Below are 115,343 nucleotides of genomic sequence, written 5' to 3'. Positions count from 1 at the left end.
ACGGACTCGTCCAACTTCACGACGGTTCAGGCAAACTAGCCGACGGTACTGACGAGCTCGCCACAAAGGTGAACTCTGCGGCCGACGAGCTCAACGGCAAGGCTGGAAAGCTCAATCAGCTGGAAGATGGCGTCAATAAACTCGGCGACGGAGCAAGCCAGGTCAACGACGGAGTGCAGCAGCTCAACACCAAACTGGGCGGTGTGACCAAAGCCCAGGGCGACCACGCGGCCAACCTGCGTGGGCTCTCCCGCGACCTGCGCGGCACCGGCGTGCCCGCCGCCATCACCGCAGCTGACGAGCTGGACAAGGTCGCCTTCGCCCTGGAAACGCAGGGCCTCGGCCCGAAGTCGCAGAACGCATCGGACCTGAAGCGCCTGGCTGACGGCAGCGCACAGCTGTCCTACCAGCTCAACGACCCGAACGCGCCGCTGCGCAACGGCGTGACCGAGCTAAAGGGCCTGCCGGGCCAGTTCAAGCAGCTACAGGACGGCGTGAACAAGCTCAACGACGGCGCGCAGACGCTGGACAAAAAGATGGGCGAAGCCTCCGACGGCGCAGGTAAGCTGAAGGACGGCGTGATCAAGCTGGACGACGGCAACGCCAAGCTCAAGGACGGTGCGGACAAGCTCGCCGAGGGCACCGGCAAGGCCAAGGACGGCACCGCCAAGCTGGACGACGGCGCTTCCGAGCTGCACACCAAGCTCTCCGATGGCTCCAAGCAGGTTCCGAATTGGAACGAGGGCCAGCGCCTGGCCACCGCCTCCACCATCGGCGGGCCGGTGGATCTGAAGAGCGACAACGATTCCGGCACCCACACCTTCGGCGCCGGCATGGCACCGTTCTTCTTCAGCATGGCACTGTTCATCGGCGGCATCATGGTCTACGTGATGATCAAGCCGCTGCAGGCTCGCACCGTCAACTCTGGTGTGCACTCCTGGCGTGCGGCACTTTCCGGCTTCCTGCCGACCGGCCTGCTCGCGATCGGCCAGGCAGCCGTCGTGGTCGGCGTGACCGTCTGGGGCGTGGGCATGGATGTCGATAACCTGCCGGGGCTATTCTTCTTCGCCGCCCTCGTGGCAATGGTGTGGATGCTGATGAACCAAATGTTCATCGCGTTCCTCGGACCTGGACCAGGCCGCGTGACAGCCCTAGCGGTGCTCATGTTGATGATCGTCGCCTCGGGAGGCCTCTACCCCGTCGAGACCCAAAACAAGTTCTTCCAATTCCTGCATCCGTTCGACCCAATGACGTACACAGTCAACGGCTTCAGACAGCTGATCTACGGCTTCTACGACGAACGCCTACCGATCGCAGTGGGAGTACTCTTCCTCGTCGGCCTCGGCTGCTTCCTGGTCACCACGCTATCGGCCCGCAGCCAGCAAACCTGGACCATGAAGCGACTGCACCCAGTGCTGAACGCTTAAGGTTCGGTGGGACGAAGGGGCGTCACAAAACCTTCTCGGCACCCTCGACACCCAGCAACAAATCCGGGTCGATCTTCTCCCCCGCGCGCAGGGTAGAGATCGACCCGTTGGATTCCAGAATCATGCACGCGACCTCGCTAAAGTCGCGCACCCCCGCCTTGCGCGCGGCCGTAGCGATCGCGGTCTCGGTGATGTGGTTGCGCTGCAGAATCTCCTCCAGCACCTCGCCATGGGCGATCAGCACCGTCGGGGGCGAGTTGATGGTGCGGCGCAAGGCCACGACGTCCTGCACGGCACCGAAGAGAGCCTCCATGCCCATGAGGGTGAGCAGGCCGATCACGCCCGCGGCCAATGACGGCGGGTGGCCCAGAACAGTACGGCCCGCGACGGCACCAAACATGAAAATAACGACGGCATCGAAGCCGCCCAGCGGGCTGAGAATGCGCTGCCCGAACAGCCGCACCGCCACCAGGAACGTCAGGTAGATACCGACGGCGGCGACCATGACCACCGGGATGCGCCACAGATCAATACCGAGCTGTTCCTTCAGCACCGGCCCCCACCCCTGCGGTGGCGTGAAATCCGCCGCGCTTATCGCAACCGTCGTGAGTGATTCATGCATCCCGCCAAACATGGATACTCATTGTACGCCCAGGTAGAGGGCACGGCGGGGTGGGCACGGCGCACCGGGCGCGTGGTGCGCGGTGCGCTACTTTTCGAGCTCCTCGTCCGGGATCTCGCTCTTCACCTCGTCGGTGATGGTCTGGTGCAGCTCCTTGTCCTCGATGTTGGACTCGCCGACCAGCTTGCGCATCTCCTGGCGATCCTCGTCGGTGTACTGTTCGTCGTCGTGCTCGCGTGCGTGGGCAAGCTCGTGGATGCGGTCGCGGCGGTTGGACTCCGCAAAAATGTCCGTGCGGGAGCGAACCCACCAGGCGATCATCACGACGATCATCACCAGGCCGATGTAGCCGATGACCGGGTAGACGTAGGTCATGAGGGTATCGAAGCCCACGAAGCTGATGCCGTAACCAATGAGCGTCACCACGATAAACACCGGGCGGAAGGACTTGTCGGTGCTGGCGGTCAGACGCTTACCCAGCGCGTAGAACATGCCGATCGCGGTGTTGAAGATCATGAAGAAGATGATGATCGCCATAATCACGCCCAGCACCGGGCTGATGTTGTCCATCATCGCCAGCATCGGCACATCGCTGCCCTGGACGATCTCGATGTTCAAGTACAGGGTGATCGCCGCAATGATCAGCATTGCGGTGTACAGCACGCCACCCATCAGACCGCCGAGACCGGCCTCCTTCGGGGAGGCGTAATTACCGCCAATCACCAGGGACATGGAAACACCCAGCAGCAGCGCCAGGCCATTGTAGTTCAGGGCGGAGACGAACCACGGGGAAACCGGCGACTCCTCCGCCATCGCAATCTCGTTCAGATGCGAGGTGTCGGAGGGCATGTTGATCATCGTGTACACGAAGGCGAAGACCACCGCGATGATGATCAGCGGGGTCAGCGCGCCAATGACCTGGCTGACTTTCTCCACGTCCAGCATTCCGGCGGCCAGCACCACGCCCGTCATTAACAGCGCGCCCGCCCAGGCGGGGAGGCCGAACTGTTGCTCCAGGTTGGAACCCGCGCCGGCGAGCATCACGAAACCGACGGCGAACAGGGTGATCGTCACGGAGACATCCAAGAACCGCGAGACGATGGGGTGCGCGACGTTGCGGAACACCATGCGGTGCTCATCGGCCAGGAAGTAGCTGCCGACCTGCAGGATCACGCTACCGGCAAGGGTCATGACGATGCCGGCCAGCACCGCGCCCCAGATGCCGTTGAGCCCGAAGGAAATGAAGTATTGGATGACTTCTTGGCCGGTTGCAAAGCCCGCGCCGACGGTCAGCCCGACGAAGGCCATGGCGATAGAGAATGTTCTCTTCACGCTGAAGAAACTCCTTCACGAAAAATTAGAAAAACAAATGATTCTGTTCGTGTCCGAACTATGACTGTACTCCGTCGGCTTCCCTACAGCACTTCCGCTTGGGGCGCGTCACAGCGCGCGCACCGCGCCCCGCCCGCGCGTCACAACTCGCGCACCACGCGCCCCGCGCCCGCGACGGCCTCCCCGACATAACCGCCGCCGAACACCGCCGCGTGCAGCCACAGCAGGTGCTGTTGGTGCAGATCCACGCTCTGCGCACCCGTCCCCCATCCATCCACGTACGGGCTGGCCTCGAAATACGCGCCCTCGATACTGCTCAGGTGCGGCGCGCCGAAGAGTCGCAGCGCCGCCAGGTCCGCGCGCGGATGGCCGCCATGCGCGCTCGGGTCGATGAGGATTGCTCCTTCTTTATTTCTTGACGCCACCTTCCCCCACAGCACATTCCCCGCCCACAGATCGCCGTGGATTCGGGCCGGGAGTGTGCCATCGTCCAGCTGCCCGGCGCGCAGGGCCTCCAGCAACCGGGAGACCTCGACGGGAACGTCCGCGGTGGCGCTCCCGGCACCAGCCCCCGGAGCAGACTGCGAGGCGCTAGCTGCCAACGTTTCAGCTGCCGAGGTGCCGACTGCCGAAGTTCCGGCTGCCGAAGTTCCACCGAAGACCCGCGCAACCAACGGAGACAAGCACACGTCCGCGTAGAACACTCCCCAGCTTTCGAAAGGTTTCAGGGGAAGCTCCAAGAGGTTGTCGTTGGGGCCCTGGAATCCAGACTCCCCCGTCGGCGAGAACCCGAAATGGGGCGCCCCCGCAGCATGCGTGGCCGCCAGCTTTCGGCCGAAATCCTCGGCCATGGCGCGTGCGGGCGTCATAGGCTCTACCCGATCGATCCCCAACCCACGAGCATCGTGCTCGTGAACAGAAACAACCGGCGCGCCGCCCGGAGCCTCGGCGAGCCAGCGCAGGCCCGCGACCTCCCAAGCGCCGGGGCGGCCGGGATTAGCTTTCCAATAAATGTCTGAATTAGCCATGCCCCCAGTGTTACAGCGTTACGGCTTCGGCGTTACAGCATTGCGGTGGCAGAAGGCTGGCGAGCGTCTGAAAGCCCAGGAAAATCGGCCTACACTGGGAAGTGAAGGATGTCGAACTGAAAGGAACATCATGAAGATCGTAGACAACGGACCAGAGGCCAATGTCTTTGACATTGAAACTGCCACCCGAGAGAACACGAACTACCGAACCACCGCCTGGACGGGCAAGTACCTGCAGGTGACCCTCATGTCCATCGCCCCAGGCGATTCCATCGGCCTGGAGGTGCACCACGATACCGACCAGTTCCTGCGCCTGGACGCAGGTGTCGGCAAGTGCATCATGGGTCCGGACAAGGACAACATGACCATCCAGCAGGAAGTCTCCGACGGCTGGGCCGTGCAGGTTCCGGCTGGCGTGTGGCACGACATCATCAACACCGGTGACGAGCCGATGCAGGTGTACGCGATCTACGCGCCGAGCCACCACGCTAAGGGCATCGTGCAGGAGACCGCCGAGCAGGCAGAGCAGGACGAGGAGTCCGGCAAGGACGTTCCGCCGGAGTGGACCGTTCAGCCTCCGAAGCAGCAGGCCGACGAGCACGCCTAGAGCTGGGTTGAGCCGGCTTGAGCTTGCTTGAGCCGGCTGCGCCGAACCAGCTGGGTTAAGCCGGCAACAGTGGCACCCCTACGCGGGGCGCCACTTTTCTTTTGCCCTGGACCACGCAGCCTCCGCCGAGTGACATCCACCGCATAACCTCCACAGCGCCGGAACCGCCCACGCCGCTCACGCCACATGCACCCCTGATGCCCCACAGGATCCACAGTCACGAGCGGGCTACAACGCCAATGTCCCAAATCTTCCACTTTCAGCGAAAAGCACATTTGCAGCCCAATTCTCAAAATGGTCTGACCTGCACAAATAGATTAGTTATGAAAACAGAATGGAAGATTTGGGACATTACCCCCACCCGCTCCACGCACCTATACCCCCGAACCACACGCCTAACCCCCGCTCCACGCACCTATACCCCCGCTCCACGCGCCTAACCCCCGGTACATCACACGTCGAAGTCGCAGTACGTTAGCATGTGAAACTAAACAGCGTTCAAGACTGACGTTCAAGACTGACGTTCATGACTGATACGCCCCCATAACTCGCATGAGAAGGCTCACGAGAAATTTCACAACAGCTTCGAGGAGACTGACGATGACTACTGCTGAGACGAAGCAGCCCACCGCAACCCCAGAAATCCTGAACCTCGCCCGCACGAAGGTGCTGGAAAACGGCGAGCCCCTGAACTACAAGGAAACTCTCCAGGTTCTGCAGCTCGGCGACGAGCACCTGGACGAGCTGCTGGAGCTGGCCCACCAGGTTCGCCTGAAGTGGTGCGGTGATGCCGTGGAGATGGAGGGCATCATCTCTCTGCAGACCGGCGGCTGCCCCGAGGACTGCCACTTCTGCGCCCAGTCGGGCCTTTTCGAATCCCCGGTCCGCTCCATCCAGCTGGACATCGCCCAGCTGATCGAGGCCGCAAAGCAGACCGCGAAGACCGGCGCCACGGAGTTCTGCATCGTCGCCGCCGTGAAGGGCCCTGACGAGGATCTGATGAACCAGATGGCCAAGGCCATCGCCGCTATTCAGGCGGAGGTCGACATCAACATCGCAGCCTCCATCGGCATCCTCACCCAGGAGCAGGTCGATCGCCTGAAGGAGCTCGGCGTGCACCGCTACAACCACAACCTGGAGACCTGCAAGAGCTACTTCCCGGAGGTTGTCACCACCCACACCTGGGAAGAGCGCACGTCCACCCTAGAGATGGTTCGCGACGCGGGCATGGAGGTCTGCTGCGGCGGCATTGTCGGCATGGGCGAGACCGTCGAGCAGCGCGCGGAGTTCGCCATCGACCTGCAGAACCTCGACCCCACGGAGGTTCCGTTGAACTTCTTCGACCCCCGCCCGGGTACTCCTTTCGCGGACATTGAGCCCATGCCGGTCAACGATGCTCTACGCACCATCGGCGCGTTCCGCCTGGCTCTCCCCCGCCAGCTGCTGCGTTTCGCAGGCGGCCGCGAGCTGACCTTGGGCGACCTGGGCGCGGAGAAGGGTCTGTTGGGAGGCATCAATGCCGTCATTGTGGGCAACTACCTGACCACGCTAGGGCGCCCCGCCGAGCGCGACGTGGATATGCTCGGCAAGCTGCAGCTGCCGATCAAGGCTCTGAACGCGACCCTGTAGGCACACCGTGACGTCCTCGATGCCTCTAAGCGAACTCACCGACCTGTTTGTCTTGGGCGGTACCCCTTTATATGACGCCCATACGGGCCAGCCACTCGACACTTCAGACGAAACCTTGCGCGTCGGCCGCGGGGCACTTGAGCAGGCGAGCCGCGGGGCGCTGGCGGGTTTGGAGCCGCCGCGTTTCTGCCCGCTGTGCGGGCGCCGGATGAAGGTGCAGGTGAATCCGATGGGTTGGACGGCGGAGTGCTCCCGGCATGGCGATGTGGATTCTTCAATTGTGGTGGATGCGTAGCTTGCAGCACGTAGTGTGGAACCACCGCTAGTTGCGGTGACAAAACTTCCCCTGACAAGACGAGCCACTGACGAAAGGCACCACAACCATGGCAGCTCCGGAGATTTCCGCCAGCATCACTGTCAACGCACCTTCGAGCAAGGTCTGGCAGCGGGTTACCGACCTGTCAGCGATGGGTGACCGCAGCCCGCAGTGCAAGAAGATGATCCTACTGCCGCGTCGAAAGAGCAGCGCAGCTGGCGCGGGCGCGGGCGCAGCCAGCGCGGGCAACGCTGGCAACAGCGCCAGCACCGGCACTGGCAGCAACGCTGCAGCCCCGGCCCCAGGCACCCTCACGATAAACTTCAACCGCCAGGGCATCCTCTGGTGGCCCACTTGGGCGGTCGTCACAGAGGTCGTGCCGGAGAAGGTCTTCGAATTCAAGATCCCCCTGAACGGCACGCGCTGGCGCTTCGAGCTCGCCCCCGCCGCCGACGGCTCCCAGACCGTCCTCACCGAGAAGCGCCTGGCTCCCGGCGGCAAGACCTCCTTAATTTCCCGCGCGCTGGTCGCGGTCGTCCTCGGCGGGGAGGAAAAGTTCGAGGCCAGCCTGCAGGAAGGAATCCAGCAGACCGTCCGTGCGCTTGCTAGGGAAGCCGAAAATTTTTAGGTACAGTTCACTTTCGTGAGTGATCAGACCAACCTATCCACCCCCTGGCCCCGTTCCAGAATCATTGCAGCCTGGGCACTGACGAATGCGGTTATCGTTGGAGTTCTGATCTTCTGGCCCTTCGCCAAGGGCGACCCCATGTATTACTTCCGTAATTCCCTGGAGGAGCCTCCACCCCCCAGCCACGGCGCTGTGCCCCTAACCGAGTATCCGGATGCTGGGCTGTGGCCCGTGCGTGCGATCATCCAGCTGAGTGGGGATCACGCCTATGTTTTCCTCACCCTGTTCTCTGGATTCCTTATTGCCCTCAACACGGCATTCTTCTTCTACCTGTTGAATCGCAGCCACCGCGCCGCACTATTCTGGACCGCCTTTACCGCCGCCGCGGGACCGATCGTGTACTCCCGCCTGGATCTGATCCCCGGTCTGCTGGTCGCCGCCACCGCGGCTGCATTGTTCACCCACCCGAAGCTCGCCTCCGCCCTGCTGGGGTTCGCGGCCATGTCGAAGCTGTGGCCCGCCGCGCTGGCCGCTGGGCTGGTGGATAAGTGGAATCGTTCCGCCACCTGGGTTCGTTTGGCCGCGTTCGGCGGCACCCTCGTAGTCGTCGGCGCGATCACGGTGTTGACCTCCGGCTGGGATCGCCTTGTCTCCCCGCTGACGTACCAGGATGTCCGCGGCCTGCAGATCGAGTCCATTTTCGCTACTCCCCTGATCGTCGCCGCCACGATCTTCCCCGGCCAATGGCACATCGCCAAGGCCCCGTCGAAGAGCTTCGAAATCTTCGGCCCGGGCGTGGATCAGCTGCTCACGGCTAGCAGCGTGTTGATGGTGTGCACGATGTTGTTCGGCCTGGGCTGGGCTCTGTGGCGTTTTCTTGGTGACGCCTGGTCTCCCCGCAGTACCGCCCTGTTCTTCCTGACTATGGTGCTGCTGCTGATCGTCTCCAACAAGGTGTTCTCCCCGCAGTACGTCGCGTGGTTCGGCCCGTTGCTGGCCGTGTTACTGGCAAAGCAGCCGGACAAGGCACGCAGCGCCTCTGGGCGGGATGCAGCGCAGAGCGAGCCCGACGCGCTTCGCAAGCTCACGCAACTGAGTGTGCTCGCCGCAGCCCTGACCACGGTTGTATTCCCCTTCACCTACAATCTGCTGTTCGAAGGTCCCCACTGGTTTGCAGCCCTCGTGCTTGTCTCCCGAAACATCCTGATGGTGTACATCACTTACCTGGCGCTCAAGCTCACCATCCACGCCGGGGTAAAGTCGCGACCCGCAAAGAAGCAGGAGGCTGAGGGCGTCACGAAGAAAGAACCTCTTAGGGAAAAAACCAGAGGATAAGGGCCTAAGAATAACGGCGCACGTTGCGATCGCGCGAGAGCCACATTCCGCTAAAACCGCACGCCCACACGGTAGCCACCGCGATCCAGGCCACGCCGAAGTCCGACCAGTCGTAGTTGCCGTCCGGGGCGCGCAGGTTCAAAAGCACGCCGACTGCCTGGGCGCCGATCATTCCCGCAACCCAGCCGCCCATATTCGCCAGGCCGGTGCCGGTGGCGACGAAGCGGCGGTCCACCTTCTCGCGCACGGAGTCGAAACCCAAGTTCGCAACGGGGCCGGTGAAGCCCATGATGATGTTCATCAGGCAGGCTGCCCACAGCACGCCCGTAGGCGCTGAAGTAAAGAACCACAGCCAGCCCAACCAACCGGTGATGGAGAAGATCATGACGATCTGCATGCGACGGTTGTAGAAGCGGGCGGATAGCAGGCCCACGATCGGGCCGACCGCCACGGAGGCCAGCGTGCCCAGCGAGAGCGCCAGGCCGGCCTGGTCGGCGGGCAGACCCAGGCCGAGGGTCATGATCGGCAGGCCCCACAGCAGAGTGAACACCACCAACGCACCCAGGCCCGTCCAGTGGATGAAGAAGCCGTGCCAGCAGACGCGGTTGGTCAGCACGTTGGCCAGGATCTTCTTGACGCCCAGGCGTTCGGCGGGCTCGGCTGCCTTGGCGGGCTCAGCAGGCTCGACGCTGGCCTTGGTGCCCGCGTCAGCGCTGGCATTGGCTCTCGCCGCGGCCTCCTCTGGCTCAGGCTCCGGCGAGTCCTTCACCAGCACGCCCGCCGCCAGCGCCAACAGCGCGCCTACCGCGCCGAGGCTCACGAAGCCGGTCTGCCAGCTGGTCGCGTGCAGCAGGCTCAGGAAAGGCACGGCGGATAGGAACTGGCCGAACTGCCCCACCGCGCCCGTCAGCTGGCCGAGCAGCGGTGCGTGGCGCAGCGGAATCCACGCGGGGATCAGGCGCATTACGGACAGGAAGGCCGTCGCGTCGCCCGCGCCGATCAGCATGCGGGCGAAGATCGCCACCGGATAACTGGTAGTGAAAGCCAGCGTGACCTGCCCCACTGCCATGACGAAAGCGCCGGCCACCATCAGCTTGCGTGGCCCGAAGCGGTCCACCAGCAAGCCCACCGGGATCTGCGCGAAGGCGTACACCGCCAGCTGTAGCGCGGTGAACACAGCCAACTGTGCAGCGTTGATGTGGAAGCGGTCGATGGCATCCACGCTGGCCACGCCGAAGGAAGTGCGTCCCGTCACCGCCAGGGTGTAGCACAGCACCCCGGCTCCCCACACGATGAGCGCACGGGGGCTGAGTTTCTCTTTGTCCGTAGCTGTCACTCATCTCACGCTACTCCTTGGGTTATGGATAGACTTATTCACCATGAGCCTTACCCGCCCCTTCGCTAATCGCCGCCGTATTCTGGTAGCCGTTGTGGCTCTGCTGGTAGTTATCGCTCTGGCTATCTGGGCCGTTCTGGGTTTTTCTGGTGAGGACGCCCCCTCGGCCTCCAACACCACCAACGCCAGCGAGGGCTCGTCCAGCTCCGCCACATCGAGCTCCGCGAAGCCCAGCGAGAAGAAGGAGCCGAAGAAGGACGGCAAGCGGGAGGACGAGGATGATCCCTCGGTAGTTCCGGGGCCGGTCGAGGGAACCGGGTCTTTCACCATGGACGGCCCCGCCCCGGTACAGGGAGCAACGTTCGACTCGATGCCCTACGCCCTGCCGCTGAACCCAGCGGGGCCACAGAACACCATGGTGCGCTGGGTCGATGGCTGGGGTGTATCGCCGAAGGATGCGGAAAAGGGCACGATGTACATCCTGGGGCATGCGTGGGGTGCGGCTCCGCTGGTGTTTAACCCCTTGAGCGAAGCGGTGACGGCGGATGTGAACCTGAACGCCCCGCCGCAGAACCTGAACGGCACGGATGGCAAGCCGGTGAAGCGCTACTCCTCCGACGTGCTCAACGGGGCAAAAATCAAGATGCGCGACGGCGCGAACCACCAAAGGACCTGGAAGGTTACCCGCAGCTGGCTGGTGGATAAGAACGAGGCCATCGTGGACCCTGACATTATGGACGACAAGCGTCCGGGGCGGATCGTGCTGATCGCCTGCTCGGTCTCCGGTAGCAACGACCTCGGCTACAACGTGATCGTCGAGGGCGAGCTGGTCTAGCCCGCTCCCGACTAGCGGCTCCGGCTGCTGGTCTAACCGCCGTAGTCGATGCCGACGTCCTCGCCCCAGAACACCCGGTCCACCACTCGGTGGGCCTTGCGGGTCTTCTTCAGATAGTCGTCCAGGAACTCCTGGGCCTGCTCCGGCGGCCAGTGGGCAGCCGCTGCGACGTGGCGCAGCTGGTCGCCGTGGCTGGGCAGCTGATCCTTCCGCTTGCCCTTGACCAGCACAATCGCATTGCGTGCAATGGTGGCGGTAATCCAGGCATCCCGCAGAATCTCCGCATCGGACTCGGCGATATACTCGCCGCTGGCGAGCTCGCGCAGAGTCTCCAGGGTGGAGGTGTTGCGCAGGTTATCCGCATCGTCCCCGTGCTGCATCGTGAGCAGCTGCACGGTCCACTCCACGTCCGTCAGGGCGCCACGGCCCAGCTTGGTGTGCGTCTTGCGGTCTGCGCCGCGCGGCAAACGCTCGGAATCCACACGCGCCTTCATGCGGCGAACTTCCTGGACGACCTTGTCATCTACCCCTCCCGGCGGGTAGCGGAAGTCGTCGATCATGCGCAGGAACTCGATGCCCAGATCCTTGTCGCCCGCGATCCACGTGGCACGCAGCAAGGCTTGCATCTCCCAGGTCTCGCCCCACTCCTTGTAGTAGCGGCGGTAGGAATCCAGCGTGCGCACGATCGGACCGTTGCGCCCCTCCGGGCGTAGGTCAATGTCCACGTCCAGGGGCGGATCCTGGCTGGGCCTGCCCAGGCGCGTTCGCACCGAGTCGCAAATGCTGGTGGCCCACTTCAGCGCTTCTGATTCGTCCGCGCTTTCGACAGGCTGGGCGACAAACATCACGTCGGCGTCAGAACCATACCCGAGCTCCGCACCGCCCAACCGTCCCATGCCGATAACAGTGATGCGCGCCGGCGCGTTGGCCACATTCTCGTCTTCCCAGAAACGAATCTCGGCGCGCAGGGCGGCCTCGAGCACCGCGTCCCACACCCAGGACAGGGAAACGCAGACCTGCTCCACGTCCATGAAGCCCAGCAGGTCGGCGGCGGCGATGCGGGCCAGCTCCGCGCGGCGCAGCGAACGGGCGACGGCGATGGCCTTATCCGGGTGGCGGTGGCGGCCGGCAGCTGCGACCAGGGAGTGGGTGACGACCTGCGGCTCGCGCTCCAGGAACTTCGGGCCGACGGCGCCGTCGGACAGGATTTTCACCGAGTCCACGGAGTTTAAGAACAGCTCCGCGACATAGGGCGAGGTGCCCAGGATGTGCATAAGGCGCTTGCCCACGATGTTCTCGTCGCGCAGCAGGCGCAGGAACCAGCTGTAGTCGTACGCTGCCTCCGAGAGCTTGCGGTAGTTCAACAAGCCAGCGTCCGGGTCGACCGTCTCCCCCAGCCATTCCAGCAGCGTGGGCAGGATGATGGCCTGCAGCTTGGCCTTGCGGCTGCTGCCCGCAGCCAGGGCGCTTAGGTGCTCGAAGGCGCGGTCCGGGTAGGCGTAACCCAGGGCGGCCAGCTGGCGCTTCGCGGCCTCCGGCGACAGACGGATCGTATCGGCCTGCATCGCCGCCACAGAGGTAAGTAGCGGGCGGTAGAACAGCTTCGAATGCAGCTGGCTGATCTCCAGGCTCACGCGCTTAACGTCGGCCGCCAGCTGCTCGTCTATGGTCTTCGTATCCTGCGGACGGCAGCCGGAGGTGCGGCCCAGCCACACGCGGGCAGCCTTGTCCTCCTTCGGCGGCAGGGTGTGCGTGCGCTTCAGGCGCTGTAGCTGCAGGCGATGCTCCAAAAGGCGCATGAAGGCGTAGTTTTCCTGCAGGTTCTGGCAGTCCGCGCGGCCAATGTAGCCGCCCTTGGCCAGGGCGCGCAGCGAGGCGACGGTGGAGCGTGTGCGCAGCGATTCGTCCGTGCGCCCGTGCACCATCTGCAGCAGCTGGACGGCGAACTCGATGTCGCGCAGTCCCCCGGGGCCCAGTTTTAGCTCTCGGGCGCGGATATCGTCCGGGATGTTCTCGATCACCCGGCGGCGCATGGCTTGCACGTCCTGCACGAAGTCCTCGCGTTCGGCGGCTGACCACACCTTCGCTGCCAGCGCGTCGACGTACTCCTGGCCTAGCTCCAGGTCACCTGTCATGGGGCGCGCCTTTAGCTGTGCCTGGAACTCCCAGGTTTCAGCCCAGCGGTTGTAGTACTTCACGTGCGATTCCAGGGTGCGCACCAGGGCACCGCTTTTGCCTTCGGGGCGTAGGGCGGCGTCTACATCGAAGAACACGCGGCTGCCGATGTTGATGAACTCGCCTGCCCAGCGGGTGGCCTTCGGGTCGGCGGGTTCGGCAACGAAGATGACGTCCACGTCGGAGATGTAGTTCAACTCCTGCGCACCGCACTTGCCCATGGCCAGCACTGCGAGCCGGGCGGGCTGTTCTTCCGGCTCGTAGACCTGCGCGCACGCGACGGCCAGGGCGGCGGTCAGTGCGGCGTCCGCCGCGTCGGAGAGTCGGCGGGAGACCAGCTCGAACTCGACAGGCTCGGCCGATTCCTCGCCACGCTGCACGAAGGTGCCCGCGACGTCGACGGCGGCGATGCGCGCGAGGATGGTGCGGTAAGTTCGGCGCATTGCGTCGTCGGCCTCTGAGCCTGTGACGCCCGCCCGAAATACCCGCTCGCCCGAGCCTTCAATGGGGGTTGCCGAGACGCTGCCGAGCATGAGCTCCATCATTTCCTCGGCCGAGGGCATCCCGTCTTCGAGTTGTTTCCACTCTGCCGGGTTGGCAACGATGTGGTCGCCCAGCATGGACGACGCGCCAAACAGGCTCAGCAGGCGGACGGCGAACCGGCGGGATTCGTTGATCCGCGCCAGCAGCTCGGCGCTGGTGCCTGCGGAGTCCGCACCGTCCGCGCGGTCGAGCACCTCTACCAGGCGGATCAGGTTGTTCAGCGCCAGATCCGGATCGCCCGTCGCGGCGAGAATCCACATCTGCTCCGCGTGCTGGGCATCCACCCAGCCGAGCCGCTCAAGGTCCTCCTGCGCTTTGGGGTGAGTCAGGCCCAGGGTGCGGGCGGTTGGCACGGAGGAACGCGAACTGCGAGGGCGGGTCATGGGGTGAAGGTGCTCCTAGAACTAAAGGAAGTAGTGGGAGGGATGGAAGCGTGGGAGAGGAAGCCGCAGACAGGGCGACTAGAAGGACAGGTTGTTCCGCAGCTCCCACGGCGTGATCTGCGACTGGTACTCGTACCACTCGCGCCACTTGTTACGCAGGAAGAACTCAAAGACGTGCTCGCCGAGGGCATCGGCAACCAACTCGGAACGTTCCATTTCCCGCAAAGCACTGTTCAGATCCGAGGGCAGATCCTTGTAGCCTGCAGCAATGCGCTCGCGGCGGGTCATGCGGGAGACATCCTCCTCCGCCGGGTTGGGCAGCTCGTAGCCCTCCTCGATGCCCTTCAAGCCTGCGGCCAGCAGCACCGAGTAGGCCAGGTACGGGTTGCAGGCGCTATCCGGGGAGCGAACCTCCACGCGACGGGAAGCCGCCTTGTTCTGCGTGTACATCGGCAGCCGCACCATCGCCGAGCGGTTCGACGCACCCCACGCCGCCGCACGCGGAGCCTCATCGCCGGAGGTAATGCGCTTGTAGGAGTTCACCCATTGGTTCGTCACCGCCGTGATCTCCGGGGCGTGCTCCAGAATGCCCGCGATGAAGGACTTTGCGGTGCCCGACAGGCGCAGCTCATCATCCGGGTCGTGGAAAGCGTTGTTCTCTCCCTCGAACAGGGACATGTGGGTGTGCATCGCGGAACCCGCGTGCTCGCGGAAGGGCTTAGGCATGAATGTCGCGGCCACGCCATTGCGGCGGGCTACCTGCTTAATCAGGTAGCGGAAGGTCATCACGTTATCAGCCATCGTCAGGGCGTCGGCGTAGCGCAGGTCGATCTCCTGCTGTCCCGGCGCGTTCTCGTGGTGCGAGAACTCCACGGAAATACCCATGTGCTCCAACGCGCTGATCGCGTGGGCGCGGAAAGCCGGAGCGTCGTCGGTGACTGCCTGGTCGAAGTAGCCGCCGTTATCCGTCGGCACCGGCGGATAACCCTCAGTCTCTAGCTCCTTGACCAGGAAGAACTCGATCTCCGGGTGCACATAGCAGCTGAAGCCCTGATCCGCGGCGGCCTTCATCTGGCGGCGCAGCACCTGGCGTGGATCCGCCCACGAAGGGGTGCCATCCGGCATCGCAATGTCACAGAACATGCGCGCAGACAAAGCTCCATCATCTGACTTAAACGGGAAGATCTGGAACGTCGACGGGTCCGGCTGCGCAATCGTGTCCGATTCCGCGATGCGGGAAAACCCCTCAATCGCCGAACCGTCGAAACCGATGCCCTCCTGGAAAGCTCCCTCCAGTTCCGCTGGCACCACCGCCACGGACTTGAGGTACCCCTGGATATCCGTGAACCAAAGGCGAACGAAGCGGATGTCGCGTTCTTCCAGCGTGCGCAGAACATATTCCTGTTGGCGATTCATATCCCTCATTGTAGAAGTTTCCCGCCCGACTGCGCCCCCGTTTGCGCTAGGCCGCGCCCCCGTTTGCGCTAGTCGGCGGTTTAGCGATTGGGGTTGAGGGCGTCACCTAGAATGAACAGCATGACTGCAACATCTGGAACATCGGGCTCCACCCCCAACGGCTACCTGGTCCCCACTAAGAAGGTGCGCATTGCCGACCTGAAGGCGCGTAAGGGCACGGGCGAGCCGTTTGCGATGCTGACCGCCTACGACTACTCCACCGCCGTCGCGTTCGCCGAAGCGGGCGTGGAGATCATGCTGGTCGGCGATTCTGCCGCGAATGTGGTGTTTGGGTATGACGCCACCCAGCGCATCAGCATGGACGAGATGGTCTACCTGACAGCCGCCGTTGTCCGCGGCGCCGGTAATGCCGCCGTGGTCGCTGACCTGCCCTTCGGCACCTACGAGGCTTCGGATGAGCAGGCCGTGAAGGCCGCCACCGAGATGCTGCATCGCACGGGCGCGCACGCGGTGAAGATCGAAGGCGGGGTGCGGATTGCGGATCGCATTCGCGCTATTACTGACGCCGGCATCTCCGTTTGTGCGCACATCGGCTTTACTCCGCAGTCCGTCAACCAGCTGGGCGGTTTCAAGGTGCAGGGCCGCGGGGCTGGCGCCGAGCAGCTGCTGGCCGACGCCCGCGCCGTGCAGGAAGCCGGTGCCGACATGGTTGTGCTGGAGATGGTGCCCGCGGACGTGGCTGCTTCGGTGACTAAGGAGCTGGCCATCCCGACGATTGGCATTGGTGCAGGTCCGGACTGCGATGGGCAGGTTCTGGTGTGGCACGACATGGCTGCATTCCCGGCGGGTGGACACCGTCCGCGCTTCGCTAAGCAGTGGGCTTCGGTGGGTTCGGATCTGACCGCCGCCGCGGCTGCCTACAAGCGAGAGGTTGCTACGGGCGAGTTCCCGGCGCAGGAGCACTGCTTCTAACCCGGCTGGCCTGCAGGGCCTGTACCCCAACCGCTGTCAGTCACCGCTGGCTTTGCTCAGAAATGTAAACCGAAAGCCGAACCGGCATGCCGCCGCCAGGTGAGTTTTCTAAATCCATCCCCTTTCTTTCTCGAATAGATTCTGGCCTCTCCCCAAAATGAAAATAGGGTTCTAACGAAAACTCTTTCCCTCCCTTAACAGCATAAACACCGGAATCCACATAGCCACCGCAGAAGATTGACTTCTCATGCTTGTCACCTGCCTGATCCCTACATTCCACAAGGTCATACTGCATTAGCTCTGGGTCACTAGACAAAGCGTCTAAAACCTCTCGATGGTACTTCTCCAAAAATGTCTTCTTGGCGTGATCCACTCTCACGGTGTTTATTGGGGAATCTTCCGTCACCATTGGAACTGCCCTCCCGTTCCCATATTTATCCAGCGCGTAGATCCTGGAGGATATTTCACCCGGGAACAGTACTAATTTGAAGGACAACGGAACAGAAATCACGTATACCGAAAAGGACAGAGCAAAGAAAATTGCCCACATACGGGATTTTCTGCCCGGGTTCTTTTTCCTCCAAACCGATCTGGAAATCAAAATAATGATTGCCACCCAGGCCATAATTCCGGACAGAACAGTTAAGAGGATCAACCCGTGAAAAATGAGATCTAAAACATTAGCCCCTGGGGCAACATCAGAGACGTCAAAAGTCCGATAGAAAACATTTACGTCCACACGCTTTTTGCCCTTTTGTTACGCCTGCACATAGTGACCTGCCTTGAACTGCGCGTTTGATCAACACTTAGGACAGTACAACAACGCTGGGCGGTTGGGGTTAGATGGCGTCCAGAATAACGAAGATGGCGGCGACCACGCCGCAGATCAGGACAGCCGCAGTCACCGCGACGACCGAGCCGACGTTGGCGGTGAGGCGTTCGGCGCGCAGCCCGGCGCTGAAGCGCAGGTAGCGGCGCCTTTGAGTCAGCAGAATGAGTGCCGCGAACAGCATCAACATCCCGGCCGCGGGCAGTACGATCACACCGTAGCGGCCGATCCACCGGAACAGCAGAGCGCTGACGACCAGCAGCGCCAACACGGTGCGCTGCCACGACAGGCTGGTGCGCTCCGGCTGAAGCCCCAGGTCAGAGTGCGGGCGCGTCACTTACAGCTCCATCCCAAAGTCGCCGAAGATCACAAACCCCAGCACAACCGCGCAAGCCACCACGGCCACGCCTGCCAGGAAGGGCACGATCGCGGGCACCGGCAGAGCCTTCCCGGTTCGCATGGCACGCTCCACGCGCAGCCACCGCACCGCCGCCCCCAGGCCGATAAGCATGCCGACGATCAGCACCAGCACTGCCGCGGCGCTCCACAGGTGCTCGGGCACGTTCGGCGAGCGGAATGCCTCCAGCGCCACCCCGCCAGCCAGAAACGCCAGGCTAGTGCGGATCCACGCCAGGAAGGTACGTTCGTTCGCCAGGGTAAACCGCGGATCCGGCTCCTTCCCCTCCGGCAGTAGGGTTCGCGCCAGCCACGAGCGCTCCGCCTCGCCGTCTACGCGACCGCTTACGCCGCCCGCGCTGCCCGCACCGCCCGCGCTCCCGGAGTCCTTAGTCGTCATCTTCCGCGTCGTACTCCTCGGCTTCCTTGGTGCGCTGCTGCGCGGTCGCAATGGCAGCCTCAGCCTCCTCGCGTGTGTCGTATGGCCCCATGCGGCTATCCCACGCGCTGTCCTTACCCTGGCTCACCTGGCCGGTCTTCGTATCGTAGTACCACTTCTGCGCATCATTTTCGCCCATAGGCTCATGTGTACCACACGCACCGGACAGCCCCCGCCTAATCGGCCGGCCAGGCGAAACGTACCTTTCGCGCTGCGGGTTCGGCTTCGATCAGGGTGACTTTAACTGTTGACGCCTCGTCTGGGTCGCCCATACAAGTCGTCAAGATGGGCGGCTCCTCGACCAGGATTTTCGCCTTGTCTCCGCCGTCGCTATTGAGCACCGTCGCGTTGAAGTTCTGGCCTACCCACGGTTGCAGGACGACCGCCTCGGTGAGTTTCAGGCAGGCGCGGTCGACAGCGCTGGCCGTCTGGCTGCTGGATTTCATGGTGCCGAGAACCTGGTCGACGTTGGCGGTCACCCACTCCGGGATAGGCTGTTTGCTGGCGATCGCCAGGCAGATCTCCGTGGCGAAACGGTCCACCAGTCGGCGCAGGGGCGCGGTGACGTGCGCATAGTAGCCGCCGATGCCGGCGTGGATGCTGGGCGCCGCACCGGCATCCTCGCCCGCGCCGGCCGCGCCAGCTAGCTTCTCGCTGTCCGCGCCGCCCGCGCCAGCGGGCTCAGACTCACCAGCCTCAGCATCCACGCCAGCCAGGCCGAACTGCTGGTACCCCGCCCCGCGCAGAAGACTCTGCGCGTCACGCATGAGTGCCATACCGCGCGGCGTGGAGGCGTCAATATCAGCGAGCAATTCCCCGATCGGGCGGCCGGAGCGATCGAACCCCAAGGCGTGCGCGGAGTGGTCGAAGGCGGCGATCTCCTTGTCCCCGGCGGGCGGCAGGGTGCGCAGGATGCCCACGCCCGCGCGCACCATCATCTCCCCGGCGCACATGCCCGCCAGCAGAGACAGCTCGGAGTTGAAGTCGTTCATCTCCTGGCGCTCGTCGATGCCCAGCACATAGCGCTCGGCGCCATTGTCATCCTGCGTGCGCTCCACGGAGATCGAAGGCAAACGCAAGTTGATGGCCTTACGCCGCAGATCAGAGCGCTGGCGCGCCCGCCCAACTTCCGGCAGCTGGGCGATGGCGGGGTGCAGCGTGTCGCCGTGCATGTCCGCCTCTACCTCGGTGTAGTCGAAGCGCTTCACGGAGCGGATCAGCGCGCGGTACACGGTGAAATCCGCGACCTCACCGTCGGCGCGCAGCAGGATATCCCACACCACGGCGGGGCGGGTCTGGTCCGGTAGCAGCGAGGCGCTGCCCTCCGAGAGTTCTGCCGGGTGCAGGCGGGTCGGCTCGTCCGGCAGGTACATCGTCTGGCCGCGCTGCAGGGATTCTGCCATCAGCGGCCCGGCCGGATCCACGAAGGCGGCAACGTCTGCAATGGCGTACAGCACGCGCCACCGTGCGGCGCCTTCAGCATCGTTCGCGCCGGCCCCGTCGCCGTTCGCGCCAGCACCAGCCACGTCCGGCGCGTCCTGAATGTTCACCGCCTGGTCCAGATCCATCGAGCCCGCCGGGTCGATCGTCACAAATGGAATATCCCGCAAGTCGCGGCGCTGGTCGGCGTGCTGGTCAGTGGCCTGCAGCGCGTCGGCGTGGACGTCCTCCGGGAAGCGTTCCGGCAGTTGGAACTCCTCGGCGATGGCGCGGAAGTTCAGCTCGGCGGCGAAAAGTTTCATGACACCAAGAGTGGCACAATCACCTCGCCCCGGCCACGCGCTCAGCCAGCCACGCGCCCAACCGAGTTCCCCGGCCACGCCGGAAACCGACACCCGGTCCTACATCCAGCCAGCCACCCCAGCCCCCGCAAACATTTTTGCGCCGAGACGACCTATGAGCCGGATTCTGTCCTATCCCCCGCCCACTCCGCAGTACCGCGTGGGCACGCGAAGAAGGCGTGGGACGAGGCGATCATCCATCTGAGCCCACCATTGCTGGTGGCTTCAAGCGGCCTACCTGCTCATCGTTGGGCGGGCAGCCCTAGAGCTACGCCGCACGCTTGTGCACCATCTGGGATGGCGCACGTGCGGGCACCTTGACCTTGCTCCCGGTGGGGTTTACCTAGCCACCCCAGTCGCCTGAGGTGCTGGTGCGCTCTTACCGCACCTTTTCACCCTTACCCGCGCGTGGCGGGCGGTTTGTTTTCTGTGGCACTGTTCCCGCAGGTCGCCCCGGGTTGCTGTTAGCAACCACCGTTGCCCTATGGAGTCCGGACTTTCCTCCGCGCCCGGCCTGCCCCGTGTACAGGGTGGTTCCGCGCGCCGCGATCGCCCGGCCGTCTCGACAAGGTTTAACTCTAGCGCACGGTTTCTCCATCGAGGAAGTGCGTATCGTTGACCCTTCGCACCACGGCGCTGTCCTTGTTGCTGCCCTTATTATTGACGCCCACTTCTCCCCCGGAACCTTCTGAACCATCCGGGAAGATTTCGATGACGCTCAAGCCCGCCAGATCCAGGTGCAGAGTGCGGTACAGTGCGCCACTGGCGCAGAGAGCATGGCGCAGGATGGATTTGATGGGGGTGACGTGGCTGACCAACACAACATCCTCGCCAGGGTGGTTGCGAGCCACGTCCCGGAGGAAGGGGCGCACGCGGGCGAGCACGTCATCGGGACTTTCACCCCCGCTGGGGGTTGCGGCACTGTCCCAGAAGCAGGCGTCGTGCTCAAGGGGGAATTCATCCATAACCTCGGCGAAGGTGCGGCCTTCCCAGTCTCCGAAGTCCATCTCGATTAGGGCTTCGGTCACATGGACGCGAGGCTTGGTGGTGCCAGGGCCACCGCCACCCGCGGGTGACGCAGCAAGTGCCTCGGTCAACGCCTCAGCCACGGCCTCTGCGGTTTGGCGGGTGCGTTTCAGCGGGGAGCTGTAGATGGCCACCGGGCCAGCGCTGCTTCCTGCACCAGCGTTGCCGCCCGCGCCGCCTGCCAGCTGCCCGGCCACGTAGTCCGCGGCCCGGCGGGCCTGCTCACGCCCGTGGGAGGTCAGCTCCGGGTCGGAGAGCCCAGAGAACTGCTTCTGCACGCTCATCTCCGTCTGCCCGTGCCGCAGCACCCACAGGCGGGTGGGCTTCCCGCCGGGGTGCCATTCCGGCGCGCTCGCGGCGTCGGTCACGGCCGCCGCGCCGGTGGTCTCCGCGCCCTTGCTCTCATTGCCTGCAGCGCCTGAAGCCCCTGCAGGAGCCGGCGCAGCATCCTCGCCGGCCTCGACTGAGTCGGCGGCGGGTTGGAACGAGAGGGCGTCATCAAACCAGCGCCCCCCAATCCCATCATCCATAGCGCGATTGGCCAGCTCGTCGGCGCGCTTATTCTGCGCGCGCGGCACCCAGTTGTAAGTGACGGCGGCAAGAGTCGCCTCGAGCTCCTTGACCCGCGCGGCCAGGGGCTTCATGTCGGGGTGCTTGATCTTCCAGCGGCCGCTCATCTGCTCGACGACGAGCTTGGAATCCATGCGTACCTGGATCTCCAGGTCCGCGGCGGCGACTCCGCGAATTTTCGCCACCTCAATGGCCAGTTCCAGAGCATTGATGAGCCCCTGGTACTCCGCCACATTATTCGTGGCCTTGGCAATGAACTCCCAGCGTGCGGCTACTTCCTGGTCATCCTCCAGGACCGAACTGCCGCAACCGGCGATGCCCGGGTTACCGCGGGATCCTCCGTCGCATTCCACGTCTAAGCGCATCATTCATCACCCTCGTTCTGTCGTCTTCAGGTCACTCTATCGCAGCAGCAGGACATTACATTCAGGGCACCGTGGCACTTCCCCGCTGCCGTCTGCTGCCAGCTTGTCGATCTCCTTCAAGGACAGTGGATCCAACTCCATGAAGCACGCCTGGCACGTCCGCCCCTTCAGCGGCGCGGCCCCCACCCCGTACTCGGCGAGTTGCTGGTCGTAGGCCTGCAGCAGCTCCGCGTTCGTGTCTTCCAGTGCTGTCCGGCGCTGGGTCAACCGGGCTTTGATGGCGGAAATGTCGGCCTCCAGGGCGTTGGTCGCTCGGTCCAGGTCGGTCTGCGCCGCGGCAATGTCCTCGTCGATCTGCGCATGCGTCTGGTCGTCGGCCTCGTCGGCGGCGGAATTGGCCCCGCTGAACATGGACTGCACCTTCACCGAGCGTTCCAGCCGCCCCTCCAGATCCCGCAGCCGGTCGCGGGTGCTGCGCAGGTCGTGCTTCAGGTCGCGCCGCCGCTCCGGGTCGGTTTGCGAGTTCAGCCCCGCCACGTTCGCCCGCTCGCGCTCCTTGAGCTTCGCCACGTCCTGGCGCAGGCGCATCAGGGAGGCCCGGTCGCTCCTGACCTGCGCGTTGTTCAGCACCTGCTGGCGGCGTTCCTCGCGCTTCTGAGCCTGCAGCTCCTCCAGCTTCGCCTGCTCCGGCAGCGAATCCAGCCGCGCTTGCGCGATGCCCAGCTCCTCCTGGTCGCGCGCTAGGTCTGCCAGGTTCTTTCGGTCGTCGGTCGTCCAGCGCATCGCAGTTATCCTCCTATTTTTCGTGCACGGTCCACGGATCGGTGCGCACGTCGATCACTGTGGTCTGTGCATTCGTTGCCTTCTTAATGACGCCTTCCGCCTGGAAACACCACGGAAACTCGCTGGCCCAGTGGGCGGTATCGATCACCGGGCACCCGCCCATGCGCAGGTGCTCATCCACCGGGTGGTGGCGCAGATCGGAGGTGACGAAGCAGTCCACGCCCATTTTTGCGACCTGACTGAGGAAGCTATCACCGGCGCCGCTAGCGACGGCAACGGTGCGGATCATGGCATCCGGGTCTCCGGCTGCGCGCACGCCCCATTCGGTAGCGGGCAGGCGCTCGGCCACGCGGGCGGTAAACTCCCGCAGGGTCATTGGGGTATCCAGCTCGCCGACGCGCCCGATGCCCAGCTGCTGGTCGGCGGGCGTGGGAAGGGAGGTTTCCACGCAGTCGTAGGCCGGCTCCTCATAGGGGTGGGCCTTGATGAGGGCCGAGCGGATAGCTTCCCGCTTCGCGGCGGGGGCTACGAACTCGATGCGGACCTCCTCGACCGTCTCGACCTCCCCGACCGCGCCGAGGTGCGGATTCGCGCCTTCCGTGGGCAGGAACTGGCCGGTGACGGAGAAATCAAAGCAGGCCTGCTCATAGTCGCCCTGCGCGCCACCGCCTGCGGAAAAGATGGCGGATTTCACCGTGGGGGCGTCACTAAGAGGAACGGTGAAGCCCCACTTGTCGGTGCCAGAAGGGATCGGCCGCAAAGGTGCGCCCGGGGTGACGCCGAGGAGCTCGGCCAAGCGATCGTTCACGCCGGGGCGGGCGGAATCGGCGTTTGTGTGTGCGGCGAACAGGGCGATGCCGTTGCGGATCAGCTTGTGGACGATGCGGCCCTTCGGGGAGTTGGCGGGCACGGCGGTGACGCCACGGAGCAGCAGCGGATGGTGGACCACGAGCATCTGCGCGCCCTGGGCGATGGCGGCATCCACGACGGCGTCGGTGCAATCCAGGGCGAAGGCGACCTTGTCGGCGGGCTCGGCGGGGTCACCACAGATCAGGCCTACCGCGTCCCAGGATTCCGCAAGGTGGGGCGGGTAGGCGGCCTCCAAGGCGGCGACGACGTCGGCGACGGTGGTTTGATTCGCGGCGGGGTTGGTAGATGGCTCGGGCACGGATTCTCCTGGGGTACTGCTATGTGCTGCTAGCTTTGCGGCTGCAAGGTGCTGCCAGCCCGGCTGCTCGCTCGGCTGGCTGCATGCTCCACCCAGCCTAGCCAGATCTGACACACTGGAGGAGTGCGAGACTTACCAATTCTGCTTGTAGACGTAGACGGAACGCTGATGGATAGCTACCCCGGCATCCGCGCCAGCTTCGTGAACGCCCTGGAGGCACACGGAGTACCGGTGCCTCCCGAGGAGCGCGTACGCGAAATCCCAGGCCCGCCGATGGTGGAGACCCTGCGGGACATTGGCCTGGAAGGCGAGCTGCTGCAGAAGGTTTTTGACACGTACCTTTCGGACCAGGAAAACGGACGCTGGAAGGAAGCCACCCCGTTCCCCGGCATGCGCGAGCTGCTGGAAAAGTGGTCCAACGAGGGCATTATCCTGTCCACGGCAACGTCCAAATCCGAAGTGTCGGCGGAGCGGATCCTGCGCGAACACGACATGCTGAAGTACTTCGCAGTACTCGGCGCGGCACAGGAGGACGGCACCCGCCGGTCCAAGGCTGCCGTAATTGAGTACGCGCTGGAGCAGCTGAAAGAGGCTCCCGAGGTGCGGGAATTCCTGGCTCACATGAGCGCCGAGGAAGGCCTGCAGGCTCTCGACCCGACGAAAATGCTGCTGATCGGCGACCGCATCCACGACGTGGAGGGTGCCGCGCAGTCCGGCATCCCCACGGTGCTGGTCGGCTGGGGTTACGGTTCCGAGGAGGAGCACGCCAAGGCCGCCTACACGGTTAACACACTCGAGGAGCTGGATTCGCTGGTGCAGCGCTGGGCCAACGAGAGCTAGCCGGGGCGCCTCAACTAGCTGGGCGCCACGATGAACTGAAAGGAATTAAATGCACATCACTGTCGTATGCACGGGCAACATCTGCCGTTCCCCGATGGGCGAGGTGATTCTGCGCGCCGGCCTCGAGGATGCCGACATCGCCACCAGTCACTCACCCGCCGACGCGCCCGTGACCCTGAATTCCTGCGGACTCGGCGGCTGGCACATCGGCGACGGCGCTGATGGTCGGGCGGTGGATGAGTTGGCGTCATTGGGCTACGACGGCACGGAGCACCGCGCGGCACAGCTTGGACCTGCGCATTTGGGCGCCGACCTCTTCCTGGCCATGGACGACGGGCACGTGCACGGGTTGCGCAACGCGGGGGTCGCCCCGGAGCGCATTCGGTTGTTCCGTAGCTTTGACGCCAACTCCCCAGCCGGTGCCGAAGTCGCCGACCCTTACTATGGCCACCGCTCGGACTTTACCGAGGTCGGGCAGCAGATTGAGGCCGCCGTGCCGGGGATCGTGGAGTACGTGCGGGAGCAGCTGGGGCGTTAGTGAGCTTTTCCACTACTTACAGCTCGGAAGAGTTGCAGAACGCCCGGTCCGCAGGCCTCAGAACTCCACCATTGGCACCTAAATGTCAACGGATCGAGCCCCCAGAGCTGCTTCAGACAGCCAAATGCCGCTAAACCGGGAATCCTGAGCCACCTCAGATGGACGAATGTAGCTAGTAAGCAAGTAAGTTAATGGGAACTAGAAGCGCTCCCTACCTCGCTTTTCCGCGCGGCGTTCCTCGAAACGGGAGCGGGTGCCTCCATAGCGGTCGGTGAGGTCGGAACGCTTCCGAGGTTTCGGCTTCTCGGCGGGAGTACCATTCCCCCTGTTCAGCGACCTATCGCTATCGGCTTGCTTAGACTCTGCGGCGCCGCTGGGCTTCAACTTTTCAGAGCCGGCCGGCTTGGGTTTAGCAGCAGCGTCGCCTGCCGCTTCGGCGGCACCGACACCATCGGTGATCTGGGCATTTAGGCGGGCAACCTCGGCGCTTTCCTCGCGCTCCCGTCGGCGCTCGCGCATCTCCGCATACACAAACCAGCCCAAGCCCACCGGCGCCAAGATGCCGAACGCAATCCACTGAATTCCGTAGGACAAGTTAGTGCCACCATCCAAGTGCGGCAGCGGCAGCGCCTGCAGATCCGGCGCATCGCCATCTTCTCCACTGCCGGCACCATCGGCACTTCCACTGCCGTTATCGCCGTCTGCACCTCCGCCGGCAGCACCATCCTCGGCGCTCCCACCGTCGGCATCCCCACCATCACCGCCACCGGTCATGCCGTTCAGGCGGTCGACGCTCTCCGAATCGAGCTGCACATAATCCGCCGCCAGATCCTCGCCCGTCACCTCGGAAATCTGCTTCGTCGACATGCCCGTGACCTGCGTGTATCCCTGAGACTCCGTAGGCTTCGCATCCGGCACAGCCTCGCTCATGCGGATAAACCCGGTCACCTTCACGTCACCACCCGGTGCACGCTTCAACTTAGGCGCAGCCCCGTCCCCCTCCACAGCAACCCACCCGCGATGCACCAAGACGGTCTGCCCACCGTCGAGCCGAAAGGGCGTCAAAGCTTGATAAGAGTGAGCCGATTCCACCGGGCGGTTGCGCAGCAGCACTTCTTTGTCTGGCAGGAATTGGCCCTGTAGTGCGACTCTGGTCCATTCTTTTTCGACGCCCACTGATTCCCCGTCACCCGGGATCACGTCGGTGATCGGGACGGGGTCGGTTTGCAAGGATTGTTCGAGGCGCTGGTTGAAGGCGTTCTTGTCCTGGTTCTTCCCCAGTTGCCAGGGGGCTAGGAAGCTGAATGCGGCGTAGGTGAAGGCGAGGACCAGGATGGCGGTGATGACCCATCCGGGTGTGAGGAAGTTTCGCCAGCCGCTGCGCTTCGAGGATGCCATGTGCTCCATTATTGCCCCGAGCAGCGAGAGCGGCCAAATAGTCGGAGCCAAGCCTAACCGGGCAAAGCTGAGCGGTGCGGAGGAGTGCGGGCGAAGCGGAGCTAAGCCGAGCGGGCGAGGCTGAGCCAGAGCCAAGTCTCAGCGGAAAACAAAAACAGCCCCGCGGCCGAGGTGGCTACGGGGCTGTAAAAAATTTTGGTGCGCCCTGACGGGTTCGAACCGCCGACCTGCTGGGTGTAAACCAGCTGCTCTTCCAGCTGAGCTAAAGGCGCGTGCTGTTTGAAGCGTTAATGACTCTAGCACGCCCACCCACAAAAACACGAAACCGCAGGTGGTGCGCGGTGCGGGACGAGCAGGCCCGGCGCGGTAGTGCTAGCCGTGCGGCAAGCGGCAGCTCGGACAAGCCGCCTAGCGCTTGGTGCCGGAAGAAACCAGGCAGGCGCCCTGCCAGTCGCCCAGGCGCTCGGACTTGGTCTGCACCAGGCCCGCCAGCTGGGCGGACTCGGCGATCACGCCCGGCTCCACGCGGCCGGCATCCAGCTTCGCGGGGGTCAGCAACCAGATGCGGCCGTCCTCCCCCAGGCTGCGGGTCGCATCGACCAGGCCGTCGACCAAGTCGCCGTCCTCGTCGCGCCACCACAAAAGTACGACGTCAACCACTTCGTCAGTGTCGATATCCAACAGGGCATCGCCGATAGCGTCTTCCAGGGCTTCGCTGATGCTGTTATCGCAATCTTCGTCCCATCCGATCTCCTGGATCAGGCTGTCGGATTCGATGTTGAGCAGGTCCGCCCAATCGTGTCCATTTTGAGACTGTGTGCGCTGTGCGCCCTTCGCGCCATTGCCTTGTGCACCGCCAGCGGAGCCTGTAGAGCTCGAAGCCGTACCGGGGGCCATTGCCACTGTTATTTCGTACCTTTCTAAGAAAACCAGCCCGTCGCCTAACCGCCAGCGCGTGGTGGCCGTATCACAACCGCTACACGCCCCTGCAGTTATCGCAGCTGGTGTGGTTAAAAATCTTCATTTTTGAACCTAACATAGTCGGGCTTCCAACGGAGGTTTTCTAACGCGACTTTGACGTACTGTGGAAACCACAAGGGGCCAAACCACAGGCGCCCCACAACCCGCGGATCTTAGGAGGACGAACCAATGTCCACTTCAGCAGAAGAGAACAACAGCGCATACGATGCCAGCAATTTTGCTTTGATCCGAGACGGAGTGGCCTCCTACCTGGCCGATTCCGACCCGGAGGAAACCCAGGAATGGATGGATTCCCTCGACGGGCTGCTGGAATCCGCGGGGCCGGATCGCGGCCGCTACCTGATGCTTCGCCTGCTGGAGCGCGCCACCGCCAAGCGCGTCCCCCTGCCGCCCCTGCTTTCCACCGACTACGTCAACACGATCCCCACCACCCAGGAACCCGACTTCCCGGGTGACGAGGAGATCGAGAAGCGCTACCGCCGCTGGATTCGCTGGAACGCGGCCATCATGGTTCACCGCGCCCAGCGTCCGGGCATTGGGGTGGGCGGCCACATCTCCACTTACGCCTCCGCGGCCCCACTCTACGAGGTCGGACTGAACCACTTCTTCCGCGGCAAGGATCACCCGGGCGGCGGCGACCAGATCTTCTTCCAAGGCCACGCCTCCCCCGGCATGTACGCCCGCGCTTTCCTGGAAGGCCGACTTTCCGAAGAAGACATGGATGCCTTCCGCCAGGAGGCCTCCAAGCCGGACCACGGCCTGCCTTCCTACCCGCACCCGCACGGCATGCCGGAGTTCTGGGAGTTCCCGACCGTCTCCATGGGCTTGGGCCCCATGGATGCCATCTACCAGGCACGTTTCAATCGCTACCTGCATGACCGTGGCATCAAGGACACGTCCCAGCAGCACGTCTGGGCGTTCCTCGGCGATGGCGAGATGGACGAGCCGGAATCCCGCGGCCTGATCCAAACCGCCGCGCTGAACAACCTGGATAACCTGACCTTCGTCATCAACTGCAACCTGCAGCGCCTGGACGGCCCGGTGCGCGGCAACACGAAGATCATCCAGGAGCTGGAGAGCTTCTTCCGAGGTGCCGGCTGGAACGTCATCAAGGTCGTCTGGGGCCGCGAGTGGGACGAGCTGTTCGCCCGCGACGAAGAGGGCGCCCTGGTCCACGCCATGAACACCACCCCGGACGGCGACTTCCAGACGTTCAAGGCCAACGACGGCGCCTACGTCCGCGAGTACTTCTTCAACAAGGATCCACGCACCGCCAAGCTGGTGGAAGACATGACGGACGAGGAGATCTGGCACCTGCGTCGCGGTGGTCACGACTACCGCAAGATCTACGCCGCCTACAAGCGCGCCCTGGAGACCAAGGATCAGCCGACCGTCATCCTCGCCCACACCATCAAGGGCTACGGCCTGGGCCACAACTTCGAGGGCCGCAATGCCACCCACCAGATGAAGAAGCTGGCGTTGGAAGATCTGAAGCTTCTCCGCGACAAGCAGGACATCCCTTTCTCCGACGAGGAGCTGGAGAAGGACCCGCACCTGCCGCCGTACTTCCACCCCGGCGAGGATGCAGAAGAGATCCAGTACATGCTGAACCGCCGCAAGGAGCTTGGTGGCTTCTTGCCGGAGCGCCGCGAGAAGTTCACGCCTCTGAAGATGCCCGACCTCTCCATTGCGAAGCTGGCCCGCAAGGGCTCCGGCAAGCAGGAGGTCGCCACCACGATGGCACTGGTTCGCGTGTTCAAGGACCTCATGCGCGACGACGAGCTGAAGAAGCGCATCGTGCCGATCGTCCCGGATGAGGCGCGTACGTTCGGCATGGATTCCTGGTTCCCGACGCTGAAGATCTACAACCCGCACGGCCAGAACTACACGCCGGTGGACCACGACCTGATGCTTTCCTACCGCGAGGCCACCGACGGCCACATTCTGCACGAGGGTATCTCGGAGGCCGGATCTATGGCTTCCTTCATCGCCGCCGGCACCAGCTATGCCACCCATGGCGAGGTCATGATCCCGCTGTACATCTTCTACTCGATGTTCGGCTTCCAGCGCGTGGGCGACGAGATCTGGGCGGCCGCAGACCAGATGTCTCGCGGATTCCTGATCGGAGCCACCGCGGGCCGTACCACGCTGACGGGCGAGGGCTTGCAGCATATGGACGGCAACTCCCCCGTGTTGGCGTCCACAAACCCTGCCGTGGTGACGTACGACCCGGCGTTCGGCTACGAGATCGCCCACATCGTGCACCGTGGCATCGAGCGCATGTACGGCGAGAACAGCAACGATGGCCGCGGCGAGGACGTGATCTACTACCTCACCGCATACAACGAGCCGATCCACCAGCCGGCGGAGCCGGAGAACCTCGACGTGGAGGGACTACACAAGGGTATTTACCTTTATGACGCCGCCTCGGGCTCAGCGGAGTTGCAGGCCAATATTCTGGCCTCTGGCGTGGCCATGACCGCAGCTTTGAAGGCGAAGGAGCTGCTGAAGGAGTTCGACGTAGACGCGAACGTGTTCTCTGTGACCAGCTGGAACGAGCTGGCTCGCGACGGCCAGGCCGTGGAGCTGGAGCAGCTGCGCGACCCGGCGGCGGAGCCCCGCACCGCGTTTATTACCCAGCAGCTGGAGGCAGCGGAGGGTCCGTTCGTGGCAGTGAGCGACTACGCCACCACCGTGGCCGAGCAGGTGCGCAAGTGGGTGCCGGGCGAGTACGTGGTGCTGGGTGCCGATGGCTTCGGCTTTGCGGATACTCGCGAGGCGGCGCGCCGGTACTTCAACGTGGATGCGGAGTCCATCGTGGTGGGCGTGCTGCTGGGGCTGGCGCGCGAGGGCAAGATCGAGCGCTCCGTGGCCGCGGAGGCGGCCGAGCGCTTCCAGATCGACGACCCGACGGCAACGAACTAGCCGCGCGCTACGCCTGCCCCCGGCGTGGCCAGCAGGTCCCGGGGCGCTTGGGCGCTCCGGGCGCTCCCGCAAGATTGTTAGGATGAGTGTACAAACGCCCGCGCCATGCGGGATTGCGCGGGAGCTTTGGCCGCAAGGCTTTTAGCTTAGCGACCGACGCGCGGGCGAATATGGAGTGGCAGGAGAAGAAACGATCATGGCTGAACAAAATAACCAGCTGGCTGCGGCACTGTCGAAGAAGCTGAAGAAGGACGGCGCCGAAGGTACTGGCGCTGGCGCCGAGGGCACGGCGGGCGCTGCGGGCTCCGGAAAGAACGGCGCCGGTGAGAAGGACAAGCGCAGCATCGTGCTGGACGTCGTGGAGGACGCGACGGGCATCGAGCGCGAGGACCTCGAGGGCTCCAAGCGTCTGGGCGACGACCTGAACATCGACTCGCTGTCCCTGATGGACATTGCTGTGCGCCTGGAGGAAGAGTTCGGCGTGGAGGTCCCGGACGAGGACATCAACCGAGTGAAGACCATCGACGAGCTGGTTGGCCTGGTGGACAAGTGAGCGGAACGAAGGTGGCCACGGTAGAGGACGTGCTGGCCGAGCTGCAGGACTGGCCCGTCGATAACGTGGCCGCGGCGGCGCTGTGGGAGGACGACAGCGCCGACGAGGCAGATGCCCAAACAGTGACCTTCGGCGACACGTCCGCGCAGTTCCCCCTGGCCAGCGTGAGCAAGCTGATCACCGCCTATGCCACCCTGCTGGCCGTCGAGGAGGGTGCCTTCGAGCTGGACCAGCAAGTCCCCGCCGAGCTGCTGCCCGAGTTCGACGACCTGCCGACCGTCCGCGAATTGCTGGCCCACACCAGCGGAATTGGTTTCCGCGGTCACTCCCCAGAAAAGCCACGTGGTGCCCGCAGGATTTATTCTTCGGCGGGCTACGAGGTGCTGGCGGATCTCATCGCCGCGGAGGCCGACATGCCTTTCGCGGAGTACGTGGCCGAGGGCGTGTGCGCGCCGCTGGGCATCGAGGTGAAGGTCGAGGGCAGCGCGGGGCATGGTTTTTCTGCCTCGGTCGATGCCCTCACGGTGTTGTGCTCTGAATTCTTGACGCCCTCACTCCTGGCTCCCTCAACCCTCAACGAGGCGCTGGAGCCGCAGTGGCCGGAGGTTTCCGGGGTGGTACCGGGCTACGGGATGCAGAAACCTTGCCCGTGGGGATTGGGCTTTGAGTTGCACGGCGAGAAGTCGCCGCACTGGTTGGGAGAGGGGATGCCTGAAACGGTGGCGGGACACTTTGGTCAGTCGGGGACTTTCCTGTGGATCGACCGGAGTGAGAGCAAGAAAAAAGCCGCCGTCGTCCTCACGGATGAGAACTTCGGCGACTGGGCCAAGCAGCGCTGGGATGGCTTCAACCAGCGCCTATGGGAGGCGCTGGGCTAGCCTTGCGCAGCGCGCTACTCGAAGGTAGTGCGCAGGTCCTCGTGGCCCTCTGCGCGCCAGTCAACATAAGCGTTGTCCTTGGTATCGATACCCTGTTCCTTCTGCTGCGGAACCTTGGCCACGATGTTGCGGCGGGCACGGCCGGAACGCAGCTGAATCTCGATGCGCTCAGCCACCTTCGCCAAAACCATGTTGATCACGATCATGATCAGTGCGATCAGCAGCAGCGCTGGGATCATCGCGCCGTAGTACTCGCCTAGCTGGCGGCCAGAGCGAACCACTTCCACAAAGCCGATCATGTAACCCAGAGCGGAATCCTTCAGGGCAATCACCATCTGGGAGATGATGGCCGGCAGCATGGCGGCCACAGCCTGCGGCAGCAGGATGAGGTTGATGGACTGGCGGTGGCTCAGCCCCAGCGCAATCGCTGCTTCACGCTGGCCGCGCGGCAGCGACTGGATGCCGGAGCGCAGGGTCTCAGCGATGACGGAGCCGTTGTACATCGTCAGGCCGAAGACCACTGCGGAAAAGCCCAGCCAGCTGGAAGGCACCAGCTGCAGAAGAGAGAACACTGCGTAGGCGAACAACATCAGAACCAGCACAGGGATGGAGCGGAAGAACTCCACGATGATGCCGCAGATCCAACGTACGGGTGCGGAGGGAGACAGTCGGCCCACGCCCAGCAGCGCACCAATGGCCATCGCCAAGACGATGGAGACCACAGCGGCGCCGATCGTGGAGATCAGGCCTGGGATGATGTAGGTCGTCCACGTGGTGCCCTCCAGGAAGAAGGACCACTTCTCGGACTCAAACTGACCCTTGTCATTCAGCTTTAATGCCACCAGGAGCAGGATCACAGCGACCACTACGACTGTAACCGCCGTGAGGATCGTGTTGAGCCTGCGCCCCTTCGGGCCTGGGGCGTCATAAAGAACCGTTGCACGTGTAGTCATTAGCGCTTCACCGCCCATCGCTTACCTGCCCAACCGAAGAACAACCCGGTAGGCAGAGTCAAGATGATAAATCCGATTGCGACTACACCGAAGATCACCAGAATGTCGCTGGCGTAGTCCTCCGTGAGGGTCTTCATCAACAGGGACGCTTCAGCCACACCGATCACCGAGGCGATGGTGGTGTTCTTCGTCAGCGCGATCAGGGTGTTGCCCAGCGGCACGATCGCGCCGCGCAGGGCCTGCGGGAAGATCACGTGCCGGAAATTCTGGCCGAAGCTTAGCCCCAGGGAGCGGGCGGCCTCGGCCTGGCCGAAGGGCACGGTGTTGATACCGGAGCGAAGGGATTCCGCCACGAAGCAGGAGGTGTAGGCCACGAAGGCCAGGACTGCCAGGCGGAAGTTCTGCTTTTCAATGAAGGAATCGTTCTCCACCGCCAGCAGCAGGCCCAGGTTGTAGTACAGGCCCATGGAGGCCAGCAGAATGATCAACGTCAGCGGGGTGTTACGAACAATGTTGATGTACCACGCGGACAGGTTACGCAGGATGCCCACGGGGCTCACGCGCATGGCGGTCAGGATAATGCCGAAGATCAGCGATCCGACCGCGGAGAAGAACGTCAACTTGACGGTCACCCAAAATGCTGGAAGCAGTTCGGGCTTCATCTCGGACCATAGTTCGGGGTTCATAGTGCGTTCCTCCTTCCTACTTCTTGTCGACGAACGACAGGTCGCCGATCTTTGGCTTCTCGCCGAGATCCACGTTGTCGCCCAGGTTCTTGGCGACGATCTTCTGGAACTCGCCGGAATCGTGCATTTCGTTCAGCGCTTCGTTGACCTCCGCCTTGGCTTTGTCGTCGCCCTTAGGCAGGCCAATGCCGTAGTTTTCGTTGGTCCAGAAGCTGCCGTCATCCTTCTTTAGCTGGATAACGCTGTACTCTTCGCCAAAACGATCCTTGTAGCGCTGTGCGAAGCCAGCCAGAATGGTCGCGTCCGTAGTGGTTGCATCCACCACGCCCTGCTTCAGGCCCTCCGCACACGCGGCGTAGGTGTCGAACTCCTGCAGCTGCACTTCTGGCAGCGCGTCCTTCACCTTCTGTGCCGGGGTGGAGCCGGATACGGAGCACAGGCGGGTGCCCGGAGCGATGTCGTTCAGGCCCTTGATTCCGGAATCTTCGCGAACCAGCAGCGCCTGGTGGGTGACCAGGTAGGGGCCTGCGAAGTCCACGGCCTTCAGGCGACCTTTGTTGATGGAGTACGTGGCGGTGATCATGTTGACCTCACCGTTGTTGATGAGGGTCTCGCGCTGTGCGGAGGGGGTTTCGCGCCATTCGATTTCTGGCGTGGCCCAGCCGTGCTTCTTTGCGATGTATTCCACCACGTAGCGGGATACGTCGGTATCCAGGCCGGCGAACTGCTTGTCCGGGGTGCGCTCACCCAGGTTCGGTTGGTCGTACTTGGTGCCCATTACGACGTGGCCGGATTCGATATCCGCCAGCAGGTCGCGGGCACCGCCAGAGCCGCACGCGGTCAGCGCCACCACGCTTGCGGTGGCAACCACTGCAGCGGTGAGGCGCTTGAGTGCGCTTGTGAAGGTAGACATGTGTAACTCGCTTCCCGAACTAGTGGTTCACGATCTTCGCCAGGAAGTCCTTGGCTCGATCGGATTGCGGGTTCGTGAAGAAGGTCTCCGGGTCGGCGTCCTCAACAATGGCGCCATCAGCCATGAACAGGATGCGGTCGGCTACGCGGCGAGCAAAGCTCATCTCGTGGGTGACAACCACCATGGTCATGCCGCCCTTGGCGAGGTCGGTCATGACGTCCAGGACCTCGGTGATCATCTCCGGGTCGAGGGCTGAGGTCGGCTCGTCGAAGAGCATTACCTTTGGATCCATGGCCAATGCGCGGGCGATGGCCACGCGCTGCTGCTGGCCACCGGATAGCTGTGCCGGGTACTTGTCGGCCTGGGCGGCGATGCCCACGCGGTCCAGCAGTTTCTCGGCGGTCTTGCGTGCCTCTTCCTTTCTGACCTTACGGACCTTGGTGGGCGCCAGCGTGACGTTATCGCGAATGGTCATGTGGCTGAACAGGTTGAACTGCTGGAACACCATGCCCACCTCTGCGCGGAGCTTGGCCAGGTCCTTGCCTTCTTCGGGCAGCAGTTCACCGTCGATGCGGATTTCGCCGTCGTCGATGGTCTCGAGGCGGTTGATGGTGCGGCACAGCGTGGACTTGCCGGATCCGGAGGGGCCGAGGATCACGACAACCTGGCCCTCCGGTACTTCGAGGTTGATGTCCCGAAGAGCGTGATACTCGCCGAAGTGCTTGTTCACTCCCTTGAGTTCAATCATTGGTTTGAAAACAGTGGGTTCAGACATGAAACAAATAATAGGTAACGAAGGTCACTTTTAGGAAATGAAAGCAAGATACCTCACTGTTGTTGGTTGTCGTTGGCTTATTGATTGCTTATTGACGCCCTTAGCGTGAACTCCTTAAAGGCGATGGTTGACCATCCACGTGATCGCTGGGAGTAGACATCAGTGACCTGTGTTGAGGGCAAAAAAGAGCGTACGGTGGCGAGCATGAATTTTTCTGAATTCATACGTAACCGCCACTCCCCTCGCGCGTTCCTGCCGGACGAGATTCCGGCAGAGGACATCAAGGAGATTCTGCTGGACGCCCAGTCCGCGCCCTCTAACTCCAACACCCAGCCGTGGAACGTCCACGTGATCGGTGGCCAAAAGTTGAAAGACTTAAGCGCCGCGCTGATCGAGGAGTTCGATACCAACGGACTGAACCCCGACTTCACCGTGGACTACGGCGAGGGCGTACACCCGCAACGCTCTAAGGAGCTGGCGGCAAAGATGTACGGGCTGCTGGGCATTACCCGTGAGGATAAGGAGGCGCGCACGGAGTTCGTTCGCGAGAACCTGCGCTTCTTCGGCGCCCCGTACTCGGCGCTGATGTTTATCCCGCCAATTGGTGACCGTGTTCGTGCGGCTTTTGACCAGGGGACGTACGCGGAGAATTTCCTGCTGTCCCTTACTGCCCACGGCTACCACGGGGTGCCGCAGGGCATGATCTCCCTTCTGGCGCCGACGGTGCGCGAGTTCCTGGGCGTAGATGAGGAGTACAAGCTGGTCACTGCGCTGACCTTCGGCCGGGCGGATGAATCCAGCCCGGTGTACGAGACCGCCCCGGGCCGCGTTGCGCTATCCGAGACGGTGACGGTGCACGGGATTGAGGGGTTGAGCCTTTAGGGCGTTAAGCACTGTTTTCTAAGCAAGCCCCGCTGGCGCGGGGAGAATGTGATCCCATGTTCTGAACCATGCAAGGCCAACGGCTCATCCCAGCTGTCGCAGGGAGACATGGGCATCACCAGTTCCCCACCCTACAAAACTGCAGGCTTCACCCAGCTCGCGACACACTTCATATTATTTCTAAATTGGCATTGCAAGGTAAGAATTCTTCTGCTAACTTTGTTCGTAAAACACAACACTACGAAAGCCAACGGACATGACAGACCCCCACAGCGCACCACTGTTCGATTTAGATTCTTGGAATGGCGTGGTCGACAGTTTCTCCCCCACAGCCAGCGCCTTCCTAGCCAAATCGGGAGACGAGCATGGACCAATGTCCCTCGTTCAGCACATGGTCGATTCCGGCGCGGTCGCAACCTATCTTTGGGATTCCTGGCTCTCCCCCCAGATCAAGGACTTCCTCAGCCGCAGCACACGACTCTCCCCCGAACACATCCGCTCACTCACGGTTTTCCTCGTTTCCGCACATGATTGCGGAAAATTGTCAGCACCCTTTATCCGAAAGCTTCGCTCCCCCGAAACGAACGCGCCACTGCTTTACACACTCGAGGACGCTGGCATCCCTATCCCAGACCTTACTCCCGATGAAGATGTCGCCAGCCTCGCCCACCCGCTTTATTCTCGGGAACTGCTGAAGCGCTGGCTAAAGACACATGGACTCAAAGCTCCCGTTGCTTTGTCACTAACCCAAACGGTGGAAGCTCACCACGGTTGGCTCACCACGGCTGGCCGGAAGGCAGCAACCACCTTCGTCAATAACTATCCTCCCGAGTGGCTAAGCGCCGTCAACGAGATTCTGGATGCTTTCGCCGCTACCACTAACGTTCAACTTGCCCTTGACGCCGTAGAAGGCAAGCCACCAACAATAGCCATTCAGATCATCACCGGCTTCACCGTTATGTGCGACTGGCTGGCTTCCAACACCGATTTCTTCCCTCTTCGCTTTAGCGGTTCTCAAGCTGATCGCATCAAGCTGGGAATGGCGAAAGCTAAGTTCGACCTCCACACCGAGTTCAAACACTTCAGCGAAGATCCGGCTCAGGTTGCCGAAAACTATCGCGCAAGCTTCTCCTGGCCAGAAAGCGCCACTCCACGCCCCGTTCAAACCGCAATTGCAGAACTACTGAGCTCCAAGCCCCCCGGCCCGGCCCTACTCATAATCGAAGCTCCAACCGGAGAAGGGAAGACTGAAGGTGCCCTCCAAGCGGCTCTACTATTCGCCCAGCACAATCGCGCCAGCGGCGCGATTCTAGCGGCACCCACAATGGCAACGGCCAACGGGCTTTTCAAACGGTTTTCCCGCTGGGTTGAGAACATCACTGAAAGCTCTGCTGTGTCGTCTCTCTATCTAGCCCACAGCAAGAACCGCCTCAATAAGGATTACCGCAAGCTCCGCTACCGCGACATCGGCGAGGATTGTGCTGGCCATGGGTCTGTCATCGCCACCGACTGGCTATCCGGCCGCAAGAACGGCCTGTTATCCAACTTCGTGGTCGGAACCATCGACCAAGTTCTAATGATGGCGCTTCAAATTCGACACTCCATGCTGCGGCACCTGGCGCTCGCTGGGAAGGTGGTGATATTCGATGAGGTTCACGCCTACTCGACCTACACCAACGAATATCTCGCCGAAACCTTGCGGTGGCTCGCCGCATACGGCGTTCCGGTTATCCTCCTGTCCGCCACCTTACCGACCAGCCGCAAAGAGGAGCTCGTTGCAGCTTACGGTGGCCAGATAGGTGCGGAAAACCTTCCTCTAGCCGGTGAAGGTTATCCACTTCTCACTCTTGTGTCCGAGGAAGGTATCAGAGAACAGGCCGTCGCCCCACGTCCCGACGACATGCACGCCAAGGTCGAGATCGTCGATAACTCCGTTAAGGAGCTAACACAACTCGTCACCGAGCTCTGTTCCGACGGCGGCGTGGTTCTTGTCATTTGCAACACCATCAAGCGCGCCCAAGAATCTTTCGCAGCTCTGGACTCAGTATTTCCTGGTGAGGTTCGCCTCCATCACTCCGCATTCACCAGCCTCGATCGGGCCCGTCACGAAGAAGAACTCCTCAACGAGCTGGGGCCGACGTCACATAGAAAACACGGGCGCCCTACCCTACGCATCGTATGCGGTACGCAGACTCTCGAGCAGAGCCTTGATATCGACGCCGACGCACTGATCACCGACATCGCACCGATGGATCTGATTATTCAACGAGCTGGGCGCTTGCATCGCCACCGTCGGCCTGACAGCGATCGGCCGGAAAAACTACGTGATGCCCGCATCTACATTCGTGGTGTCGAAGAAACGACCCCAGTTCCCGTATGGGATTCCGGCACAGAATACATCTACGACGATGCATTGCTACTCACGACTTACCAACTCCTCTCCACAGAGGTCGTGGATAAAGGATTCCGGCGCCCCTCCGACGTTCCAGAACTAGTTCAAAGAGCATACGACCTCGACGCGGATCATAACTTTCCGGAAACGTGGGCAGCCCGGTGGGAAGAATCCAAAACAAGTAGTCGAGGCAAGGACGACTCCGATAAGTCACGATCGAAGGTCTTCCGTATACCGAGCCCCGATGAAACCGGCAAACGGTTGGATTCACTCTTTGAGATGCTCGTCCGCGATCACTCAGAGGAAGAGATCAAAGCAACGGCCTCCGTCCGCGATGCCGATAACAGCATCGAGGTCATTCCGATCGTCGATGATGAATACGGCTATCGCCCTCTCCCCGTACCAGGTAACGAGCAATCTGAGTGCGTAGTGGAAGACACGACAATCCCTAACTTCGATACAGCCTTTCAGCTTGCTGCTTCCACTGTTCGTCTACCCACCATGTTCACACGCTCCGACAAGGTGTGGGATCGCACAGTCGATGCTTTGGAAGACCAAACGCCAGAAGGATGGAAGGACCACTACCTCCTCCGGGGACAAGTAGCGCTACGCCTAGACCAAAACCTTGAGGCCAGCTTGGCGGACGTGAAGATTAGCTACTCAGAGCTCCTCGGCCTGCGAACCGAGGGGTTCCCTGGATCTCGCAAAGGCGCCTAAAATGTTTGATTTACAAGTAGCTTTAGTGACAAATGAAAAGCTGTTTCGACCTCCCTAGAAAGGGATATGCCCAAAACTGCATACCGAAAGTACACAGCAGAACTACACACGAAAGGAAGAATTATCGTGACGGAGAGCTTTAGCCTCCTCGATCAGCCGTGGATTCTCACTACGCTGACCGATGGCTCCGCTGCAGAGCTCAGCCTGCGCGAGATCTTCGACGGTTTCCATTCAGTCGCATCCATTCGTGGTGACAGCCCTTTGCAGGACGTCGCCATCTATCGCCTGCTGCTAACGGTTTACTGGTGCGCACATCGCCAGGAATTGCAGAGCGGTTCAGGTACAGAGCTGGATATGGCTGAATGGATTCCCGACAGGCTGGAAGCCGCTGCGGAGAACGAACCAGACAATGCCGTGCTGAACTATCTGGAGCGCTACGCTGACCGTTTTGACCTTCTCGATCCAAAGCAACCCTTCATGCAGGTTGCTGATCTGCATACGAGCAAGAACGCGACTACCGATGTGCGACGGATCGTACCGGATTTCGAAGACGACTACTTTACGCTCCGTGCCGGCGATGGCTTATTGTCGCTCACCTTTGCAGAGGCAGCTCGCTGGCTGATTTACGTTCAGGCCTACGACTATTCTGGGATCAAATCCGGAGCCGTTGGTGACCCCCGTGTCAAGGGCGGAAGGGGCTACCCAATCGGCACCGGTTGGACCGGCGCTATCACTGCAACGATCATTCTTGGGGAAAACCTCCAGGAAACCCTGGCATTGAACACCACCGGTGGAGCCCTCCAAGCAAAGGATGACCATCCCGTGTGGGAACGCGAACCAGACACCTCCGCTCAACGCCTGGATCCTGCAAACAAGGATGGCATCTACCCCAAGGGGCCGGCTGAAATTCTGACCTGGCAATCTAGGCGAATCCGGCTTTTCCCGAACGAAGGTCTGATCACTCGGGTTCTTGTCTCGAACGGAGATCGCATTCCCAATGCAAATGCAAATATCCAGGACGATCCGATGACGCCCTACCGTTTCAGCAAGAACAAGTCCACGAAAACTCTGGACGTCTACTACCCCAAGCCTCTCGATTCCCAGCGGACAATGTGGCGCAGTTTGGAACCGTTGATCGCGTTGGAAACCGACCCGGTTTACGACGCTAAAAACCGAGCCCCTAAACGTCCTAAGACGATCGACCAGCTTGCTTACCTCAAGGAGAACGAGGTTGATCTGCCGGAAACCTTGAACGTCTCCATGACTTCCATGGAGTACGGGCCCAATAGCGCCGTCGTGGGCATTAGCATCAGCACGCAATTCGAGTTGCCGCTAGAAATTCTTCCTAAGTCCGCGCTCGACCAACGTCAGGCAGTGCTCAACCTAGCAGCAGCGACTAGCCAGGCTGGAACAATGCTGGGCAGCTTTGCAGGTCAGCTCTTCCAGGCTGCGGGTGGAGACTACGAATTCCAGCCAGCTGCAACGGACACTCTCCTAGCCGAGCTAGAACCGAAATTCAGCGAATGGATGAAGTCTCTGCACGGCGCAGATCTAGAGCCCCGGCTGAAAGCTTGGGAGATGACCGTTCGCAACGCTGTCCTAGAACACGCAGACGTGCTTCTCGTCGGTGCCGGCCCCAAGGCACTGGTCGGCAGGATCATCGAGTCTAACGATGATGAGCGCTTCGTGTCCGCTGGAACAGTCATGAGCTGGCTGCAGAGGAAGCTCCGTGAAATTCTTCCGCGTACCGTTCCGCGCTAAGCATTCTCAACTTTCACCGCTAGACACACCAAGAATAGGAAAATCATGGAACAAGTAACTGATGACCGGCCACGGCTGAGTTCAGCGGTCGCTGCCACCTGTAGCCAGCTTCAGACCGACTATCTCGGCCGGACTGGTTACCCCAACCAGGCCAGGGCTCGCGGCACGCTCGCGGAACTTCGGAAGTCGGCTGGCCAGCCCGTAGACAAAAACCCCCTAGTTTTCGAAAGCGTTCTTTCTTCCCTAGTTGTACCTCTGTCCGAAAAGGAGGTTGGACGTGGTGATACCCCTTCCCCATCCGAGGAGGCAGCATTTCACGCGCTTACGTTCTTCGCGCTCCACATGCAAGGCGCGACTCACGAGGTACACGATGAATCCCATTCGTTTGCCAGTGCCTGTGGTCGGCTAGCTCAGACCAGCGAATCGAAATCTATCAAGGGTCGCTTCGACGCGCTGGTGCTTGCTCGGACCGCCCAATCCCGGCTGATCCAAACCCGCTCCCTCATTTCGCTGCTCCGATCCAACGATCTCCGTCTTAACTACGGCTGGTTCGCCGCGGATCTGCGCAAACTCTCGAACCCACGCACTCGTAATGGCGTGCTACTGCGGTGGGGTCGCGACTTCGCCTTTGCACGGTACCCGCGCGACATCGACGGCTCCGCTACTACCCAAGAAAACTAAAACTGTTCATTTCGAAAGGAATCTCTTCATGTCCATCACCATTGATTTCCACGCCCTGCAGACCCTTCCACCGAGCCTGATTAACCGTGACGATACGGGCGCTCCGAAGACTGCGATTTTCGGCGGTGCGCCACGTCAGCGTGTTTCCTCCCAAGCCTGGAAGCGTGCCATCCGCAAGGATTTCGGCGAGAAGTTCCCCACTGGCTTCGTGGGATACCGTACCCGTCGCGCAATCGAGCTGATCGCAGATCGCATCCAAGAGCTGGATACTTCCATCGAAGAGGCCGAAGCAACCACCCTTTCCGAGAAGGTCTTCACCGCTGCTGGCTTCAAGCTGACCAAGAGGAAGACCGCAAAGGCTGAAGGTGAGGAAGTAGAACAGAAGTCTGAACTCGGATACTTGCTCTTCCTAAGCGTCCGACAGGTGAGCAACCTGGCCCAGTACGCAATCGACCACCGCGAAGAAAGTAAGTTCCCGAAGAGGGAAGTATCTGTGCTGTTCGACCAAGAACATGGCGTGGACATCAGCATGTTCGGCCGTATGGTCGCAGAAGCTCCGGACTTCAACGTCGACGCATCCGTCCAGGTCGCACACGCTATTGGCGTGCATGAATCCGAGCCGGAGTTCGACTTCTACACCGCGGTCGACGACATGGTGGAAGCTGACGAAGAAGTCGGTGCAGCCATGATGGGCACCGTACAGATGATGTCCTCCACCCTGTACCGATTCGCCACGCTCGACGTCGACTCACTGGCGGAGAATCTCGACAACCAGGATGTGTTGGCTGAAGCCATTAAGGCTTTCACAGAGAGCTTCATCACGTCGCTGCCCACGGGTAAGCAGAATACCTTCGCACACAACAGTGTGCCGGAGCTCGTCTACGTGACTGTGCGCGATGACCGCTCTATCTCCATGGTCAACGCATTCGAAGAGCCGGTGGTCTCCGAGAACAACCAGGGCCGCCGCAAGTCTGCTGCCGACCGACTAGCTCGCGAAGCCGAGCAGATCCAGAACACCTACGGATTCGTCCCACAGGCTGCCTTCGTGATGTCCTTGGGCGACCTGGCGGACGCTTTCATCGAGATGGATCTGGCCAAGAAGACCACTCTGCCCGAGCTCGTCGAAGCTGTCGCAGATGCTGCCACCCAGGAGCACTAATGCCCTCTACCCTTCTACTTAGGCTTTCCGGCCCTATGCAATCGTGGGGCGCGACTAGCCGATTCAAGCAACGCGCCACCGAGCAGGTTCCTACCAAGTCCGGTGTGCTGGGGCTTCTAGCCGCTGCACAAGGGCGCCAGCGCACTGACGATCTGCAAGACCTTGCAGCTCTAACGTTCGCCGTTCGTGTGGATCAGCCTGGTTCCCTACTGCGGGATTACCAGACTGCCCAGCCCTGGCAGAGAAGGCCAAAGGACAACGCGAACCTGGTCACGCGCTACTACCTTGAGGATGCTGTTTTCGTCGCGGCCATCGAATCAGACAATGATTCCTTCATCGACGAACTCGCCGGCGCCGTCCAACGACCACGTTTCCCGTTGTTCCTTGGGCGTCGTTCGTGCCCCGCTCCCCCGAATCTTTATCTCGGAACGTTCCGCGGCTCGGCCGTCGACGCACTGCGCGCAACCGACTGGCAGGCTACCCGCGCCCACAGGAAAACTCGGGCGCCGAAGCTCTCACTGCCTATTTTTCGTGACGCCACACAGGGTGAAGCCGGCATAGCCAGACGCGACGTACCAATCTCATTCTCCCAAGAACATCGGAAGTACGGTTGGCGAGACGTCGTCCAAGACAAAACCGGGGTGCCCGTCGAGAATGACCTTAGTTCAACCAACGACCCATTTATGGAGGCGGTGATGCAGGCATGACGACCTTCACTCGACTTCACCTCAACCCCAGCAGTCGGCAAGCACGAAAGTTACTGGGAAATCCGCAGGCTATGCATGCGGCAGTTCTGAGCTGCTTCCCCGAGAAAGTCGGCGATAAAGAACGAATTCTCTGGCGCCACGACGGCAAAACTCGGGGAGCCGACGAGCATTCTGTGTACATCGTCGGACCGGATAGCTGCGATCCGGCCAAGATCGCCGAGCAAACCGGTTCCGAACACGATCCACAGAAGGCAAGCTACAACCGCCTGCTGGAAGCTCTCGCGGATGGCCAACAGTGGCATTACGAAGTCGTACTAAACCCTGTGGGGGCCAAAAAGGCTCCTGGCTCCCCGCGGGGTACCCGTGGCAAACTCACAGCGCTGGTGGGCGAGGAAGCTCAGTTGGAATGGTTTCGCAACAAGGCCAAAAGCTGTGGCTTCACCCCGCTGGAAACCCTGATCGTAGAGCGGAAGACACTGCGCTTTTCGAAGCTGGCGAAGAATCCAAAAGGCCGCCAGGTTGTGATTGGCACGGTGCGCTACCGAGGTACTCTGCAGATCGACGATGTTGAATCCTTTAGAAAGTCACTTGTCGAGGGCATTGGTCGGGGCAAGGCCTATGGTTGTGGCCTATTGACGCTGGCCAAGCCCACCCCGAGCAAGACAAGCTGAGGCTTGAGCTATGGTGCCACACCCCTCGAAATCACCCATGGAGCGCCCCATCCTGCCACGCGTGCAGGATCGGATTTCCTTCCTGTACGCCGAGCGTTGCGTGGTCAATCGTGACAATAACGCGGTTACATTCGCAGATGAAAGCGGCATCACCCATATGCCTGCGGCAAGCGTTGCTGCCTTAATGCTTGGCCCAGGTACCAAAGTGACGTACGCGGCGATGGCACTTCTGGGAGATTCAGGGGTTTCCGTCGTATGGGTTGGAGAAAAGGGGGTGCGCTACTACGCATCCGGTCGTTCGCTATCGAATTCTTCGGCAGCGGCGGAGGCGCAGGCGTCAATAGTAAGCAACCAGCGCCGCAGGCTTTTCTGCGCCAGACAGATGTACGCCATGCGCTTCCCTGGCGAAGATATTTCACGTGCGACGATGGCGCAGCTTCGCGGACGTGAAGGATCTCGAATGAAGAAGATCTATCAGGCCGAGGCCGCGCGGACCGGTGTGACTTGGAAGAAACGGAATTACGATCCGCAGAATTTTTCCAGTGGCGACCCGATCAACCGAACCCTGACGGCGGCGAATGCAGCCCTATACGGAGTGGCCCATGCGGTCATCGCGTCGCTGGGGTTCATTCCTTCCTTAGGCGTAATTCACCAAGGCACGGAACGCGCTTTTGTCTACGACATTGCGGATCTGTACAAGGCAGAAGTTTCGATTCCAGCGGCGTTTGATGCAGTTGCGGAGAACGAGCTGACCGCCGACGTGAACATTCGAAGGGTGATCCGCGATTATGTGGTGAAAAAGAACCTTTTACCGACCATGATTCGGGATCTGATGTTCCTTATGGAGATGAGCTCTGAGGCTCAGAATATTGATGCTGAGCTGGTGTTGTGGTCGGACTTGGAGGTCGTGGCTTCCAAGCGCAATTGGTCAGACGATGGGCCAATCAGATGATGGTCTTAGTTGTAACTGCGTGCCCTGCGGGTCTTCGCGGTGACCTCACAAGATGGCTGTTGGAGATTTCTCCGGGTGTGTTTGTAGGTCGCCCCAGTGCCAGGGTGCGCGACCAGGTTTGGGAGCGAACATGTGACCTGGTGAAGGACGGACGCGCAATCATGGTATTTCAAGCGGCAAACGAACAGGGATTTGACTTCAAGACCCACCGACATAACTGGGTTCCAACTGATTTCGACGGCGTGAACCTAATTACGCGGCCCAACAACCGGGAGCCTTCGGCGAGGCGACGCGGATGGAGTAAAGCCCGGCGGAGGTAAAGCGGTGGTGATCGTTCGCTAGTCCGGTAGGCGGTAGGGAAAACAAGTTGAAGTAGAATTGGCCTAACGGCTCAAAGAACCACAGCTCAGAGAGTGTGCTCCCCGCGCCAGCGGGGATGAGCCTCGTCCGCCCCAACACACGACGCGTCGCAGGCAGTGCTCCCCGCGCCAGCGGGGATGAGCCCGATTGCCGCGCCGAGACGATATAGAAACCATCGTGCTCCCCGCGCCAGCGGGGATGAGCCGCCCGCCGTATCGAGCAGGAAAAGAAGCGCAAAGTGCTCCCCGCGCCAGCGGGGATGAGCCGTATGCAACCACGGCTCCACCCGCGCCGCCACAGTGCTCCCCGCGCCAGCGGGGATGAGCCAGATGACCCCCACCGCACCATGACCCCACACCCGTGCTCCCCGCGCCAGCGGGGATGAGCCGAAACCTGTCAGATGGCCGTCTGGTCGTCCACCGTGCTCCCCGCGCCAGCGGGGATGAGCCTGGGCGCTATCGGGCGCGCCCAGTTTCACGCCAGTGCTCCCCGCGCCAGCGGGGATGAGCCGTAGACCCAGTCCACGCCATCCGCGCCGTCTCCGTGCTCCCCGCGCCAGCGGGGATGAGCCGCGTGTGAGTGGGTCGGTTGGGTAGTCCAAATTGTGCTCCCCGCGCCAGCGGGGATGAGCCGACAATGCTGCGTCTGCCTGGAGCGTGGGTGACGTGCTCCCCGCGCCAGCGGGGATGAGCCGGCCTTGCTGCCTAGGGTGATTGTCCCACCTGTGTGCTCCCCGCGCCAGCGGGGATGAGCCTGCCCGCCGATATTTCCGCGCTGATTGTTGCTGGTGCTCCCCGCGCCAGCGGGGATGAGCCGTGCAAGTCCTGGTACCGGCAGGAAGGAGAAAAGTGCTCCCCGCGCCAGCGGGGATGAGCCGAATCGGCGCAAGCAATTGCGCGGCCACAACAAGTGCTCCCCGCGCCAGCGGGGATGAGCCGTACAAGGGCAAGCTCAAGCCTTTTGCCAAGGAGTGCTCCCCGCGCCAGCGGGGATGAGCCGGGGTACAAGGCGGCGGTAGGCACCTCGGGTGGGTGCTCCCCGCGCCAGCGGGGATGAGCCTACCGCCGGTGCTGATCGTCAATACAGGTTTGAGTGCTCCCCGCGCCAGCGGGGATGAGCCTACTCGGATGCCGGGGGCGGCGACCCTCCGCGCGTGCTCCCCGCGCCAGCGGGGATGAGCCGATTTTCGGCTACAGCACGAAGAAATATACGGTGTGCTCCCCGCGCCAGCGGGGATGAGCCGTGGCGTAACGAGTTCGGGCGACAAGTGCGCAAGTGCTCCCCGCGCCAGCGGGGATGAGCCTCGAGAAGGGTTCGAGAAAGGACAACCACATGCGTGCTCCCCGCGCCAGCGGGGATGAGCCGCCCGCGTTGTGGCAGTTCGGCAGTAACGCGCAGTGCTCCCCGCGCCAGCGGGGATGAGCCTAGTTCTTCTCCGACCTACCCGCCTCAACCGTCGTGCTCCCCGCGCCAGCGGGGATGAGCCGTGGTCGAACCCGCCGCGCAGCTCGCAGCAGCAGTGCTCCCCGCGCCAGCGGGGATGAGCCGGGCGCCCGTCAACCATGACGTCGGTGACAAGCGTGCTCCCCGCGCCAGCGGGGATGAGCCGTTCCCCCTGCCGCCCGAGGGGCGACAATTCCGGTGCTCCCCGCGCCAGCGGGGATGAGCCGCCTTCGGTGGCGTTGGTGGATCCGACGATGAGTGCTCCCCGCGCCAGCGGGGATGAGCCGAACACAAGCGCCTTGTTGCCCACGTCAAGGAAGTGCTCCCCGCGCCAGCGGGGATGAGCCTGAGCACAAGGCGGCGTAGCTCAAGAACCTCGGGTGCTCCCCGCGCCAGCGGGGATGAGCCGTAACTCCCTGGCTAGAGATCGACGGTTACCGCGTGCTCCCCGCGCCAGCGGGGATGAGCCTTTTCCGATCAGGCTACCTAGCTTCCCTGCCAGGTGCTCCCCGCGCCAGCGGGGATGAGCCGTCTTCACCTGCGACAACCCCAACCAAATCCCAGTGCTCCCCGCGCCAGCGGGGATGAGCCGACTTTCGTTCCCCTGATCCGAGTTGTGACTTCGTGCTCCCCGCGCCAGCGGGGATGAGCCGACCCTCGTAGTCCATTACTCGTCTCCCTTCTCGTGCTCCCCGCGCCAGCGGGGATGAGCCTGCCGAGGTCACAACCGGCTAGAGAGATACCGGGTGCTCCCCGCGCCAGCGGGGATGAGCCGGAAAACTAATGACAACCACCCACCCCATCGCCGTGCTCCCCGCGCCAGCGGGGATGAGCCGTACTTCGGCGCATCCAGGGCGGTCAGCTGCAGGTGCTCCCCGCGCCAGCGGGGATGAGCCATTACCTTCGGTACGGCCATAGGGGCAGGCACCGTGCTCCCCGCGCCAGCGGGGATGAGCCGCCCCTTAAACCAATCAATAACCCCGGTAATCGGTGCTCCCCGCGCCAGCGGGGATGAGCCGTTTCAAAGCATGTGGTCTACCGCCGTGAGTGCGTGCTCCCCGCGCCAGCGGGGATGAGCCGATCGGCTGGAATACCCCAGGAGACTGGACACGGTGCTCCCCGCGCCAGCGGGGATGAGCCGGGTATGCTCGGCGCCGTTGGCAATGCGGCTAAGTGCTCCCCGCGCCAGCGGGGATGAGCCGTCCGCCCACCCCTTTTCCACCATCTCTTTAATGTGCTCCCCGCGCCAGCGGGGATGAGCCGTTCATAATATTCAACAGCCCACCGTTAACCTGGTGCTCCCCGCGCCAGCGGGGATGAGCCTTCGGACTCGTTAAAGTCCCAGAACACGCGGTCGTGCTCCCCGCGCCAGCGGGGATGAGCCTCAGATCCCCATCAAACACCAATTCACTCTCCCGTGCTCCCCGCGCCAGCGGGGATGAGCCGGCAAGTGACGCCGCGGGGGCTAGTGAGGCCGCGTGCTCCCCGCGCCAGCGGGGATGAGCCGGATTGCGGTGATCTCATGTGAGTCGATTTTCCGTGCTCCCCGCGCCAGCGGGGATGAGCCGCGCCGAGGCTACAAAACCGAGGATAGTGCCAAGTGCTCCCCGCGCCAGCGGGGATGAGCCGTCATGTGTAGCCCCTCTGGGCGGCTCTCCCAGGTGCTCCCCGCGCCAGCGGGGATGAGCCGTCATGTGTAGCCCCTCTGGGCGGCTCTCCCAGGTGCTCCCCGCGCCAGCGGGGATGAGCCGTGTGGGCACCACCCTGGATATTTCATGCCAGGGTGCTCCCCGCGCCAGCGGGGATGAGCCGTTGGCCACGGCCTTGCCGTTGGCAGTGAATCGGTGCTCCCCGCGCCAGCGGGGATGAGCCGTTGAGGCCGGTGGGGAGTGTTGATCTGGGTGTGTGCTCCCCGCGCCAGCGGGGATGAGCCTACTTCGCGCGTGATTAATCCCCGCTAACACCCGTGCTCCCCGCGCCAGCGGGGATGAGCCGGTCACACATGAATAACTGTCTACCGACTAGACGTGCTCCCCGCGCCAGCGGGGATGAGCCGTCGGCACTAAGGTCATCAGCTTTGAGTTGGCGGTGCTCCCCGCGCCAGCGGGGATGAGCCGCCCTCGACGCGGGCATACAACCAGCCGTGTTCGTGCTCCCCGCGCCAGCGGGGATGAGCCGCCCTCGACGCGGGCATACAACCAGCCGTGTTCGTGCTCCCCGCGCCAGCGGGGATGAGCCCGGGGCTACACCCCGCTGCTCCAACTCCCCCACGTGCTCCCCGCGCCAGCGGGGATGAGCCGAAGCCGACGATCCACGTCCTCAACCAGGAGCTGTGCTCCCCGCGCCAGCGGGGATGAGCCGAACTAGATACGTAACTGTCAGATGGGACAGGAGTGCTCCCCGCGCCAGCGGGGATGAGCCGTGGCCAGGAATATCGTGTTTGAGTGTGCGGTGGTGCTCCCCGCGCCAGCGGGGATGAGCCGATGGTTGATTTGCCGATGCCTTGTGGTCCGACAGTGCTCCCCGCGCCAGCGGGGATGAGCCGATCCCGAAATGACGCTGTGCGGCGATACCGTCGTGCTCCCCGCGCCAGCGGGGATGAGCCCTCTACCGTTGGCCGCTGGACGGGCTGTTGGGCGTGCTCCCCGCGCCAGCGGGGATGAGCCTGACCACCACCGGTGTGCGCGCCGTCGGTTGTAGTGCTCCCCGCGCCAGCGGGGATGAGCCGTTCGGCCTGTTTGAGGTGGTTGTGTACCCATCGTGCTCCCCGCGCCAGCGGGGATGAGCCGCTAATCACCCCCTAGTCAACACGGGTGAGGTGTGCTCCCCGCGCCAGCGGGGATGAGCCGCTGCCCTGCGCGCCCAACTGATAGCCCCAGCGGTGCTCCCCGCGCCAGCGGGGATGAGCCGGCAGAGAAGCGACGCAAGCAAGCTCAAGAGCTGTGCTCCCCGCGCCAGCGGGGATGAGCCTGTCGGTTTCCGTGGATGCGGTTATCTCGATGCGTGCTCCCCGCGCCAGCGGGGATGAGCCGTTCACTGGACTACCCACGCCACCGCCGAAAAAGTGCTCCCCGCGCCAGCGGGGATGAGCCGTTCACTGGACTACCCACGCCACCGCCGAAAAAGTGCTCCCCGCGCCAGCGGGGATGAGCCGCTCCGCGACATGCCGAGCGAGTTCACGATCGCGTGCTCCCCGCGCCAGCGGGGATGAGCCTGAGTGGAAAGACACCGAAGCACTCCCTACCGTGTGCTCCCCGCGCCAGCGGGGATGAGCCGTCTGCCGACGATCTGCTGTGGCCTCGGCGCGAGTGCTCCCCGCGCCAGCGGGGATGAGCCCCAGCCGCGCGGAATGGCTGGACCAACGAAAACGTGCTCCCCGCGCCAGCGGGGATGAGCCCAGGTTACTTTGGGTTACTGTTAGTTACCGCCGGTGCTCCCCGCGCCAGCGGGGATGAGCCGTCTGACGCTATGGCACGTGAGGGTGACGGATTGTGCTCCCCGCGCCAGCGGGGATGAGCCGCGCCGGGCGGCGCCGGGCGAGAAAACGGGCGCGTGCTCCCCGCGCCAGCGGGGATGAGCCCCCCCCCCCCCGCATCGACAACATCAGCGTCTGGGAAACCGTGCTCCCCGCGCCAGCGGGGATGAGCCCACGACAGTCCGGTGCACTGGCCAGATGTAATGGTGCTCCCCGCGCCAGCGGGGATGAGCCCAGCCCCGCCCCGCCCGTCCAGGCCGACCACTAGTGCTCCCCGCGCCAGCGGGGATGAGCCGTCGAGGCGTTCTTCGATGGAGCAGAATGCGGCGTGCTCCCCGCGCCAGCGGGGATGAGCCGGCCTCCACGAAGCGCAAGCCCTTCATCGTCGAGTGCTCCCCGCGCCAGCGGGGATGAGCCGAATTTGAACAGCGTTGGTGCTGTTAGGTTCACGTGCTCCCCGCGCCAGCGGGGATGAGCCCTGTAAAGAGCGCGTTCATGTCCATCACGTCTCGTGCTCCCCGCGCCAGCGGGGATGAGCCCCTAGACCGCCCCGGCCTACACACACTAGCCCCGTGCTCCCCGCGCCAGCGGGGATGAGCCGGTTCCAAAGCAAGACACTTTGACGGCGATAATGTGCTCCCCGCGCCAGCGGGGATGAGCCGAATTTTCCAGCACGGGTTGACAATCGCGAAAGTGCTCCCCGCGCCAGCGGGGATGAGCCTGATTGGAATAGCGCGGTGAGCTGTCCGGCCTCGTGCTCCCCGCGCCAGCGGGGATGAGCCGACCTCGGATTCTGCAACAGTGGAAATATGACGGTGCTCCCCGCGCCAGCGGGGATGAGCCGCTTTACCCGCGTGATGTCGCGCGGCACACGAAGTGCTCCCCGCGCCAGCGGGGATGAGCCGGTCTCCCGCGAGCCTGCGCTGCTGTCTATCCAGTGCTCCCCGCGCCAGCGGGGAAATGGTCAAGCCCGGCTAACCGCTAGTTCCGCAATCTAGGTGAAGCTCCCCCTACCTCACAGGCACTTCCTTTCGCAGGAACGCCAGCTGCTCCTCAATGATCTCCGAGAACAGTGGCTCCACGTACGGGTCGAAGTGGCCGCCCTCGTGAATGTGCACCGTGGCCCGCCGAACCTTGCCAGCTGCTTTGAGGGCGACATTTGTTGGAGTGACGGCGTCATTAGACATCACCTGGAAAAGCGCCGGGCAAGAAACATTCCCGGCCGTCCGCGCCGGCGAATAGAAACCAATCAGCGCCAAAATACGGGCAGCGACGGTCTCCGGGTACACGCCATGCTCCAGCCCCGAAGCTTCCAGCATGCGATCCAGCCCTTCCGAGGAACCCGGGGCCGTCATCACCGCAGCCTCGCCCGGGCAACCGACCGAATCGATGTACTTCGGCGGACGGCGCAGCAACGCGCGCACCAGATCCTCCGCAGCCAACGGCGCCACACGCAAACAATTACGCAACCCCGTCGCACGCACCGCAGCAGCTACTGACGTGCCCATTCCCGTATTTCTGTGGGGCCAGCGGGGCTCGAACCCGCGACCAGCGGATTATGAGTCCGCGGCTCTAACCGACTGAGCTATAGCCCCCAGCGAAGCCAAGCCACCCAATCGAGTGGCTTGCTCACAGAAGATTCAACCACACCGTCTGGCGCGGGCACTCATATACCCCACCATCACGCACGCCAGCTTCCACTCTTGCCCACGACCACTGCCCACCTTCACCCAAAACAACCCCCACAATTACACCCTTGAGCAGCCGATTTGTCTGTTTGCACCGTTGGCATATAGAGTATGATCTCGTTGCACAGGGCAAGGGAATTAACCCCCGAGCTCACACAACTTAATCCCCTATAGCTCAGTTGGCAGAGCATTCGACTGTTAATCGAAAGGTCACTGGTTCGAGCCCAGTTGGGGGAGCCACTTACTAGCCCCGATCGGCTGCACTACGCAGACGGTCGGGGTTTGTCGCATTGACGCTACACCCACAGCCCCTCGAGCACGTCGACCACCCCGTTGGCTCCACGGTGGCGGAAACGCGCCAACACCTCCGTTCCTTACTTTTCTCCTGGCTTAAGCAGTACGGCACCGGCAAACGTTCCCGCACGAAGACCATGCGCAACAAGGCGAAGGCGACGACTGATTCCGAGCGAATCCGCCAGCTAGAAAGTGGAAACGCAAAGCTGCGCGAAGAACGCGACATCCTGCGCAAGGCTGCGAAATATTTTGCCGAAGAGACACGCTGGTAATCCGCTTCCAGTTTGTCTATGACCACCGAATCTTCCAGCCCAAGTACCGTCCTAGACTTTAGGAGAACCGGGTTCTACAATCAGCGCGAGTCCCGAAGCAAGGTCGGCCAGCAACTGCTTCGCCGAGTCCACAGGAGCATTGAGGTAGTCGATCGTCAGCCCGTTGACCAGTGCAGTGACAAGACGAGCACCTTGCTCAGGCGACAGCCCTCGGGCCAACTTTCCGAAACGTTGCGCTGCTTCGAGACCTTCAGACACGCGCGCCCGAAACTTCGTGACCTCGGCGTCGTATAAGACAGCCAGCCATTCGCGCGTCGAGGCTGCAGCTCCCACAATGACCCACACAGCGGAATCCTCGCGCTGGACAGGGCCAATTGGCAAAAGTTCAGCCAGGCGACCGTGTAAGACCGTGTGAAAATCCGTCGCATCGGTCTGAGTAAGGGCCCGCGACTCCTGGCGCTGCAACGACCTGACAAAAGCTTTCGCGATAATGTCGTCCCGTTTACCCATCTGGTACTGGACAGTCCCAGGTGCGACGCCAGCCTCAGTGGCGACATTGCGCACGCTCAGGGCATCGAGGCCCTGACTGACCATTACCCGAATGGCAGCATCGGCGATCACTGCGGCGGTGCCGGTGATAGGTGTGTTGCGATCAACAGACATGGAGCTCCAATCTTCCGTAGCTCAGATGCAATGAGCCATTCATGAGTGCAGTTGCACTCGCATATTGCATCTCATACAATCGTATCAACCGCACGATTAATACGAACGTATGACGCGGGATTGAGGCCTTTTGTGAAGCTGAGGTCCCCCGTGAACACCCGACTACCGGAGAATTCCATGTCAGACTTCCTCCCCCTTGCCGGCCTTGCACTCGTAGATAGTTTGAGTGCAGGAACCCTTGTCATTCCTATTGCTCTGATTGTTATCTGGCGACGAGTGCGGTTAGGCCTGTTGGGCGCCTATCTCGCTACGATCGCCACGGCCTACTGCGGCCTTGGTATTGCGCTTCTATTAGGGTTCGATACCGCAGTATCGAGGCTTTCTGGTGTAAGCGAGACTGATTGGTTCCGGTGGGTGACGCTTGTTCTAGGCGCGGGGCTTTTCATCTTCGGTGTGTTCTCGCCAAACCCCAAAAAGCCCGCGGCCACGCAGACCGCCGGCGCCGAAGTACCGAAGAGTCGGGCTTCTCGCCTTGCACGGGGCGCCTCACTGAGCGCGACCGGCATGGTGGGGCTTGCGCTAGGTGCTGCCGTTGTCGAGGCTGCGACGATGTTGCCCTACCTAGGTGCAATGGGAATTATCCAATCTATGTCTTTCGGGTTTAGCGGCAAGGTCGCGCTTATTGCGGGGTACTGCATCATCATGGTCCTACCGGCAACTCTTATGGCTGTCATTGCAGGCGCAGCGGGGCCGGCTATTTTTCCTCGTTTGGAGCGCGCCATCCGTCGGCTGGAGTACGAAGCGAAAGTGACGTTGCTGTGGATTGCGGCAATTGTGGGAGGCTACATGGCGGCATCGAGTGCAGTAAGGCTCGGATTGATCGGTTGAGTGCCAGGTTGAACCTTGAGCGATGGCGTCGATTGAAGAGCCCCCTTTCCTACAGAGCTAGCCCCGGCCCGTCATAACGGCGGCCGAGGGCTAAGTCTTCTTCATCCCCTAGCCTATACCTACCAAGGCGGCAACAGTTGGAATGCGCCGAAGGTAGCGGCCATCGCCGGGATGACGGGGTCTAATCCCGCAGCCATGGCGAGTGGAACAACAATCGACATAGTGACAGCCGCTGCCGCGGTATTACTTGTGCTCTCAGAGGTGAGGATGGCCAGCAGCACCGCCATGGCAGTGATGACCAGGGCACTAGATACCCCCAACATTTTGTTGAGTCCGGAACCGATGGTTTCCGCTAGACCGGGGCTGCCCAGCATGGCACCAAAGATCATGCCGCAACCAAACAAGGAGAGTCGGATAGCTAACAGTCAACCACCAAACAGCTGCCAGTTGTTGATGAAAAGCCCGCCCACGGAAACAAAATGCCTCCCCGCCGCATCTACTACTACGACCGGGCTTTGTGCCTTCGCCTTCCACACAGGCGCCGTGCACGTCACCCGCAAGTACCCAACACGCACCCAGCAACGAGTACCAGGACTTTAGTTAGATGCCCTCCCCCGACAGCACGCTTCATAGAGACTCCCACGCAGATCCCCAGAAAGACGCCCTCCAAGACCCCATCAACGGCCGCCTCGCGCTGATCTTCATCGGCGCCATCGTCCTGGTCGGCATCCTCGTCGCAGCGATTTGGTACGTTGCCAACAACAAGGACTACGGTCGCGGAATCAACCCACAGCCCGCCGCAGCCTCCGCGCACCAGCGCCCAGCCAGCACTTCGACTACGCCGCCGGCCACGGAGCCAGCCACCGCGCCCGCGAAGGCATCCAACGCCCCACAAAGCGAGCTCAACCAATACTCCACGTCCGAAAGCGAGGCCACCGGCAGCACCGCCATGGATGCCGCAGAGAGCACGGCCATCGCGCAGCCAACCGACGCTCCCAAAACCCAGCGGCAAGCCAACGATGCCGCCATGACCGCCCTCAGATTCAACCTCTCCGAAAAGGGCCTGCGCGAGAACCTACAGCTCCAGGGGTACGCCGACGATCAAATCACCACGGCCATCGAAAAGCTCGATCCCGACTGGAACCAGCAGGCCCTCAACTGCGCGCGCAAGCTCAACGAAACAGGCTCTCCCCTGCCCGAAGAAGAGCTGCTCGAGATGCTAAAGACTAACTCCGGCTTCACCGAGGAGCAGGCGCAGTACGCCATCGACCACCTGTAACGCAGCCCTGCGCCTGTTAACCCCTGCCCCCCTGCAACTCTGCGCCTCCCCTACCCCTTACCGAACCAACCGCTTCACGGCCTGGGATACCTCCGCCAGCTTCTCCTCGGCCTCTTCTCCCCCTGCCTCCGCGGCGTGCCGCACACAGTGGTTCATGTGGTCGTCCAACAGCCCCAGCGCCACGCCTTTTAGCGCAGACTGCAGCGCGCTGACCTGCGTGAGGATGTCGATGCAATACTGCTCTTCATCCACCATCCGCTGCAGCCCGCGCACCTGACCTTCGATCCGCTTCAGCCTCGCCAGGTAACGCTCCTTGTCGCTCAAGTAACCGTGCATTATTTGAATCCTTTCAACCGCAGACTGTTGCTCACCACAAATACACTAGATAGCGCCATCGCCGCTCCGGCCAGCATCGGGTTCAGCAGCCCGAATGCGGCCAGCGGGATCGCCGCCACGTTGTAGGCAAACGCCCAGAACAGGTTCATCTTGATCGTCCGCAGCGTCTAGCGTGCCAGTCGCAGCGCATCAGCCACGGCCAGCAGATCGTCTCGCATCACCGTAATGTCTGCCGCCTCAATCGCCGCGTCCGTACCCGAGCCCATCGCGATGCCCAGGTCCGCGCTCGCCAGCGCCGCCGCGTCGTTCACGCCGTCACCAACCATCGCCACATTCTCCAGCGAGCGGATGTGCGCCACCTTGTCCTCCGGCATCACCCCGGCGATCACCTCGTCGATGCCGACCTCGCGCGCCACGGCGTCCGCCACCTGCTGATTATCGCCGGTCAGCAGCACGGTCTTCAACCCCATGTCGTGCATCTTCCGTACCGCTTCGGCACTGGTGGGCCGTACTGTATCGGCCACGCTGATGGTGCCGATCGCCCGGCCATTCGCGCTCACGTTGACTGTGGTTGCCTTATTTGTGGACGCCCCCTCGTCCCCACGGCCAACCCGTATCACCTGGCCCTCTACGGTCCCCTCCACGCCGTGTCCAGGCAGATTCTTAAAGCCGGCGACTTCCGGCAGGCCACCGAACTCCTCCCGGCCGGCCTCTGCAATGGCCCGGCCGATGGGGTGCTCGGAGTACGCCTCCACCGCCGCAGCAGCGTGCAGAACCTCCTCGCGATTGCCGCCTGCCGGCTGCACGTCGACTACCCGCATTGTGCCCGTCGTCACCGTGCCAGTCTTATCCATCACAACGGTGGTGATGGCATGCGCGCCCTCCAAAACCTCGGGCCCGCGAATTAGAATGCCCTGCTCGGCCCCACGACCCGTGCCAACCAGCAAGGCTGTGGGCGTCGCTAAACCAAGGGCGCAGGGGCACGCGATAATCAGCACCGCAACCGCATTGCTGAAGCCCGCGAACAGCAGCGTTAACAGCGCAATCACGATGACGATCGGAACGAAAATGCCGGAGACCTTATCGGCCAGGCGCTGCACGTCGGCCTTGCCAGACTGGGCTTCGTCGATCAGCTTGGCCATCTGGGCCAGCTTCGTCTGCTCGCCCACGTGAGTAGCCTCCACGACCAGGCGGCCGGAGGTGTTGATGGTGGCACCCGTGACCTCATCGCCGGGGCCGACGTCGACTGGCACGGATTCGCCCGTGAGCATGGACTGATCAATGGCGGACGTGCCGTCCAGGATGCGGCCGTCCGTGGCGATCTTCTCGCCCGGGCGGGCCAGGAAGCGGTCGCCGATCTGCAGCTGCTCGATGGGGAGCAAAGTTTCCGCACCATCCCGCAGCACGGTGACTTGCTTGGCGCCCATGTCCGTGAGCGCGCGGATGGCATCCCCGGCGCGCTGCTTGGAGCGCTTCTCAAAATACCGGCCCGCCAGCACGAACGTCACCACGCCCGCGGCGACCTCGAAGTAGATGTCCCCCATCGGGTCGCCCGCGTGGTTCAGGATGGACCAGCCGTGGCGCATACCGGGATCGCCCGCGTGGCCGAAGAACAGCGCATACAGCGACCACAGATAGGCCGCCGAGGTGCCGACGGTGATGAGGGTATCCATCGTCGCCGCGCCGTGCTTCAGGTTCACCCACGTGGCCTTGTGGAAAGGCCAGCCCGCCCACAGGATCACCGGGGTGGCCAGGGCGAAGCTGATCCACTGCCAGTAGTCGAACTGCAGCGGCGGGATCATCGCCAGCAGGATCACCGGGGTGGCCAACGCGATAGCGACCACCAGGCGGCGCTTCAGACCGCGCAGCTCCTTGGCGGCCGGGTCGTCGCCGGCGGGCTTCTCCGGCTTAGGCACGCTACCGCCGTAGCCGAGCTTCTCCACGATGGCGATGTAAGAATCCGCGTCGGCGGCCGCCCCTTCCCCCGTTTCGATGTGCGCCTTTTCGGTGGCGTAGTTGACGGTGGCGGTCACGCCCTCCTGCTTGTTCAGCTTCTTTTCGATGCGGTTAGCGCAGGAGGCGCAGGTCATGCCCGTGATATCAAGATCTATTACAGCCATGCCCCCAGTATACCCTTAGGGGGTATCAGTATCCACGTTCGATGTACTCCTCGATACGCGCAGCCTCGGCACCCACCGTGGTGGTGTCACCGTGGCCGGGGTAGACCTTCAAGTCGTGCGGCAGGATGAACACCGTGGACTGCAGGGACTCGATAATCGTCGGGAAGCTGGAGTACTTCCGCCCCGTCGCACCCGGCCCACCGTTGAACAGCGTGTCCCCGGACAGCAGCGCATGCTGTCCCGGAACTTCCACCACGATGCAGCCCGGCGAGTGGCCTGGCGTGTGGTACAGGCGCACACCCCAGTCCGCCCAGCGCGGATCCTCCACGTCGATCGGGGTGAACGGCGCGTCGCCGTTGGATTCCTCCCACAGCATCCGGTCGTCTTCGTGCAGGTAGACCTTCACTCCCCATTTCTCCGCCAGCTCCGGCGCCAGCTCGCAGTGGTCGTTATGCGCGTGGGTCAGCAGGATCGCCTCCACGGTGCGATCCCCCACGTGGTCGATTACCGCCTGCGCGTCGTGTGCCGGATCCACCACGATGCACTTGTCATCGTTGACCAGCAGGTAGACGTTGTTGTCCACGTCCCACTCGCCGCCGTCCAGGCGGAACTTGCCGGAGGTTTCGAACTGCTCGATCTGCGGGTTTTCCAACTTGTGCTCGCTCATGCTTCCTCTTCTAACTCTTGGGCCTGATAACTGTCGGGCCTGATACTTCTGGGGCCTGAATGTCTTCGGGGCCTACGCCCCCCAGCCTGCTTACTTAAACTCCACCACGGAGCGCAGAACCTCGCCCTGCTTCATCTTCTCGAAGGCATCTTCCACGCCATCGATTCCGATGCGCTCGTCCACGAAGCGATCCAGCGGGAAGCGGCCCTCCTGGTACAGGTCCACGTACATCGGGAAGTCTCGCTCCGGCAGGCAGTCGCCATACCAGGAGGACTTCAGCGCACCACCGTGGCTGAACACGTCCAGGAATGGCAGCTCCAGGGTCATGTCCGGAGTCGGCACGCCCACCAGCACCACGCGGCCAGCCAGGTCACGCACATAGAAAGCCTGCTTGTAAGTCTGCGGCAGCCCCACGGCGTCCACCGCCACGTCCACGCCGAACCCACCGTTGATCTCCTGGACCTTCTCCACCAGCTCATCGTCCGAAAGCCCCGAGCTGTTGATCGTGTGGGTAGCGCCGAACTCTTCCTTTGCGCGGGCAAGCTTGGCGTCAGAAATATCGATAGCAATGATCTTCGTCGCACCCGCAACGGCTGCACCCGCGATCGCGGCCATGCCCACGCCACCTACGCCGATGACGGCGATGGACTCGCCGCGCTTGACCTCACCGGTGTTCACTGCGGCGCCGAGACCGGCCATGGCGCCACATCCCAGCAGACCCGCGACCGCAGGGTCGGCCTCGGAGTTCACCTTGGTGCACTGGCCTTCGTGGACCAGCGTCTTCTCAGCGAAAGCACCGATGCCCAGAGCAGCCTCCAGCTCCGTGCCGTCGGCGAGAGTCATCTTCTTCGACGCATTGTGGGTATCGAAGCAGTACTTCGGCTCGCCCTTCTTGCAGGCGCGGCACTGGCCACACACGGCGCGCCAGTTCAGCACCACATAGTCGCCGACCTCCACGTGCGTCACGCGGTCGCCTACCTGCTCGACCACACCAGCGGCCTCGTGGCCCAGCAGGAACGGATAGTCGTCCGTAATGCCGCCATCGCGGTAGGCCAGGTCGGTGTGGCACACGCCGCAGGCCTGAATGCGGACGATCACGTCGTTATCGCCCGGATCGGGGATCACAATGTCGGTCAGCTCAACGGGGTCGTTCTTTGCACGGGAAATTACAGCTTTCACAGTGGTAGTCATGTCACCCACTGTACGGGCGGTTTGGAAAAGCGGCAGCCAGCCAGCGGCGGGCACAGCACCCCGTTCGGCGCCATCGGGGGCTTCGCGTAGGATTGGGGCACTAACGGCATTAATGCAGCAACCAAGGCAAGAACACCAAGGAGCCAACATGATCCAGCTCGTCGTCGGCGCCGCCGCGGGTTACTTGATGGGCACGAAGGCCGGTCGCCGTCGCTACGAACAGATCCGCCGTGGCTATCAGACCGCAGTGAACTCGGATATCACCAAGGCAGTTGTGCGTTCCGGCCGTAAGGCACTGGCCAACCGGCTGGATCCGGAACCGCGCATGCACGAGGTGCGCGATCTGAACCGCTCCACCCGCGATTCGCTGGGCGAGGGCCAAACCATCGTGGAGGCCGACGACCAGCACCCGAACGACCAGATCGACCGGCCGAAGAATCCCTTCAAGAAGAAGCACTAGCGCGTCGAGCTGCCCGCTAGCGCGTAAAGTCGCCGAAGTCCGAGGCCCGTTCGTGCAGCGAGCGGCGGTACTTCTCCAGCGCAATAACATCCGCAAACAGCGCGTTATACTCCTCTTTCTGCAGGTCGGGGCGCATGCGCTGCATCCGGGATTTCATGTCCGCAATCTCGCTGCCCACCCAACGCTCCTGCATCCGCGCCATGATCGCATCCGCGTAGTACGGCAGCCTCTCCGGCAGGCAATGCAGATCCTCCACCGCCAGCTCGGAGACCACCGCCGCCCCCATCGGATCCTTCATCTGCGCCGCGATTTTCTCGATCCATCCGGCCCCGCCGTCGCTGTTCGCCGCCCCTCCTAGTGACGCCACAGCCTCAGCCATCGCCACGTATGTGGGATGCACAAAACTCTCCGGGGGCATGAGGTCGAAGATGGTGGAGGCCAGCTGCGGTTCTTGTAAAGCCAGCTTCATGACCTCGCGGGGGCCTTCCAGGTAGTCGTCGTTCGGGTTCGGGCGCTCCATGCCCTTGACCACGTGCAGGTTGGGGCCGCCTGTGCTGCCCGAGCCAGCAGCGCCTGCCGTTCCAGCACCAGCGCCCCCTGCGCCACCAGCCGTGCCGGCGCCGGCACCGGTCTTCAACTCCAACTTCGGCCGCTGCCCGCCGGACTTCCGCGCCTCCTTGCGCACCTGATCCAGCACGTCGTTCGGGTTATCCCAACCGACCCAGCCCGCGGCCTGGCGGGCGTACTCGTCCCGCAGCGCGTCGTCCTTAATCCCCGCCAGCACCGGCACGATGCGCCGCAAGGCGTGCACGCGCCCGTCGATGCTGGCCGTATCGTAGTCCGCGATGAGGGTGCGGATCACGAACTCAAACATCGGAATGCGAGAGGCCACCAGTTCGCGCACAGCCGCATCCCCGCGCTTGATGCGCACGTCGCACGGGTCCTGCCCGCCCGGCGCGACCGTCACATAACTGCGCCCAGAGAACTGCTGGTCGCCCTCGAAGGCTCGCATCGCGGCCTTCTGCCCAGCTTCGTCGCCATCGAAGGTGTAGATGATCTCACCTCGGAAAAACTGGTCGTCCAGCATGAACCGGCGCAGGGCCGACAGGTGCTCCGCACCGAAAGCCGTGCCACACGCGGCCACCGCGGTATCCACCCCGGCGGCATGCATAGCCATCACGTCCGTGTACCCCTCCACCACCACGGCCTGGTGCTTGGCCACGATGTTCCGCTTCGCCTGGTCAATGCCGAACAACACCTTCGACTTCTTGTACAGCATCGTCTCCGGCGTGTTCAGATACTTGCCCAGACGATCGTCGTCGAAGAGCTTGCGGGCACCGAAGCCGATCACGTCTCCACTGACGGAACGGATCGGCCACAGGAGACGGCGATGGAACCTATCGATCGGGCCACGCTTACCCATGCGCCCCAGACCCGCCGCCTCGATTTCCTTGAACGTAAAGCCCTTCTGCTGCAGGTGCTTAGTCAGCCGATCCCACCCGGCTGGTGCATACCCGCAGCCGAATTGTTCGGCGTGCTCCATGGTGAAACCGCGCTCGATCAGGAAGTTGCGGGCAACGTCCGCGCCTTCGGCGTCACCAAGAAATTCCTTACGGTAGAACTCAAAGGCCGCCTTGTTCGCGGCGACTAACCTGCGCCGCGTGCCGGGCTCCTCCCGGTTGCCAGGCCTGCCGCCCTCGTAGTTGATGCGGTAGCCGATGCGCTCGGCGCAGGCCTCCACGGCCTCGGGGAAGGACATGTGTTCCATCAGCATGAGGAACTTGAAAACGTCGCCGCCCTGGTCGGTGGAAAAGCAGTGGAAGTAGCCGTGGTTCGGGCGGACGTGGAACGAGGGAGTCTTTTCGTCCTTAAAGGGGCTAAGGCCCTTCATGGAATCGACGCCACCCGGTTTGAGCTGCACATACTCCCCCACTACCTCTTCGATGGGGGTCTGCTCTCGAATTGCTTCGATGTCCCGCTCCGGAATCCTGCCCTTAGCCATAGCCACATGCTAGTACAACCCCCAGACGTCCCCCGGAAGTCCCAGATCAGCGACCGTCACAACCTATACAACCTATTTTCTACAAACAACACACCGGGAAAGAACTGGGCGCTAACGTGTTCAAAATAGGATCTACGTCACACTGCACTAACACGAAGGACCACTCCCATGACTGACTCGCAGGCCGCCTCGCAGGCCACCGGCAACTCCTCCACCCACTACGACGTGCTGATCATCGGCTCTGGCTTCGGCGGCTCCACCACCGCCCTGCGCCTAGTGGAGAAGGGCTACAATGTCGGCATCCTCGAGGCCGGCCGTCGATTCAAGGACGAAGAGTTCGCCAAGAACTCCTGGCACCTCAAGGACTTCCTATGGATGCCGCAAATCGGCCTGTACGGCATCCAGCGCATCCACCTGCTAAAGGACGTGATGATCCTCGCCGGCGCAGGCGTGGGCGGCGGCTCGCTGAACTACGCGAACACGCTCTACCAACCCGGCGAGGCATACTTCAACGACAAGCAGTGGAACACCATCACCGACTGGGAGGACGAGCTCACCCCCTACTACCAGCAGGCGCAGAAGATGCTCGGCGTGGTGGAAAACCCCACGATGACCCCCGCCGACGTGTACTCCAAGAAGGTGGCCGAGGAGATGGGCGTGGGCGACACGTTCCGCATGGCACCCGTCGGAGTCTTCTTCGGAGAAAAGGTCGGGCTCGAAGGTAAGCCGTGTGAAACCGTGAAGGACCCATACTTCGGCGGTGTTGGCCCCGACCGCACCGCCTGCCACGAGTGCGGCGAGTGCATGACTGGCTGCCGCCACGGCGCGAAGAACACCCTGCTAAAGAACTACCTGTACCTGGCCGAGAAGGGCGGGGCGAAGATCCACGACCGCACCACCGTCACCGACATCACTTTCGACGGCACCACCTGGACAGTGCAGGCCAAGCAGACCGGGCCGATCACCAAGCGCAACCCGCAGACCAGCAGCTTCACCGCTGATAACCTCGTCGTCGCCGCGGGCACTTGGGGCACCCAGAACCTGCTGCACCGCCAGAAGGCCAACGGCAACCTGCCGAAGCTGTCGGACAAGCTGGGCCACCTCACGCGCACGAACTCCGAGGCACTGCTGGGCGCAAACCGCTCCAAGTACTCCCCTGACATGGACTTCTCGGAGGGCGTGGCCATCACCTCCTCCTACTTCCCCGCCCCGGATACTCACATCGAGCCGGTGCGCTACGGCAAGGGCTCCAACGCGATGGGCCTGCTGCAGACTCTGATGACGGACGGCGATAAGTTGCAGCCACGCTTCCTGGAGTTCCTGAAGCAGGTGGTTTTGCAGTACAAGGCCATTCCGCGCCTGGTGAACCTGAGCAAGTGGTCGCAGCGCACCGTCATCAACCTGGTGATGCAGACCCGCGATAACTCGTTGCGCACCTTCCTGCGCAAGATCGGCCCGTTCAACATGCTGAGCTCCGAGCAGGGCACCGGCGAACCAAACCCCACCTGGATCCCCGAGGGCAACGCGGCCACCCGCATCCTGGCGAAAATGCTGCCGAAGGGCATCGCCGGTGGCGTGTGGTCGGAAGTGTTCAACATCCCGCTGACCGCGCACTTCCTGGGCGGCTGCGTTATCGGCTCCTCGCCTGAGCACGGAGTGGTGGACCCCTACCACCGCGCATGGGGCTACCCAAGCTTGTTCATCACCGATGGTTCCGCCATCACCGCGAACCCGGGCGTGAACCCCTCCCTGTCCATCACCGCCAATGCCGAACGCGCCGCCGCCATGTGGCCGAACAAGGGTGAGGCCGACCCGCGCCCGCCGCAGTCCGAGGGCTACCGCCGCATCAACCCGGTACAGCCGAACAACCCGATCGTTCCGGACGACGCCCCGGCCGCCCTCCGCCTTCCACTGCGCGTGCTCTAAACTCTTCCCTATGTCACAGGGAAGCCTGCAGGGCCTTTCGAAGGGCCTAGTGCCGAAGAAGTGGGCCAAATACGCCACGCCGGTCGTCGGCGCGGCAGTCGTCGCAGCCGGTTGGTTCGGGCTACAAGGCGGCGATGGAGCCGACGGAAACGACGGTGCGGCTTCTGGTGTTTCTAGCAATGACGCCGACACCTGCGCCGTTGACACCCTCCCACCGGAGGCCAAGAAGCAGATCGACGACATTTTGCAGGGCGCCCCGCCGGACGACGGGGAGGCCGACGGCAAGCACTTCGGCAACTACGAAGGCCTGCTGCCGAAGGAAAAGGGCGACTACTACCGCGAGTACACCGTGAAGACCCCGGGGCTTAACCACCGGGGTGAGCGTCGCATCGTCGTCGGCGGCGGCACTAAGACCGACCCGGACGTGTGGTACTACACGTCCGACCACTTCGAGAGCTTCTGCTCCATCCCGGACGCGGAGGACTAGCCCACGCCTAGGCCCAGGCGGCGCTGATCCCGCTGGCGCGCTTGTCCAGCCGCTCCAACCGGGATTCCGTCAGCGAGGCCACCTGGTCGATGACTACGCGGCGTGCCTCGCGGTCGGAGGCGGCGGCGTCAAACCACGAAGAAAACATCGGGTCCAGCGCGCCCGAGCCGCCGCGCCACAGGTAGTCCGTGACGCGAAAGATGCGCTCGCGCTGGCGCTGCTGGTTGGCCAGATGCTGGGTCTCGTCCATGACGTACAGAACCGCGACGGACTTCAGCAGCGTGACCTCTGCCTGCACCGGCTCGGGGATCACCAGGTCGGCGGCGTAGCGGCCAAGTGCCCCCTCGCCGAACTGCTGGCGGGTGCCCGTGACGGCGGCGGTGACGAAGCGGGAAACCAGCTCCGAGGTCATGGCCTTTAGCGCGGCGAGGTCCTGCATCGACCCGCCGAAATCGGCCGCGCGGGAGACCAACGTCATCGCGCGCAGGCGGTCGGCGGCCTCCAGCAACTCCTCCGGGGTACCGCCGAACACGCGGGCGCCCTTCTCCGCCAACGCGGCCAGCTCCACCAGATCCCACAGCACGCCGAAGTCGATGCGGCCGGAAAGGATACCGTCCTCCACATCGTGCACCGAGTACGCGACGTCATCGGACCAGTCCATGATCTGCGCCTCCAGGCACTTGCGTCCCTCCGGCGCGCCCTCGCGGATCCACTCGAGGGTCTCCACGTCCTCGGCGTAGGCGGAGTACTTGGCGCGCTTGTTGCCGTGCTCGTCGACCGGCCCCCACGGGTACTTGCAGGCGGCATCCAAGCTGGCGCGGGTGAGGTTCAGGCCGTAGGAGACGGGCGCCGCTCCAGCTGTGCCTGCCGCGCCAGCAGCGTCAGTGCCGGCGGTGCCTTCGCCACCCTCCCCCAGCACCTTCGGCTCCAGCCGGGCGAGAATGCGCAGAGTCTGCGCGTTGCCTTCGAAGCCTCCACAGTCGGCGGCGGCCTCATCCAGCGCGCGCTCGCCATTGTGGCCATACGGTGGGTGGCCAATGTCGTGGCTCAGCCCTGCTAGCTCCGTCAGGTCCGGTTCCGCGCCCAACGTCTTGCCGATCCCGCGGGCGATCTGCGCGACCTCCAGGGAATGCGTCAGGCGGGTGCGGGGCGTATCCCCCGATCCCGGCCCCACGACCTGCGTCTTATCTGCCAGTCGCCGCAGCGCCGCAGAGTGCAGTACGCGCGCCCGGTCGCGGTCGAAACTATCGCGCCCGTCCACCACCGCCCCGGGTAGCCCCAGAGTCTTCGGCCGATCCGGCAGCCGCCGCTGCTGGTCGTGATCGCTATAGGGGTAACGCATGTCCTCTTTCTACTTCCGCTTCTCAACTACCTGGTAGTACAGCATGCCCAACGTCTCGTGCAGGATCGAGTTGGCCTGCGACTTTCGGGTGAACACCGACGGCCCCTGGCGCGTGGGGCTCGCCCATGCATCCAGGCCCTGGTCGCGCACCATCCGGGTAGCACGCAGCGAGTGCGTCGGATCCGTCACGACCACGGAAGACCGCCAGCCATTTTCACCTGCCACCTGCGCGAACGCCTCGGCTGACTTCAGCGTATCCGCACCTTCCTCCACCGGCACGACCGCCGACTCCGGGATGTCGAAGTTCTCCACCAGGTAGTTCTTGCCTGCAGCTGCCTCGGTGTACAGGTCGCCTTCCACCTTGCCACCAACGGTGACGATCGTCGGCGCCACGCCCTGCTCATACAGCTCCGCCGCGTGATTCAACCGCGAGGCAAACCAATTCGTCGGATTTCCTGCATACTGCGCCGCCCCCAGCACAAAGATCGTATCCGCCGGTCGCCTGTCGTCCGACCGCGCAAAGTGCCACACCTGAAAAGCCGTCACTCCAAACACACCCGCAGCCACCAAGAAGATGGTTAACAGCGTGATGAAGACATACTTCACCGCGCGCTTCACCGGACGCCGTGCATTAGCCATGCGCAAAACCATACGCGGTTTCCCCTGTATTTTTCGTTAAGGTGGGCTGTATGAAACCGACTTTTTCCACCACTCGCTTCCTGGCGATCCTAGCCGCCGGCGCCGTACTCGGATTTGGCTCTTTTCTTATTGACGCCCCCTCAGCCCCAGCCGCTACCGCCACCAGCGAGGTGCAGCTGACATCCCAACTCGTTGACGAGTCCGGGGTGTTGTCTGAACAGGAAAAAGCGGACATTACGGCGTCATTAGAAGAAGCAACCAAAGAATCCGGCAAGAAGCTCTACGTCGTCTTCGTCCCGACCGCACCAGGCGACATTAAAGCAATGGCCGAGCAGCTGCGCGAACAGGACGGCACCGACAACGTGATTGTGCTGGCAGTGGCCACCGAAACTCGGCAGATTGGCTACGCCGCCGGGGACAAGGTGGAAACCAGCGAGGCAGAGAAACTGCAGGACGCGGCGCGGGATCACTTCGCCGACGACGATTGGGCCGGGGGCGCGCAGGCCGCGGCGGACAAGCTGGCGGGCAAGACCTCCACCGCGTCGAAGGTGTGGATGGGGGCCGGTGCCGTCGGAGTGGTCGGCGCGGGCGCCGGTGCGGTTGTGTGGTCCCGCCGCAACCGTAAGAAGACTCACGCGCAGCAGCTGGAAACCGCCCGCGAGATCGACCCGGGCAACATCGACGACCTGTACAAGCAGCCCACCGAGGTGCTGCGCGAACTAGCGGACGAGGAGCTGCACAGCACCGACGAATCCATCCGCAAGGGCGACGAAGAGCTGGCCGTCGCGCGCGGAGAGTTCGGCGAAGAGCGCACCCGCGACCTGGCAAAGGCGCTGCAGCACAGCCGCTCGACGTTGAACAAGGCGTACAGCATGAACGAGCGGCTGCGCTCTGGGCTGGTGACAACTGAGCCGGAGCAGCGCGACCTACTGATCGAGATTGTGTCTACCTGTGGGCAGGCAGACGACAACCTGGACGGGCAGGCCGCGCGCTTTGCCGAACTACGCCAGAAGCTGATGGACGCACCCCAGCTGGTGGAAAAGCTCCGCCAAACCAGCATCAGCCTGCACAACCGCATTCCGAATGCGCGGGAGATCCTCAGCGATGCCATCACGCGCGTGGACCCGGCACTGCTGGAATCCGTGCGCCATAACCCGGACGTTGCCGAGGACGAGCTAGAGGAAGCTGAGAAGGCCCTGGACTCCGCACGCGGACTGCTGGACAAGCCAGCCGGGCAGCAAGGCGGGCTGATCGACGCGCTAGGGGCCGCGCGCATGGCACTGCAGCAGGCAGATTCGCAGCTGCTGGCCGTGGAGCGTGCAGAGGAGCACCTGCGGTCGGCGCAGTCCAACTTGCCCGCGCTGATCACCGAGGTGGAAGAGGAGATTGCGGAAGCCGGGCAGCTGGATAAATCCGGGGCGGACCTGGACAGGGAGGCTTTGTACGAGGCCGTGGAGCAGGCCCGCGAGGCACTGGATAAGGCGCGGAAGGAAGGTACTGCGGATCCGCTGGGCAGCTACTCCCAGCTGCTGGAAGCCGACGGTGCGCTGGACATTCAGCTGGACGAGGCGCGAGGCAAGGCCAGCGACTTCGCCCGGACTGTGGACATGGTTGACCGGACGGCCATGGATGCAGCCCAACGTTTGGAGGCCGTGGAGGATCTGATTAAGAACCGCCGGCGGATCATCGGCGTGGATACGCGCACGGCTGCGCAGGCCGGGCGAGCTGCTCTGGATGAGGCTGCGCAGCTGCGGACGGAGGATCCGAAGCGGGCGCTACGGGCAGCCCAGCGGGCCAGCCAGCTGGCGCAGCAGGCCACTTCGCAGGCGCGCAAGGACATTGATGACTTCAACCGACGCAACAGCGGCTACGGCGGGTTCGGCGGTAGTGGCGGCAGCGGCAACTTTGTGACGGGCATTGTGCTGGGTTCGCTGCTGAGCGGCAACGGTGGCTTCGGTGGCGGCTTCGGTGGTGGCTTCGGCGGGGGCGGTTTTGGCGGCGGGGGCGGCGGCTTCGGCGGCAGTGGCTCCTCCAGCTTCTAGCTAGCTCCAGCTTCTAGCCCGGGCCGGTCGGCTGGCTGGGGCTCCCACACTCTGGCGCCCCACATTCTCCGGGCAGCAAGAAGGCGCCCACCCCAAAGGGCGAGCGCCTTGAGTCAGCTGGGCGGACCAGCCAGCCGAGCCTGCAGTAGCAAGCCAGCTAGCCGAGCTAAGCCAGCGGCAAGCAGTTAGCTTTAGAAGATCACACGCAGGACAGCGACCGTACCACTGGAGATGGCCGCGGCAGCCGGCAGGGTGATAACCCAAGCCAGGGCGATGGGCTTCATCAGACCCCAGTTGGCATCCTTGTTAACCAGGCCAACGCCCAGAACAGCACCGATCAGAATGTGAGTGGAGGAAACCGGCAGACCCAGCACAGATGCGCCCATAACCACGGCAGCTGCGGAGAGCTCTGCAGCGAAGCCAGAGGCCGGGTGCATCTTGGTCAGGCCGGAGCCAACGGTGCGGATAACGAAGCGGCCAATGAACCACAGGCCAGCGATCAAGGCAACACCCATGGCGACCATGACCGGCAGGGCCACGCTGGATTCTTCAGAGATGGAGTTGGTCTTCAACACATCCAGCACTGCAACGAACGGTCCAAGCGCGTTAGCGATGTCGTTAGAGCCGTGGCTGAATGCGAAAGCAGATGCTGTGAATACCTGCATCCAGCTAAACAGCAGGAAGGTCGAACGGCTCAGAGCCTGCTTCTTCAGGGTGCGAGAGAAGATGTAGACAGCCATCCAAACAACAGCTGCCACCATGCCCATGATCAGGAAATTGCCCAGGCTGGACAGCTCCAGGTTCATGTTCTTCAGACCCTTGAACAGCAGCATCGCGGAGATGATGATGGAACCACCTGCGGCCAGCAGCGGCACCCAGGTATCCAGGGCGTGGTGCGCCTCAACCTCGTCGACGGACTTGTTGATGCGGTGCAGCTTCTTGTAGTAGTCGGACTCCAGGTCCTCCTCGGTATAGTCGTGCTCGCGCATCGTGGTCGAGTCGCGGATCATCGCATCGGTCAGAGCCAGCTGCTCTTCCTCGCTGAGTTGACCGAAGGCGATCTTGTGCTGAATGTTCAGCTCCTTCTTTTCCTTCTTGATCTCATCGAGGCGCTGATCTGCCAGCTCGTTGTAGACCAGAATGCCACGCTTAATTGCGTTGTAAAGAAGGTATGCAACGATGCCACCCAGTGCCGGAGACAGAACCCAGGAGATGGCGATCTTGCCAACCGCGTCCCACTGGACCATGGACCAGCCACCAGTACCAGTGACGAAACCGACGGTCAGAGCCGCACCCACGATACCGCCCACGATGGAGTGCGTGGTAGACACTGGCCACCCCATGCGGGTCGCCAACAGCAGCCACAAAGCCGCGCCCAGCAGGGAGGCCATCATGATGTAGGCGAAGTTCATCGGCTCGAGGTTGTCAATGGCGCCCAGGTCAACAATGCCGGAACGAACCGTATCCGTAACCTCGCCACCAGCCAGCACAGCACCGGAAACTTCGAAGATAGCGGCCACAACCAGGGCCTGCTTCATGCTCAGCGTGCCCGCACCCACGGAGGTACCGAAGGAGTTCGCGACGTCGTTACCACCGATATTGAACGCCATGAACACGGCGAAGATGATGGTGGTTAGCAGCACGACCAAGCTGGCGTCGTCGCCGACGTAGTCGTGCGCCCACAGGCTGAAGGTAACCAGGGTGACGGCCATGAGGCCGCCGAAGAACAGGTGCCACCAGGTATTATTCTCGTTCTCGGGCAATGGGGTGATGTCCGCGACCGACGATGGTGCGGCCGTTTCGGTTGTCGTCGACAAGATTCCTCCAAAGCGTCAAGATGTCAGACAGAAACACCTTGTCTGATGGAGGTAAAAAGAACGGGTTTTAATAATGAACACGAAGTTAACGAGGGTTGAACTCTTGCTACCTATTTAGTTTGGGCTAACCCTCGATATGCAGTTTTAGTCAAACCAAACCCAGCTCCCCGCCAACCCGCAATCCGGCGTTTTAGATAAACCCAATCCAGTAGAGCACCACGATCGGGATGCACAACAGCAGCGCGATGGTGATCGCCCAGGACGAGCTGATCATCCGCGCCTCCATGCACAGCCGCGCCGCCCAGGAAATGAACACGCGCACGTCGATCGGCAGCTTCTCCCCCGCGCCTTCGAACTCCACGTGCAGGTTCCGCAGGCCGCGGTTCTCGCTGGTGAACTGCCCCACCTTCTCGCCGTCGATGTCCAGCACGAAGTTCTTCTTGGTCTCCGCGATGATCGTCACGTGGTGCCGGTCGGCCTGCACCTCGTAACGGTCCGACTTGCCGAAGCTCTTGCCGTTGCCGGTCACTGTCCAGGTGCCCGTCTGGGTCGTCGCCGACGCGGTGCAGTCAATCTTTGTGACGCCACCGCCGCGCGACTCACCGTCAGCGGCATCGTCGGCAGCCGAGGCGCCACTACTGCCGTTGGTGTCGTCGGGACCGCTCAGCTGCCACGTGTCGCCACCGAAGCGGATGTTGGTGACGCCGCGCTCGTCGGCGAACTCCGCCACCTTCACGAGGTCATTGCTGGGACCTTCGTAGATGGGGAACGTGTGTCCGTCACTCGGCAGGCCCCAGCGGATGTCACTCGACATGCTTAGCAGCCCGCCAGTCGCTCAGCGAAGTAGCTCTGCAAATCCTCGATCTTGATGCGCTCCTGCTCCATCGTGTCGCGCTCGCGCACAGTCACGGCGTTGTCCTCAAGGGTGTCGAAGTCGACGGTCACGCAGAACGGCGTGCCGATCTCGTCCTGGCGACGGTAGCGGCGGCCGATAGCACCGGAGGTGTCATAATCCACGTTCCAGAAGCCGCGCAGCTGGTCGGCGATCTTCTCCGCGGTCGGCGTCAGCGTCTCCTTCTTGGACAGAGGCAGAACCGCGATCTTGACGGGAGACAGACGGCGGTCCAGCTTCAGCACCGTGCGGGTGTCCGTGCCACCTTTCGCATTCGGCACTTCTTCTTCCGTGTAGGCGTCAACAAGGAAGGCCATCATCGCACGGCCAAGGCCGGCGGCGGGCTCAATGGTGTACGGGATCCAACGCTCGTCCGCAGCCTGGTCGTAGTAGCTGAGGTCCTCGCCCGAACCCTCAGAGTGAACGCGCAGGTCATAGTCGGTGCGGTTAGCCACACCCTCCAACTCGCCCCACTTGGAACCGTTGAAGTGGAAGGCGTACTCCACGTCCACGGTGCGCTTGGAGTAGTGGGACAGCTTCTCCTGCGGGTGCTCGTAAAGGCGCAGGTTATCGGGGTTGATACCCAAGTCGATGTACCACTGGTGGCGGTCATCGATCCAGTACTGGTGCCACTCTTCGTCCTCGCCCGGCTTGACGAAGAACTCCATCTCCATCTGCTCGAACTCGCGGGTGCGGAAAATGAAGTTACCCGGGGTGATCTCGTTGCGGAAGGACTTACCGACCTGCGCGATGCCGAACGGCGGCTTCTGGCGGGAGGTGGTCATCACGTTCTTGAAGTTCGTGAAAATACCCTGCGCGGTCTCCGGACGCAGGTAGTGCAGCCCCTCCTTGTCATCCACCGGACCCAGGAAGGTCTTCAGCAGACCGGAGAAAGCCTTCGGCTCGGTCCAAGCGCCGGGCTGGCCGGTCTCCGGGTCGTTGATGTCGGCCAGGCCGTTTGCCGGCGGGTGGCCGTGCTTCTCCTCGTAAGCCTCCAGCAGGTGGTCGGCGCGGTAACGCTTGTGAGTGTGCAGGGACTCAACCAGCGGGTCGGTGAACACCTCAACGTGGCCGGAGACTTCCCAGACACGCTTCGGCAGGATCACGGAGGAATCCAGGCCGACAACGTCACGGCGGGACGTAACCATGTGGCGCCACCACTGGCGCTTGATGTTCTCCTTCAGCTCTACGCCCAGCGGACCGTAATCCCAGGCAGAGCGGGTGCCACCGTAGATCTCGCCGCAGGGATACACCAGCCCCCTGCGCTTGGCTAGGTTGACGACGGAATCAATGGTGCTTGCCATGGTTGGCGTGTCTCCTTGGTCGAGGTATACGTGCTAGAAATACGGGTTGCACTTTCCAGCTATTGTGCCCCACATTCTAACCCGTTCAAGGTGAAAGCCCACTGTCGGGGTGGGGCGCCTGGCATGTCGCTGCAACCACCGCTGCAGCTGGCCGAAGGGGCGTCATAAAAATGGGTGAAGATAAAAAAGAACCCGCGGCTAGGGGGGGGGTAAATACCGCGGGTTCCGGCCACGCTTTCCTCATAAAGAGAATGGGGCCTGTTCCCTATAGCTGGGAGCTGCGAGGGGGGGGGATTACGCACGCTCCCAAGGGAACTGCCTTAAATCTAGCCCGGGGGTTTCTAGAAAGTCAAGCGTCCGGAGCACATATATTTGGGCAATTTTTCTGGCCCGCCACCGTTGCCTACGGACTTAGGTTCTGATGGCATCTGTACCGTCCACGCGACGACTGCACACCGCTATCGTGCCGCGTTGGAGCTGCCGTAGGAGGACTTATCGAAAGCTTATTGAAAATTACCGGCAAGAGCCCTAGTGTGGATAGTTACCGCAGGTTACCTGCCGCAAATAGAGCATTGATTTGCCACGCAACACAGATTTAGAGCACTTTTAGAGCACAAGGAGCGAGCTCGCCTTGAGCACCCCAGCTACCAACAAACTTCCCAAGATCGGCCAGCGCAACACCCGCCAACGACGCGCAGTGGCGGAGCTACTGGAAGGCCTCACCACGTTCTGTAGTGCCCAAGACATCCACCAGAAGCTAGTTGCCCAGGATCACAAGGTCGGCCTGACCACTGTGTACCGAACGCTGCAGCAGATGGCGGAAGCCGGGGCGATCGATACGCTCTATGACGATACTGGCGAGACTCTCTACCGCGCCTGCGCCACCGACGACCACCACCATCACCTGGTGTGCACCTCCTGCCGCCGCACCGTGGAGATCGACGGCGGCCCCGTCGAGGACTGGGCTGCGGAGACTGCCAAGAAGTTCGGCTACGAAAAGTCCGGCCACACCGCCGAGATCTTCGGCCTATGCGGGGACTGCCAGAAGAAGTCCGCAAGCTAGCCAGCCGCAGCTAGCTGCGGACCCAGATCTAGAACTAAACGTTAAACAGCGAGCCGAGCAGGTACGTCGCCCCGGCAGCACCGAAACCGATAAGCAATTGACGCAAGGCGCGTCGGCCCGGCTCCACGCCAGACAACAAGCCCACCACAGAGCCGGTAAACATCAAGGCCAACCCCACCATCACGCAGGAGACAATCGCCGCGGTGGAGCCCGCCAGGCCGAAGATATACGGCAGCACCGGGATCAAAGCGCCGACCGCGAAGCAGAAGAAGCTGGAGACCGCAGCGGACAAGCCAGAACCGCCATCCTCGTGTTCGGGAGCCGCGCGCTCCACCATGCTCTCCCCGGCGCCCTGCGCGGACACAGTGCCAACCTTCTCTGCATCGAAGGCCTGCTCCCCCACCGGCTGGTTCGTCTCGATGATGGAATCGAAAACTCGGCGGGCGCGGTCAGTGGCCTCCTGCTCGCTCATGCCACGGGCGCGGTACACCAGCGCCAGCTCGTTCTGGTTCACGTCCAGGTTCGGCAGCGAGCGGCTAGCGTTCGGATCCGGGGCATTCGCACCCAGCAGCTCCTTCTGCGAGGTCACGGACACATACTCGCCAGCAGCCATCGACAGCGCGCCAGCCAGCAGGCCAGCGATGCCGGTGACCAGCACCAGGTGCGAGGATCCACCCGTGCCAACCATGCCCAGCACCAGCGCCAGGTTTGAAACCAGGCCATCGTTCGCGCCGAAGATCGCCGCGCGGAAATCGCCCGACATGCGGGCGCGCCCGCGCGCGGCCAAGCCACGGACGACCTCGGCGTGAATCGCCTCGTCCGCCGCAAGCTGATCGTCAGCGTCATCATCAGAAATGTATTCGTTGCGCTGCTCCGAAGACTGCATCAGAGCCAGCACGAACACCGAACCGAAGCGCCGCGCCATCCACGCCTTCATGCGGGTATCCAGGCTTGCCTTGCGCGGCAGGCCCACGTATTCGCCGAGGCGGTTCTTCCAATAGGCCTCGTGGCGCGCTTCTGCCTCTGCAAGTCCCAGCAGGATGGCGCGCTCCTCGCCGGTCTTCTTGCGTGCCAGCTCGCGGTACACGGCTCCCTCGGCGCGCTCGTTTGCCAGGTACTGCTGCCAGCGTGCAATCTGACGCTTCGTCGGCTGTGGCTGCACGGTGGCATCCGTCCCGTTAGCGCCGGTCACATCGCTCACTTCACACCTCCAAAGCGCCTATCGCGCTTCGCAAACTCTAGCACCGCCGCGCGCAGGTGATTCGGCGTGTAATCCGGGAACAGCACATCCTGGTACACCATCTCCGCATAGGTGGACTGCCAGGGCAGGAAGTTCGAGGTTCGCATCTCACCCGACGGCCGCAAGAACAGGTCCACGTCCGGCATGTCCGGCTCGTCCAGGTAGCGGGCGAACGTCTTCTCGTTTACCTGCCGGGGCTTCAGTTTCCCCGCCTTCACGTCCTCTGCGATCCAACGCGCCGCGTCCGCGATCTCCGCCCGGCCACCGTAGTTCACGCACATGCCCAAGGTCATGGTCGTGTTGTTCTTCGTCAGCTCCTCGGCCTGTTCCAGTTCCGCAATCACGGTGCGCCACAGACGCGGGCGGCGCCCCACCCAGCGGATCCGCACCCCCAGGCTGTTCAGGTAATCGCGCTGGCGGCGCAGCACGTCGCGGTTGAAGCCCATCAAAAAGCGCACCTCGTCGGCTGACCGGCGCCAGTTTTCGGTGGAGAACGCATAGGCGGAGAGGTAGTCCACACCCAGCTCGATGCACTCCTCAACCAAAGACATCAGCACAGCCTCGCCGCGGCGGTGCCCCTCGGTGCGGACCATGCCGCGCTCCTCGGCCCAGCGCCCGTTGCCGTCCATCACCAGCGCAATGTGCTTCGGGCGGAGCTCCGGCGGAATCTCGGAACGGTCCACGTGCGGATAATCAGTGCTACTCACCCGTACTATATTGCCACACGCGCACCACTAACCCTATAGCGCTGCGTAAGCCGGGCAGCCTACCTCCAGCTGCTGCCGCACGTGTGCCAACAACAGGCGATGCGATTGTGCCGCGATGTCTTGCCCCTGCTGGGCGCGGAATACTTGGGCTGCTTGTTCGTGACGCCCCTTCTTCAGCAGCCACAGGGCGTGTACCGCCGCCGACGGCGGCGTGAACGCGCCCGGGGGCCTGCACGTCACGCACACCGCACCCCCGGCCCCCGGGTGAAACGCTCGGTGGGGGCCGCGCTTGCCGCACTGCGCACAGTCGACCAGGCTCGGCTCCCAGCCGGCGACTTCCAGGCCATGCAGCACGAACTCGTCGGCCACGCTGACCGGAGGGAGGGCTGAGGTGGTTAGTTGCTGGAGTGCGGCGTCCAGAAGAAAAAAGATCGAGTGCGCCGACGAAGGCTCGGCGGCAAAGACCTGGGCCATCTCCAGCATCGCCGCCCCCGCGTAAAAGCGATCGACATCCGCGACAATCGGCGAGGCGTAGGTGGCGACGGTGGCGGCGTCGGTGACGTTGGCCAAGGAACGGCCGGGATAAACCTGCACGTCAACGCGGGAAAAGCGATCCAGCCGGGCGCCGAAGCGGGAGCGGGTTTTGCGGATGCCCTTGGCTACGGCGCGGATCAAGCCGTTGTCCCTGGTGAGCAGGACGAGGATCAGGTCGGCCTCGCCCAGTTTGTAGGTGCGAAGCACAAAGGCCTCGTCCCGGAAGCTGGGACGAGACCTTCTACTCATAGGCAGCAAGTATAGCGCTTGCACCAAAGTGATCGGGCTTAGACAAGCTAGGCGGACATACCCCGCTGCTTGATGCGATCCCACGCGGCAGCGGTGCTGGTCAGAGCCACGAATACCTCCAGGACGATACGAACGATCGCCAAGTTAACGATGGCTTGGAAGATCGAGACTACGGAGGAAATCAGCTTGGCTCCAACGGAATCCCCACCGCCCATGGAAAACTCCACCTTGTTATCGCCTTGGACGGTGCTATCACTGGATGCGGCGAAGTCGACGATAGAATTGCCAGTCCATGTACCGATCAGCGAAAACACCAAGTACAGACCGATCACGATCATGGCGATGATGTACAACACCCGCAGAAACGACCGAGTCGTGTACTTCTGAAAGCTAACGTCAAAGAGCCCAGAAAGAAAAGATTCGTTTCCCATCGGCTAGCTCCCGTTGGTCGAAGTACGCGCCTGTCGCTCGTCGATGGACTGCACCGACTGCGCAGTGCGGATGATGGATACAGCGACCTCCAGACCAACGCGGTAGAACGCCAGCCACGCAACGGCGCCGAGGAGCACCAGCGGGATGCCGATGAGCGCCAGGAGGATTCCAGAAGCATCCTGCGCCATCGCTGCCAAGAAGCCGATGATAGCCAGCAGAACAAACAGACCAACGACGATCATCAACAGGATGTACAGCACCTTCACCACCGACGGGGTGACGTAGCGGGTGAAGCTGAAGTCGAACAGAGCAGAGAAGAAACCATCCTTATCAGCACCCGTAGAGTTCGCCATCTGCTGGTTCGGGTAGGCCTGAAAACCGGCGGCGCCCTGCGGCTGGTTCTGTTGGCCCCAAGGCTCCTGCTGGCCGAACTGGTTCTGGTCGAACTGGTTCGGCTGGCCATAGGCGCCGGACTGAGAGTACTGATCCTGCTGACTGTACTGGCCAAAGCCCTGGGAGTAGTCCTGCGTCTGGTCCTGTCCGGAACCGTGGTTCAGGCCGGCGTTATCGGCTGCGCCGTAGTTTGCAGCGCCGTTATCGCCGGCACCGTAGCCAGCGCCATCCGCTGAGTGCTTGCCGGAATCATCGGAACCGTATGGGTTAGACGGGGTTGTCACTAATAGCCCTTTCCTAGCGGCGCAAACCATGCGCCTGGTTGGGAGCGCGTTAGGCGCCACGAATGTGCGAGATTAAAGTCTAGACCAACGTATCGCACATCGCCTCCGCTCACCGGGCAGCACCGAAAAAAATCGGTCAAACCCGGATCAAGCCCAAGACGGGCTAAACCGCTAGAACCCCATCCGCCCCAACTGCTTCGGATCCGACTGCCAGTTCTTCGCCACCTTAATGTGCACGTCCAGGTAGATGTTCTGGTCCAACATCTTCACGATTTCCAGCCGGGAGCGGTGGACGATGCGCGACAGGCGCCGCCCGTCCTTGCCTCGCAGGATCGCCTTCTGGCCTTCGCGCTCCACGTAAATCACCGCGTGCACGTCCAGCACGCCCTCGCGTTGCGGGTTCGGCACGACCTCCTCAATCTGCACGGCCACGGAGTGCGGCAGCTCGTCGTGCAACCCCTCCAGCGCGGCTTCGCGGATCAGCTCGGCCATGCGGGTATCGCGGTCGTCGTCGGTTACGTGGTCGTCCGGGTAGAACTTCGGCCCTTCCGGCAGCTGGTCGCGCAGTACGTCCAGCAGCACATCCAGCTGCACCTGCTTGGTGGAGGAAACTGGCACCACGTCCGCCCCGTCCAGCAGTTCGTGCAGTGCCAGCAGTTGCGCACCGACCTGGTCCTTGGAAACCTTGTCCAGCTTCGTCACCACACCGATCAGCGGAGTTTTCGGCGCGACGGAACGCACGGCGTCCACAATCCAGCGGTCCCCCGGGCCGATCTTCTCGTCCGCGGGCACGCACATGGCGATGACGTCCACATCCGAGTACGTTTCCTTCACCACTTCGTTCAGCCGCTCGCCAAGCAGCGTGCGGGGCCGGTGCAGGCCGGGAGTGTCCACCAGAATGATCTGCGCATCCTCGCGGTGGACGATACCGCGGATCGGGTGGCGCGTGGTTTCCGGCTGGTCGGCGGTGATGGCGATCTTCTCCCCCACCAGTGCGTTCGTCAGGGTGGACTTGCCGGTGTTCGGCCGCCCCACGAAGCTGACGAACCCGGAGCGGAAGCCCTCGGGTGCGCGGTATTCCTCCGGCACTTCCATTTCTACGGGCGCCACGCCCGCCCCCTCGGGCATTCCCGCGCCCGGGTCGAAGGGATCGTCGGGGATATAAGGATCGTTCATGGTCATCAAGTATCCCTTATTGCTGTCCTTAATCGCTAGCGCTCTTATCTTGGGTTTTCTCTTGGGGCTTTATCTTGGGCGCTGTTTCTTGTGGACGCCGCCACGGCCATCCCTTCCGCCACCTCACCATCGCGGCCAGCATCACCAGTGCCTTCCACCTGCTTCTCGCGGGCCACCACGACGGTACGGATCTTCACGCGACCACGACGATCGCGCCCGCCCTCGTAGCGGAGGTGCAGACCGGTGGTGGAAATTTCCGCCCCTGGGATCGGCACCCTGCCCAGCTTGAAGGCTCCGAGGCCGTAGACGGTATCCACTTCCTCGTGCTGCTTTTCGCTGAACTCCACGTCCTCGAATAGCTCCTCGAGTTCCTCCAGCGACAGACGCGCCTGTACTCGGTAGCTGCCGTCCTCCAGCGGCTCTATCGGCGCCTGCTCCGACGTGTCGTATTCGTCGGTGATCTCGCCGACGATTTCCTCCAGGATGTCCTCAATCGAGATCAACCCCGCCACTGCACCGTATTCGTCGATGAGCATGGCGATGTGGATTTGGTCGCGCTGCATGTCCTCTAGCAGGTCGTCCAGCTTCTTCGAGTCCGGCACGAACACGGCAGGTCGCATGCAGTCCCGAACGCGGATGGAGTTACCGCCGTCGGTCATGTGATAGGTCTCTGCGATGAGGTCCTTGAGGTAAATGACGCCCACAATGTCGTCCACGTCATCGCCCACCACGGGCAGGCGGGAAAGACCGGTACGCACGCACAGGCTGGTGGCTTGGCCGGCGGTCTTGTCGGCCTCGATCCACACCATCTCGGGGCGTGGCACCATCACGGAGCGTGCCGAGGTGTCGGCAAGGTCGAAGACGGATTGGATCATCCGTCGTTCGTCCATCTCCACCACGCCGCGTTCGGAGGCGATGTCCACCATCTCACGCAGCTCAATTTCGGAGGCGAAGGGCCCGTTGCGGAAGCCCCGGCCGGGTGTCAGCACGTTACCGGCGCCGACCAGTAGCTTTGCGATGGGCCCCAACAGCTTGGATAGGCCCAGCAGGATCGGGGCGGTCGCCAGGCTAATGGTGTACGGGTTCTGCCGTCCGAGAGTGCGGGAAAGCACTCCGATCAGGATGAATGTCAGCAGCGTGACGATCACGATGGCGGTCGCGAACGCCCAGCCGCGCGAGCCCATCAACTCTACGCAGGCGGCGGCAGCCAGCACCGCACCGGTAACCTCACAGATGGTGCGGAGCAGCACCAGCAGGTTGATGTGACCGGCCCGCCCTTCGAGCACCCGCTCCAGCCGGGCTGCGCCCGGGCGATCCTCCTTCACCAGGTTCTCCACCCGCGCCGCGGAGAGTGAGGACACTGCCGTTTCCACCAGCGACAGCACACCTCCGAGGAAGAGTGCAAGGATCGCGAACGGGATGGATAAGGGGATGTCGATCGTCATCTTTCGAAGCTCTAGGTCTTCCTGGTTTTAGTGGGTTCTAGTTTTGGGTGTCGTCGCGGTCCGCGGCGCTGGGGAAGGCCCCGGCACCGGTCGGCTTCGGGGCGAAGCTCACGCCGCGCTCCTCCTGGGAGTCGTACCAGTTCGCCAGGATCTCATTCTGCAGGGCGAACATCTTCTGCTCGTCCTCCGGGGTGACGTGGTCGAAGCCCAGCAGGTGCAGCACCCCGTGGACGGTCAGCAGGTCTAGCTCATGGGCCAGAGAGTGGCCCGCACGGGTCGCCTGCCCTTCGGCAAAGTCTGGGCACAGCATGATGTCGCCCAGCATCGCCGGCGAGGGTTCCGCAGCATCCTTGCGGCCCCAACCTGGCGTCAACTCGTCCATAGGAAAGCTCATCACATCGGTAGGTCCGGGCAGATCCATCCACCTAACGTGCAGGTCTTCGATGGTTTCGAGGTCCACAATGTGGATAGATAGCTCGGCGGCCGGGTGGACGTCGAGGGTCCATAGGGCGTAGCGGGCGACGTCGATCAGTTCTTCTTCGTTGACCTCGCCGCGGCCGGATTCGTTAAAAACTTCGATGCTCATTGGGTGCTCGCCTTTGGTAATTCGTACTTGCCGCTAGATTTCCGTTAGATCTCATTATCCAGCTCGTAGGTGCCGTAGGCCTCCACGATCTTGGAGACCAGCCGGTGGCGCACCACGTCGTCGGCATCCAAGTTGATGATCGAAACGCCATCCACGCCCTGCAAAACCTGGCGGGCAACCTTCAATCCGGACTCCTGACGGTTCGGCAGATCCACCTGGCTCAAGTCGCCGGTGACCACCATCTTGGAGCCAAAGCCCAGGCGAGTCAGGAACATCTTCATCTGCGCCGGGGTGGTGTTCTGCGCTTCGTCCAGAACCACAAAGGAATCGTTGAGGGTACGGCCGCGCATGTAGGCCAGGGGCGCGACTTCGATCACGCCGGTATCCATCAGCCGGGGAATCGTCTCCGGATCCACCATCTCCCGCAACGCATCATGCAACGGGCGCAGGTAAGGGTCAATCTTGTCACTCAGCGTGCCGGGCAGAAAGCCCAGCTTCTCCCCTGCTTCCACTGCCGGGCGGGTAAGGATGATGCGATTGACGTCCTTGGCCTGCAGGGCCTGCACGGCCTTGGCCATCGCCAGATACGTCTTGCCGGTACCGGCCGGGCCGATGCCGAACACGATCGCGTCCTCGTCGATGGCCTCCACGTATTCCTGCTGTCCAGGGGTCTTCGGGCGCACCGTCTTGCCCCGGTAGGAAACGATGGGTGCGGAATCGCTGCTGGAAACGAGCGCCGGGGCTTGTTCCTCCACCAGAGTGATCGCCCGCTTCGTGGCGGCCGGATCCACCGCATGGCCGCGGCTGACCAGGTTGATCATCTCCTGCAACACCCGTCGGGCCTGGGAGACCTCGGAGGCCTCGCCGCGGATCGTCACGCGGTTGCCGCGGGTCAGGATGTCCGCGTCGAAAGCATGCTCCAGCACCCGCAGGTTCTCATCTGCCGGGCCGGCGACGGCCAGGATCGAATCCGGGTCGAGCTCCACAGTAGAGCTGGCTACGCGCGGGCGCGGTGACCTGGCGGAGTTGGAAGACGTCATGTGTATCGATCCTACCGCCAACGGTCCGTGACAGCGCCGATGGCGCCCAGCGCAACGGCGGCTGCGGTGGCGGTGCGCAGAACTTCCGGCCCCAGGCGGACCGGGGTAGCTCCCAGCCGTTCGAACTCAGCTAGCTCCTCCGGGCTGATGCCACCCTCGGGGCCGACGACGAGGGCGATCTCGGTGGCGGCAGCTTCGCTGCCGTTGGCGCTGGCGGCATTCACTGCAGCATTGACAGCTCCGGGCAGCGGCTCGGTGGCCTCCTCATGCAGCACCAGCACGCGCACGGCGCCGGTCTCCCCCAAGCCCAGCTCCCGCGCCACGTCCTGCGGGCTGCGCACCAGCTGGGTAACCTCCGGGATCCGCAGGCGGCGGGACTGCTTGGCGGCCGCCCGGGCGGCGTTCTCCCACTTCCCGTGTGCCTTGGCCTCCTTGCCATCCCATTTGGCAATCGCACGGCGGGCGGCCCACGGCACAATCCGATCCGCGCCCGCCTGCACCGCCAGATCCACAGCTAGCTCCGCCCTATCGGACTTTGGAATCGCCTGCACCACCGTCACCCGCGGGTGCGGCACGGGCAGTTTGAGAATGTCGGTGACCTCCACGGTGGCGTCACCAAGAAAAGAACTTTGCACCGCGCGCGCAGCGCCATCGGTGACGACCAACCCCTCGCCCACCTCAAGGCGCTTGACGGAGGCGTGCTTGGCCTCCGCGCCGGTCAGGCGGAAACGATCCCCGACCGCGACCGGCTCAGGAATGGGGTGGATGAACACCGGATCCGTCATGGGCTAGCGGCCAAACTTCGAGCGCAGGCGGGAGAAGAAGCCGCTGTGGGACTCGTCGTTCGAAGCCACGCCAGCGTTCTGGGAGCTGGCCTCGCGCAGCTTCTCCAGCAGGTCGCGCTGCTTGTGGTTGAGGTCTGTGGGGATCATGACCTCCACGTGGGCAACTAGGGAGCCGTGACCCTCGCGGCGCAGGTGCGGCATGCCCTTTTCGGACAGGCGAATGGTGGCATCCGGCTGAGTGCCCGGCGCGATGTCCACGGTCGCGATGGAATCGTCCAGCAGCTTGACTTCCACGGACGTACCCAGGGCTGCGTCTACCGCCGGCACCTGCAGGTTCACGTGCAGATCGTCGGACTCGCGGATGAAGTACGGGTGCTCGGTGGTGTGCACCTCCACGTACAGGTCGCCTGCCGGGCCGCCGCCCGGGCCGACCTCACCCTTGCCGCTCATGCGCAGGCGCATGCCGTCGGAAATGCCGGCGGGGATAGAAACCTTGAGGGTCTGGCGGTCGCGCACACGCCCGTCGCCCGCGCAGTTTTCACAAGGGTCCTGGATAACCTCGCCGGTGCCCGCACAGCGGTGGCAGGCGCGGCGGACCTGCACGCGGCCCAGCATGGAGTTCTGCAGCTCCATGACTTCGCCCGCGCCCTGACAGGTCGGGCAGGTCACCGGCGCGGCCTTGGAGGCCGAGCCCGAACCGTCGCACACATCGCACAGCACGGCGGTTTCCACGGTGATCTCGCGGTCGATGCCCGCGTAGACCTCCTCCAGGGTGGCCTCCAAGTGCACCAGGGCATCGTTGCCGCGGCGCACGCGGGACTCGCGCGGGCCACGTGCTCCGCCGCCACCGCCGAAGAATGCGTCGAAGATATCGCCCAGGCCGCCGCCGGAGAAGCCCCCGAATCCACCGGCACCCGGCTGGCCGAAGCCCTGCTCTTCCGGGTCGCCACCAGCGTCCACGATCTGACGCTTCTGCGGGTCCGTCAGCACCTCCTGGGCCAGGGAGGCCTCGCGGAACTTCTCCGCAGCCTCCTCGGAGGGGTTGACGTCCGGGTGGTACTTGCGCGCCAGGCGGCGGTACGCCTTCTTAATTTCGGCGTCCGTAGCGTCGCGATCCACACCGAGGATTCCGTAATAGTCTCGAGCCACGTTCAGCGGGTCCTTTTCACTTCTATCTTGAGTTGCTTGCAGTCTTTAGTGCTTAACCAACTGCACTATCCTACTATTCCTACTCTTCGCTCAAAATCCGCGAGACGTAGTGCGCCACGGCCGTCACAGAGGAAATGGTGCCGGAGTAGTCCAGGTGGGTTGGCCCCACCACTCCCATTCCGCCGAGGACCGCGTTGGCGTTGCCGTAGCCGGTGGATACGACGGATGCGCCGCGCAGCTCCTCGTCTTCGTTCTCCTCGCCGATGCTCACCTGCACCTGCAGGTCGCGCACGCTATTCAGCAGCTTCAGCACCACCACCTGCTCTTCCAACGCTTCCACCACGGGGCTGAGTTCGCTGGTGCGCATCAGGTTGGGCGTGCCCGCCAGGATCAGCCGGTCGTTTGGGCGTTCGAGCAGGGTCTCCACCAGCACAGTCGTCACCACAAGTGCGACGTCGCGCAGTTCCTCGGGCATGCTGTTGCCCTTGGCTTCGTTGGCCAGGGCGGCGATGTTGGTGCATGCGTCGTCCAGGGTGCGCCCCACCATCGCGGAGTTCACCAGGTCGCGCAGCCGTGGCAGGTCGTCGTCGCTGATCGGCTGGCCTAGGTCCACGTTGCGCTGATCCACGCGTCCGGTGTCGGTGATCAGCACCAGCAGGATGCGGTGGCTGCCCAGCTTCACCAGCTCGCAGTGCTTCACCCGCCCACGCCGCAGGTCCGGCATCTGCACCACGGCCACCTGGCGGGTCAGCTGGGATAGCAGTTGCACGCTGCGGCGCAGCACGTCTTCTAGGTCCACCCCGTGTTCCAGGAAGTCCAAGATCGCGCGGCGCTCAGGGGTACTGAGCGGCTTGACCTCGTGGATCCCGTCCACAAAGCGCCGGTAGCCCTTCACCGTGGGAATGCGCCCGGAGGAGGCGTGCTGCTGGGTGATGTAGCCCTCGGCTTCCAGCACCGCCATGTCGTTGCGAATCGTCGCGGAGGAAACACCCAACTGGTGCTTATCCACCAGCATTTTCGAGCCCACCGGTTCGTGCGAGGCGATGAAGTCGCTGACGATCGCCCGCAGCACCTGGTTCCTTCTGTCTTCAGTTCCGCTCGACAAATCCTTCACTCCTCGCGTGAGTCCGATCAGCCTCTATTAGCCCTTAAAGCCCGAGCGCCAACACGATGTCCGTGACGATCCCGTCGGCCAGGTAGCGCCCTTTATCCGTCAATCTTAAGCGCTCGCCGCGTTTATCCAGCAGCCCCAGGCCCGTATAACGCTCGATCACCTGTTCCAGATCGGGGTTCCGAGCAGGATTAGCACTCTGAGCGCTGCGAGCACTGCCGGTTCCGCTCACCAGCTCCGCCAGGTCCAGCCCCTCGGCCAGCCGCAGCCGCAGCATCACCTGTTCTGTACGCAGGTCGTCGTTGCTTAAGCGCTCGGTCGTCACCACCGACCCTGGCACGGGTAGGCCATCCTTTCCTATTGACGCTCCTTCGGCTTCCCCCAGCAGCCCATTCCAATAGGTCGCCGGACGCTTCGCATTCACCAGTCTCACCAGGTCTGATTCGCTGTGGCCTTCCCCGCGCAGCCGCACGCATCCGTGGGCACCGGGGCCGGCTCCCCACCACTGCCCGGAGCGCCAATAGATCAGGTTGTGCTGGCATTCGCCGCCCGATTTGGCCCAGTTAGAGACCTCGTACCAGTGAAAACCGGCCTGGCACAGGCGGGCGTCGATGGCGTCATAACGATCCGCCAGAGTGTCCTCGTCCGGGGCGGGCAGCTCGCCACGCCGCACCTTGCGTGCCATGGCCGTGCCGTCCTCCACGATCAGGGAGTAGGCGGAGACGTGGTCGACGTCCGCCTCCATCACCGCGTCAAGGGTGCGCTGCAGGTCGTCGTCGGTCTCGGTGGGGGTGCCGTAGATGACATCCAGGTTGATGTGTTCGAAGCCGGCCTGTTTGGCCTCGCGGGTGGCCGCGATCGGGCGACCCGGGGTGTGCTGGCGTTCCAGCACCTTCAGCACGTGTCCCATCGCGGACTGCATGCCCAAGGAGATGCGGTTGAAACCGGCCTCGCGCAGGCTAGCAAAAAACTCTGGGCTGGTGGATTCCGGGTTGGCTTCGGTGGTGATTTCTGCATCGGCTGCGATCCCCACGGTGCGACGCGCAGCGTTCAGCGCCCGGGCCAGCCCCTCGTGCCCCAGCATGGACGGCGTGCCCCCGCCGAAGAAGACAGTCTGCACCTCGCCGGGATAATCCCACACCTCGGCGGCGACCTCTAGCTCGCGTTCCAGGGCATCCAGGTAGCCGGGGATGGTGTTGCCGTCCACAGCGCTACCTTCGGCCGCGCCGAGCTCCTGCGGGGTGTAGGTGTTGAAATCGCAGTAGCCACAGCGGGTGGAGCAAAAGGGAACGTGGATATAAAGGCCATGCATACTACGTGCATAGTACTAGCTGTATTAGCAGTACTGGCGCTAGACCGCAGTGCCACGCTTGCGCCGCTGCAAGCGGCCGACGATCTCCTCCACCCGGGCGCGCTCCACCAGAAACTCCGGTGGCGCCTCGCCGCGCATGCCCGCGGCCAACTCCGGCTGGCGTGCAACGACCTCCCGCCAGTGGCCCACTAGCTCGATGGTGCGCTGCTCTGCCTTCACATATGCCTGCGGTAGCAGCACGGACTGGGATTCCAAGGCGCACTGCGTCTGGTTGATCACCCAGTCCTCCACCTCGCGCAGGTCCGCGCGGATGCGCTCGGCCTGCTCGCGCAGCCACATGCGCCAAGAAGCAGTAGAGGCCATCGTTGCCGAAGCCTGATCGGCGGAAGTATCCGCGAACTCCGCGCCACGGGCACGGCGCGGGTCGCTGGCGCCGAGGGTGGTCGGGGCGGTGGCGTCATTAAGAGAACGGCGAGCGGACGCACCGGGCTTTCTGTGCATAAAGCTCAAGGTGCGTCCGGGGTGTGGGTAGTCGCTGCCGCGGGCAACGCTGCCACCGAGGGCACGCGGGGTGCGCGAGGGGGTCACGCCGGACATGCTGCCGGCGCGCACACCGGAGACGAAAGCCTGGCGCAGGCCGTTGAGCTCGGACAGGCCGGGGCGCACCTCGGCGCGCCCCTCCGCGACGATCTCCTCCAGCTCCAGCAGGCAGTCTTCCACCAGGTCGGCATCCCAATCGGCGATGGCCTGGGAGACGTGATTGATGTAATCGGCGATCTCGTCGCCAATGTCGTAGATATTTTGGGTGAGCTCGCGAACGCGCAGGGCAGCATCGTAGTGCACGCGTTCTCCTCTCCCCTGGGCTCGTCACAGCCCATGTGTTGGTTGATACCGCAGACAACTTTAAAACAAGAACACCGGTCACGCGCGGAGGCGTGGCCGGTGTCGTGGAGCGGATTTCTTAACTTACTTTGAGTTGTAGATCCAGGCGATATCGTCGGCGAAGTTCTTCGCCACGACGAAGCGCTTCAGCTTCAGCGACGGGGTAACCTCGTCGTTCTCCTCGGTGAAGTCGCGGTGGACGATGCGGAACTTCTTGATGCCCTCAGCGTGGGAGACAGTGGCGTTGGCCTCGTTGATCGCATCCTGAATTTCGGAGCGCAGAACTGGGTTCTTCGCCAGCTCGCGGATGGAGACGTTCTCGGCGATGCCGTTGTTTTCCTTCCACTTCTTGGCAGCTTCCTCGTCCAGGGAGATCAAGGCGCCGACGAACTTCTGATCGTCGCCAACGACCATGGCCTGGGAGATCAGTGGGGCGGAGCGCAGGATGTCCTCCATCGGGCCGGGCGAGACGTTCTTGCCGCCGGCGGTGACGATGATTTCCTTCTTGCGTCCGGTGATCTTCAGGTGGCCGGTGGGTAGCAGCTTGCCCAGGTCGCCCGTGCGGTAGAAACCGTCCTCATTGAAGGACTCGTTGGTGGCCTCCTCGTTCTCCCAGTAGCCGGCGAAAACCATGTCGCCCTTCAGTAGGATCTCGCCGTCGTCGTCAATCTTGACAGTGATACCGCCCAACGGGCGGCCGACGGTGCCGATGATGTTGTCCGGGGCGAAGTTGGTGCAGGCTGCGGCGGTGCACTCAGTCAGGCCGTAACCCTCGTACAGGTTCACGCCCACACCGCGGAAGAAGTGCATGAGCTCCGGGTTCAGTGCGGAGCCACCAGAGATCGCGTAGTCCAGCTCGCCACCCATGGCCTCACGGACCTTGGAGTAGACCAGCTTGTCGCCGATGGCGCGGTCGATCTTCTGCTTCAGCGTCGGACCCTCGTCGGTATCTAGTGCCTTCGAGTAGTCGACTGCGGCGCGCTCTGCGAAGTTGAAGATCTTGGCCTTGACGCCACCACCGTCCGTGGCTTTGGACTTCACGCCCGCGTGGACCTTCTCAAAGATGCGCGGCACAGAGCAGATCAGGTTCGGCTTGGTGCGCTGGAACTCGACAACCAGGGTACTCATGTCGCTCCAGTGGGTCTGGGTAGCGCCGCCGACGGTGGCGGCGTGTGCCATCGCACGGGAGAACACGTGAGCCAGCGGCAGGAACGTCAGCTTGCGGTAACCGAAGGTAGCCGCGCGGCCGACCGGGTGGGTCAGGATGGCGCGAGCCTCAGCCAGCCAGTTGTGGTGGGTCAGCTTGCAGCCCTTCGGACGGCCGGTGGTGCCGGAGGTGTAAACGATGGAGGCAATGTCATCGTGGCGGGTGTTGGCAATGCGCTCTTCCAGCGCGTCCTGCTCGATGCCGGCTTCCTTGCCGTCGTTAACCAGGATGTCGATGGCACCACTGTTGATCTCCAGCACGCGGTTGAGATGCGCGGAGTCATCGCCTTCCGGGCGGTCGCGTTCCTTCACGAAGGTCTTCAAGCGGGTGGTGTGGCCAGATTTTTCAGCGATAGCCAGCTTCGCACCGGAGTTCCCCACGATCCACTCGCACTGGGAGGTGGAAGAGGACGGGTAGATCGGCACAGTGATGCCACCGGCGGCCCAAATTCCGTAGTCCAGCACGGTCCACTCGTAACGAGTGTCGGACATGATAACCACGCGGTCGCCCTGCTCGATGCCGTTGGCAACCAGCCCCTTGGCCACTGCGTACACATCGTCCAGGAACTGGGAAACGGTGACGTCCACCCAGTCGAAGTTCTTCGGACGCTTAAACAGCACCCCGTCTGGGGATTCGGTGCCGAGGTCACGAACTGCCGTTAGGCAGGTCTCGTGCTCGTCAATCGTGTACAGGGCTTCAGAGGTGTACTCCGTCATGCTGCTCCCTTTGCTCATGTCCTGACAGTTGCCTGACCTGGGTTTTTACGTAAATAACGGGCGCGAATTCGGTCGCTGCGCCCGCAGCCTCAACGTGACTTATACTTCTACAACCATATATGGGTGGCCTGAATCACGTCGAACCTTCGGGAAAATTCCCCACACCCCCTCCTTTAGCTCAAAGGCCGGAAATGAAGGGAAAGAGTGGAAGATGCGCCCGGTGCCCTGCACAATGGCAGTTGTGACTAGCTCTGTGGAATCAGGTGGCGCAAACGCCTCCGACGTCAATGCAATCCTCAACGAATTGGCCACCGAGTGTGGTGTGGCCACCTGGTACATCGGCCAGGACGGACAACGGGTAGAGGTTCAAAGCAGCACCGTGCTTTTTGCTCTCCGGGAGCTAGGCTTGGACCTGCCTGAAGATCCTTCCGCCCTCACCGAAGAGATTGTGCAGGCGGCCATCGAGGATCTACTGCGTGCTCGCTATAGCCGCATGCTGCCTCCCACCGTCACTGCCATTGCCGACCGGCCACGCACCCTGCGCGTCCACTGCATCGATGGCGAATCTCTGCAAGTACAGGTCCGCACTGAGGACGGCGAGACCATTCCCCTCGAACAACTCAATGAATGGGTCGATCCCATCACCGTAGGTGCCGAAGCCGCTGCCACCACCTTCGGCACCGCCACATTCCAGCTACCCGCCCTGCCCGCAGGCTGGCACCAGCTAGAGGCCCGCGCCGACTCCACGGAAGCCACCTCCACCCTGTTGGTATCCCCACAATCCCTGGAACTGCCGGATGCCCCGCGGACCGGAGTGATGGCACAGCTGTACTCCCTGCGCGACCGCGATGCCTGGGGCATCGGCGACTACGGCACCCTAGAGGCCTTGAGCGACTCCCTGCAGAAGCTCGGCGGGGCGGACTTCGTGCTGGTGAACCCCATGCATGCAGCAGAAGCCGCGCCCCCAGTGGAGGATTCCCCCTACCTGCCTACCACCCGCCGCTACACCAACCCCATCTACATCCGGGTGGAGAACACGCCCGAGTACGCAGCACACCCCGAACTGCACTCAGAGATCGAGCAGCTCGCCGCCCCGCTGAAGAAGCACAACCACACGGCTGAACTATTGGAGCGAGACCCCGTGGTGGCGTCCAAAATCAAGGCCCTTCACCTGCTGTACGCCGCAGGAATAGGCGACGAGCGCGCGGAGCAGCTGCGCGCCTTCCGCGAACGTGAGGGCGAGGGGCTCGTGGGCTTCGCCGAATGGTGCGAGCGGGCGGCCAACGCCCCGGCGCTGACCAGTGACTTTTACGCTTGGATGCAGATGCTCTGCCAGGAGCAGGAGCTGCACGCTCAGAACACCCTGACCGAGCACATGAGCATCGGACTGATGGCTGACCTAGCCGTGGGCGTGCACCCCGGCGGCGCAGACTCACAGACCCTGGCCGACGTGTTGGCACCCGGAGCCAGCGTGGGTGCCCCGCCGGACGGCTACAACCAGCAGGGCCAGGACTGGTCGCAACCGCCATGGCACCCCTGGAAGCTGGCGGAGGAGGGCTACCGCCCGTGGCGCGACATGCTGCGCACGATCCTGCGCACCGCCGGTGGCATCCGCATCGACCACGTACTGGGGCTATTCCGCCTGTGGTGGATCCCGCGCATGGAATCCCCCACCCTGGGCACCTACGTCACCTACGACCACGAGGCGCTGGTCGGCGCGCTAGTGCTGGAGGCCCACCGCGCCGGTGCCGTGGTGGTCGGCGAGGACCTGGGCACCTTCGAGCCGTGGGTGCAGGATTACCTGGCCAGCCGCGGCGTAATGGGAACCTCGATCGTGTGGTTTGAGGGTGACGCCCACGGGGCAAAGCCGCCGGAGGCCTACCGCCGTACCTGCTTGACCTCCGTGACCACACACGACCTGCCCCCGACCGCCAGCTACCTGCGCGGCGGGCACATCGACCTGCGCGAGAAGCTGGGGGTACTGACTCGCAACGCGGACGACGAGTTCGCCGACGATGCCAACTGGCAGGTAGACGTGCTGGGCACCATCGCCCGCCACGGTGGCTTCCGCGGAATGGACTGCGAGGGTTACTTCCTCAACGACCTGCGCCAGGAGCTGGACGATCCGCGGCACGGGCGCGATCGCCGCCCGGACGTCTCCTTTATCCTGCGCGCCATGCACCGCTTCATTGCGCAGACCCCGTCGTTGCTACGCTGCGCCGCGCTGGTGGATCTGGTGGGAGACCTGCGCGCGCAGAACCAGCCGGGTACCACGCAGGACCTGTACCCGAACTGGCGCGTACCGCTGTGCGATGGCGAGGGTAACCCGGTGTTGGTGGAGGATCTGGCGGACATGCAGCTGGCCCGCGACGTGCTGGCCGCTACCCGCGGCGAGGGCTAGCAGCTCGCTCGCTAGGGCCGCTCTCTCTGGAAGCCCGCTGGGCTAGAAGACGCTGGTGGCCAGCCAGGCCACGAGCAGCAGAACCAGCAGCAGGGCCAACGCCTGGCGCACCTTGGAGTGGTGTTTCATCGGCTGCTAGTCCTCCCTGTGTCTGTCACTGCCTCTGTCTCTGACTACTTCTAGTGCTTCTGGTCGTTTCCGGTGCTGCGCTGAGCGCCGTCGTCCAGTGGCACCGAGCTGCGGCTCGCCCACATCTCGCGCAGCGAAAGCGCCCCGTGCACGCGATCTTCCTCCGCGCTGGCGGGGAAAATCCGCAGCGCAATCACCTGCCATATTAAGGCCAACGCGGTGCAAACCACGAATAAGGCGAGGAATACCAGCGGGGTTTGGATCCACACCGGCGCATTGATCAGCCATTCCATCATTGGTTTGCTCTTTCTTTTTTAGGGACGCCTACCCCTGGCTCAACCCGCGGCGGTCAAGTAGCGGCTGCACGCTGCGCTGCTGGCCACGGAACATCCAGAATGCGTCTTCGAAGTCGATGCTAGCGCCGCGGGAGAGGATAATGCGGCGGAAACGCTCGCCCGCGAAGCGGACATCGTCTTCGTCGAGGTCGGCGGTGGCATCATTAGACTCACCCACTGCAGCACCGGTATCGACGAAGGCCTGGAAGCCGTCGGCGTCCAGCACCTCCGCCCACAGGTAGCTCCAGTAGTCGGCAGAGTAGCCGCCGGCGAAGATGTGGTTGAAGTAGGCCGAGCGGTAGCGCGGGGCGAGGGCGCCGTTGACGCCCACCCCGGCGCGCTCCAGGGCTTCGGCCTCGAAGGATTCCACCTGGGCGGCGGCATCGTCCGTGGCGGCGAGCTTCTCCGCCTCCGCGGCGGAGAGCTTGTGCCAGGCCAGGTCCAGCCAGCAGGCGGCCAGAAACTCGGTGGTGGCCAGCCCCTGGCCCCACTTCGCCTGGGCGCGGATCGCGTCGACGAACTCGCCGCTGATAACTTCCCCGGTTTCCACGTGGCGGGCGTAGTTGCGCAGCACGGCGGGCTCCAGGGCCCAGTTTTCGTTGATCTGGCTGGGGAATTCCACGAAGTCGCGGGGCACGTTGGTGCCAGACAACGTGGGATAGCGGACGTCGGAGAGCAGGCCGTGCAGGGCGTGGCCGAACTCGTGGAAGACGGTCTGCACCTCATCGAGGGTCAGCAGCGCCTGCTCGCCTTCGGCAGGTTCGGCGATGTTCATGACGTTGACCACCACAGGCGCCTTGCCCAGCAGGTTGGACTGCTCGACAAAGGAGTTCATCCACGCGCCGCCGCGCTTGGTAGGGCGGGCGTACATATCGGTCAGCAGCAGGCCGATGCCGACGGGCGATTCTTCACCCTCGGTGACCTCCCACACCCGCACGCCCGGCGCGTAGCCGACCAGGTCGGTGCGTTCCCGCACGTCGATGCCATAGAGGCGCTTCGCGGCAAAGAAAGCACCGTCGACCATCACCTGTTCCAGCGGGAAGTACTTCTTCAGCTCGGCTTCGTCGACGTCCAGCTCTTCCGCGCGCAGCTTGGCATCCCAGTAGGGCCAGTCGGCACCGCTGAGCCCGGCGGTGTCCCCTGCACCACTCACGGCCATCTTGTCCAGCGCCCGCTTGTACTCTCCGTGCGCATTCGCCACGGCGGCGGGCGTCACCTGATTTAGCAGTTCCTCGACAGCCGAGAGGCTACCGGCGGTCTCGGCAGCAGCTACGAACTCGGCGTGGTTGGCAAAGCCCAGCAGCTCGGCGCGCTGCGCACGCAGCCGCACGATCTGCAGCAGTGTGGCCTCGTTGCTGCCGGCACCGCGGTTCAGCGATGCCTCGTGCACCTTCGCACGCGCGGCCGGGTTCTCCAGCAATTCCAGCACCGGCTGGATGCTCGGCAGGCCCAGGCGGATCAGCCAGCCTTCCTCCCCGCGTTCGGCGGCGGCCTTGGCGAAGTACTCCTTGTCCGCCGTGCTTAGACCCGCAACCTCGGCCTCATCGTTCAACAGCACCGCTGCGTCCTCGGTGGCGGTCTGCAGCTGCGCGCCGAAGGCGGTGGTCAGCTCCGCCAGCTGGGCGTCAATGTCGCGCAGGCTTTCCCGCTGCGCGTCGTCCAGTTCGGCACCGCCGCGGATGAAGCTCTTCTTCAGCTCCCGCAGCAGGGCTTCCTCTTCGCTGCCTTCCGGTTGCTCGGGCAGGGCGCAGATGCGCTTCCACAGCTTCCGGTTCAGCCAGATTTCGCTGAAGTGCCGCGCCAGCTCCGGGCTGATCGTCGCCTCAATCTCGCGCACCTGATCGGTGGCATTTGCGCCCGTATAATTAAAAACAATGGCCAGCACGCGCTGCAGCATCTGCCCCGATTCTTCCCACGCCTCGGCGGTATTTTCCCAGGTGGGAGTTTCAGGGTTGTTCGCGATCGCCGCGATCTGCGCGGCGTGATCCACCAGCGCGGTGCGGAAGGCGGGCACCAGCTCGGCTAGGTCGATTGCCGCGAAATCGGGCAGTTCATAAGGCAGTTCGGAAACGTTTTGGAGGTAATCCATGATCCCCCACTCTATCCCTGAGGCCAAGGACTACGTTGATGTGGCCATCAAACAGGGTCGCACACGTGGCTTCCTCCGCGGTTCCGTCCTCCGCTTCGAGTCCATCCCCTACGCCTCGGGCGAACGCTTCGCCCCTCCTTCCCCTGCCGTCCCTTCCCCTGCCGTCCCTTTTAGATTCTTCTTCGGCGACCCCTCTACCGCCACCCACCGCCAATCTCTATCCATCACCTGCCCAGTCGACGCACCCCCTTCCATCATCGAGTCTGACTTCCATCCCAAGACCAAGTCTGGATCTGGCTCCACCCCCACAGCCAGCACCAAGCCTGGGGCACCCGTAATCGTGTTCATCCATGGTGGTCGCTATGAGGAAGGCTTCGCCGACGAACTCTGGTACCAGGGCGTCCGCTTCGCCGAGGAGGGTTTCGTATACGTTTCGCTGAACTACCGCTACCGCCTGGAGGGCTTCCTGCCTCTACTGGACGAGGAGCACCCCGCCGACGTGGACGCTTCAGCGGATCCGAATACCGAGCCGGAATACTTCCGCGGCGCCGAGGACATTGTGGCCGCCCTGCGCTGGGTGCGGGACAACATCGCGGCCTTTGGCGGAGACCCGGAGCAGGTCACGCTGATGGGCCAGTCCGCCGGTGGCGCGCTGACGGCCTGGACGCTCTGCAACCCGCGGACGGAGGGTTTGGTGCATCGGGCGGTGATCTTGAGCCCCGGGTTCCCGCGCGAGGGCTGGCCGAGCCGCGAGCATGTTGCCCGCGCGGTCCTCGGCGGCCCGCTGACCAGCGAGCACCTGTCCAGCCTCTCCCCCGAACAATTGCAGCGCGCCTATCGGCGCTACGCCCGCTTCTACGGCTCGGACTGCGCCGTGGGGCCGTACCCGTTCCGGCCCGGCGAGATGCGCGACGTGCCGCTGCTGATCGGTACCCTGCGTGAGGAGTTCACACAAATGCCCTTCGCCCGCGCTGTCGACAAGCGCTTGAGCTCCAAAAACCCGCTGGTTCGGCAACCGGCCAAGGCGCTGGGGCGGTACGCGGAACGGAAGCTGGGGGCGCGGGTGCGGTGGGCGTCAGAAAACCCGGTAGGAATGGCCATCGGTGATTCGGCCATCAAACGCTGGGCCGTCGCGATCATGGAGGAGAAACGCGATACGAGCTGGGCCTATGAGTTTCACGGGAGCCAATCGGCCTGGCACTGTGCGGATCTGCCTTTGGTTTTTGACGCCCTCACGGTCGCGCCCAAAACAGTGAAGTATTTCTGCGGCGAGTCCGCGGCTGAGCGCTTGCAGCCGCTGGCGACGGAGTTTCACGGGATCGTCGCGCGTTTCGCCCGCGGGGAGGATCCACAGTGGCCACGCTATGGTTCGCGGCGTTTGGTGCGGCGTTTCGACACGGATGCGGCGGCGCGGGGTGAGGTGACCCGCGAGGTGGCGGAGGATGCCTACCGGCAGATTCGGGAGGATTATCCGGAGCTGTACCCGAGCCGTTAGGGCTCGGCTCGGGCTAGTTCAGAGCCCAAACGAGACAGCCGCCAGACAACCACTAGACAGCTCGGTCTAGAGTGCTAGGGTGGGAGGCTATGAACGCAAGCACCCAAAACAACAACCCCGAGAACACCCAAAACACCCGGAACCTCCAGAACGCCCGTCCGCAGGATTCCGCCGTATCCGTCCCCAACCTCGCCACGCTGCGCGCCCGCGGGACGATGAAGTGGACCGTCTACGACGAGGACGTCCTACCCCTGTGGGTCGCCGAGACCGACTTCGACACCTGCCCCGCAGTCAAGCAGGCCATCCAATCGGGCGTAGACCGCGAATACTTCGGCTACGAACGCCGCAACCGGTCCGTGGAGAAAGCCCTTGCCGGCTTCCTGGACCGCCGTTTCGGCTGGCAGATAGATCCAACGTGGGTGCGCCTGGTGCCGGATGTGGTCAAGGGTGTGGCCGCGGCTATCGACGAATTGACGCCCCAGGGGTCCGACGTGATCGTCCCAGTACCCAGCTACCACCCGTTCTTCGAGGTGCCGAGCGCGGTGAAGCGCCCGAAGGTCGAGGTGGAGATGACCAAGGTGGAGAAAACCGCTGCAGGGCAAGGGGCGGAGCAAGGGACAGAGCAAGGCGCCGAGGAGTGGGCTTTCGACTACGCAGCCCTGGAGGCGGCCTTCGCCAGCACCGACAACCCGGCGGGCGTGGGCGCGATGATCGTCTGCAACCCCTACAACCCGCTGGGCCGCGCATGGCGCCCGGAGGAGCTGGCCAAACTGGTGGAGCTGGCCGACAAGTACAACGTGCGCCTGATCTCCGACGAGATCCACGCGCCGGTGGTCTACGCGCCGCACAAGCACACTCCCCTGGCCACGCTCAGCGAGACCGCAGCGCGGGTGACCGTGACCGTACTAGCGACTTCGAAGGGCTGGAACACCGCAGGCCTGCACTGCGCACAGATGATCTTCACCAATCCGGACGACCGCACAGCCATGGCGAAGGTCAGCCCGCTGCGCACCGGATCTGCCTCCACACTGGGGCAGGTCGCCGCCGAGGCCGCCTACACGGACGGTGAGGCCTGGCTGGACAGCGAACTGGAGTACCTGCAGGGCAACCTGGACCTGCTTGAACGCCGCCTGCCGGAGGTGCTGCCCGGCGTGAAGTTCATCCGCCCCGAGGCCAGCTTCCTGCTGTGGGTAGACCTCAGTGAGGTTCCGGGCCTGGAGGAGAAGCCGGGCCAGAAGCTACTGGAAGGGGCCCGCGTGGCCTTCAACGAGGGCACCATGTTCGGCTCCCAGGGTGCAGGGCATGTGCGCATCAACTTCGGAACGTCCCGGGAGATCCTGAACGAAGCCCTGGACCGCATCGCGGAATTCGCTAAGGCGCACGTGAACAATTAACTTGGCTAGGTGTGATTAATGCCTTTAGCCGTATCCTGCGTTCCACCAAGGAACTGTGGCCGTTCTACATCATTGTGATGATCACCAGCCTCGTCACCGCGGGGCTGGCACTGGCCACTCCCTTCCTGGTGAAGTTGGCCACCGACACGATCGTGGACACCGTCGGCGGTGGTGGCGCCTCCGACATCGCCATTGAAAACGCCACGAAGACCGTCATCTGGCTAGCGGTCGGGCTGCTGGCGGTGGAGCTGGCGAACACCATCATCCGCAACATCGGCGGTTGGTTCGGCGACGTGATGGCGATGCGGATGCGCCAGATCTTCTCCAACCGTTATTACGCCAAGCTGCTGGCCCTGCCACAGGGCTACTACGACAAGCAGGTCACAGGCACCATCATTTCCCGGTTGGACCGCTCCATCCTGGGGCTGACGGACTTCATCAAGTCCTTCGCCAACAACTTCTTCTCCATGCTGATCACCGTGGTGATGATCCTGGTCATCACAGCGATCTACTACTGGCCGTTGGCACTGCTGCTGGCCATCATCTTCCCGATGTACCTGTACCTGACCATGCTGACCTCCAAGAAGTGGATGGTGTGGGAGAAGGAGAAGAACGAACACATTGACGTCGCCCAAGGGCGCTTCGCGGAGGTCATCGGCCAGGTGAAGGTCGTGAAGTCCTTCGTCTCGGAGCTGCGCGAGCTGCGGCTGTTCCAGAAGCACTTCGCGGACACGATCCAGCTGACGCGCGAGCAGTCCCGCTGGTGGCACTTCATGGACATCCTGCGCATGGGCGGGATGAACATTATCTTCTTCGCCATCTACCTGATGCTGTTCTGGCGCACCCTGCACGGCGACTTCACGCTCGGCGACATGGTTCTACTGCTGCAGTACGTGGTAATGGCCCGACAGCCGGCCGGCATGATGAGCTGGATGGTGGATACCGCGCAGCGCGCCGCCGCGGGCTCCCGCGAGTACTTCGAGACCATGGAGGAGCTAGAGGAGCCTTCGGCCACCGCTCCCCTGCTGGAGGCCGCCCGCCCAGGTGGGCCGATTCTGGTCTCCCAGGAGGACGTGGACCACGCCGTGCGCCCGCAACTATCCGCCCCGGAAACTGGGCCAGTGATCGACTTCGACCATGTGAGCTTCGAGTACCTCAAGGGCGAGCCCGTCATCCACGAAGTCACCTTCCAGGCGGCCAAGGGGAACCAGGTGGCGCTGGTCGGTGAATCCGGTGGCGGCAAGTCCACCCTGGTGAACCTGTTGCTGGGCCTGTATCGGCCCACCGAGGGGCAGCTTAAGGTCTGCGGCAAGGACGTGGCGGACCTGACGGCTGCGGAGCTGCGCAGCTCCGTCGGCGTGGTGTTCCAGGAACCCGCCTTGTTCTCCGGCACGGTGCGGGAGAACATTGCCTACGCCAAGCCTGACGCGACCGACGAGGAGATCGTGGCGGTGGCCAAGCGCGCCTTCGCCCACGACTTCATCATGCACTTCAAGGACGGCTACGAAACGCTGATCGGCGAGCGCGGCCTGCGCCTTTCCGGCGGTCAGAAGCAGCGCATCGCTGTGGCCCGCGCGATGCTGAAGGACGCGCCCGTGCTGATCCTGGACGAAGCCACCTCCGCGTTGGATACCAAGGCCGAGCGCGTGGTGCAGGCCGGCCTAAACGAGCTGATGGTGGGCCGCACCACCATCGTCATCGCCCACCGCCTATCCACCATCGCCGACGTGGATAAGATCGTCACCCTGGACAATGGGCACGTCTGCGAGGTCGGCTCCCCGGCGGAGCTGGCTACCAGTGGCGGAATCTACAACGAACTGCTCCAACTCACAAGCTCCTCCTCCGCCGCCGACCGGGCGCGGCTGAAGCGCTTCGGCTTCGCCGAGCCAGGCGCCGAGGACGACGAGGACTACGTCTTGGGCAGCACCTCCGCTGCCGATGCCAACACACAGGAGTAGCCTGGGGGAATGACTGAATTACCCCCTAACATCACCGAGTTCACTACGCTCGACGGCGCGAAAGTGGGCGTCGGTACCGAAGAAGCAAAGACCGCAGAGCAGCAGGTACGCGACAACGACAGCAACAACGTATTCCACAGCTGGTCGGCGCAAGAGAAGATCAACCCGCAGCCGCTCAGCCACGCGGAGGGCGTGTGGATCTACGACTACCAGGGCAACGGCTACCTGGACCTGGGCAGCCAGCTGGTCAGCGCCAACCTGGGCCACGCCCACCCGAAGCTGGTAGAGGCAATTCAGCAGCAGGCCACGCGCATCACCAACCAGAACCCCGCGTTCTCCAACGACGTGCGCAGCGAGCTGGCCAAGGAAATCGTGGAGCAGGCGCAGGGCGACTTCTCTCACGTGTTCTTCACCAACGGTGGCGCAGACGCTGTCGAGCACGCCATCCGCATGGCACGCCTGACCACCGGCAAATCCAAGATCCTGACGGCTTACCGCAGCTACCACGGCGCTACCGGCTCTGCGATCATGGCCACCGGTGAGGCTCGCCGCCACGGCAACCCCACCACCGACGGCGACGTGAAGCACTTCTGGGGCCCGTTCCTATACCGCAGCGCCTTCTACTCCTCCACGCAGGAGGAAGAGTGCGCCCGCGCTCTGCAGTCGCTGGAGGAAACCCTGGTGTACGAGGACAACGTGGCTGCCGTACTGATCGAATCCGTCGTGGGTTCCAGCGGCATCATCGTCCCGCCGGAGGGCTTCCTGCAAGGGGTACGCGAGATCTGTGACCGCCACGGTGCGCTGTACATCGCCGACGAGGTTATGGTCGGCTTCGGCCGCACTGGCAAGATGTTCGCCTACGAGCACGGCGGCAAGGACCTGCAGCCGGATCTGGTTACCTTCGCCAAGGGCGTGAACTCTGGTATGGCGCCGCTGGGTGGCGTGATGATGAACGATGCCGTCTACCAGCGCTTCGCTGACAAGCCCTACCCGGGTGGCCTGACCTACTCCGGCCACCCGCTGGCATGTGCCCCCGGCCTGGCTGCACAGAGGGTCTACCGCGAGGAAAACACCTTCGAGAAGGTCGCCGAGCTGGGCGAGCGCGTGATTGCCCCGGCTATGGAGAAGATCGCGGAGAACCACCCGAGCGTGGGCAATGTACGCGGCAAGGGCTTCTTCTGGGCCATCGAGTTCGTAAGCGACCAGGAGGCTAAAACTCCGATGGAGGGCGAGGCCATGGGCGCGTTCGGTGCCGAGCTGAAGAAGGCTGGCATTTGGCCGATGGTTTCGGGCCACCGCCTGCACTTCGCCCCGCCGCTGATCACCACCGAGGAGCAGCTGAACTGGGCACTGGAGATCGTCGACCGCGCGGCAGCGGTCGTCGACCAGGCGCTGTAAGGCTCCGGCACGCGCCAGCGCGCGGGGAGCTCCCCCGGCAATAGCAAAAGTCCCGGCTGAACTTTCAGCCGGGACTTTGTCGTTTTAAGTTTTACTTCTGAGCGTCGCCCAGAACCTTGTTTACAGCGTCTGAAGCCTTGTCCTTCAGCTCGTTGGCCTTGTCCTTGATGTCGGACTTGGTCTGGTCGGCGCGACCCTCGTTGGCCAGATCCTGGTTGTCGGTAGCCTCGCCGGCGGCCTCCTTGGCCTGACCTGCGGCGCCTTCTGCCTTGTTCTTCAGATCGTCGATGGACATATGGTGACCTTCCTTTCCGTAGAGTGTCGTGAGTTTAATTGTACTCGTAAAAGCCCTTGCCGGACTTGCGCCCGGTGTGACCTGCGGTAACCATGCGGCGCAGCAGCGGCGGGCAGGCGTAGCTCGGGTCGCCGAACTCCTTGTACATCACGTCTGCGATGAAGGCGCAGGTATCCAGGCCAACCATGTCGGCCAGGGTCAGCGGGCCCATCGGGTGGTTGGCGCCCAGCTTCATGCCGGTATCGATGTCCTCCGGGGTTGCCACGCCGTTTTCCACCATGCGCACTGCAGAGAGCATGTACGGCACCAGCAGGAAGTTCACGATGAAGCCAGAGCGGTCCTTGGCGCGGATGGCCTGCTTGCCCAGCTTCTCGGTGGCGTAGGTCTGGGCCACCTCAACAACGTCTTCGTCGGTGGTTAGCGCCGGAATGACCTCCACCAGCGGCAGAACCGGAACGGGGTTGAAGAAGTGTAGCCCCAGCACGCGGCCCGGGTTCTTGGTGGCGCTGGCGATGGTCTGGATCGGCAGGGAGGACGTGTTAGAGCACAGCGGCGCCTTCTTGTCCTCGACGATCTCGTCCAGCTTGGCGAAGACGTCCTTCTTGATGTCCTCGTTTTCGATGATGGCTTCCATGACCAGCTCGCGGTCCGCGAAGTCCTCGAGCTTGGTGGTGAACGTCAGGCGGCCGAGGGCGGCGTCGCGGTCCTCCTCGGACAGCTTGCCGCGGCTGACGGCCTTCTCCAGGGACTTCTCGATGCGAGCCTTACCCGCATCGGCAGCCTCCTGCTTGGCTTCCCAGACCAGCACGTCGCTTCCTGCCTTGGCTGCGACCTCTGCGATGCCGGATCCCATCAGACCTGCACCGATAACACCTACACGCTGAACCATGGTCACTCCTTTTTTTATAGGTTTATTCGTACTTGCTCCAGCCTACCGATGTTGTAGGTGCGATTGTGCTTAACGGTTTTCCTGATCTATTCCTTATTGACGCCCTCATCTTCCGCTGAGCTTTCGTCCTCAGCCTTCTCTTCCGTAATCAATTCGCCCTCCTGGTCGTACATCGGGCGCGCAGGGGCGATTTCTGCCTCATTGTCCACGTCACCCACGATCCCGAGGTCACCCTCAATGCGCACGTTGCCGGGGATAACGAGGTTGCCTTCCGCGTCGTACTCAAAACGCGCGTGCTCCTTACCCTTGTTGTCATAACCAGGTGCCGGACGAGATTCGTGCTCGGCCAGCTTCTCCGCGGAGTCGGTCTTGCCCCACTGGCGGCTCGGTGGCTCGGGACGTGCCGCAGAGTCGTCGTTCATTCCCTTCACAAGGGAGAACATCATGACGAAGTTAAACAGCACGAACGGGAAGCCGATGATGATCACGGTTTGCTGTAGTGCGTCGATTCCGGAATCCGGAGCCATGATCAGGATGGAGCCAGCGACGGCACCGATCACGATGCACCACAACAGGCGGTACATAAGCGGGGTCTTGCCCTCCTCACCGGCGGCGAACATGTCGTTGATCAGTGCGGCGGAGTCGATGGAGGTAACGAAGAAGATGGCGATCACAAATAGCGCCAGGATGCTGATGGCCATGGTCCACGGGAAGTGCTCCAAGAAGGTGAACAGTGCCGTGGCCGGATCGCCCTCCTCGACAATCGGCGTGGTCAGAACACCCGGCTCCTTCTTCTCGATGTCCAGGCCGGCGTATCCAAAGACGGAGAACCAAACGATAGTGAACGCCGTCGGCAGCAGCAGCACGCCACCGATGAACTCGCGGACGGTACGGCCGCGGGAAATGCGGGCGACGAACATGCCCACGAAAGGCGACCAGCAGATCGTCCACGCCCAGTAGAAGACTGTCCACTTACCCTGCCAGCCGGGGTTTACCTGCTGCGAGTCGGACCAGAACATAATCTTCGGCAGGTATTCCGCATACAGACTGGTGGTGTCCATCGTGCCACGCAGCAGCAGAAGTGTTGGGCCGGTCAGTAGCACGAACACCATCAGCAGAGTTGCGGCGAGGATGTTGATGTTGGACAGCCACTTAATGCCCTTAGATAGTCCCGTGGATACCGAGATGGACGATGCCGCCACGATGACGACAAGGATGCTGATTTGCACCCACGCGACGGTCTCTGCACCGAACACCTTGGCCAGGCCAGAGTTGATCTGCAGCGTGCCGAGGCCGACCGACACCGCGATGCCGAAAACGGTGCCGATGATAGACAGGGCGTCAATAAGCTTTCCAGGCCACGCGTAGATGCTGGCGCCGAGGAGGGGCGCGAAGATACTTGATACGCGCGGCGGTAGGTGGCGTTTGTAGATGAAGTAGCCCAGAGCAAGCCCCGGCAGGGCAAAAATGACCCACATATGGAGGCCGAAGTGATACACCGTGAAGCCCATGGCCTCGCCGATGGCTTCGGGACTCATAGGTTCAGCGTCCTGCATGGGAACGTTGACGACGTGGTTCATCGGCTCGGCCACACCGTAGAACATCAGCACGGAGCCGAGGCCGCCGGCGAAAAGCATCGCAAACCAGGACAAAGTGCGGAATGCCGGCTGCTCGCCCTCCACGCCCAGACGCATGCGACCAAAGCGGGAGACAAAGAGAACCATCAAGAAAAGGAAGGCCAAAGAGATGCTGCCGATGTACAGCCAGTTGAAGTTCTCCAGCAGCCAGTTGGCACCGACCTGCAGACTGTCTGCGGCCCTATCTTTAAAGATGATCGCGTAGCCAACAAAGGCAACGATGAAGCCAAAGGCGACCCAGAAGATTACCGGATCGACCTTTACTTTTTCCGCGTTTGCCGCGGCTGTAGATTTTTCGCCTTCCATGGGCGGGATCACTCCCCAGTTTCGTTTCTCGAACGTGTGTAGGTCTTGCCTTACCCTATCCCCTCGCCCGGACAATCATGTCCTCAAAGTGAAAATAACTGGTTACAGCAAGCCCGTTTTCGGCTTTTGACCAGGTGTTTTATCGTTTGCGGGAAAAGCCTATTTAACGCGTAGCGACCTTGCAGACCGTCCACAGGGTTTTTCCAGGAAGACACTTTAGATTAGTGCTCAGTGGTCGACAGAAAGGATTCACATACGAACGGTCATTCTCCTCTTGAAACGTCAGCACTGAGCCCTCAGGTGGTTTTCCATCTGGGGTTTTAGTGTTTGTGCTGGTGGGAGCGTTTCTGGATTGATTGGTTTTGTGCGGTGGTTACGTGGATTGTGGGGGCTATGGGAATTCTTGTGCACTTTTTGTGCACTCGTGCGTTTGGGTTTGGACACAAAAGAAGCCCCGCTGGGGAGCGTCACGGGGATCGCGCTCAACCCAGCGGGGGTGAAGTGCCCCGGGTTTTGTTCCTAGGCTTGTGCCTTAATTTCCATTATTTCTCGACTGGGGTGGTGTTCCCAAAACTCGGCTTCGACTTCAGCCGGCGTGCGGTAGCCCAGGCTCTGGTGGAGCCTTGACTCGTTCCACCAATTCACCCACTCGAACGTCGCGATTTCCACGTCGACCACGTCGGCCCACGTTCGCCTATGAATCAGCTCATTCTTGTAGGAGCCGTTGACATTCTCAGCCAAAGCATTGTCATAGGAGTCGCCCACCGTCCCAGTGGACGCTGCGATACCGTGCTCGGCCAAGCGCTCGTTGTAGACGATGCTCACATATTGTGAGCCGTGGTCTGAATGGTGAACCAAGCCCGTTGTTTCTTTGGCGCACACGATCGCCTGGTTCAACGCCTGCAGCGGCAAGGCTTCGGTGCGCATCGAATCCGACAGCGCCCATCCGACAATCCTCCGGGAGAATACATCGGTCACGAACGCGGTGTACACAAAGCCTTTCCTGGTGCGCACGTAGGTAATGTCCGCCACCCACAGCCGATGAGGGCCAGGAGCCCTAAATTCACGATTTACCAAGTCTGGGCGCAGATCAGGCACGTTAGGCTTACGGGTTGTGATAGGTGACCTGCCTTTGCCTTTGCCAGAAACACCGGCCAGGCGCATCAACCGAGCAGTTTGTTCACGACCGATATTAATTCCGTCACGGCGGAGAGCATGCCACATTTTCCGCACACCGTAGACACCGTAATTATCGCGATGAACAGCACTAATGTGTTCAATCAGCACAGCATCGCGAAGGCGACGAGCACTTAATCCACGGGCTTTAGACTGGCGGTACCCACGCGAAGTAAGGAAGCCGCCTTCACGATGGATGTTTAACGTCTGGCAGATGAACTCGACTGAGAAACGATTCCGATGCTCATCAATGAACCGGATCATTTCTTAACGTTTCGGGTCGAGTTCGGATGCGAAAAAAGCCGAAGCGGCTTTCAACAACTCGTTGGTGTCCCGCAGCTCTTGATTTTCTCGACGCAACCGTGCGTTTTCTGCAGCAAGGTCCTCGGGCATTGATTCCACAACACGTCCCTCGCGTCGAGCGGCCTGTGTCCATTGCCTCGCCGTGTGCCACGAAACACCCAGCTTTGGTGCCACGATCTTGCAGGCTGCCTGCGTCGAAATACTCTCCGCCAGGATGCGGTCTTCCACGAGGCGGACCACACGGTCCTTCGCCTCCTGATCAAACTTCTTTGGCATGTTCCAAATTTTCCCATCTACTCAAACGGAACAAAACCTGGGGCACTTCAGGGCCTGTGGCAGGTCGCCTAGGGGGCAATGGGTGGGCGACTACGGATGATTCTAGTACCTATCCAGCGAATGCGCAGAGCTTAGGAAGCGCTACCGACACACCAATTTCGCCCCCACCCGACACTTATAACTAGGTTAACAATGTTTTTTGGTAGGACGTTTCAGGGCTCAAGTGAGGGTATTCCGTAGCTGACGAGACACTGGTGCTCTCCTCCCGCTCGCCATTCGGATTCGCGTATGCAATGAGGGGCAACTGTTTCCAGATTGGAAAGAGTTGCCCCTCAAGGAGGGCGATTATCACGTTGCCAACGTGACGGTATTCCCATTAGTCATTGTTGGCCATCGTCATTGCGTCGAATTTCAGACTGGGCTGTCTCCCACGCCTCAATCAGACTTTGTGCAGCACTATCGCCGCCAGGAATAAATGTATTCAGCAAGCACTTTGCTCGATTGGAATCAATCGATCCCTCAGCCGTGTACTCGTTAAACAACGTTACGGTTTTCTCAGGGAAGGGCAGCAAGCCTTCGTTGATATCAACCTCGGTGCCATTGTTGAAAGCGTGTACCGCTCCCAAAAGCTTTCGCGCCAGTGCCTCCTGTTCGAAAGTCAGGGCGATTAGCATCGCTGCCTTTCGAAAGGTTGTCATTGGTGATGGAAACGCGCTTTGCAGTTCAATTAGCCGCTCCACTTGAACAGATAGATATTCGATCCTCTGTTCCAGCGCAGCAACGTCTGGTGAGTGTACTCCCATGGAAACAAACTCCCTACAAGAAGACAAACATCAACGCTTCAGCAATTCCGAGAGCCAATTTCTGGCCCACGACAGGTTCAAGATTGACGCGCAATTTTTCCTTGATACCTTCTTCAAAGTCGCCTGCCTCACGTAGGGTGTCGTCAATGGCATCGGCGATTTGATTTGGTCTGGACTCAATGGCTTTCGCCATGTCGTTATCAATGAACCCTCGTTTACGAGCCCCCTCGACAACTTCCCTAACCTTGCCGTTTCGCAACATAGAGCTGACCAGTTTCAGCCCCTGCTTAATCAGAAATCCTTTAACACCATACGGCTGAGCCTCTGGGTTGGTTGTTTCTTTTGGGTTTACGGTCGGAGGCGTTGGTTGCGCCACGCTCGGATTCTGTGCGGCAGGCGTGGACTCGGCGTTAGCCACAGCAACGGGAGTGAGACCCACGCAGATGGCCATAATTGCTGATACTAGCCCGCGACTTCTCAGTTTTGACATCTCTTAGCTTTCTCCTGATCCCAGACATTGTGGTGGCCGTGAGAGTCGGCTCTCACATTTCGATCTTCACAAACGTTCCAAGGTTCTGCAGGGCGAGTAGCTGAAAGCAAGATCGACGATATCGTTAGCTAAAGCGCAAAAAGACCCCTCGCTTGGCCAACCAGTGGTCAGTTCGCGAGGGGTCTTAAATCTGTCTAAGTCTAGAGGTCCTGCGGGTACCCATCCTCAAGCGGTGTATCCGCAGGGCCTCTCCGCAAAAGGAAAGCTTGCGGATTCTCAGCTTCCTCCAGCATTGGGACGATTTGGGCTAGGGAGGTAATGAGCTGCCCTATTTGGCCATGTACCCTGAGTCTCCCCCTTGCCCGTGGTTGAGCAGGGATTCCAATCCAGTGGAGATTAGCGACTCGACAAGCTGTTCGCTCATTGATGCGGTCTAAGCCCAAGAGCTGCTTCACGTCTCCAGTAACGATAGCGTCAATTTTTCTATCGCGGGCTCTACTAAAAAGTTCAATGTCAGGCAGCCCTCGGTCGAACCCCTGTGATTTCCCGACCACATGGAACTCGTGTTTCTTAAACAGGCCCGAGACTGGTCTCCAAGCATTGGCGGGAAAGTTCTCGTCAAATAAGAAGATCATGCCGCGTCAAGCTCCGCAGAAAATGAAAGCACGTTTGCCACATCTTGCGCCGAAACGTTTGGATATAGCTCTTCGATCTCTTCTGCTTCCAGATGGTCAGGGCCACTAGCCAAGTCGGATACCAACTCGAAGGGGACGCGGGTTCCAGCAACAGTCGGGGTGCCACCGAGGCGGTCGATTCGTACCTCAATTCCACTGGCAGGCTCGAGAAGAGGAGGGACTTCACGACCGTGGAGGTTTCGAAACGATGCGTAGATATCTTGGAGAGTCTTTAGCTCAAACTGGCCGGGGTTCTCGACCAGATCGATGAACCCCTCCTCGGTCCACACCTTCACTGATTTATCGTCAGTTGCGAAGACATATTCCGATAGATGCTCAGTAAAATTCTGATCTTCCATGGTTGCGAGCGCTCTTCGGATCTTTTGTAGAGAGACATTTGAGCGAAGCATGGCGAGCGCTCGAAGAGCTACAACATCTCGAAAAGAATACTCACGAGGTTTGGAGGAAATCTCAGGGACGAGCAGTTCTTGTCGCGCCCAGCGGTTTAGTTGCGGCACAGTGGCGCCACTGAGAAATGCTGCCATCTTGGTACTAAAGCCCATCGCCTGCCTCCTTTCGTTTGGTTTCATTGTTCCCCATTTTGAGGCTTTTAGTAACAGACTCGCCCGATCGTGGGGTGGAATTGGGGGCAAAGACGGCCCAATAAAAAGAGACCCCGCCAGGGGGTTAAACGACAGAAAGTGTGTCTGGATTCGGTGATTAGTAGTGGTTGACCTCTAGGTTTCAGAGAAGTATATGCTCCGGGAGCATATATCTGGCTCCGGGACGGTAAATCCACGGTGTGGCAGCAGTGATGTGCTACATGCGGCGTGGTGTGGTGTCGCAATGTCAAAGAACCAACCACGCTGCCACTGCGGCGGTGAGATGAAACGCAACGGCACCACCAGCAAAGGAACTACCAGGTGGCGATGCAAACACTGCGGCGCGTCGCGTGTGAAGCGCCGGATCGACATCACCAATTCCACGGGTTTTACCGCCTTCATTGACCACCTGACCACTGGCGCCAGCCTCGATACCATTGCCAGCCGTGTGGGATGCTCGCCGCGCACACTGCAACGCCGCTTCGAACCCTTCTGGCTCGTTGACGTACCCGATCCAACCATCGGACACATCGGGCGGGTCTACGACCAGCTGTTTCTAGACGGCACATATACCGCCGGCGGCTGTTTGATCATTGCCGCCACTATCGACCATGTCATCGCCTGGCACTGGTGCAAACACGAAACCACGCGCGACTACCAACGACTTCTCGAGCGCATCGAAGCCCCACTTATCGCCGTTATCGATGGCGGCCAGGGAGCGTTTAGCGCGATCAAAAAGTGCTGGCCCACCACGAAAATCCAGCGTTGCCTCGTGCACGCCCAACGCGTGGTACGCCGCTACACCACCTCACGTCCCCGCACTGATGCTGGGCGCACCATCTACCGACTGGCGCTGAAACTGACCCGGATCACCACCCTGGACCAAGCAGCAGCATGGGGTGCGCAACTGCACGAATTCTCCACGATCTACCGTTCCTGGATGGACGAGAAAACCACGGTCAAAGACCCTAAAACAGGTACATGGACCCGCACGTGGACACATCACAACGTGCGCAAGGCCTACAACAGCCTCAACCACCTCTGGCGCTCCGACCTGCTGTTTGTCTACCTCACCCCACCAGAAGGTGTGCTGGAGAAAAACCGGATTAAATCCACCACCAACAGCCTTGAAGGCGGCATCAATTCCCAGATCAAACTACTTGCCAGAACACACCGCAAAAGATCAGGCGAACGACAACGCCGGATGCTGGATTGGTGGCTCTACTTAAAAACCGAACTGCCCGACGATCCAGCACGAATCGCCAGGCAGTCCAACTGGGGCCAGGACCAACTCGCCAAAGTTTCCACCCTGACCCAACACGAGAACCAAGCCGACCACGAAACAGGACGACCAGCCCTCTACGACAACGCTATCGACACCGACTACACCCACTCAATCGGCATCCAGAAAGGCCAAATCTAACCCCCGCGCGACACGCCGAGCCAGACACACATTTTGTCGTTTAAGCCGCTCTAGGTCCTGGGCTCCGCCGCGGCCGAGCTAGTTGTAGCTGGGCCTACCGGTGGGCACGCCAGGGCTCTCGGTCATGCTGCTCAGCATCTCTTCCAAATCTTCCAGGCTGTCGTCGAGCTGATCCTGGTAGTCAGACATGTCCGGAAAGTCCGAAGGCATAGTAATGCCAGAGGGGCTGGGGAGCGAGGTCAGCGGGTTGTCTTCGTTCTGGTTCCCCGAAGTCTCTTCGTTGTTCTCGCCCGTCGTATCCGTGGTCTCGGTTGTAGAGGAGGTGGGCTTTTCGTCGCCGTCGTCGTCGCTAGAAACCAGGTTGTAAATCAACACGCCGCCAACGACCAACGCGATGAGCACCAGTAGGCCGACGACGATCTTGGCTACGTTGCCGTTGCCTCCCTGCCCGTTGGAGCCGTTAGGTCCGGGCTGGCCATAAGCTTGACCATATGCTTGGCCCGGTTGACTGTAGCCCTGCTGGCCATAGCCGGCCTGGCCAAAACCCTGCTGGCCATAGCCTTGCTGACCGGCCTGGCCAAAACCCTGCTGGCCATAACCGGCCTGGCCGTAACCCTGCTGACCAGGCTGGCCGTAGCCCTGCTGACCAGGCTGGCCGTAGCCCTGCTGACCATAGCCACCCTGAGGGTTAAAACCGGGCGCACCGTATCCCTGATTGCTCGCGTTCGGGTACCCCTGCGAGTTACCAGTGCCAGAAGCACCGAAGACCTGCGTGCTCTGATCATCCTGACGGCGGTACTGCGGGGGCTCCGCCCCCGACTTTTCCGACTTGGCCTGACCCAAGTATTCGGTCGGATTGTCGGCGTTCTGCCCGTCCGCGCCGTTGCCTCCGCTGTTGAAGGGGTTATCGTCCTGTGGTGCCATTACCTAATACTTTCCGTGCCAGGAGCCTAGCTCAACCTGCATGTGCCTTAGCTACTTATGTGCCACTGCACTTCGAGGCTTAAGACTATCGCAGGTACCGTGCTGCCGCTCGAGTATCTGCATTCTGTACCCCACGGCCACCCCAGGAGAAGGAGGCCACGGTGTATCCGTTGCCGAAAGAGGCCGAAGCCAAAGTCTGGCGCCCGTAATCGGACCAACCCCACTTCGTACCATTGACGCCCGGCAGGTGCACCGTTCCCCAGTTCTGGCGGGTACCGTCAGCTGCCACGGGGCTGGCGGTACGCATCCAGTGCAGCACTAGGGAACGCGGGTGGCGGATACGCAGCTTGTGCAGGAACTGAGCAGTGTCCGTAGCGGAGGTATAGGAATTACCCCAGTGGGCAGCCGCGCGAGTGTTGCGCAAGCCGTACTCGCGAGCGATGGTGCTGATGGCACGCGGGTACTTGCGGTTGATCTTGGAGGCAGCACCGTCGTCGGAGAAGCGGATCATGCGCTCTGCCAGGTAGCGGTCGGAACCGCTGCGATCGCCATGGCGCAGCACATAGTCCGCCATGTACAGCTTCACGATGGACAGACCCGGGCGGGACTCATCCGCGTTCGGAGTCTTAGCAATGCCGTTGTTAGTCACCACTGCCATAGAAGTGCGGGCGGGCACGTTGTGGATCGTGCGTACCTTGTAACCCTTGTTCGGCGCCGGTCGGTGCGGTGCCGGACGCTTCGGAGCAGACGAACCCGGGATTTGGTTGGCGGACATCCCCAGCTGGTTCAGAGCATCCTCAACGGCCTGTGGAACCGGAGGCAACGGCGGGAGCTGCGGCGGCGGAGGTAGTTGAACCTGTGGCATGGGCGGAAGCTGCGAGCCGGCGGGCGGGCCCGCGGGCGCGGCATTCGCCGGGGTGGCGATTCCTGCCATACAGATGGCGGCAGTCAGGGTCGCAGTGGCGATACCCTTGGCCACCTGCCGCGGCCGGTCGTTGTGCTGGGAAAAGTCGAACGTCATAACCTCAAGTCCCGTTTACTCATGTTGTTGCGCACCGAGAAGTTGGCGTCACCTATAAGTAGGGCCGAAAAATGCCCCGAGCGATAAACGCACAGCATAAATATACATAATTAGATTCCTACGCACCTGCTTTGATCGCTAAGCGTCGCGGTAGAGCAGTTCCATTACCTCTTCATAAGGGGCGGGGTGCAGGCCCCACGCATCCACTCCAACGTCAACCTGACCCGGGCCAGTGATAGGTGCTACGGAATGCAGATGGCCATGAATCACGTATGGCACGTCCAGGCGCAGAGAGTCGTAGCGGGACTCCATGCCCTCGTGATCCTGACCAGGGCGCGGGAAGTGACACAGCCAGGCGACCTCGGTATCAGCCTTTCTAGCTAGATCCTCATTATCTGCCACCCCATCGCCGTCCGGATCCCACGGGACAACACACTGGTAGGGCTGCACGGAATCGAAAACTTCCAGGAAACGGCGCTGCCGCGGCGCACTGTTGGCGTGTAGCGGGTGACAGGAATCGTGGTTGCCGGCGATCAGGTGGACAGTGACGTCCAGGCCGGAAAAAGTTTGGGCCAGCAAGTCCAGCGCTCGCTCTTCCTGCGGACCCCACCCAGAGGAGATGTCGCCGAGAACCCACAACGTATCGCCCGGGGCCAGAGCGCTGGTGAGGTTATTCAGGATCGTTGCGTCGTGCCGCTCGACGTCCGCATCGATCTCCCCGCTCGTGCCGTACCCGCGCAGTTCGGCGACGAAGGGGTGGCCAAGGTGCAGGTCGCTGGTGAACCAGGTGCGGGGTTGGTTCATTGGTCACTCCTTCTGTTGAGGTCGAGCCTGAGCGCGGGCTGTTGGAACCACTCTAACCCGTCGCCCCACTCCCTTTCACGGCAGGATTTTCCAACAAATTTCATAATTTGAGACCGATGTCTCATATAATGGTCATATGACGACCGAAGAGAAGAACACCGAAGCGCCCCAATCAGGCGCGGAAAACACCAATGCCACCAATACCTCCGAGGAACGCTCCGCCACCATTGCCGTGTGGGCCTTCCCCGCATTCATCCTGATCGGCGCCGGCCTGGCACTGGCCAGCCCGGACACCTTCACTCCCCTGGCGGCGCACATCTCCACGATGATCGCCATCATCATGCTGTGCATGGGCCTCACGCTGACGCTGCCGGACTTCGCACTGGTCATCAAGCGCCCCATGCCGATCTTCATCGGCGTGCTGGCGCAGTTCGTCATCATGCCGCTGGGCGCGGTGGCCGTGGCCAAGCTGCTGGGGCTGAACCCCATGCTGGCGATCGGCCTGCTGATGCTGGGTTCCGTCCCGGGTGGCACTACTTCCAACGTGGTTTCATACCTGGCCAAGGGCGACGTCGCCCTGTCCGTGACCATGACCTCCGTCTCCACGATCCTCTCCCCGATCGTCACCCCGGTGATTATGCTGCTGCTCGCCGGCGAGGAAACCCCGGTGGATGGCAAGTCCATGGCGTGGAGCCTGGTCCAGACCGTGCTGCTGCCCGTCATCGGCGGCCTGGTCATCCGTGTGATCTTCGACCGCATCGTCCAGTTCCTGCTGCCGGTCCTGCCGTGGCTGTCCATCATCGCCATCGGTGGCGTGGTCTTCCCCGCCGTGGCCAAGTCTTCGGAGACCCTGATGAACGTCGGCGTAACCGTCCTGGTCGCTGTCATCATCCACAACACCATCGGCTACATCCTGGGTTACTTCGCCGCCCGCGCTACCGGCGAATCCGCTGCCGTGTGCCGCACCACCGCCATCGAAGTCGCCACGCAGTCCGCTGGCCTGGCCTCGGGCATGTCTGGCAAGTACTGGGCCCCGGAGGCCGCCATCCCAGGCGCCGTCGCAGCAGTGTGGCACAACATCTCCGGCGCTCTGTTCGCCTTCCTCATGCGCCGCTTCGCCAAGAACTAGCGGACCCCTACCATGGGGTTCATGCGTATCTTCGGCTTTGAATCCTTCGGCGGCCCCGATGTCACCCGCTTCCTCGACGTCGCCGACCTCACCTGGCAGCCCGGCAGCGTGCTGATCCGTCCCACGGCGATCAGCTTGAACCCCGGCGACATTAAAGTGCGGAATGGCCAGCGCCAGGGTTCCTTCCCGGTCTCTTTCCCCATGGCCATGGGCCGCGAGGCCGCCGGCACCGTCGTCGAGGCCGACCCTTCTACCGGTTTCTCGCCAGGTGATCGCGTCTTCGGCTCGGCTTTCTCCGGCGCTGGTGCTGCGAGCGATTCTCTTGTTCTTTTGGACGCCACCTCGACCGCAGCTATCCCCAACGGTGTAGAGGCCACGGATGCCGCCTGCCTACCCGCGGCCGCCGGGACCGCCTACGACGCTTTGGCGGAACTACACAACCTGGAGACGTGGCCGGATGAGGGAGCCCGCCTGCTAGTGATCGGCGCGGGTGGCGGCGTGGGCACGCATGCCTTGCAACTAGCGCAGCATTTCGACATTGAGGTCATCGGCATCGCCAGTGCTCGCAAGAAGGTGCTGGTAGAGCGCCTGGGGGCGCGGTTTATGGACTCCGCGGAGCTAGGCAAGACCGGTTCCCACGTCACCGTTCCACCGGTGGACGGCATCCTGGATCTGGTCGGTGGCGAGGTCTTGGAGGGGCTGGCGCACCTTGCACCAGAGGGCGCGATCCGCAGCGCCGCCGACAAGCAGCTGGTCGCCCGCCTGGGCGGTAGCGGCATTACTCGAGTCCGCACCCAGGAGCGCTTCGCGGAGCTCGCCCGCTTGGTCGCAGAGGGCGCGATGCGCCCGGTGATCGGCAGGGAACTACCCTTCAGCGCCGCCGCTGAGGGCTACCAGGAGGTCGAGTCGGGCCACGCGCTGGGAAAGGTCGTTCTCACTGTGAATGACTAGCGGAAGCGCTAGGCTTCTTCATTAATACGACTCTTTTCTTTACTTAAGGACGTTTTCATGAAGCGAACGTCTGCCCTTGCTGTGCTTACCGTCGCCGCGCTGGGCTTAAGCGCCTGCGGTTTTGAAGATTCCAACGATGCCTCCGGCTCCGACAGCTCCGCCAACAGCTCTGCACAGCAGGAGTCCGCAGCCAAGGGCGAAGGCTCCAAGAAGGACGACACCAAGAAGTCCGGCCCCAACCCCACAGTCCCGGGAGCGAGCGATCAGGCCCCTGAGTCCTCACCAGGCGATGGCTCGAGCTCCGAGCCCCGCAGGAACGCAAGGACAACCCCCAGCAAAGTCGGAGGGGCTTGCGGAACCACTGCGGAAGGCGCCAAGCTTAATGCGCACGAAGCAACCTCGTGCGAGTTCGTGTAAGCGTCGGATTCCCCAACGCCGGTTATCTCCAGCGCGCGATGCCGCAGGTACTGGCTCTATACAACAGCTAGTCGCCCCCCTCGTCCCGACCCCCTGCGCCCTTCACGGTTCAGGCGGCAGCTAGGCAGGGGTCAGCGCACCGGCAGTAGCGATCACCGCGAACTCCGCGATCCAGATCCACAACCAGGGGCGCTTCGGTAGCAATGGCAGCTCGTCTGCCAGTGAGGGCCGCGCGAAGATGGACTGTGTCGCCGAGTCGAAGGATTCCCACACTTCCCGGTAGTCGGATTCCGTGGCAGCCCACTGCCGAACCGCCTTGGTATCGCGGTTGTTCGCATACATCCAGAACAGTGCCGGTCCGGCAAACATAAGACAGTAGAGCATCGCCAGGAAGATCCTTAAGGCACCGTCGACGCCCTCCATCGAGCCGGATAGGATCCCGAACAGCATCATCGCACCCAGGATCAATGCCAGCCAGGCCGCGATCTTCTTCGCGGTGCTCGGGCGGTACTTCGACAACCGAATGCGACGAGCTTCCAGATCCTGCTCATCGGAAGTGCGCACGACCTGCCCATCATGTGGATCCTCGTCGGGCATCCAGCCAGCCAGATAATCCTTATCCTGCGGGCGCTGCGGGTCCTTGTAACTCATGGATCTCAGTGTAGGCACTGCGCCGGACAACCCACAGCTCATTGTTCGATTTCGAGGGCTACACTGTGAATGTCCCAATGGACGTCCTATTTCGCCGACGCATAAGAGGAAACATTCATACGCAGTGAGCCAAACCAGCCCCGACCATCAGCCCTCCCCACTATCCCCGAAG

General features: G+C 62.5%; 98 protein-coding genes, 3 tRNA genes, 1 other RNA gene, 2 pseudogenes and 1 CRISPR repeat array (1 of these 105 running past the window's edge). Of the genes and pseudogenes, 40 read left to right on the top strand and 64 right to left on the bottom strand.

Annotated features, from left to right (window positions below):
• Positions 1-1,427 carry the 3' portion of a YhgE/Pip domain-containing protein gene (locus MHX63_RS05975; RefSeq protein ID WP_239387677.1) on the top strand. Its footprint begins 706 nt before the window's first position, so only the last 1,427 of its 2,133 coding nucleotides appear in the window; its start codon lies off the left edge, out of view; the stop codon is at positions 1,425-1,427.
• A 22-nt stretch (positions 1,428-1,449) separates the two neighbouring features.
• Here the strand turns inward: MHX63_RS05975 and MHX63_RS05970 are convergent, their stop codons facing one another.
• The 3 genes from MHX63_RS05970 to MHX63_RS05960 form a co-directional block, all read right to left on the bottom strand.
• Positions 1,450-2,061 (bottom strand): DUF421 domain-containing protein, encoded by a 612-nt coding sequence (locus tag MHX63_RS05970; RefSeq protein ID WP_239387676.1) that lies wholly within the window; start codon positions 2,059-2,061, stop codon positions 1,450-1,452.
• Between the two features lie 75 nt (positions 2,062-2,136).
• On the bottom strand, positions 2,137-3,381 hold the full coding sequence (locus tag MHX63_RS05965) for a hypothetical protein (protein ID WP_239387675.1): 1,245 nt from the start codon (positions 3,379-3,381) through the stop codon (positions 2,137-2,139).
• A 140-nt stretch (positions 3,382-3,521) separates the two neighbouring features.
• Positions 3,522-4,409, bottom strand: coding sequence for a fructosamine kinase family protein (locus tag MHX63_RS05960; protein ID WP_239387674.1), 888 nt, complete (start codon positions 4,407-4,409; stop codon positions 3,522-3,524).
• A gap of 130 nt (positions 4,410-4,539) precedes the next feature.
• Here MHX63_RS05960 and MHX63_RS05955 point away from each other — a divergent pair, with 130 nt between their 5' ends.
• The 5 genes from MHX63_RS05955 (at position 4,540) to MHX63_RS05935 (ending at position 8,924) form a co-directional block, all read left to right on the top strand.
• A complete protein-coding gene (locus MHX63_RS05955; protein WP_049050394.1) occupies positions 4,540-5,016 on the top strand; it encodes a cupin domain-containing protein in 477 nt (158 codons plus the stop codon).
• 600 nt (positions 5,017-5,616) lie between these two features.
• Positions 5,617-6,645: a biotin synthase BioB gene (bioB, locus tag MHX63_RS05950; protein ID WP_239387673.1), complete on the top strand. Its 1,029-nt coding sequence runs from the start codon at positions 5,617-5,619 to the stop codon at positions 6,643-6,645.
• Between the two features lie 19 nt (positions 6,646-6,664).
• The gene (locus MHX63_RS05945) at positions 6,665-6,940 is read left to right on the top strand and encodes a hypothetical protein (protein ID WP_239387793.1); all 276 of its coding nucleotides are present in this window, start codon (positions 6,665-6,667) and stop codon (positions 6,938-6,940) included.
• Positions 6,941-7,028: 88 nt separating this feature from the next.
• Positions 7,029-7,589, top strand: a complete 561-nt coding sequence (locus MHX63_RS05940) for an SRPBCC family protein (protein WP_239387672.1) — start codon at positions 7,029-7,031, stop codon at positions 7,587-7,589.
• Between the two features lie 15 nt (positions 7,590-7,604).
• Positions 7,605-8,924, top strand: coding sequence for a hypothetical protein (locus tag MHX63_RS05935; RefSeq protein WP_239387671.1), 1,320 nt, complete (start codon positions 7,605-7,607; stop codon positions 8,922-8,924).
• A 4-nt stretch (positions 8,925-8,928) separates the two neighbouring features.
• Here MHX63_RS05935 and MHX63_RS05930 read toward each other — a convergent pair whose 3' ends face one another.
• A complete protein-coding gene (locus MHX63_RS05930; protein ID WP_239387670.1) occupies positions 8,929-10,260 on the bottom strand; it encodes an MFS transporter in 1,332 nt (443 codons plus the stop codon).
• Positions 10,261-10,303: 43 nt separating this feature from the next.
• Between MHX63_RS05930 and MHX63_RS05925 the strand changes: the two genes are divergently transcribed.
• Positions 10,304-11,095: a sortase gene (locus MHX63_RS05925; RefSeq protein WP_239387669.1), complete on the top strand. Its 792-nt coding sequence runs from the start codon at positions 10,304-10,306 to the stop codon at positions 11,093-11,095.
• A 32-nt stretch (positions 11,096-11,127) separates the two neighbouring features.
• Here MHX63_RS05925 and MHX63_RS05920 read toward each other — a convergent pair whose 3' ends face one another.
• Together MHX63_RS05920 and MHX63_RS05915 are read right to left on the bottom strand one after the other, a co-directional pair.
• Positions 11,128-14,196, bottom strand: coding sequence for a bifunctional [glutamine synthetase] adenylyltransferase/[glutamine synthetase]-adenylyl-L-tyrosine phosphorylase (locus tag MHX63_RS05920; RefSeq protein WP_239387668.1), 3,069 nt, complete (start codon positions 14,194-14,196; stop codon positions 11,128-11,130).
• Positions 14,197-14,274: 78 nt separating this feature from the next.
• Complete coding sequence (locus MHX63_RS05915; protein ID WP_239387667.1) at positions 14,275-15,612, bottom strand: glutamine synthetase family protein; 1,338 nt, start codon at positions 15,610-15,612, stop codon at positions 14,275-14,277.
• Positions 15,613-15,732: 120 nt separating this feature from the next.
• Between MHX63_RS05915 and panB the strand changes: the two genes are divergently transcribed.
• Positions 15,733-16,584, top strand: a complete 852-nt coding sequence (panB, locus tag MHX63_RS05910) for a 3-methyl-2-oxobutanoate hydroxymethyltransferase (protein ID WP_239387666.1) — start codon at positions 15,733-15,735, stop codon at positions 16,582-16,584.
• A gap of 40 nt (positions 16,585-16,624) precedes the next feature.
• Here the strand turns inward: panB and MHX63_RS05905 are convergent, their stop codons facing one another.
• The 9 genes from MHX63_RS05905 to MHX63_RS05865 all read right to left on the bottom strand — a co-directional run bounded on the left by MHX63_RS05905 (position 16,625) and on the right by MHX63_RS05865 (position 23,941).
• Positions 16,625-17,323, bottom strand: coding sequence for a hypothetical protein (locus MHX63_RS05905; RefSeq protein ID WP_239387665.1), 699 nt, complete (start codon positions 17,321-17,323; stop codon positions 16,625-16,627).
• A 100-nt stretch (positions 17,324-17,423) separates the two neighbouring features.
• The gene (locus MHX63_RS05900) at positions 17,424-17,750 is read right to left on the bottom strand and encodes a DUF202 domain-containing protein (protein WP_239387664.1); all 327 of its coding nucleotides are present in this window, start codon (positions 17,748-17,750) and stop codon (positions 17,424-17,426) included.
• Positions 17,751-18,209 carry a YidH family protein gene (locus MHX63_RS05895; protein ID WP_239387663.1) on the bottom strand — a complete coding sequence of 153 codons (459 nt, stop codon included), beginning with the start codon at positions 18,207-18,209 and terminating at the stop codon, positions 17,751-17,753.
• The gene (locus tag MHX63_RS05890; protein WP_239387662.1) at positions 18,199-18,387 is read right to left on the bottom strand and encodes an SPOR domain-containing protein; all 189 of its coding nucleotides are present in this window, start codon (positions 18,385-18,387) and stop codon (positions 18,199-18,201) included. The genes MHX63_RS05895 and MHX63_RS05890 overlap by 11 nt, the downstream gene beginning before the upstream one ends.
• 37 nt (positions 18,388-18,424) lie before the next feature.
• Positions 18,425-19,990: an RNB domain-containing ribonuclease gene (locus MHX63_RS05885; protein ID WP_239387661.1), complete on the bottom strand. Its 1,566-nt coding sequence runs from the start codon at positions 19,988-19,990 to the stop codon at positions 18,425-18,427.
• A 139-nt stretch (positions 19,991-20,129) separates the two neighbouring features.
• Positions 20,130-20,594: RNase P RNA component class A (gene rnpB, locus MHX63_RS05880), an RNA gene on the bottom strand.
• Positions 20,595-20,607: 13 nt separating this feature from the next.
• Complete coding sequence (locus MHX63_RS05875; protein ID WP_370644023.1) at positions 20,608-21,993, bottom strand: bifunctional RNase H/acid phosphatase; 1,386 nt, start codon at positions 21,991-21,993, stop codon at positions 20,608-20,610.
• A 33-nt stretch (positions 21,994-22,026) separates the two neighbouring features.
• Positions 22,027-22,773, bottom strand: a complete 747-nt coding sequence (locus MHX63_RS05870) for a zinc ribbon domain-containing protein (protein ID WP_239387660.1) — start codon at positions 22,771-22,773, stop codon at positions 22,027-22,029.
• 13 nt (positions 22,774-22,786) lie between these two features.
• Positions 22,787-23,941: a Nif3-like dinuclear metal center hexameric protein gene (locus MHX63_RS05865; RefSeq protein WP_239387659.1), complete on the bottom strand. Its 1,155-nt coding sequence runs from the start codon at positions 23,939-23,941 to the stop codon at positions 22,787-22,789.
• Between the two features lie 123 nt (positions 23,942-24,064).
• Here MHX63_RS05865 and MHX63_RS05860 point away from each other — a divergent pair, with 123 nt between their 5' ends.
• Both MHX63_RS05860 and MHX63_RS05855 read left to right on the top strand, forming a co-directional pair.
• A complete protein-coding gene (locus tag MHX63_RS05860) occupies positions 24,065-24,781 on the top strand; it encodes an HAD hydrolase-like protein (protein WP_239387658.1) in 717 nt (238 codons plus the stop codon).
• Between the two features lie 49 nt (positions 24,782-24,830).
• Positions 24,831-25,319 carry a low molecular weight protein-tyrosine-phosphatase gene (locus MHX63_RS05855; protein ID WP_239387657.1) on the top strand — a complete coding sequence of 163 codons (489 nt, stop codon included), beginning with the start codon at positions 24,831-24,833 and terminating at the stop codon, positions 25,317-25,319.
• A gap of 198 nt (positions 25,320-25,517) precedes the next feature.
• On the opposite strand, the gene MHX63_RS05850 is transcribed toward MHX63_RS05855, so the two are convergent.
• The 3 genes from MHX63_RS05850 to MHX63_RS05840 form a co-directional block, all read right to left on the bottom strand.
• Positions 25,518-26,717 (bottom strand): SURF1 family protein, encoded by a 1,200-nt coding sequence (locus MHX63_RS05850; protein ID WP_370644024.1) that lies wholly within the window; start codon positions 26,715-26,717, stop codon positions 25,518-25,520.
• A 196-nt stretch (positions 26,718-26,913) separates the two neighbouring features.
• A tRNA-Val gene (locus MHX63_RS05845) sits at positions 26,914-26,989 on the bottom strand.
• A 136-nt stretch (positions 26,990-27,125) separates the two neighbouring features.
• Positions 27,126-27,620 carry a DUF3052 domain-containing protein gene (locus MHX63_RS05840; RefSeq protein WP_239387655.1) on the bottom strand — a complete coding sequence of 165 codons (495 nt, stop codon included), beginning with the start codon at positions 27,618-27,620 and terminating at the stop codon, positions 27,126-27,128.
• Between the two features lie 246 nt (positions 27,621-27,866).
• Here MHX63_RS05840 and aceE point away from each other — a divergent pair, with 246 nt between their 5' ends.
• From aceE to MHX63_RS05825, 3 genes are all read left to right on the top strand, one after another.
• Positions 27,867-30,623: a pyruvate dehydrogenase (acetyl-transferring), homodimeric type gene (gene aceE / locus MHX63_RS05835; protein WP_239387654.1), complete on the top strand. Its 2,757-nt coding sequence runs from the start codon at positions 27,867-27,869 to the stop codon at positions 30,621-30,623.
• Between the two features lie 196 nt (positions 30,624-30,819).
• Positions 30,820-31,176: an acyl carrier protein gene (locus tag MHX63_RS05830; RefSeq protein ID WP_239387653.1), complete on the top strand. Its 357-nt coding sequence runs from the start codon at positions 30,820-30,822 to the stop codon at positions 31,174-31,176.
• Positions 31,173-32,054: a serine hydrolase domain-containing protein gene (locus tag MHX63_RS05825; protein WP_239387652.1), complete on the top strand. Its 882-nt coding sequence runs from the start codon at positions 31,173-31,175 to the stop codon at positions 32,052-32,054. Before MHX63_RS05830 ends, MHX63_RS05825 begins: the two co-directional genes overlap by 4 nt.
• 14 nt (positions 32,055-32,068) lie before the next feature.
• Here MHX63_RS05825 and MHX63_RS05820 read toward each other — a convergent pair whose 3' ends face one another.
• From MHX63_RS05820 to MHX63_RS05805, 4 genes are read right to left on the bottom strand one after another with little or no spacing between them, the layout of a single operon-like run.
• A complete protein-coding gene (locus MHX63_RS05820) occupies positions 32,069-33,007 on the bottom strand; it encodes an amino acid ABC transporter permease (RefSeq protein ID WP_239387651.1) in 939 nt (312 codons plus the stop codon).
• A complete protein-coding gene (locus MHX63_RS05815) occupies positions 33,007-33,693 on the bottom strand; it encodes an amino acid ABC transporter permease (RefSeq protein ID WP_239387650.1) in 687 nt (228 codons plus the stop codon). Before MHX63_RS05815 ends, MHX63_RS05820 begins: the two co-directional genes overlap by 1 nt.
• Positions 33,694-33,709: 16 nt before the next feature.
• On the bottom strand, positions 33,710-34,606 hold the full coding sequence (locus MHX63_RS05810) for a glutamate ABC transporter substrate-binding protein (RefSeq protein WP_239387649.1): 897 nt from the start codon (positions 34,604-34,606) through the stop codon (positions 33,710-33,712).
• A gap of 19 nt (positions 34,607-34,625) precedes the next feature.
• Entirely contained in the window at positions 34,626-35,354 is a 729-nt protein-coding gene (locus MHX63_RS05805; RefSeq protein ID WP_239387791.1) for an amino acid ABC transporter ATP-binding protein, read from the bottom strand.
• A 231-nt stretch (positions 35,355-35,585) separates the two neighbouring features.
• On the opposite strand from MHX63_RS05805, the gene MHX63_RS05800 reads away from it, so the two are divergent.
• The 9 genes from MHX63_RS05800 to cas2e all read left to right on the top strand — a co-directional run bounded on the left by MHX63_RS05800 (position 35,586) and on the right by cas2e (position 45,623).
• Positions 35,586-36,263: a nitroreductase gene (locus MHX63_RS05800; protein ID WP_239387648.1), complete on the top strand. Its 678-nt coding sequence runs from the start codon at positions 35,586-35,588 to the stop codon at positions 36,261-36,263.
• 256 nt (positions 36,264-36,519) lie between these two features.
• Positions 36,520-39,372: a CRISPR-associated helicase Cas3' gene (cas3, locus tag MHX63_RS05795; RefSeq protein WP_239387647.1), complete on the top strand. Its 2,853-nt coding sequence runs from the start codon at positions 36,520-36,522 to the stop codon at positions 39,370-39,372.
• A gap of 126 nt (positions 39,373-39,498) precedes the next feature.
• Complete coding sequence (gene casA / locus MHX63_RS05790) at positions 39,499-41,133, top strand: type I-E CRISPR-associated protein Cse1/CasA (protein WP_239387646.1); 1,635 nt, start codon at positions 39,499-39,501, stop codon at positions 41,131-41,133.
• Between the two features lie 45 nt (positions 41,134-41,178).
• Entirely contained in the window at positions 41,179-41,814 is a 636-nt protein-coding gene (gene casB / locus MHX63_RS05785; RefSeq protein WP_239387645.1) for a type I-E CRISPR-associated protein Cse2/CasB, read from the top strand.
• A 28-nt stretch (positions 41,815-41,842) separates the two neighbouring features.
• Complete coding sequence (cas7e, locus tag MHX63_RS05780) at positions 41,843-42,973, top strand: type I-E CRISPR-associated protein Cas7/Cse4/CasC (RefSeq protein WP_239387644.1); 1,131 nt, start codon at positions 41,843-41,845, stop codon at positions 42,971-42,973.
• Positions 42,973-43,680, top strand: a complete 708-nt coding sequence (gene cas5e / locus MHX63_RS05775) for a type I-E CRISPR-associated protein Cas5/CasD (RefSeq protein ID WP_239387643.1) — start codon at positions 42,973-42,975, stop codon at positions 43,678-43,680. The genes cas7e and cas5e overlap by 1 nt, the downstream gene beginning before the upstream one ends.
• Positions 43,677-44,351 carry a type I-E CRISPR-associated protein Cas6/Cse3/CasE gene (gene cas6e / locus MHX63_RS05770; RefSeq protein ID WP_239387642.1) on the top strand — a complete coding sequence of 225 codons (675 nt, stop codon included), beginning with the start codon at positions 43,677-43,679 and terminating at the stop codon, positions 44,349-44,351. Before cas5e ends, cas6e begins: the two co-directional genes overlap by 4 nt.
• Positions 44,352-44,361: 10 nt before the next feature.
• A complete protein-coding gene (gene cas1e, locus MHX63_RS05765; RefSeq protein ID WP_239387641.1) occupies positions 44,362-45,303 on the top strand; it encodes a type I-E CRISPR-associated endonuclease Cas1e in 942 nt (313 codons plus the stop codon).
• On the top strand, positions 45,300-45,623 hold the full coding sequence (gene cas2e, locus MHX63_RS05760) for a type I-E CRISPR-associated endoribonuclease Cas2e (RefSeq protein ID WP_239387640.1): 324 nt from the start codon (positions 45,300-45,302) through the stop codon (positions 45,621-45,623). The genes cas1e and cas2e overlap by 4 nt, the downstream gene beginning before the upstream one ends.
• 95 nt (positions 45,624-45,718) lie before the next feature.
• Positions 45,719-51,546: direct repeats of the CRISPR family, unit length 28 nt; unit sequence GTGCTCCCCGCGCCAGCGGGGATGAGCC.
• A 45-nt stretch (positions 51,547-51,591) separates the two neighbouring features.
• Here cas2e and MHX63_RS05755 read toward each other — a convergent pair.
• Positions 51,592-52,089: a hypothetical protein gene (locus MHX63_RS05755; protein ID WP_239387639.1), complete on the bottom strand. Its 498-nt coding sequence runs from the start codon at positions 52,087-52,089 to the stop codon at positions 51,592-51,594.
• A 13-nt stretch (positions 52,090-52,102) separates the two neighbouring features.
• Positions 52,103-52,176, bottom strand: a tRNA-Ile gene (locus tag MHX63_RS05750).
• 257 nt (positions 52,177-52,433) lie between these two features.
• On the opposite strand from MHX63_RS05750, the gene MHX63_RS05745 reads away from it, so the two are divergent.
• Positions 52,434-52,509 (top strand) — tRNA-Asn (locus MHX63_RS05745).
• A 50-nt stretch (positions 52,510-52,559) separates the two neighbouring features.
• On the top strand, positions 52,560-52,835 hold the full coding sequence (locus MHX63_RS05740) for a hypothetical protein (RefSeq protein WP_239387638.1): 276 nt from the start codon (positions 52,560-52,562) through the stop codon (positions 52,833-52,835).
• A 51-nt stretch (positions 52,836-52,886) separates the two neighbouring features.
• On the opposite strand, the gene MHX63_RS05735 is transcribed toward MHX63_RS05740, so the two are convergent.
• On the bottom strand, positions 52,887-53,498 hold the full coding sequence (locus MHX63_RS05735) for a TetR/AcrR family transcriptional regulator (protein ID WP_239387637.1): 612 nt from the start codon (positions 53,496-53,498) through the stop codon (positions 52,887-52,889).
• Between the two features lie 177 nt (positions 53,499-53,675).
• Here MHX63_RS05735 and MHX63_RS05730 point away from each other — a divergent pair, with 177 nt between their 5' ends.
• Entirely contained in the window at positions 53,676-54,386 is a 711-nt protein-coding gene (locus tag MHX63_RS05730) for a GAP family protein (RefSeq protein WP_239387636.1), read from the top strand.
• Positions 54,387-54,505: 119 nt separating this feature from the next.
• Here the strand turns inward: MHX63_RS05730 and MHX63_RS05725 are convergent, their stop codons facing one another.
• Positions 54,506-54,775 carry a hypothetical protein gene (locus MHX63_RS05725; RefSeq protein ID WP_239387635.1) on the bottom strand — a complete coding sequence of 90 codons (270 nt, stop codon included), beginning with the start codon at positions 54,773-54,775 and terminating at the stop codon, positions 54,506-54,508.
• A gap of 215 nt (positions 54,776-54,990) precedes the next feature.
• Between MHX63_RS05725 and MHX63_RS05720 the strand changes: the two genes are divergently transcribed.
• Entirely contained in the window at positions 54,991-55,665 is a 675-nt protein-coding gene (locus MHX63_RS05720) for an Ltp family lipoprotein (protein WP_239387634.1), read from the top strand.
• Between the two features lie 57 nt (positions 55,666-55,722).
• Here the strand turns inward: MHX63_RS05720 and MHX63_RS05715 are convergent, their stop codons facing one another.
• From MHX63_RS05715 to MHX63_RS05700, 4 genes and pseudogenes are all read right to left on the bottom strand, one after another.
• Positions 55,723-56,001, bottom strand: coding sequence for a metal-sensitive transcriptional regulator (locus MHX63_RS05715; RefSeq protein ID WP_034967151.1), 279 nt, complete (start codon positions 55,999-56,001; stop codon positions 55,723-55,725).
• A pseudogene (locus tag MHX63_RS05710) lies at positions 56,001-58,121 on the bottom strand (heavy metal translocating P-type ATPase). The gene MHX63_RS05715 and the pseudogene MHX63_RS05710 overlap by 1 nt, the downstream one beginning before the upstream one ends.
• A 25-nt stretch (positions 58,122-58,146) precedes the next feature.
• A complete protein-coding gene (locus MHX63_RS05705; protein WP_239387633.1) occupies positions 58,147-58,788 on the bottom strand; it encodes an MBL fold metallo-hydrolase in 642 nt (213 codons plus the stop codon).
• Between the two features lie 90 nt (positions 58,789-58,878).
• Complete coding sequence (locus MHX63_RS05700) at positions 58,879-59,979, bottom strand: S-(hydroxymethyl)mycothiol dehydrogenase (RefSeq protein WP_239387632.1); 1,101 nt, start codon at positions 59,977-59,979, stop codon at positions 58,879-58,881.
• A 148-nt stretch (positions 59,980-60,127) separates the two neighbouring features.
• Here MHX63_RS05700 and MHX63_RS05695 point away from each other — a divergent pair, with 148 nt between their 5' ends.
• Positions 60,128-60,439 carry a hypothetical protein gene (locus tag MHX63_RS05695; RefSeq protein ID WP_239387631.1) on the top strand — a complete coding sequence of 104 codons (312 nt, stop codon included), beginning with the start codon at positions 60,128-60,130 and terminating at the stop codon, positions 60,437-60,439.
• A gap of 16 nt (positions 60,440-60,455) precedes the next feature.
• On the opposite strand, the gene dnaG is transcribed toward MHX63_RS05695, so the two are convergent.
• Positions 60,456-62,441, bottom strand: a complete 1,986-nt coding sequence (dnaG, locus tag MHX63_RS05690) for a DNA primase (RefSeq protein WP_239387630.1) — start codon at positions 62,439-62,441, stop codon at positions 60,456-60,458.
• A gap of 168 nt (positions 62,442-62,609) precedes the next feature.
• On the opposite strand from dnaG, the gene MHX63_RS05685 reads away from it, so the two are divergent.
• Together MHX63_RS05685 and MHX63_RS05680 are read left to right on the top strand one after the other, a co-directional pair.
• Positions 62,610-64,367, top strand: coding sequence for a GMC oxidoreductase (locus MHX63_RS05685; RefSeq protein ID WP_239387629.1), 1,758 nt, complete (start codon positions 62,610-62,612; stop codon positions 64,365-64,367).
• A 10-nt stretch (positions 64,368-64,377) separates the two neighbouring features.
• Positions 64,378-64,854, top strand: coding sequence for a ribonuclease domain-containing protein (locus tag MHX63_RS05680; RefSeq protein ID WP_239387628.1), 477 nt, complete (start codon positions 64,378-64,380; stop codon positions 64,852-64,854).
• A 7-nt stretch (positions 64,855-64,861) separates the two neighbouring features.
• On the opposite strand, the gene MHX63_RS05675 is transcribed toward MHX63_RS05680, so the two are convergent.
• Positions 64,862-66,196 carry a deoxyguanosinetriphosphate triphosphohydrolase gene (locus MHX63_RS05675; RefSeq protein ID WP_239387627.1) on the bottom strand — a complete coding sequence of 445 codons (1,335 nt, stop codon included), beginning with the start codon at positions 66,194-66,196 and terminating at the stop codon, positions 64,862-64,864.
• Positions 66,197-66,205: 9 nt separating this feature from the next.
• Positions 66,206-66,835, bottom strand: a complete 630-nt coding sequence (locus tag MHX63_RS05670) for a YdcF family protein (protein ID WP_370644027.1) — start codon at positions 66,833-66,835, stop codon at positions 66,206-66,208.
• A gap of 50 nt (positions 66,836-66,885) precedes the next feature.
• Between MHX63_RS05670 and MHX63_RS05665 the strand changes: the two genes are divergently transcribed.
• Positions 66,886-68,877: a TPM domain-containing protein gene (locus tag MHX63_RS05665; protein ID WP_239387625.1), complete on the top strand. Its 1,992-nt coding sequence runs from the start codon at positions 66,886-66,888 to the stop codon at positions 68,875-68,877.
• A gap of 191 nt (positions 68,878-69,068) precedes the next feature.
• Here the strand turns inward: MHX63_RS05665 and MHX63_RS05660 are convergent, their stop codons facing one another.
• The 3 genes from MHX63_RS05660 to MHX63_RS05650 all read right to left on the bottom strand — a co-directional run bounded on the left by MHX63_RS05660 (position 69,069) and on the right by MHX63_RS05650 (position 72,890).
• Complete coding sequence (locus MHX63_RS05660) at positions 69,069-70,694, bottom strand: inorganic phosphate transporter (protein WP_370644028.1); 1,626 nt, start codon at positions 70,692-70,694, stop codon at positions 69,069-69,071.
• Between the two features lie 190 nt (positions 70,695-70,884).
• Positions 70,885-71,508 carry a hypothetical protein gene (locus MHX63_RS05655; RefSeq protein WP_239387624.1) on the bottom strand — a complete coding sequence of 208 codons (624 nt, stop codon included), beginning with the start codon at positions 71,506-71,508 and terminating at the stop codon, positions 70,885-70,887.
• 2 nt (positions 71,509-71,510) lie between these two features.
• Complete coding sequence (locus MHX63_RS05650) at positions 71,511-72,890, bottom strand: glycine--tRNA ligase (protein ID WP_034985313.1); 1,380 nt, start codon at positions 72,888-72,890, stop codon at positions 71,511-71,513.
• Between the two features lie 631 nt (positions 72,891-73,521).
• Between MHX63_RS05650 and MHX63_RS05645 the strand changes: the two genes are divergently transcribed.
• A complete protein-coding gene (locus MHX63_RS05645; RefSeq protein WP_239387623.1) occupies positions 73,522-73,953 on the top strand; it encodes a Fur family transcriptional regulator in 432 nt (143 codons plus the stop codon).
• Positions 73,954-73,987: 34 nt separating this feature from the next.
• On the opposite strand, the gene MHX63_RS05640 is transcribed toward MHX63_RS05645, so the two are convergent.
• The 15 genes from MHX63_RS05640 to MHX63_RS05570 form a co-directional block, all read right to left on the bottom strand.
• Positions 73,988-75,154, bottom strand: coding sequence for a VIT1/CCC1 transporter family protein (locus tag MHX63_RS05640; protein WP_239387622.1), 1,167 nt, complete (start codon positions 75,152-75,154; stop codon positions 73,988-73,990).
• Positions 75,151-75,876 (bottom strand): isoprenyl transferase, encoded by a 726-nt coding sequence (locus MHX63_RS05635; RefSeq protein ID WP_005296337.1) that lies wholly within the window; start codon positions 75,874-75,876, stop codon positions 75,151-75,153. Before MHX63_RS05635 ends, MHX63_RS05640 begins: the two co-directional genes overlap by 4 nt.
• Before the next feature lie 57 nt (positions 75,877-75,933).
• Positions 75,934-76,683: a DNA repair protein RecO gene (gene recO / locus MHX63_RS05630; protein WP_239387621.1), complete on the bottom strand. Its 750-nt coding sequence runs from the start codon at positions 76,681-76,683 to the stop codon at positions 75,934-75,936.
• Positions 76,684-76,730: 47 nt separating this feature from the next.
• Positions 76,731-77,114, bottom strand: a complete 384-nt coding sequence (locus MHX63_RS05625; protein WP_239387620.1) for a DUF4282 domain-containing protein — start codon at positions 77,112-77,114, stop codon at positions 76,731-76,733.
• A gap of 3 nt (positions 77,115-77,117) precedes the next feature.
• Positions 77,118-77,792: a DUF4282 domain-containing protein gene (locus MHX63_RS05620; protein WP_239387619.1), complete on the bottom strand. Its 675-nt coding sequence runs from the start codon at positions 77,790-77,792 to the stop codon at positions 77,118-77,120.
• A gap of 171 nt (positions 77,793-77,963) precedes the next feature.
• Entirely contained in the window at positions 77,964-78,920 is a 957-nt protein-coding gene (gene era, locus MHX63_RS05615) for a GTPase Era (protein ID WP_239387789.1), read from the bottom strand.
• Positions 78,921-79,012: 92 nt separating this feature from the next.
• On the bottom strand, positions 79,013-80,413 hold the full coding sequence (locus tag MHX63_RS05610) for a hemolysin family protein (protein ID WP_239387618.1): 1,401 nt from the start codon (positions 80,411-80,413) through the stop codon (positions 79,013-79,015).
• A gap of 37 nt (positions 80,414-80,450) precedes the next feature.
• The gene (gene ybeY, locus MHX63_RS05605) at positions 80,451-80,999 is read right to left on the bottom strand and encodes an rRNA maturation RNase YbeY (RefSeq protein ID WP_005296353.1); all 549 of its coding nucleotides are present in this window, start codon (positions 80,997-80,999) and stop codon (positions 80,451-80,453) included.
• Positions 81,000-81,043: 44 nt separating this feature from the next.
• Positions 81,044-82,039, bottom strand: a complete 996-nt coding sequence (locus MHX63_RS05600) for a PhoH family protein (protein ID WP_239387617.1) — start codon at positions 82,037-82,039, stop codon at positions 81,044-81,046.
• 11 nt (positions 82,040-82,050) lie between these two features.
• Positions 82,051-82,824 carry a 16S rRNA (uracil(1498)-N(3))-methyltransferase gene (locus MHX63_RS05595; protein WP_239387616.1) on the bottom strand — a complete coding sequence of 258 codons (774 nt, stop codon included), beginning with the start codon at positions 82,822-82,824 and terminating at the stop codon, positions 82,051-82,053.
• Positions 82,825-82,827: 3 nt separating this feature from the next.
• Positions 82,828-83,973 (bottom strand): molecular chaperone DnaJ, encoded by a 1,146-nt coding sequence (gene dnaJ, locus MHX63_RS05590; RefSeq protein WP_239387615.1) that lies wholly within the window; start codon positions 83,971-83,973, stop codon positions 82,828-82,830.
• Between the two features lie 79 nt (positions 83,974-84,052).
• Positions 84,053-85,078 (bottom strand): heat-inducible transcriptional repressor HrcA, encoded by a 1,026-nt coding sequence (hrcA, locus tag MHX63_RS05585; protein ID WP_239387614.1) that lies wholly within the window; start codon positions 85,076-85,078, stop codon positions 84,053-84,055.
• A 43-nt stretch (positions 85,079-85,121) separates the two neighbouring features.
• Positions 85,122-86,396: a radical SAM family heme chaperone HemW gene (gene hemW / locus MHX63_RS05580; RefSeq protein ID WP_239387613.1), complete on the bottom strand. Its 1,275-nt coding sequence runs from the start codon at positions 86,394-86,396 to the stop codon at positions 85,122-85,124.
• A gap of 39 nt (positions 86,397-86,435) precedes the next feature.
• Entirely contained in the window at positions 86,436-87,239 is an 804-nt protein-coding gene (locus MHX63_RS05575; protein ID WP_239387612.1) for a hypothetical protein, read from the bottom strand.
• A gap of 123 nt (positions 87,240-87,362) precedes the next feature.
• Positions 87,363-89,201: a long-chain fatty acid--CoA ligase gene (locus MHX63_RS05570; protein WP_239387788.1), complete on the bottom strand. Its 1,839-nt coding sequence runs from the start codon at positions 89,199-89,201 to the stop codon at positions 87,363-87,365.
• Positions 89,202-89,433: 232 nt separating this feature from the next.
• On the opposite strand from MHX63_RS05570, the gene MHX63_RS05565 reads away from it, so the two are divergent.
• Positions 89,434-91,602, top strand: coding sequence for a 4-alpha-glucanotransferase (locus MHX63_RS05565; protein WP_239387611.1), 2,169 nt, complete (start codon positions 89,434-89,436; stop codon positions 91,600-91,602).
• A gap of 179 nt (positions 91,603-91,781) precedes the next feature.
• On the opposite strand, the gene MHX63_RS05560 is transcribed toward MHX63_RS05565, so the two are convergent.
• Both MHX63_RS05560 and MHX63_RS05555 read right to left on the bottom strand, forming a co-directional pair.
• Complete coding sequence (locus tag MHX63_RS05560) at positions 91,782-92,027, bottom strand: hypothetical protein (protein WP_239387610.1); 246 nt, start codon at positions 92,025-92,027, stop codon at positions 91,782-91,784.
• 28 nt (positions 92,028-92,055) lie between these two features.
• Positions 92,056-94,155 (bottom strand): M3 family metallopeptidase, encoded by a 2,100-nt coding sequence (locus MHX63_RS05555; protein ID WP_239387609.1) that lies wholly within the window; start codon positions 94,153-94,155, stop codon positions 92,056-92,058.
• Here MHX63_RS05555 and MHX63_RS05550 point away from each other — a divergent pair.
• The 4 genes from MHX63_RS05550 (at position 94,154) to MHX63_RS05535 (ending at position 100,400) form a co-directional block, all read left to right on the top strand.
• Positions 94,154-95,650, top strand: coding sequence for a carboxylesterase family protein (locus MHX63_RS05550; protein WP_239387608.1), 1,497 nt, complete (start codon positions 94,154-94,156; stop codon positions 95,648-95,650). The two genes, MHX63_RS05555 and MHX63_RS05550, sit on opposite strands and share 2 nt — an antisense overlap.
• Positions 95,651-95,739: 89 nt before the next feature.
• Entirely contained in the window at positions 95,740-97,044 is a 1,305-nt protein-coding gene (locus tag MHX63_RS05545; protein WP_239387607.1) for a MalY/PatB family protein, read from the top strand.
• Positions 97,045-97,055: 11 nt separating this feature from the next.
• Complete coding sequence (locus MHX63_RS05540; protein ID WP_239387606.1) at positions 97,056-99,002, top strand: ABC transporter ATP-binding protein; 1,947 nt, start codon at positions 97,056-97,058, stop codon at positions 99,000-99,002.
• A gap of 9 nt (positions 99,003-99,011) precedes the next feature.
• Complete coding sequence (locus MHX63_RS05535; RefSeq protein ID WP_239387605.1) at positions 99,012-100,400, top strand: aspartate aminotransferase family protein; 1,389 nt, start codon at positions 99,012-99,014, stop codon at positions 100,398-100,400.
• A gap of 91 nt (positions 100,401-100,491) precedes the next feature.
• Here MHX63_RS05535 and MHX63_RS05530 read toward each other — a convergent pair whose 3' ends face one another.
• From MHX63_RS05530 to MHX63_RS05500, 7 genes and pseudogenes are all read right to left on the bottom strand, one after another.
• Positions 100,492-100,689: a CsbD family protein gene (locus MHX63_RS05530; RefSeq protein WP_192817228.1), complete on the bottom strand. Its 198-nt coding sequence runs from the start codon at positions 100,687-100,689 to the stop codon at positions 100,492-100,494.
• 40 nt (positions 100,690-100,729) lie between these two features.
• Positions 100,730-101,584 carry a 3-hydroxybutyryl-CoA dehydrogenase gene (locus MHX63_RS05525; protein ID WP_239387604.1) on the bottom strand — a complete coding sequence of 285 codons (855 nt, stop codon included), beginning with the start codon at positions 101,582-101,584 and terminating at the stop codon, positions 100,730-100,732.
• Between the two features lie 86 nt (positions 101,585-101,670).
• Positions 101,671-103,527 (bottom strand): BCCT family transporter, encoded by a 1,857-nt coding sequence (locus tag MHX63_RS05520; protein ID WP_239387603.1) that lies wholly within the window; start codon positions 103,525-103,527, stop codon positions 101,671-101,673.
• Positions 103,528-104,046: 519 nt separating this feature from the next.
• Positions 104,047-105,282: pseudogene (locus MHX63_RS05515) on the bottom strand (IS3 family transposase).
• A 380-nt stretch (positions 105,283-105,662) separates the two neighbouring features.
• Positions 105,663-106,085, bottom strand: a complete 423-nt coding sequence (locus MHX63_RS05510; protein WP_239387602.1) for a hypothetical protein — start codon at positions 106,083-106,085, stop codon at positions 105,663-105,665.
• A gap of 13 nt (positions 106,086-106,098) precedes the next feature.
• Positions 106,099-106,536, bottom strand: a complete 438-nt coding sequence (locus MHX63_RS05505) for a hypothetical protein (protein WP_239387601.1) — start codon at positions 106,534-106,536, stop codon at positions 106,099-106,101.
• A 670-nt stretch (positions 106,537-107,206) separates the two neighbouring features.
• Positions 107,207-107,839, bottom strand: a complete 633-nt coding sequence (locus MHX63_RS05500; protein ID WP_239387600.1) for a DUF433 domain-containing protein — start codon at positions 107,837-107,839, stop codon at positions 107,207-107,209.
• A 256-nt stretch (positions 107,840-108,095) separates the two neighbouring features.
• On the opposite strand from MHX63_RS05500, the gene MHX63_RS05495 reads away from it, so the two are divergent.
• Complete coding sequence (locus MHX63_RS05495; RefSeq protein ID WP_239387599.1) at positions 108,096-109,274, top strand: IS256-like element IS3507 family transposase; 1,179 nt, start codon at positions 108,096-108,098, stop codon at positions 109,272-109,274.
• 78 nt (positions 109,275-109,352) lie between these two features.
• On the opposite strand, the gene MHX63_RS05490 is transcribed toward MHX63_RS05495, so the two are convergent.
• From MHX63_RS05490 to MHX63_RS05480, 3 genes are all read right to left on the bottom strand, one after another.
• The gene (locus MHX63_RS05490; protein WP_239387598.1) at positions 109,353-110,198 is read right to left on the bottom strand and encodes a hypothetical protein; all 846 of its coding nucleotides are present in this window, start codon (positions 110,196-110,198) and stop codon (positions 109,353-109,355) included.
• 85 nt (positions 110,199-110,283) lie between these two features.
• Complete coding sequence (locus MHX63_RS05485; protein ID WP_239387597.1) at positions 110,284-111,219, bottom strand: hypothetical protein; 936 nt, start codon at positions 111,217-111,219, stop codon at positions 110,284-110,286.
• Positions 111,220-111,357: 138 nt separating this feature from the next.
• On the bottom strand, positions 111,358-112,023 hold the full coding sequence (locus tag MHX63_RS05480) for a metallophosphoesterase (RefSeq protein WP_239387596.1): 666 nt from the start codon (positions 112,021-112,023) through the stop codon (positions 111,358-111,360).
• Positions 112,024-112,159: 136 nt separating this feature from the next.
• Between MHX63_RS05480 and MHX63_RS05475 the strand changes: the two genes are divergently transcribed.
• The 3 genes from MHX63_RS05475 to MHX63_RS05465 are packed head-to-tail and all read left to right on the top strand — an operon-like array spanning position 112,160 to position 114,520.
• Positions 112,160-113,152 carry a bile acid:sodium symporter family protein gene (locus tag MHX63_RS05475; protein WP_239387595.1) on the top strand — a complete coding sequence of 331 codons (993 nt, stop codon included), beginning with the start codon at positions 112,160-112,162 and terminating at the stop codon, positions 113,150-113,152.
• A gap of 21 nt (positions 113,153-113,173) precedes the next feature.
• Complete coding sequence (locus MHX63_RS05470) at positions 113,174-114,103, top strand: NADP-dependent oxidoreductase (protein ID WP_239387594.1); 930 nt, start codon at positions 113,174-113,176, stop codon at positions 114,101-114,103.
• Between the two features lie 57 nt (positions 114,104-114,160).
• Positions 114,161-114,520: a hypothetical protein gene (locus MHX63_RS05465; RefSeq protein WP_239387593.1), complete on the top strand. Its 360-nt coding sequence runs from the start codon at positions 114,161-114,163 to the stop codon at positions 114,518-114,520.
• A gap of 120 nt (positions 114,521-114,640) precedes the next feature.
• On the opposite strand, the gene MHX63_RS05460 is transcribed toward MHX63_RS05465, so the two are convergent.
• The gene (locus MHX63_RS05460) at positions 114,641-115,171 is read right to left on the bottom strand and encodes a hypothetical protein (RefSeq protein WP_239387592.1); all 531 of its coding nucleotides are present in this window, start codon (positions 115,169-115,171) and stop codon (positions 114,641-114,643) included.
• Between the last annotated feature and the right edge of the window lie 172 nt (positions 115,172-115,343).

The organism is Corynebacterium sp. ACRQK, assembly GCF_022345965.1.
Classification (GTDB): Bacteria; Actinomycetota; Actinomycetes; order Mycobacteriales; family Mycobacteriaceae; genus Corynebacterium.
Note: the sequence above shows the minus strand (reverse complement) of the source record. Positions and strands in the feature narration are given on the sequence as shown.

What these genes read in the sequence shown, in the direction of transcription:
- MHX63_RS05720 (WP_239387634.1), top strand. Translation starts at nt 54,991, where the DNA reads ATGCCCTCCCCCGACAGCACGCTTCATAGAGACTCCCACGCAGATCCC.
- MHX63_RS05525 (WP_239387604.1), bottom strand. Translation starts at nt 101,584, where the DNA reads ATGGTTCAGCGTGTAGGTGTTATCGGTGCAGGTCTGATGGGATCCGGC.
- MHX63_RS05955 (WP_049050394.1), top strand. Translation starts at nt 4,540, where the DNA reads ATGAAGATCGTAGACAACGGACCAGAGGCCAATGTCTTTGACATTGAA.
- MHX63_RS05915 (WP_239387667.1), bottom strand. Translation starts at nt 15,612, where the DNA reads ATGAATCGCCAACAGGAATATGTTCTGCGCACGCTGGAAGAACGCGAC.
- MHX63_RS05735 (WP_239387637.1), bottom strand. Translation starts at nt 53,498, where the DNA reads ATGTCTGTTGATCGCAACACACCTATCACCGGCACCGCCGCAGTGATC.
- MHX63_RS05920 (WP_239387668.1), bottom strand. Translation starts at nt 14,196, where the DNA reads ATGACCCGCCCTCGCAGTTCGCGTTCCTCCGTGCCAACCGCCCGCACC.
- MHX63_RS05680 (WP_239387628.1), top strand. Translation starts at nt 64,378, where the DNA reads ATGTCACAGGGAAGCCTGCAGGGCCTTTCGAAGGGCCTAGTGCCGAAG.
- MHX63_RS05850 (WP_370644024.1), bottom strand. Translation starts at nt 26,717, where the DNA reads ATGGCATCCTCGAAGCGCAGCGGCTGGCGAAACTTCCTCACACCCGGA.
- MHX63_RS05875 (WP_370644023.1), bottom strand. Translation starts at nt 21,993, where the DNA reads ATGATGCGCTTAGACGTGGAATGCGACGGAGGATCCCGCGGTAACCCG.
- MHX63_RS05695 (WP_239387631.1), top strand. Translation starts at nt 60,128, where the DNA reads ATGATCCAGCTCGTCGTCGGCGCCGCCGCGGGTTACTTGATGGGCACG.
- MHX63_RS05945 (WP_239387793.1), top strand. Translation starts at nt 6,665, where the DNA reads ATGCCTCTAAGCGAACTCACCGACCTGTTTGTCTTGGGCGGTACCCCT.
- MHX63_RS05490 (WP_239387598.1), bottom strand. Translation starts at nt 110,198, where the DNA reads ATGGCACCACAGGACGATAACCCCTTCAACAGCGGAGGCAACGGCGCG.
- MHX63_RS05830 (WP_239387653.1), top strand. Translation starts at nt 30,820, where the DNA reads ATGGCTGAACAAAATAACCAGCTGGCTGCGGCACTGTCGAAGAAGCTG.
- MHX63_RS05595 (WP_239387616.1), bottom strand. Translation starts at nt 82,824, where the DNA reads ATGACGGATCCGGTGTTCATCCACCCCATTCCTGAGCCGGTCGCGGTC.
- MHX63_RS05820 (WP_239387651.1), bottom strand. Translation starts at nt 33,007, where the DNA reads ATGACTACACGTGCAACGGTTCTTTATGACGCCCCAGGCCCGAAGGGG.
- MHX63_RS05700 (WP_239387632.1), bottom strand. Translation starts at nt 59,979, where the DNA reads ATGACTACCACTGTGAAAGCTGTAATTTCCCGTGCAAAGAACGACCCC.
- dnaG (WP_239387630.1), bottom strand. Translation starts at nt 62,441, where the DNA reads ATGGCTAAGGGCAGGATTCCGGAGCGGGACATCGAAGCAATTCGAGAG.
- MHX63_RS05475 (WP_239387595.1), top strand. Translation starts at nt 112,160, where the DNA reads ATGACGACCGAAGAGAAGAACACCGAAGCGCCCCAATCAGGCGCGGAA.
- MHX63_RS05870 (WP_239387660.1), bottom strand. Translation starts at nt 22,773, where the DNA reads ATGCGCTGGACGACCGACGACCGAAAGAACCTGGCAGACCTAGCGCGC.
- cas1e (WP_239387641.1), top strand. Translation starts at nt 44,362, where the DNA reads ATGGTGCCACACCCCTCGAAATCACCCATGGAGCGCCCCATCCTGCCA.
- recO (WP_239387621.1), bottom strand. Translation starts at nt 76,683, where the DNA reads ATGAGTAGAAGGTCTCGTCCCAGCTTCCGGGACGAGGCCTTTGTGCTT.
- MHX63_RS05895 (WP_239387663.1), bottom strand. Translation starts at nt 18,209, where the DNA reads ATGACGACTAAGGACTCCGGGAGCGCGGGCGGTGCGGGCAGCGCGGGC.
- MHX63_RS05505 (WP_239387601.1), bottom strand. Translation starts at nt 106,536, where the DNA reads ATGGCCATCTGCGTGGGTCTCACTCCCGTTGCTGTGGCTAACGCCGAG.
- ybeY (WP_005296353.1), bottom strand. Translation starts at nt 80,999, where the DNA reads ATGAGCATCGAAGTTTTTAACGAATCCGGCCGCGGCGAGGTCAACGAA.
- MHX63_RS05470 (WP_239387594.1), top strand. Translation starts at nt 113,174, where the DNA reads ATGCGTATCTTCGGCTTTGAATCCTTCGGCGGCCCCGATGTCACCCGC.
- MHX63_RS05560 (WP_239387610.1), bottom strand. Translation starts at nt 92,027, where the DNA reads ATGATGGAATGGCTGATCAATGCGCCGGTGTGGATCCAAACCCCGCTG.
- MHX63_RS05890 (WP_239387662.1), bottom strand. Translation starts at nt 18,387, where the DNA reads ATGGGCGAAAATGATGCGCAGAAGTGGTACTACGATACGAAGACCGGC.
- panB (WP_239387666.1), top strand. Translation starts at nt 15,733, where the DNA reads ATGACTGCAACATCTGGAACATCGGGCTCCACCCCCAACGGCTACCTG.
- MHX63_RS05600 (WP_239387617.1), bottom strand. Translation starts at nt 82,039, where the DNA reads ATGACGTCTTCCAACTCCGCCAGGTCACCGCGCCCGCGCGTAGCCAGC.
- MHX63_RS05815 (WP_239387650.1), bottom strand. Translation starts at nt 33,693, where the DNA reads ATGAACCCCGAACTATGGTCCGAGATGAAGCCCGAACTGCTTCCAGCA.
- MHX63_RS05730 (WP_239387636.1), top strand. Translation starts at nt 53,676, where the DNA reads ATGTCAGACTTCCTCCCCCTTGCCGGCCTTGCACTCGTAGATAGTTTG.
- MHX63_RS05925 (WP_239387669.1), top strand. Translation starts at nt 10,304, where the DNA reads ATGAGCCTTACCCGCCCCTTCGCTAATCGCCGCCGTATTCTGGTAGCC.
- MHX63_RS05715 (WP_034967151.1), bottom strand. Translation starts at nt 56,001, where the DNA reads ATGCACGGTTACTTGAGCGACAAGGAGCGTTACCTGGCGAGGCTGAAG.
- MHX63_RS05500 (WP_239387600.1), bottom strand. Translation starts at nt 107,839, where the DNA reads ATGAAACCAAACGAAAGGAGGCAGGCGATGGGCTTTAGTACCAAGATG.
- MHX63_RS05565 (WP_239387611.1), top strand. Translation starts at nt 89,434, where the DNA reads ATGGCAGTTGTGACTAGCTCTGTGGAATCAGGTGGCGCAAACGCCTCC.
- cas6e (WP_239387642.1), top strand. Translation starts at nt 43,677, where the DNA reads ATGACGACCTTCACTCGACTTCACCTCAACCCCAGCAGTCGGCAAGCA.
- MHX63_RS05460 (WP_239387592.1), bottom strand. Translation starts at nt 115,171, where the DNA reads ATGAGTTACAAGGACCCGCAGCGCCCGCAGGATAAGGATTATCTGGCT.
- era (WP_239387789.1), bottom strand. Translation starts at nt 78,920, where the DNA reads ATGCCCGAGGGGGCGGGCGTGGCGCCCGTAGAAATGGAAGTGCCGGAG.
- MHX63_RS05725 (WP_239387635.1), bottom strand. Translation starts at nt 54,775, where the DNA reads ATGATCTTTGGTGCCATGCTGGGCAGCCCCGGTCTAGCGGAAACCATC.
- MHX63_RS05800 (WP_239387648.1), top strand. Translation starts at nt 35,586, where the DNA reads ATGAATTTTTCTGAATTCATACGTAACCGCCACTCCCCTCGCGCGTTC.
- cas7e (WP_239387644.1), top strand. Translation starts at nt 41,843, where the DNA reads ATGTCCATCACCATTGATTTCCACGCCCTGCAGACCCTTCCACCGAGC.
- MHX63_RS05465 (WP_239387593.1), top strand. Translation starts at nt 114,161, where the DNA reads ATGAAGCGAACGTCTGCCCTTGCTGTGCTTACCGTCGCCGCGCTGGGC.
- MHX63_RS05650 (WP_034985313.1), bottom strand. Translation starts at nt 72,890, where the DNA reads ATGGCAAGCACCATTGATTCCGTCGTCAACCTAGCCAAGCGCAGGGGG.
- MHX63_RS05685 (WP_239387629.1), top strand. Translation starts at nt 62,610, where the DNA reads ATGACTGACTCGCAGGCCGCCTCGCAGGCCACCGGCAACTCCTCCACC.
- MHX63_RS05670 (WP_370644027.1), bottom strand. Translation starts at nt 66,835, where the DNA reads ATGGCTAATGCACGGCGTCCGGTGAAGCGCGCGGTGAAGTATGTCTTC.
- MHX63_RS05675 (WP_239387627.1), bottom strand. Translation starts at nt 66,196, where the DNA reads ATGCGTTACCCCTATAGCGATCACGACCAGCAGCGGCGGCTGCCGGAT.
- cas5e (WP_239387643.1), top strand. Translation starts at nt 42,973, where the DNA reads ATGCCCTCTACCCTTCTACTTAGGCTTTCCGGCCCTATGCAATCGTGG.
- MHX63_RS05805 (WP_239387791.1), bottom strand. Translation starts at nt 35,354, where the DNA reads ATGATTGAACTCAAGGGAGTGAACAAGCACTTCGGCGAGTATCACGCT.
- MHX63_RS05755 (WP_239387639.1), bottom strand. Translation starts at nt 52,089, where the DNA reads ATGGGCACGTCAGTAGCTGCTGCGGTGCGTGCGACGGGGTTGCGTAAT.
- MHX63_RS05570 (WP_239387788.1), bottom strand. Translation starts at nt 89,201, where the DNA reads ATGACGGAGTACACCTCTGAAGCCCTGTACACGATTGACGAGCACGAG.
- MHX63_RS05940 (WP_239387672.1), top strand. Translation starts at nt 7,029, where the DNA reads ATGGCAGCTCCGGAGATTTCCGCCAGCATCACTGTCAACGCACCTTCG.
- MHX63_RS05665 (WP_239387625.1), top strand. Translation starts at nt 66,886, where the DNA reads ATGAAACCGACTTTTTCCACCACTCGCTTCCTGGCGATCCTAGCCGCC.
- MHX63_RS05655 (WP_239387624.1), bottom strand. Translation starts at nt 71,508, where the DNA reads ATGTCGAGTGACATCCGCTGGGGCCTGCCGAGTGACGGACACACGTTC.
- MHX63_RS05610 (WP_239387618.1), bottom strand. Translation starts at nt 80,413, where the DNA reads ATGACGATCGACATCCCCTTATCCATCCCGTTCGCGATCCTTGCACTC.
- hemW (WP_239387613.1), bottom strand. Translation starts at nt 86,396, where the DNA reads ATGCATGGCCTTTATATCCACGTTCCCTTTTGCTCCACCCGCTGTGGC.
- MHX63_RS05480 (WP_239387596.1), bottom strand. Translation starts at nt 112,023, where the DNA reads ATGAACCAACCCCGCACCTGGTTCACCAGCGACCTGCACCTTGGCCAC.
- MHX63_RS05485 (WP_239387597.1), bottom strand. Translation starts at nt 111,219, where the DNA reads ATGACGTTCGACTTTTCCCAGCACAACGACCGGCCGCGGCAGGTGGCC.
- cas3 (WP_239387647.1), top strand. Translation starts at nt 36,520, where the DNA reads ATGACAGACCCCCACAGCGCACCACTGTTCGATTTAGATTCTTGGAAT.
- MHX63_RS05810 (WP_239387649.1), bottom strand. Translation starts at nt 34,606, where the DNA reads ATGTCTACCTTCACAAGCGCACTCAAGCGCCTCACCGCTGCAGTGGTT.
- MHX63_RS05555 (WP_239387609.1), bottom strand. Translation starts at nt 94,155, where the DNA reads ATGGATTACCTCCAAAACGTTTCCGAACTGCCTTATGAACTGCCCGAT.
- MHX63_RS05885 (WP_239387661.1), bottom strand. Translation starts at nt 19,990, where the DNA reads ATGAAACTTTTCGCCGCCGAGCTGAACTTCCGCGCCATCGCCGAGGAG.
- MHX63_RS05625 (WP_239387620.1), bottom strand. Translation starts at nt 77,114, where the DNA reads ATGGGAAACGAATCTTTTCTTTCTGGGCTCTTTGACGTTAGCTTTCAG.
- MHX63_RS05970 (WP_239387676.1), bottom strand. Translation starts at nt 2,061, where the DNA reads ATGTTTGGCGGGATGCATGAATCACTCACGACGGTTGCGATAAGCGCG.
- casB (WP_239387645.1), top strand. Translation starts at nt 41,179, where the DNA reads ATGGAACAAGTAACTGATGACCGGCCACGGCTGAGTTCAGCGGTCGCT.
- MHX63_RS05520 (WP_239387603.1), bottom strand. Translation starts at nt 103,527, where the DNA reads ATGGAAGGCGAAAAATCTACAGCCGCGGCAAACGCGGAAAAAGTAAAG.
- MHX63_RS05705 (WP_239387633.1), bottom strand. Translation starts at nt 58,788, where the DNA reads ATGAGCGAGCACAAGTTGGAAAACCCGCAGATCGAGCAGTTCGAAACC.
- cas2e (WP_239387640.1), top strand. Translation starts at nt 45,300, where the DNA reads ATGATGGTCTTAGTTGTAACTGCGTGCCCTGCGGGTCTTCGCGGTGAC.
- MHX63_RS05550 (WP_239387608.1), top strand. Translation starts at nt 94,154, where the DNA reads ATGATCCCCCACTCTATCCCTGAGGCCAAGGACTACGTTGATGTGGCC.
- MHX63_RS05510 (WP_239387602.1), bottom strand. Translation starts at nt 106,085, where the DNA reads ATGGGAGTACACTCACCAGACGTTGCTGCGCTGGAACAGAGGATCGAA.
- MHX63_RS05855 (WP_239387657.1), top strand. Translation starts at nt 24,831, where the DNA reads ATGCACATCACTGTCGTATGCACGGGCAACATCTGCCGTTCCCCGATG.
- MHX63_RS05545 (WP_239387607.1), top strand. Translation starts at nt 95,740, where the DNA reads ATGAACGCAAGCACCCAAAACAACAACCCCGAGAACACCCAAAACACC.
- MHX63_RS05960 (WP_239387674.1), bottom strand. Translation starts at nt 4,409, where the DNA reads ATGGCTAATTCAGACATTTATTGGAAAGCTAATCCCGGCCGCCCCGGC.
- MHX63_RS05495 (WP_239387599.1), top strand. Translation starts at nt 108,096, where the DNA reads ATGTCAAAGAACCAACCACGCTGCCACTGCGGCGGTGAGATGAAACGC.
- bioB (WP_239387673.1), top strand. Translation starts at nt 5,617, where the DNA reads ATGACTACTGCTGAGACGAAGCAGCCCACCGCAACCCCAGAAATCCTG.
- MHX63_RS05535 (WP_239387605.1), top strand. Translation starts at nt 99,012, where the DNA reads ATGACTGAATTACCCCCTAACATCACCGAGTTCACTACGCTCGACGGC.
- aceE (WP_239387654.1), top strand. Translation starts at nt 27,867, where the DNA reads ATGTCCACTTCAGCAGAAGAGAACAACAGCGCATACGATGCCAGCAAT.